91 protein-coding genes and 4 pseudogenes (1 of these 95 running past the window's edge) are annotated in these 115,343 nt (G+C 59.9%); 56 read left to right on the forward strand and 39 right to left on the reverse strand.

Annotated elements, in window-relative coordinates:
* Positions 1 to 182 precede the first annotated feature (182 nt).
* From KKQ10_RS22060 to KKQ10_RS22080, 5 genes are all read right to left on the reverse strand, one after another.
* The gene (locus KKQ10_RS22060; RefSeq protein ID WP_127648305.1) at positions 183 to 410 is read right to left on the reverse strand and encodes a hypothetical protein; all 228 of its coding nucleotides are present in this window, start codon (positions 408 to 410) and stop codon (positions 183 to 185) included.
* Positions 411 to 412: 2 nt separating this feature from the next.
* Complete coding sequence (locus KKQ10_RS22065; protein ID WP_127648304.1) at positions 413 to 1,126, reverse strand: lipopolysaccharide kinase InaA family protein; 714 nt, start codon at positions 1,124 to 1,126, stop codon at positions 413 to 415.
* Between the two features lie 4 nt (positions 1,127 to 1,130).
* Positions 1,131 to 1,799, reverse strand: coding sequence for a class I SAM-dependent methyltransferase (locus KKQ10_RS22070; protein WP_127648303.1), 669 nt, complete (start codon positions 1,797 to 1,799; stop codon positions 1,131 to 1,133).
* A gap of 151 nt (positions 1,800 to 1,950) precedes the next feature.
* Positions 1,951 to 3,225 carry a sensor histidine kinase gene (locus KKQ10_RS22075; RefSeq protein WP_127648302.1) on the reverse strand — a complete coding sequence of 425 codons (1,275 nt, stop codon included), beginning with the start codon at positions 3,223 to 3,225 and terminating at the stop codon, positions 1,951 to 1,953.
* The gene (locus KKQ10_RS22080; RefSeq protein WP_025111688.1) at positions 3,215 to 3,898 is read right to left on the reverse strand and encodes a response regulator transcription factor; all 684 of its coding nucleotides are present in this window, start codon (positions 3,896 to 3,898) and stop codon (positions 3,215 to 3,217) included. Before KKQ10_RS22080 ends, KKQ10_RS22075 begins: the two co-directional genes overlap by 11 nt.
* Positions 3,899 to 4,101: 203 nt before the next feature.
* Between KKQ10_RS22080 and KKQ10_RS22085 the strand changes: the two genes are divergently transcribed.
* Together KKQ10_RS22085 and KKQ10_RS22090 are read left to right on the forward strand one after the other, a co-directional pair.
* Complete coding sequence (locus KKQ10_RS22085) at positions 4,102 to 6,048, forward strand: LTA synthase family protein (RefSeq protein ID WP_215502269.1); 1,947 nt, start codon at positions 4,102 to 4,104, stop codon at positions 6,046 to 6,048.
* 55 nt (positions 6,049 to 6,103) lie between these two features.
* Positions 6,104 to 6,847 carry a phosphatase PAP2 family protein gene (locus tag KKQ10_RS22090; RefSeq protein WP_215502270.1) on the forward strand — a complete coding sequence of 248 codons (744 nt, stop codon included), beginning with the start codon at positions 6,104 to 6,106 and terminating at the stop codon, positions 6,845 to 6,847.
* A 166-nt stretch (positions 6,848 to 7,013) separates the two neighbouring features.
* On the opposite strand, the gene groL is transcribed toward KKQ10_RS22090, so the two are convergent.
* From groL to KKQ10_RS22110, 4 genes are all read right to left on the reverse strand, one after another.
* Positions 7,014 to 8,660, reverse strand: coding sequence for a chaperonin GroEL (groL, locus tag KKQ10_RS22095; RefSeq protein ID WP_123453761.1), 1,647 nt, complete (start codon positions 8,658 to 8,660; stop codon positions 7,014 to 7,016).
* A gap of 49 nt (positions 8,661 to 8,709) precedes the next feature.
* Positions 8,710 to 9,003, reverse strand: coding sequence for a co-chaperone GroES (locus KKQ10_RS22100; RefSeq protein WP_003227685.1), 294 nt, complete (start codon positions 9,001 to 9,003; stop codon positions 8,710 to 8,712).
* Between the two features lie 258 nt (positions 9,004 to 9,261).
* On the reverse strand, positions 9,262 to 9,738 hold the full coding sequence (locus tag KKQ10_RS22105; protein WP_108588858.1) for an FxsA family protein: 477 nt from the start codon (positions 9,736 to 9,738) through the stop codon (positions 9,262 to 9,264).
* 65 nt (positions 9,739 to 9,803) lie between these two features.
* A complete protein-coding gene (locus KKQ10_RS22110; RefSeq protein ID WP_215502271.1) occupies positions 9,804 to 10,535 on the reverse strand; it encodes a HugZ family pyridoxamine 5'-phosphate oxidase in 732 nt (243 codons plus the stop codon).
* Between the two features lie 164 nt (positions 10,536 to 10,699).
* On the opposite strand from KKQ10_RS22110, the gene KKQ10_RS22115 reads away from it, so the two are divergent.
* Positions 10,700 to 11,458 (forward strand): SDR family oxidoreductase, encoded by a 759-nt coding sequence (locus tag KKQ10_RS22115; protein ID WP_016773416.1) that lies wholly within the window; start codon positions 10,700 to 10,702, stop codon positions 11,456 to 11,458.
* A 131-nt stretch (positions 11,459 to 11,589) separates the two neighbouring features.
* Here KKQ10_RS22115 and apbC read toward each other — a convergent pair whose 3' ends face one another.
* A complete protein-coding gene (gene apbC, locus KKQ10_RS22120; protein WP_127648296.1) occupies positions 11,590 to 12,684 on the reverse strand; it encodes an iron-sulfur cluster carrier protein ApbC in 1,095 nt (364 codons plus the stop codon).
* A gap of 318 nt (positions 12,685 to 13,002) precedes the next feature.
* Between apbC and metG the strand changes: the two genes are divergently transcribed.
* The 8 genes from metG to KKQ10_RS22160 all read left to right on the forward strand — a co-directional run bounded on the left by metG (position 13,003) and on the right by KKQ10_RS22160 (position 20,033).
* Positions 13,003 to 15,054 (forward strand): methionine--tRNA ligase, encoded by a 2,052-nt coding sequence (metG, locus tag KKQ10_RS22125; protein WP_127648295.1) that lies wholly within the window; start codon positions 13,003 to 13,005, stop codon positions 15,052 to 15,054.
* 132 nt (positions 15,055 to 15,186) lie between these two features.
* A complete protein-coding gene (locus KKQ10_RS22130; protein ID WP_215502272.1) occupies positions 15,187 to 15,756 on the forward strand; it encodes an electron transport complex protein RnfA in 570 nt (189 codons plus the stop codon).
* Positions 15,753 to 16,961 (forward strand): electron transport complex subunit RsxB, encoded by a 1,209-nt coding sequence (gene rsxB, locus KKQ10_RS22135; RefSeq protein ID WP_215502273.1) that lies wholly within the window; start codon positions 15,753 to 15,755, stop codon positions 16,959 to 16,961. The genes KKQ10_RS22130 and rsxB overlap by 4 nt, the downstream gene beginning before the upstream one ends.
* Positions 16,948 to 17,931 carry an RnfABCDGE type electron transport complex subunit D gene (locus KKQ10_RS22140; RefSeq protein ID WP_215502274.1) on the forward strand — a complete coding sequence of 328 codons (984 nt, stop codon included), beginning with the start codon at positions 16,948 to 16,950 and terminating at the stop codon, positions 17,929 to 17,931. Before rsxB ends, KKQ10_RS22140 begins: the two co-directional genes overlap by 14 nt.
* Positions 17,928 to 18,533: an RnfABCDGE type electron transport complex subunit G gene (locus KKQ10_RS22145; protein WP_215502275.1), complete on the forward strand. Its 606-nt coding sequence runs from the start codon at positions 17,928 to 17,930 to the stop codon at positions 18,531 to 18,533. The genes KKQ10_RS22140 and KKQ10_RS22145 overlap by 4 nt, the downstream gene beginning before the upstream one ends.
* Positions 18,530 to 19,111 (forward strand): Rnf-Nqr domain containing protein, encoded by a 582-nt coding sequence (locus tag KKQ10_RS22150; RefSeq protein WP_215502276.1) that lies wholly within the window; start codon positions 18,530 to 18,532, stop codon positions 19,109 to 19,111. The genes KKQ10_RS22145 and KKQ10_RS22150 overlap by 4 nt, the downstream gene beginning before the upstream one ends.
* Entirely contained in the window at positions 19,108 to 19,746 is a 639-nt protein-coding gene (gene nth, locus KKQ10_RS22155; protein WP_003227707.1) for an endonuclease III, read from the forward strand. Before KKQ10_RS22150 ends, nth begins: the two co-directional genes overlap by 4 nt.
* Before the next feature lie 107 nt (positions 19,747 to 19,853).
* On the forward strand, positions 19,854 to 20,033 hold the full coding sequence (locus tag KKQ10_RS22160) for a PA3496 family putative envelope integrity protein (RefSeq protein ID WP_127648289.1): 180 nt from the start codon (positions 19,854 to 19,856) through the stop codon (positions 20,031 to 20,033).
* Between the two features lie 87 nt (positions 20,034 to 20,120).
* Here KKQ10_RS22160 and KKQ10_RS22165 read toward each other — a convergent pair whose 3' ends face one another.
* Positions 20,121 to 20,747, reverse strand: coding sequence for a response regulator transcription factor (locus KKQ10_RS22165; RefSeq protein ID WP_127648288.1), 627 nt, complete (start codon positions 20,745 to 20,747; stop codon positions 20,121 to 20,123).
* Between the two features lie 470 nt (positions 20,748 to 21,217).
* On the opposite strand from KKQ10_RS22165, the gene KKQ10_RS22170 reads away from it, so the two are divergent.
* Positions 21,218 to 21,922, forward strand: a complete 705-nt coding sequence (locus KKQ10_RS22170; RefSeq protein WP_215502277.1) for a hypothetical protein — start codon at positions 21,218 to 21,220, stop codon at positions 21,920 to 21,922.
* A gap of 122 nt (positions 21,923 to 22,044) precedes the next feature.
* On the opposite strand, the gene KKQ10_RS22175 is transcribed toward KKQ10_RS22170, so the two are convergent.
* Both KKQ10_RS22175 and KKQ10_RS22180 read right to left on the reverse strand, forming a co-directional pair.
* Complete coding sequence (locus tag KKQ10_RS22175; protein ID WP_027612065.1) at positions 22,045 to 23,262, reverse strand: argininosuccinate synthase; 1,218 nt, start codon at positions 23,260 to 23,262, stop codon at positions 22,045 to 22,047.
* Positions 23,263 to 23,391: 129 nt separating this feature from the next.
* Positions 23,392 to 24,300: a flagellar protein MotY gene (locus tag KKQ10_RS22180; RefSeq protein WP_215502278.1), complete on the reverse strand. Its 909-nt coding sequence runs from the start codon at positions 24,298 to 24,300 to the stop codon at positions 23,392 to 23,394.
* 160 nt (positions 24,301 to 24,460) lie between these two features.
* Here KKQ10_RS22180 and pyrC point away from each other — a divergent pair, with 160 nt between their 5' ends.
* Positions 24,461 to 25,507 (forward strand): dihydroorotase, encoded by a 1,047-nt coding sequence (pyrC, locus tag KKQ10_RS22185; protein ID WP_047296199.1) that lies wholly within the window; start codon positions 24,461 to 24,463, stop codon positions 25,505 to 25,507.
* Complete coding sequence (rnt, locus tag KKQ10_RS22190) at positions 25,504 to 26,181, forward strand: ribonuclease T (protein WP_007963973.1); 678 nt, start codon at positions 25,504 to 25,506, stop codon at positions 26,179 to 26,181. Before pyrC ends, rnt begins: the two co-directional genes overlap by 4 nt.
* A 74-nt stretch (positions 26,182 to 26,255) precedes the next feature.
* On the opposite strand, the gene KKQ10_RS22195 is transcribed toward rnt, so the two are convergent.
* Positions 26,256 to 26,858: a peroxiredoxin gene (locus KKQ10_RS22195; RefSeq protein ID WP_007963972.1), complete on the reverse strand. Its 603-nt coding sequence runs from the start codon at positions 26,856 to 26,858 to the stop codon at positions 26,256 to 26,258.
* Between the two features lie 313 nt (positions 26,859 to 27,171).
* Here KKQ10_RS22195 and KKQ10_RS22200 point away from each other — a divergent pair, with 313 nt between their 5' ends.
* Positions 27,172 to 27,390 (forward strand): bacterioferritin-associated ferredoxin, encoded by a 219-nt coding sequence (locus KKQ10_RS22200; RefSeq protein WP_003227725.1) that lies wholly within the window; start codon positions 27,172 to 27,174, stop codon positions 27,388 to 27,390.
* A gap of 202 nt (positions 27,391 to 27,592) precedes the next feature.
* The gene (gene bfr / locus KKQ10_RS22205) at positions 27,593 to 28,066 is read left to right on the forward strand and encodes a bacterioferritin (RefSeq protein WP_003227727.1); all 474 of its coding nucleotides are present in this window, start codon (positions 27,593 to 27,595) and stop codon (positions 28,064 to 28,066) included.
* 184 nt (positions 28,067 to 28,250) lie between these two features.
* Here the strand turns inward: bfr and grxD are convergent, their stop codons facing one another.
* The 3 genes from grxD to plzR all read right to left on the reverse strand — a co-directional run bounded on the left by grxD (position 28,251) and on the right by plzR (position 31,223).
* On the reverse strand, positions 28,251 to 28,592 hold the full coding sequence (grxD, locus tag KKQ10_RS22210; RefSeq protein ID WP_016773402.1) for a Grx4 family monothiol glutaredoxin: 342 nt from the start codon (positions 28,590 to 28,592) through the stop codon (positions 28,251 to 28,253).
* A gap of 97 nt (positions 28,593 to 28,689) precedes the next feature.
* Positions 28,690 to 30,795, reverse strand: a complete 2,106-nt coding sequence (locus KKQ10_RS22215) for a molybdopterin oxidoreductase family protein (RefSeq protein WP_215502279.1) — start codon at positions 30,793 to 30,795, stop codon at positions 28,690 to 28,692.
* A 137-nt stretch (positions 30,796 to 30,932) separates the two neighbouring features.
* Positions 30,933 to 31,223, reverse strand: a complete 291-nt coding sequence (gene plzR / locus KKQ10_RS22220; RefSeq protein ID WP_127648284.1) for a PlzR type 4 pili assembly inhibitor — start codon at positions 31,221 to 31,223, stop codon at positions 30,933 to 30,935.
* A gap of 405 nt (positions 31,224 to 31,628) precedes the next feature.
* Here plzR and argF point away from each other — a divergent pair, with 405 nt between their 5' ends.
* Both argF and KKQ10_RS22230 read left to right on the forward strand, forming a co-directional pair.
* Positions 31,629 to 32,549 carry an ornithine carbamoyltransferase gene (gene argF, locus KKQ10_RS22225; protein ID WP_127648282.1) on the forward strand — a complete coding sequence of 307 codons (921 nt, stop codon included), beginning with the start codon at positions 31,629 to 31,631 and terminating at the stop codon, positions 32,547 to 32,549.
* Positions 32,546 to 33,655 (forward strand): ABC transporter ATP-binding protein, encoded by a 1,110-nt coding sequence (locus KKQ10_RS22230; RefSeq protein ID WP_127648281.1) that lies wholly within the window; start codon positions 32,546 to 32,548, stop codon positions 33,653 to 33,655. The genes argF and KKQ10_RS22230 overlap by 4 nt, the downstream gene beginning before the upstream one ends.
* 116 nt (positions 33,656 to 33,771) lie before the next feature.
* Here KKQ10_RS22230 and KKQ10_RS22235 read toward each other — a convergent pair whose 3' ends face one another.
* A complete protein-coding gene (locus KKQ10_RS22235) occupies positions 33,772 to 34,554 on the reverse strand; it encodes a PhzF family phenazine biosynthesis protein (protein WP_215502280.1) in 783 nt (260 codons plus the stop codon).
* Positions 34,555 to 34,649: 95 nt separating this feature from the next.
* On the reverse strand, positions 34,650 to 35,120 hold the full coding sequence (ybaK, locus tag KKQ10_RS22240; RefSeq protein WP_215502281.1) for a Cys-tRNA(Pro) deacylase: 471 nt from the start codon (positions 35,118 to 35,120) through the stop codon (positions 34,650 to 34,652).
* Between the two features lie 362 nt (positions 35,121 to 35,482).
* Between ybaK and KKQ10_RS22245 the strand changes: the two genes are divergently transcribed.
* From KKQ10_RS22245 to KKQ10_RS22295, 11 genes are all read left to right on the forward strand, one after another.
* On the forward strand, positions 35,483 to 36,334 hold the full coding sequence (locus tag KKQ10_RS22245; protein WP_215502282.1) for an MIP/aquaporin family protein: 852 nt from the start codon (positions 35,483 to 35,485) through the stop codon (positions 36,332 to 36,334).
* A gap of 77 nt (positions 36,335 to 36,411) precedes the next feature.
* The gene (gene glpK / locus KKQ10_RS22250; protein ID WP_016986644.1) at positions 36,412 to 37,914 is read left to right on the forward strand and encodes a glycerol kinase GlpK; all 1,503 of its coding nucleotides are present in this window, start codon (positions 36,412 to 36,414) and stop codon (positions 37,912 to 37,914) included.
* Positions 37,915 to 38,188: 274 nt separating this feature from the next.
* Positions 38,189 to 38,944, forward strand: a complete 756-nt coding sequence (locus KKQ10_RS22255; protein WP_007916700.1) for a DeoR/GlpR family transcriptional regulator — start codon at positions 38,189 to 38,191, stop codon at positions 38,942 to 38,944.
* Between the two features lie 329 nt (positions 38,945 to 39,273).
* Entirely contained in the window at positions 39,274 to 40,809 is a 1,536-nt protein-coding gene (glpD, locus tag KKQ10_RS22260) for a glycerol-3-phosphate dehydrogenase (RefSeq protein ID WP_215502283.1), read from the forward strand.
* A 446-nt stretch (positions 40,810 to 41,255) separates the two neighbouring features.
* Positions 41,256 to 42,182, forward strand: a complete 927-nt coding sequence (locus KKQ10_RS22265; protein ID WP_215502284.1) for a glutamate/aspartate ABC transporter substrate-binding protein — start codon at positions 41,256 to 41,258, stop codon at positions 42,180 to 42,182.
* Between the two features lie 193 nt (positions 42,183 to 42,375).
* Positions 42,376 to 43,122 (forward strand): amino acid ABC transporter permease, encoded by a 747-nt coding sequence (locus KKQ10_RS22270; protein ID WP_007963952.1) that lies wholly within the window; start codon positions 42,376 to 42,378, stop codon positions 43,120 to 43,122.
* A complete protein-coding gene (locus KKQ10_RS22275) occupies positions 43,122 to 43,793 on the forward strand; it encodes an amino acid ABC transporter permease (RefSeq protein WP_007963949.1) in 672 nt (223 codons plus the stop codon). The genes KKQ10_RS22270 and KKQ10_RS22275 overlap by 1 nt, the downstream gene beginning before the upstream one ends.
* Positions 43,790 to 44,524: an amino acid ABC transporter ATP-binding protein gene (locus KKQ10_RS22280; RefSeq protein WP_095136942.1), complete on the forward strand. Its 735-nt coding sequence runs from the start codon at positions 43,790 to 43,792 to the stop codon at positions 44,522 to 44,524. The genes KKQ10_RS22275 and KKQ10_RS22280 overlap by 4 nt, the downstream gene beginning before the upstream one ends.
* A 146-nt stretch (positions 44,525 to 44,670) precedes the next feature.
* Positions 44,671 to 46,572 carry a two-component sensor histidine kinase AauS gene (gene aauS, locus KKQ10_RS22285; protein ID WP_215502285.1) on the forward strand — a complete coding sequence of 634 codons (1,902 nt, stop codon included), beginning with the start codon at positions 44,671 to 44,673 and terminating at the stop codon, positions 46,570 to 46,572.
* Positions 46,569 to 47,897 carry a two-component response regulator AauR gene (gene aauR / locus KKQ10_RS22290; RefSeq protein ID WP_127648274.1) on the forward strand — a complete coding sequence of 443 codons (1,329 nt, stop codon included), beginning with the start codon at positions 46,569 to 46,571 and terminating at the stop codon, positions 47,895 to 47,897. The genes aauS and aauR overlap by 4 nt, the downstream gene beginning before the upstream one ends.
* Before the next feature lie 8 nt (positions 47,898 to 47,905).
* Entirely contained in the window at positions 47,906 to 48,235 is a 330-nt protein-coding gene (locus KKQ10_RS22295; protein WP_174823764.1) for a GlpM family protein, read from the forward strand.
* 27 nt (positions 48,236 to 48,262) lie between these two features.
* Here the strand turns inward: KKQ10_RS22295 and KKQ10_RS22300 are convergent, their stop codons facing one another.
* Positions 48,263 to 48,931 (reverse strand): DsbA family oxidoreductase, encoded by a 669-nt coding sequence (locus KKQ10_RS22300; RefSeq protein ID WP_215502286.1) that lies wholly within the window; start codon positions 48,929 to 48,931, stop codon positions 48,263 to 48,265.
* A 190-nt stretch (positions 48,932 to 49,121) separates the two neighbouring features.
* Complete coding sequence (locus tag KKQ10_RS22305) at positions 49,122 to 50,156, reverse strand: alpha/beta fold hydrolase (protein WP_215502406.1); 1,035 nt, start codon at positions 50,154 to 50,156, stop codon at positions 49,122 to 49,124.
* 225 nt (positions 50,157 to 50,381) lie between these two features.
* Here KKQ10_RS22305 and KKQ10_RS22310 point away from each other — a divergent pair, with 225 nt between their 5' ends.
* Together KKQ10_RS22310 and metR are read left to right on the forward strand one after the other, a co-directional pair.
* Positions 50,382 to 55,598, forward strand: a complete 5,217-nt coding sequence (locus KKQ10_RS22310) for a dermonecrotic toxin domain-containing protein (protein WP_215502287.1) — start codon at positions 50,382 to 50,384, stop codon at positions 55,596 to 55,598.
* Between the two features lie 120 nt (positions 55,599 to 55,718).
* A complete protein-coding gene (metR, locus tag KKQ10_RS22315) occupies positions 55,719 to 56,636 on the forward strand; it encodes a transcriptional regulator MetR (protein ID WP_127648269.1) in 918 nt (305 codons plus the stop codon).
* A 93-nt stretch (positions 56,637 to 56,729) separates the two neighbouring features.
* Here the strand turns inward: metR and KKQ10_RS22320 are convergent, their stop codons facing one another.
* From KKQ10_RS22320 to nosR, 4 genes are all read right to left on the reverse strand, one after another.
* Entirely contained in the window at positions 56,730 to 57,230 is a 501-nt protein-coding gene (locus tag KKQ10_RS22320) for a GNAT family N-acetyltransferase (protein WP_127648417.1), read from the reverse strand.
* Between the two features lie 2 nt (positions 57,231 to 57,232).
* Positions 57,233 to 57,871 (reverse strand): LysE family translocator, encoded by a 639-nt coding sequence (locus KKQ10_RS22325; protein WP_127648268.1) that lies wholly within the window; start codon positions 57,869 to 57,871, stop codon positions 57,233 to 57,235.
* Positions 57,872 to 57,893: 22 nt separating this feature from the next.
* On the reverse strand, positions 57,894 to 58,328 hold the full coding sequence (locus tag KKQ10_RS22330; RefSeq protein WP_215502288.1) for an NUDIX hydrolase: 435 nt from the start codon (positions 58,326 to 58,328) through the stop codon (positions 57,894 to 57,896).
* A gap of 67 nt (positions 58,329 to 58,395) precedes the next feature.
* Positions 58,396 to 59,757, reverse strand: coding sequence for a response regulator c-di-GMP phosphodiesterase, NosR family (nosR, locus tag KKQ10_RS22335; protein WP_215502289.1), 1,362 nt, complete (start codon positions 59,755 to 59,757; stop codon positions 58,396 to 58,398).
* Between the two features lie 247 nt (positions 59,758 to 60,004).
* On the opposite strand from nosR, the gene KKQ10_RS22340 reads away from it, so the two are divergent.
* From KKQ10_RS22340 to KKQ10_RS22370, 9 genes and pseudogenes are all read left to right on the forward strand, one after another.
* Positions 60,005 to 62,260: an EAL domain-containing protein gene (locus KKQ10_RS22340; RefSeq protein WP_215502290.1), complete on the forward strand. Its 2,256-nt coding sequence runs from the start codon at positions 60,005 to 60,007 to the stop codon at positions 62,258 to 62,260.
* Positions 62,257 to 64,131, forward strand: coding sequence for a putative bifunctional diguanylate cyclase/phosphodiesterase (locus KKQ10_RS22345; RefSeq protein WP_215502291.1), 1,875 nt, complete (start codon positions 62,257 to 62,259; stop codon positions 64,129 to 64,131). Before KKQ10_RS22340 ends, KKQ10_RS22345 begins: the two co-directional genes overlap by 4 nt.
* A 40-nt stretch (positions 64,132 to 64,171) precedes the next feature.
* A complete protein-coding gene (locus KKQ10_RS22350) occupies positions 64,172 to 65,125 on the forward strand; it encodes a cytochrome-c peroxidase (RefSeq protein ID WP_215502292.1) in 954 nt (317 codons plus the stop codon).
* Positions 65,122 to 66,936 carry a DAHL domain-containing sensor histidine kinase gene (locus tag KKQ10_RS22355; RefSeq protein WP_215502293.1) on the forward strand — a complete coding sequence of 605 codons (1,815 nt, stop codon included), beginning with the start codon at positions 65,122 to 65,124 and terminating at the stop codon, positions 66,934 to 66,936. Before KKQ10_RS22350 ends, KKQ10_RS22355 begins: the two co-directional genes overlap by 4 nt.
* A gap of 260 nt (positions 66,937 to 67,196) precedes the next feature.
* Positions 67,197 to 67,322 (forward strand): annotated as a pseudogene (locus KKQ10_RS28830) (hypothetical protein); the annotation flags it as partial.
* A gap of 204 nt (positions 67,323 to 67,526) precedes the next feature.
* Positions 67,527 to 67,613: pseudogene (locus tag KKQ10_RS28835) on the forward strand (hypothetical protein); the annotation flags it as partial.
* A 393-nt stretch (positions 67,614 to 68,006) separates the two neighbouring features.
* A pseudogene (locus KKQ10_RS28840) lies at positions 68,007 to 68,336 on the forward strand (sensor histidine kinase); the annotation flags it as partial.
* Between the two features lie 110 nt (positions 68,337 to 68,446).
* Positions 68,447 to 68,950 (forward strand): annotated as a pseudogene (locus KKQ10_RS22365) (LuxR C-terminal-related transcriptional regulator); the annotation flags it as partial.
* 248 nt (positions 68,951 to 69,198) lie between these two features.
* Positions 69,199 to 70,818, forward strand: coding sequence for an FMN-binding glutamate synthase family protein (locus tag KKQ10_RS22370; RefSeq protein WP_127648261.1), 1,620 nt, complete (start codon positions 69,199 to 69,201; stop codon positions 70,816 to 70,818).
* Between the two features lie 6 nt (positions 70,819 to 70,824).
* Here the strand turns inward: KKQ10_RS22370 and KKQ10_RS22375 are convergent, their stop codons facing one another.
* Positions 70,825 to 72,312, reverse strand: coding sequence for a glucosyltransferase domain-containing protein (locus KKQ10_RS22375; protein WP_215502295.1), 1,488 nt, complete (start codon positions 72,310 to 72,312; stop codon positions 70,825 to 70,827).
* Between the two features lie 203 nt (positions 72,313 to 72,515).
* Positions 72,516 to 73,934: an amino acid permease gene (locus KKQ10_RS22380; RefSeq protein WP_127648253.1), complete on the reverse strand. Its 1,419-nt coding sequence runs from the start codon at positions 73,932 to 73,934 to the stop codon at positions 72,516 to 72,518.
* Positions 73,935 to 74,563: 629 nt separating this feature from the next.
* Here KKQ10_RS22380 and KKQ10_RS22385 point away from each other — a divergent pair.
* From KKQ10_RS22385 to KKQ10_RS22395, 3 genes are all read left to right on the forward strand, one after another.
* Complete coding sequence (locus KKQ10_RS22385) at positions 74,564 to 75,022, forward strand: REP-associated tyrosine transposase (protein ID WP_215502296.1); 459 nt, start codon at positions 74,564 to 74,566, stop codon at positions 75,020 to 75,022.
* Positions 75,023 to 75,318: 296 nt separating this feature from the next.
* Positions 75,319 to 78,435, forward strand: a complete 3,117-nt coding sequence (locus KKQ10_RS22390; RefSeq protein WP_215502297.1) for a transglycosylase domain-containing protein — start codon at positions 75,319 to 75,321, stop codon at positions 78,433 to 78,435.
* A gap of 153 nt (positions 78,436 to 78,588) precedes the next feature.
* On the forward strand, positions 78,589 to 83,280 hold the full coding sequence (locus tag KKQ10_RS22395) for an NEL-type E3 ubiquitin ligase domain-containing protein (protein ID WP_215502298.1): 4,692 nt from the start codon (positions 78,589 to 78,591) through the stop codon (positions 83,278 to 83,280).
* A gap of 86 nt (positions 83,281 to 83,366) precedes the next feature.
* Here the strand turns inward: KKQ10_RS22395 and KKQ10_RS22400 are convergent, their stop codons facing one another.
* From KKQ10_RS22400 to KKQ10_RS22420, 5 genes are all read right to left on the reverse strand, one after another.
* Positions 83,367 to 83,861 (reverse strand): CS1 type fimbrial major subunit, encoded by a 495-nt coding sequence (locus KKQ10_RS22400; protein WP_127648249.1) that lies wholly within the window; start codon positions 83,859 to 83,861, stop codon positions 83,367 to 83,369.
* A gap of 55 nt (positions 83,862 to 83,916) precedes the next feature.
* Positions 83,917 to 84,660 carry a molecular chaperone gene (locus KKQ10_RS22405; protein WP_215502299.1) on the reverse strand — a complete coding sequence of 248 codons (744 nt, stop codon included), beginning with the start codon at positions 84,658 to 84,660 and terminating at the stop codon, positions 83,917 to 83,919.
* A 44-nt stretch (positions 84,661 to 84,704) separates the two neighbouring features.
* Positions 84,705 to 85,967 carry a hypothetical protein gene (locus KKQ10_RS22410; protein ID WP_215502300.1) on the reverse strand — a complete coding sequence of 421 codons (1,263 nt, stop codon included), beginning with the start codon at positions 85,965 to 85,967 and terminating at the stop codon, positions 84,705 to 84,707.
* 5 nt (positions 85,968 to 85,972) lie between these two features.
* Entirely contained in the window at positions 85,973 to 88,495 is a 2,523-nt protein-coding gene (locus KKQ10_RS22415) for a TcfC E-set like domain-containing protein (RefSeq protein ID WP_127648246.1), read from the reverse strand.
* 108 nt (positions 88,496 to 88,603) lie between these two features.
* Positions 88,604 to 89,086: a CS1 type fimbrial major subunit gene (locus KKQ10_RS22420; RefSeq protein ID WP_127648245.1), complete on the reverse strand. Its 483-nt coding sequence runs from the start codon at positions 89,084 to 89,086 to the stop codon at positions 88,604 to 88,606.
* Between the two features lie 516 nt (positions 89,087 to 89,602).
* Here KKQ10_RS22420 and KKQ10_RS22425 point away from each other — a divergent pair.
* Together KKQ10_RS22425 and KKQ10_RS22430 are read left to right on the forward strand one after the other, a co-directional pair.
* On the forward strand, positions 89,603 to 90,169 hold the full coding sequence (locus KKQ10_RS22425) for a PadR family transcriptional regulator (RefSeq protein ID WP_127648244.1): 567 nt from the start codon (positions 89,603 to 89,605) through the stop codon (positions 90,167 to 90,169).
* Positions 90,166 to 90,954: a siderophore-interacting protein gene (locus KKQ10_RS22430; protein WP_215502301.1), complete on the forward strand. Its 789-nt coding sequence runs from the start codon at positions 90,166 to 90,168 to the stop codon at positions 90,952 to 90,954. Before KKQ10_RS22425 ends, KKQ10_RS22430 begins: the two co-directional genes overlap by 4 nt.
* Positions 90,955 to 91,141: 187 nt before the next feature.
* Here the strand turns inward: KKQ10_RS22430 and KKQ10_RS22435 are convergent, their stop codons facing one another.
* A complete protein-coding gene (locus tag KKQ10_RS22435) occupies positions 91,142 to 91,780 on the reverse strand; it encodes a Pr6Pr family membrane protein (RefSeq protein ID WP_215502302.1) in 639 nt (212 codons plus the stop codon).
* A 1-nt stretch (position 91,781) separates the two neighbouring features.
* Positions 91,782 to 92,012, reverse strand: a complete 231-nt coding sequence (locus KKQ10_RS22440) for a VF530 family protein (protein WP_003227831.1) — start codon at positions 92,010 to 92,012, stop codon at positions 91,782 to 91,784.
* A 62-nt stretch (positions 92,013 to 92,074) separates the two neighbouring features.
* Here KKQ10_RS22440 and KKQ10_RS22445 point away from each other — a divergent pair, with 62 nt between their 5' ends.
* From KKQ10_RS22445 to cmoB, 10 genes are all read left to right on the forward strand, one after another.
* A complete protein-coding gene (locus tag KKQ10_RS22445; RefSeq protein WP_215502303.1) occupies positions 92,075 to 92,341 on the forward strand; it encodes a hypothetical protein in 267 nt (88 codons plus the stop codon).
* Between the two features lie 3 nt (positions 92,342 to 92,344).
* Positions 92,345 to 93,706 (forward strand): carbohydrate porin, encoded by a 1,362-nt coding sequence (locus KKQ10_RS22450; RefSeq protein WP_215502304.1) that lies wholly within the window; start codon positions 92,345 to 92,347, stop codon positions 93,704 to 93,706.
* 221 nt (positions 93,707 to 93,927) lie between these two features.
* A complete protein-coding gene (locus KKQ10_RS22455) occupies positions 93,928 to 96,339 on the forward strand; it encodes a glucose/quinate/shikimate family membrane-bound PQQ-dependent dehydrogenase (protein WP_215502305.1) in 2,412 nt (803 codons plus the stop codon).
* A 309-nt stretch (positions 96,340 to 96,648) separates the two neighbouring features.
* Positions 96,649 to 96,918: a DUF6124 family protein gene (locus tag KKQ10_RS22460; protein WP_215502407.1), complete on the forward strand. Its 270-nt coding sequence runs from the start codon at positions 96,649 to 96,651 to the stop codon at positions 96,916 to 96,918.
* Positions 96,919 to 98,036: 1,118 nt separating this feature from the next.
* The gene (gene lon, locus KKQ10_RS22465) at positions 98,037 to 100,454 is read left to right on the forward strand and encodes an endopeptidase La (protein ID WP_215502306.1); all 2,418 of its coding nucleotides are present in this window, start codon (positions 98,037 to 98,039) and stop codon (positions 100,452 to 100,454) included.
* 175 nt (positions 100,455 to 100,629) lie between these two features.
* The gene (locus KKQ10_RS22470) at positions 100,630 to 101,649 is read left to right on the forward strand and encodes a hypothetical protein (RefSeq protein ID WP_215502307.1); all 1,020 of its coding nucleotides are present in this window, start codon (positions 100,630 to 100,632) and stop codon (positions 101,647 to 101,649) included.
* Positions 101,650 to 101,789: 140 nt separating this feature from the next.
* Complete coding sequence (locus KKQ10_RS22475) at positions 101,790 to 102,182, forward strand: protease inhibitor I42 family protein (RefSeq protein ID WP_215502308.1); 393 nt, start codon at positions 101,790 to 101,792, stop codon at positions 102,180 to 102,182.
* 2 nt (positions 102,183 to 102,184) lie between these two features.
* Positions 102,185 to 102,820, forward strand: coding sequence for a lysoplasmalogenase (locus KKQ10_RS22480; protein ID WP_215502309.1), 636 nt, complete (start codon positions 102,185 to 102,187; stop codon positions 102,818 to 102,820).
* Between the two features lie 208 nt (positions 102,821 to 103,028).
* The gene (gene cmoA, locus KKQ10_RS22485; protein ID WP_174823758.1) at positions 103,029 to 103,808 is read left to right on the forward strand and encodes a carboxy-S-adenosyl-L-methionine synthase CmoA; all 780 of its coding nucleotides are present in this window, start codon (positions 103,029 to 103,031) and stop codon (positions 103,806 to 103,808) included.
* On the forward strand, positions 103,805 to 104,761 hold the full coding sequence (cmoB, locus tag KKQ10_RS22490) for a tRNA 5-methoxyuridine(34)/uridine 5-oxyacetic acid(34) synthase CmoB (protein WP_215502310.1): 957 nt from the start codon (positions 103,805 to 103,807) through the stop codon (positions 104,759 to 104,761). Before cmoA ends, cmoB begins: the two co-directional genes overlap by 4 nt.
* Before the next feature lie 81 nt (positions 104,762 to 104,842).
* On the opposite strand, the gene tadA is transcribed toward cmoB, so the two are convergent.
* From tadA to KKQ10_RS22505, 3 genes are all read right to left on the reverse strand, one after another.
* Positions 104,843 to 105,337, reverse strand: a complete 495-nt coding sequence (gene tadA / locus KKQ10_RS22495) for a tRNA adenosine(34) deaminase TadA (RefSeq protein WP_127648233.1) — start codon at positions 105,335 to 105,337, stop codon at positions 104,843 to 104,845.
* A complete protein-coding gene (locus KKQ10_RS22500; protein ID WP_215502311.1) occupies positions 105,337 to 106,713 on the reverse strand; it encodes a multicopper oxidase family protein in 1,377 nt (458 codons plus the stop codon). The genes tadA and KKQ10_RS22500 overlap by 1 nt, the downstream gene beginning before the upstream one ends.
* Positions 106,714 to 106,860: 147 nt before the next feature.
* Positions 106,861 to 109,584, reverse strand: coding sequence for a DEAD/DEAH box helicase (locus KKQ10_RS22505; protein ID WP_215502312.1), 2,724 nt, complete (start codon positions 109,582 to 109,584; stop codon positions 106,861 to 106,863).
* A gap of 539 nt (positions 109,585 to 110,123) precedes the next feature.
* Between KKQ10_RS22505 and KKQ10_RS22510 the strand changes: the two genes are divergently transcribed.
* Positions 110,124 to 112,184 carry a TerD family protein gene (locus KKQ10_RS22510; protein WP_252191713.1) on the forward strand — a complete coding sequence of 687 codons (2,061 nt, stop codon included), beginning with the start codon at positions 110,124 to 110,126 and terminating at the stop codon, positions 112,182 to 112,184.
* Between the two features lie 159 nt (positions 112,185 to 112,343).
* Here KKQ10_RS22510 and guaA read toward each other — a convergent pair whose 3' ends face one another.
* Entirely contained in the window at positions 112,344 to 113,921 is a 1,578-nt protein-coding gene (gene guaA / locus KKQ10_RS22515) for a glutamine-hydrolyzing GMP synthase (protein WP_127648230.1), read from the reverse strand.
* Positions 113,922 to 114,021: 100 nt separating this feature from the next.
* A protein-coding gene (gene guaB, locus KKQ10_RS22520) for an IMP dehydrogenase (protein ID WP_127648229.1) crosses the window boundary here: on the reverse strand, positions 114,022 to 115,343 show its 3' portion. Its footprint extends 148 nt past the window's final position; the window shows 1,322 of its 1,470 coding nt (coding positions 149-1,470); its start codon lies off the right edge, out of view; it ends in the stop codon at positions 114,022 to 114,024.

Genomic DNA, 115,343 nt, shown 5'->3' on the forward strand with positions numbered 1-115,343 from the left:
TCGACCTGGTCAACAACCGATAATTTAAAAGCCAGTGTGTAATCACGCTGACTGCGCTTCGTGCCCGTATCCATTGCACCTTCCTGAAAAGAAGTCAGAAGGTGTAAACCTTATTCAGGACGGGACATCACCATAAAAAAGGCCTCGCATCTGCGAGGCCTTTTATTTGGGCTTCAATCGGTTCAACTCTGTGGCCTCATCCCTTGTGAAAGTCCGAACATGAACAGCAACAAATCATGATCAGGTTTAGTGGCCACGGAGGCTTTCGCCACCCGTGGTACTGCGCAGTGAGCATCGGCCGTGGTCGCACCGATCACCTGCATGCGGGGCTGCTCCCAGGCCGCCACCGCCAATGAAGCAACTGCCAAGGCTCCAACCAAAAACAAACCTCGTGCAATTTCGAGTTTCATCGCTATAAACCTTTGATAGCGCTGCCAAACGCCGTCTCATAAAAGTAGACGAGTTTTTTCCAGTCCGTGTCGCTGAACGACGAATGGCGACGCAATTGCTTCATATCATGGGAGGCCGCGCGATAAGCGGTCAGACGCTGGCGGCATTTTTCCAGATCGATCAATGCCACTTCGACCTGAGCCGAATCACCTTCGCCAGTCACCCGTACAAAGACGTGTTTGATGTAGATGCAGCTGTGCTGCCAACGGCCCTTGTGCATGCGCGCCAGGTTTTGCGCCAGGTCTTTAAGGACGCGTTCGTAGACGGCTTCGCCGTATTGGGCACGACCGCCAGCGGCTTCCCATTTTTCGAGTTCGTCGAAACCGTCCAGCGACTTGGTCACCAGCAGGGCACGCCATTTGTATTGCGGATCAGGCTGCGCCCCGCAGAACACGATTTGCGGTACACGCACGCCGAGGCGGCTGACGCCGGTCAGGGCATCCAGCTCACGCAATACCGTCGGGCGGCCGAAAGGATGCAGCCAGCTGCGATAGATATGTCCGGTCTGGCGCTTGGCATACAGTAACTGGCCGTCACGGCCCATGACTCGTTGCACACCACTTTCCCCGCCACGGCGTACATTGGGTTCTTCCACCCATTCACCGCGCTGGTTCCAGTAGTAGTCGAAGCGATCCTGGGGAGCGACTTCCGTTTCTGCTGCTATTTGCACCGCCATCCTGTTACCTCTTGCGTAATACGTAAACCCGCCACATGGCATAGAGCGGAATAAAGTCCAGTTGTTCCTGAATGCGAAAACCTGCCTCTTCGAATTCCTTTTCCACTGTCACAGCCGGTAACACAAATCGGTTCTGGTAACCTTCCTGCCCACGACGCTTCTCGGCGCGTTTGCGTTTCCAGGCCTTGAAATTACCGTCTACCCACAACGAAATGATGACGCTGTCGCGGGTGACACGCTCGAATTCGCGCAAAATCGCCCGCCGATGCTCGGCGTCACCGATGTGGTGCAGCAATCGCATGCAGAAAATGCTGTCGACGGCGTTATCTGGCAGGGCAATGTCGAACGCTGACGTGTGCAAAGGTTGTACCCGTTTCACCACGTCGGCCGGTTGCGACTGCATCGCAGTCTTGATCATGGATTCGGAATTGTCCGCACCAATGATCACCCGGTTGGGCTTTTCCGCCAGTAACGGCCAGAAACGCCCTGCTCCGCACGGCAGATCCAGAACCAACCCCGGCTCGCCGGCCAGTGTCAGGGCCTTGCGGGCCAACTGCTCGTCCCGCCAGTGAGACAACCGACGACCGAGACCGTCCTGATGCTTGCGCAAATATTTTTGCGCATGCTGGTCATCATACTTTTCGGAAAAATCGAGCTTGATCGGTCTGCTCATTATCACGGCTCCTGAATTACTGATACCCCTACCATAGGTAGCGGTATGTCAGCGTCAGGTCGTCACTTTGTGAAAAATACGTCAGGTAAACCAACAAACTATTACAGGGTTTTACAAGGAGAAAGCAATAGCGCGGGGCCATCAATGGGGCTCAGCGCAGCCCCAGCGTCACCTCGAAGCGGCAACCATTGGGCTCCATGGTGCTCAACGTCACCTCCCAGCCCTGGTTCTCGCAGATCCGCTGCACCAGCGACAAGCCCAGCCCAAGGCCTTCGCCGCGCTTTTCACTGCCGCGCACAAAGGGTTGGAACATGGCTTCGCGTTTTTCCTCGGGAATGCCGACGCCCGAATCCTCGACGACAAACCCGTTGTGGTTGAGTGTCAGGCGAATGAATCCCTGCTCGGTGTAGTGGCAGGCATTGCGCAGCAGATTGCCCATCACGGCGCCAAGCAGAGTGGCATTGAAGCAGGTGGCCGGCGGGTTGCCCGGCTCGAACATCAGACGCAGCCCTTTGGACTCGATCGGTTCGCGCCAGATACTCAACAGGCCATCGGCCACTTGAGTGAGGTTCTGCTGCGGCGCGGAACCGGCGTCTTCACGCTGGGCGCGGGCGAGCATCAGGAAGGTCTGCACCAGCTCGCGCATTTCCTCGCTGGCGCGAGCGATACGCTCGACCTGGGCCCGGCCGCGCTGATCCAGCCCCGGGTTTTCCAAAAGTAATTCGCAGGAACTGGCCAACACCATCAACGGCGTGCGCAGTTCGTGGCTGACGTCGCTGGTGAACAACCGCTCGCGGGTCAGCGCCTGACGCAGACGCCCGAGCGTGGCATCGAACGCCACCGCCAGTTCGCCGACTTCGTCAGCCGCGTAATCCGGGGCCAGCGGTGGTGCCAGGCCGAGCAGTTGATCGCGGTGACGCACTTGCCGCGCCAGTCGCACCACCGGCGCCATGACCTTGCGCGCCAACACCCAGCCGAGGAACACCGCCAGCGCCAGACTGAGCACGAAGCCCACCAGCACCACGGCGAACAGCACGCGTTCGCGCTCCTCGAAATCACTTTGATCCTGCAGCAGCACGTAGCGGCGACCATCGACGATCTCGACCATCGCGTGATACGACAGCTGTTCGCGGAAGACTTCGTGGAACCCCGCATCGAGGTGGCGCAGATCCTTGGGCAGCTCGAAATCACCCGGGCCGCCACTGAAATAGAACAACTGGTCCGGTTCCGGGCGATGGCTCCAGTCCGACACGCTGTCCATCAGCAGCAGACGTTGCAGATCGCCGCCCAGCCCTGCCGAAATCAGTTTTTCCTCCACCAGGTGCACGGTCGCCACAATGCCCATGGCGAAGGCCCCGGCCACCAGCGCACTCATCAGCGCAAAGGCGATGATGATCCGCTGCGAAAGGCTTTGCTTAAACTCCATCACGCCCCTCGGCCAGGCGGTAACCCACACCGTGCACGGTTTGCAGCAACGGTTTGGCGAAGGGCTTGTCGATCACCTGACGCAATTGGTGGACATGGCTGCGCAAGCTGTCGCTGTCCGGGCAGTCATCGCCCCACAGCGCTTCTTCGAGGATTTCCCGACGCAGCACGTGCGGGCTCTTCTGCATCAACACCGCCAGCAGTTTCAGGCCGACCGGGTTGAGCTTGAGCAGCTTGCCCTCGCGGGTCACTTCGAGGGTATCGAGGTCGTAGGTCAGGTCGCCGACCTGCAGCGCACGGCGTCCGCCGCCCTGGGTGCGGCGCATGACCGCCTCGACTCGTGCCGCCAGCTCGGACAGCGCAAACGGTTTGACCAGGTAATCGTCGGCCCCGGACTTGAAGCCCTGCAGGCGGTCGTCCAGTTGATCGCGGGCGGTGAGCATGATCACCGGTGTGTCGCGCCGGGCGTCTTCACGCAGGCGCTTGCACAGGGTGTAGCCATCGATCCCCGGCAGCATGATGTCGAGCACGATCAGGTCGTAATGCTCGGTGGCAGCCAAATGCAGGCCCGACAAGCCGTCCTGGGCGCAATCGACGGTATAGCCTTTGAGCCCCAGGTAATCGGCCAGGTTGGCCAGGATATCGCGGTTGTCTTCGACCAATAGAATTCGCATTGGCATTTCCTCCGTACACAGTTCCGGCCGTCTTGGCCCGCGCAGCTTAAGGCCAACGCCGGTTCAGGGCTAGCGCTGGCATGCGCGCACATCCATTTGCACAGCCAAATTAGATGTTTAACAAAGTTTTCACTATCGATTCACAACCTGACTACAGTGGCGCCGCGACACTCGCGCGCCATTGATATAAGGAAAACGAGACAATGGACTCTTTCAAGACCGCGCCTATGCGCTTTCTGCTGCTGATCACCGGCGCCTGGCTGGTCATTTTTCTCCTGACCCGAGCGGTCTTGCTGCTGACTCACCTGGATGAGGCCGGTGGCTTCGCCCTTTCCGTGTTTGGCATCGGCGCGCTGTATGACCTGGGGTTCCTTGCTTACGCGGCGCTGCCGATGGGCTTGTACCTGTTGCTCTGCCCGCCGGGCCTGTGGCGTCGTCGCGGGCATCGCGGGTTCCTGCGCGTCCTGCTGACGATCAGCCTGTTCGCCATGCTGTTCGTGGCGGTGGCCGAATGGCTGTTCTGGGACGAGTTCGGCGTGCGCTTCAACTTCATCGCCGTCGATTACCTGGTGTATTCCGACGAGGTGTTGAACAACGTCCTCGAGTCGTATCCGATTGGCAAACTGCTGAGCCTCCTCGCGGTATTGGCTGTGGTGATCAGTTTTGCCCTGCGCAAGCCATTCAATGCCGCCATGAATGCCCCGCTGCCACCGCTGCGCGGACGCCTGCTCAGCGCATTGGGCCTGCTGATCGTCGCGGGGCTGAGCCTGCAACTGCTCAGCCAGGACGCCCCGCGCGCCCAGGGCGGCAACGCTTACCAGAACGAACTGGCCAGCAACGGGCCATACCAGTTCTTCGCCGCGTTCCGTAACAATGAACTGGACTACACCCAGTTCTACAAAAGCCTGCCTGCGGAAAAAGTCGCCGGTGAGATCCGTGCCGAGCTGAGTGAAAGCAACGCCCGTTTCATCGGCCAGGACCCGCAGGATATTCGCCGGATGATCGACAATCCCGGCACTGCGCGCAAACCGAACATTGTGCTGGTGACCATCGAAAGCCTGAGCGCCAAGTACCTGGGCAGCAACGGCGACGGTCGCAACCTGACGCCGAACCTCGACGCCTTGCGCAAGCAAAGCCTGTACTTCAATAACTTCTATGCCACTGGCACCCGCACCGACCGCGGTCTGGAAGCCATCACCCTGGCCATCCCGCCGACGCCGGGCCGCTCGATCGTCAAGCGCATCGGCCGTGAAAGCGGTTTCGCCAGCCTTGGCCAACAGCTGAGCGCCGTGGGTTACGACAGTGTGTTCGTCTACGGCGGGCGCGGTTACTTCGACAACATGAACGCGTTCTTCAGCGGCAACGGTTATCGCGTCGTCGATCAGAGCAGCGTCGATGAAGCCGAAATCCACTTCAAGAACGCCTGGGGCATGGCTGACGAGGATCTGTATCGCCAGACCCTGAAGCTGGCGGATGCCGATTACGCCAAGCAGCAACCGTTTTTGCTGCAGTTGATGACCACGTCCAACCATCGTCCTTACACCTATCCGGACAACCGGATCGACATCAAGTCCGGCAACGGTCGTGATGGTGCAGTGAAGTACACCGACTATGCGATTGGACAGTTCCTCGAGCAGGCGCGGCAGAAACCGTGGTTCGACAACACGATCTTCATATTCGTCGCCGACCACACCGCCGGCAGCGCCGGCAAAGAAGACTTGCCGATCGCCAACTATCAGATCCCGCTATTCATCTACGCACCGAAAATGATCGAGGCACGCGAGAGCGCGCAACTGGCCAGCCAGATCGACCTGGCCCCGACGCTGCTGGGCTTGCTGAACCTGGATTACACCTCGACGTTCTTCGGCCGCAACCTGTTGCAGGACAACCCGCTGCCACCGCGCGTGGTGGTCGGCAACTACCAGCATCTGGGTCTGTTCGATGGCAAGGATCTGGCCATCCTCAGTCCGCGCCAGGGCTTGCGTCGGCATGACGATGCGCTGACCGAAAGCCGCGAGTCGCGAGTCACCAGCGACGACCCGCTGATCACCCGTGCGATCACCTATTACCAGACCGCCAGTTATGGCTTCAAACAGCAGTTGTTGAGCTGGAAAACCCCCGGCAACGCTGCGCAAGTCAGCGACCGTTAACAGAAACGCCCCGGGCTGATGCACCGGGGCGTTTTCCTTTATTCAGGATTGGCTCATGTCATCATCCGCTGTACATCCCTCTTCCCGCCCCCTCAATTTGCGGTTTTGCCTGGGCATTCCTGCTGCGGCGGCGATCATTCTGGTGCTGCTGGAACTGACCGATCTGGACATGGCTCTGGCCCGAGTGTTTTATGATCCGGTCGCTGGCGATTTCATCGGGCGCTACAGCTTCTTCCTTGAGGACATCCTTCATGATCGCGCCAAAGAAGCGGTGATCGTATTTTCGGTGTTGGCCATACTCGGCTTCATCGGGGCGTTTTTTCTGCAACGGCTCAAACCATTCAAGCGTGAACTGGGCTGCCTGGTGCTGTCACTCGGCCTCGCCACCTCATTCGTCAGCCCGCTGAAAACAGTCACCGCCGTGCAGTGCCCGTGGAGTCTGGAGCAGTTCGGCGGCCACGAAACCTACAGCAAACTGCTGGAGCCTCGCCCGCCGACCGACAAACCCGGCCGCTGCTGGCCCGGCGGCCACGCCTCCACCGGCTTCAGCCTGTTTGCGCTGTTCTTCGTGCTGCGAGACCGGCGCCCGCGCCTTGCACGCCAGGCGTTGGTCTTTGCCGTCGCACTGGGTTCGGTGTTTTCGATCAGCCGAATGATGCAGGGCGCGCATTTCTTCTCGCACAACGTGTGGACGGCGATCTTCTGCTGGCTGATTTGCCTGGGGTCGTATTACTGGCTGCTGTATCGCCCGGCAATGAAGGCAGAGGCGGCGGTCAAGGCACAACCTGTTACTACTTGAGTGAAGTTCGAAAGATCGCGCCCTTCGGCAGCGCCTACAGGCTTATCTATCTCGCACAGAGGCTGTCGAAGGCTGCGATCTTTTGCCTTTTGATCTTTCCTGAGGCAATAAAAAACCCCGCCTGCTCATCGCAGGCGGGGTTTTTCGTTACAGGGGTAAGGCTGGCTTACATCATGCCGCCCATGCCACCCATGCCGCCCATGTCTGGCATACCGCCGCCAGCCGAGCCTTCTTTCTTCGGTGCATCAGCAACAGCGGCTTCGGTGGTCAGGATCAGACCGCCGATCGAGGCTGCAGCTTGCAAAGCGGAACGGGTGACCTTGGTTGGGTCCAGGATGCCCATTTCGATCATGTCGCCGTATTCGCCGGAAGCAGCGTTGTAACCGAAGTTACCTTTGCCGTTCTTCACTTCGTTGACGACTACGCTTGGCTCGTCACCGGAGTTGGCAGCGATCTGACGCAGCGGCGCTTCAACAGCGCGACGCAGCACAGCGATACCGACGTTCTGGTCAGCGTTGTCGCCGGTCAGTTCGGTCAGGGCTTCCAGAGCACGGATCAGCGCAACGCCACCGCCAGGTACCACGCCTTCTTCAACGGCTGCACGGGTAGCGTGCAGGGCGTCTTCAACGCGAGCCTTCTTCTCTTTCATTTCAACTTCGGAACCAGCGCCAACCTTGATCACTGCAACGCCGCCGGACAGCTTGGCCAGACGCTCTTGCAGTTTTTCACGGTCGTAGTCCGAGGAAGTTTCAGCAACCTGAGCACGGATTTGAGCGATACGCGCCTGGATGTCGCCTTCAACGCCAGCACCGTCAACGATGATGGTGTTTTCCTTGGACAGGGTTACACGCTTGGCGTTACCCAGGTGTTCCAGAGTGGTGCTTTCCAGGCTCAGGCCGATCTCTTCGGAGATAACGGTACCGCCGGTCAGAACGGCGATGTCCTGCAGCATGGCCTTGCGACGATCGCCGAAGCCTGGAGCCTTGACGGCTGCGACTTTAACGATGCCACGCATGTTGTTCACTACCAGCGTCGCCAGGGCTTCGCCTTCAACGTCTTCGGCAACGATCAGCAGTGGGCGGCCGGCTTTGGCAACGGCTTCCAGCACTGGCAGCATTTCGCGGATGTTCGAGATCTTTTTGTCGACCAGCAGGATCAGCGGGCCGTCGAGCTCGGCAACCATGGTGTCCGGCTTGTTGACGAAGTACGGGGACAGGTAGCCACGGTCGAATTGCATGCCTTCTACAACCGACAGTTCGTTTTCCAGGCCCGAGCCTTCTTCAACGGTGATCACGCCTTCTTTACCGACTTTTTCCATGGCTTCGGCAATGATGTCGCCGATGGAGTTGTCGGAGTTGGCGGAGATGGTGCCGACCTGAGCGATAGCCTTGGTGTCAGCGCATGGCTTGGACAGGGCTTTCAGCTCTTTGACGATCGCGATGGTCGCTTTGTCGATACCGCGCTTGAGGTCCATCGGGTTCATGCCGGCAGCGACGGCTTTCAGGCCTTCGTTGACGATCGACTGAGCCAGAACGGTCGCAGTGGTCGTACCGTCACCGGCGTCATCGTTGGCACGGGAGGCAACGTCTTTGACCAGCTGCGCGCCCATGTTTTCGAAGCGATCTTCGAGTTCGATTTCCTTGGCGACGGAAACGCCGTCCTTGGTGATGGTCGGAGCGCCGAAGCTCTTCTCGAGAATCACGTTACGGCCTTTCGGGCCCAGGGTCGCTTTTACCGCGTCAGCCAGAACGTTGACGCCTTTAAGCATCTTGGAGCGGGCGGCATCGCCGAACTTAACTTCTTTAGCAGCCATGATCGATATTCCTTAAATACTTTGTAGTAACGGGAAAATGAGCGGGGTATCAGCCTTCCAGTACAGCGAGAATCTCGTTCTCAGCCATTACCAGCAGGTCTTCGCCGTCGACTTTCACAGTGTTGCTGCCGGAGTAAGGACCGAACACAACCTTGTCGCCGACTTTAACGGCCAGCGCACGCACTTCACCGTTTTCCAGGGTCTTGCCTGGGCCAGCAGCGACGATCACACCGTGGTTGGCTTTTTCAGCAGCCGAACCTGGCAGGACGATACCGCCAGCGGTTTTCTTTTCTTCTTCGCTGCGACGGATGACGACGCGGTCATGCAGAGGACGAAGCTTCATTGTCGATCTCTCCTAATTGTGGTTTTCATCGGCCGGTGTAGTCCCGGCGGGTTTAACAAATCCGGCCTGCGCCGGTTGCGGTTCGTCGAGCGAGCCGCGGAAGTCTGTCCGACTCAAATGTCGGAAACCTTTCGGTGACCGATACATAAGGGCGCATAAGCTTATTACAAGGGCGGGGGCAGAAAATTTTTCTCGATTTGCCCCTTGAATGCCGCGCATAAAGAAACGGCACCCGAAGGTGCCGTATCGATACAGAGGTTACTTGCTGTCGCGATGTTCGAACTCGCCTTCGATCACATCACCTTCACGACCCAGAGGCTGGCGCGGCGCAGGACCGCCGCGCGGTTGCAGGTCATCGGCGAAGGCACGCTGACGAATCGCCTGTTCCTCGGCGCGCTGGCGCATTTTATTCGCCAGCAGACGGCGGGTGAACGGCAACAACATCACCAGACCGACCACGTCGCTGACGAAGCCCGGCAGGATCAGCAGGCCGCCGGCCAGTGCCAGCATCAGGCCTTCAAGCATGGTTTGCGCGGGCAGTTCACCGCGATTCAGGCTTTCACGGGCACGCAGTGCCGTGGCCAGACCGGCGACGCGCAGCACGAACACGCCGAACATCGAGCCGAGAATGATCAGCAGCAGGGCCGGGAAAAACCCGATAGCCCCTGCCACTTTGACGAATACGAACAGCTCCAGCACCGGAAACAGCAGAAAGAGCAACAAAAAAGGGCGCATCAAAGATTCCTCAACGCAAGAAATGCCTTGCAGTAAGCATTAGATGACGTCGCCCTTTCGTGAATTCAAGCATCGGTCACCGCATTTTTTGGCCAGACCTCGGCGTGAGCCAGAGAAACCAAGGCTTCGCGCACTTGTATCGGCGTATGACAAGGCGTTTGAAACGGCAGCCAGTACAGCGCCTGACCGACGCGCAGGTGCATGCCTTCGCTGTCGATCCCGGCCAGTTGCGCCGGCACGGTTTGCGGCAGGCCGGCCAGTTCCACGTAATGGGCGATGGCCTTGGCGTGGTCGCTGTTCATGTGCTCGACCATGCTGATTTCAGCCTTGCCGGCAAACGGGTTGGCCAAGGTCAGTTGATCGACCCAGTGAATCGCGCCGAAACCGCCGATGTAGCGATGACGCACGGGGTTGAGCACCCAGAAGTCAAAATCGTGGGCCTTGTGGTAGTTCTGCGAATCGGGGAAATAACGGTAATAACGCTCGGCGGCCGCTTCAATGGCGATCGGCTCTTCGAGCTTTTGCGCTTCGGCCAGGTAGGTCAGGCGACCAACGGCCTGCACGTCGTCGGCCTCACGCTCGCCCACCAGCAGCGAACATTTTGGGTCCTTCTGCAGGTTGTGAGTGTGCTGGGCGATGCGGCTGATCAGGATCAGCGGGCGGCCCTGCTCGTCCAGGCAATAGGGAACCACGGAGCCGAACGGGAAACCGGGCATCGATTTGGAGTGGGTGGACAATACGCCACGGTATTCCTTGAGAAGCAATTCTCGGGCATTCTTGGCCGCTTCAACGCTCAATTTATGACTCCTTATATAGAATCCGTCAAAAAAACGGACAGGCGCCTGGGGATAAGTCCCGGTCACGCCATCGGGCAATGCTCATGTGCAACCAGGCCACGTTCGGTGCAGATCGAGCGTCGTCCACAACAAAAACCACTCAGACCGGCTATCGGGGCATGCGAATGCAACTCAACGACAAAGTAATCATTATCACCGGCGGTTGCCAGGGTTTGGGCCGTTCCATGGCCGAGTATTTCGCCGGCAAAGGCGCGAAGCTGGCCCTGGTGGACCTGAATCAGGAAAAACTCGACGACGCGGTCGCAGCCTGCAAAGCCAAGGGTGTCGAGGCGCGCAGCTATCTGTGCAACGTGGCCAATGAAGAACAGGTTGAGCACATGGTCGCCCAGGTGGCCGAGGACTTCGGTGCGATCCATGGCCTGATCAACAACGCCGGGATCCTGCGCGATGGCCTGCTGCTCAAGGTCAAGGACGGCGAAATGACCAAGATGAGCCTGGCCCAGTGGCAGGCGGTCATCGACGTCAACCTGACCGGCGTGTTCCTGTGCACCCGTGAAGTCGCGGCGAAAATGGTCGAGCTGAAGAACAGTGGCGCGATCATCAACATCTCGTCGATCTCCCGCGCCGGCAACGTCGGCCAGACCAACTATTCCGCCGCCAAGGCCGGCGTGGCAGCAGCCACCGTGACCTGGGCCAAGGAACTGGCGCGTTACGGCATTCGCGTGGCGGGCATTGCCCCGGGCTTTATCGAAACCGAGATGACCCTGGGCATGAAGCCCGAAGCGCTGGAGAAGATGACCTCGGGGATTCCGCTCAAGCGCATGGGCAAGCCGGAAGAGATCGCCCATTCGGCGGCGTACATCTTCGAGAACGACTACTACACCGGACGGATTCTGGAGATGGATGGCGGGTTGCGCATCTAAGCCCCCCACAAAACCAACTGTAGGAGTGAGCCTGCTCGCGATTACGCTCATTCATTCAACCCATCTGTTGAATGTTAATCCGCTATCGCGAGCAGGCTCACTCCTACAGGTCTTTCAATGTTGCTGGTCGATCAATCGTCGCTGATGCTGATATTCGGCATCGCCGGTGTCGCCGCTTCCTGCAACACAATGCGTGCGCCGACATGGCGGGCGAGTTCCTGATAGACCATCGCGATCTGGCTGTCCGGCTCGGCGATCACCGTCGGCTTGCCGCCATCGGCCTGCTCGCGGATAAGCATCGACAGCGGCAGCGAGGCCAGCAGCTCAACGCCGTACTGGGTCGCCAGCTTCTCGCCACCGCCCTCACCGAACAGATGCTCGGCATGACCGCAGTTCGAGCAGATGTGCACCGCCATGTTCTCCACCACGCCCAGCACCGGAATGTTGACCTTGCGGAACATTTCCACGCCTTTGCGGGCGTCCAACAGCGCCAGATCCTGCGGGGTGGTGACGATCACGGCACCGGCCACCGGGACTTTTTGCGCCAGGGTCAGCTGGATGTCGCCAGTGCCCGGCGGCATGTCGATCACCAGATAGTCCAGATCGCCCCACGCGGTTTGCGTGACCAGTTGCAGCAGTGCGCCGGAGACCATCGGCCCGCGCCAGACCATCGGCGTGTTGTCATCGGTCAGGAACGCCATCGACATGACTTCGACACCGTGGGCCTTGAGCGGCACGAACCACTTCTGGTCCTTGACCTCCGGACGGGTGCGCTCGGGAATGCCGAACATGATGCCCTGGCTCGGGCCATAGATGTCGGCGTCGAGAATCCCCACCTTGGCCCCTTCACGGGCCAGTGCCAGCGCGAGGTTGGCGGCGGTGGTCGATTTGCCTACGCCGCCCTTGCCAGACGCCACGGCGACCACGTTCTTGACGTTGGCCAGCCCCGGGATCTGTGCCTGGGCCTTGTGCGCCGCGATCACGCTGGTGACCTCGACCTTGGCCGAGACCACGCCGTCGAGGTTTTCGATAGCCAGTTGCAGCAGTTGCGCCCAGCCGCTCTTGAACAGACCGGCGGCGTAGCCGATTTCCAGTTGAACCTTGACGCGGTCGCCATCGATTTCGATGTGCTTCACGCAACCGGCGCTGACCGGGTCCTGGTTCAGGTAAGGGTCGGTGTATTGGCTGAGGACGGCTTCCACCGCTGCGCGAGTGACGGCACTCATGGGCAACTCCGATAACAAGACTGGGAATAGATGGCGGGTATCGTACCCCGCGGATTCGTTTGCGGTCAGGCGATTTATAATTCGCCGCGCCTTTGTGGCGAGGAAGCTTGCACCTGCTCGGCTGCGCAGCAGTCGCAATCAGGTTGACGCGGTGTCCGGTTCGGATGCGAAGGGGCGGCTTCGCCACCCAGCGGGAGCAAGCTCCCTCGCCACAATTAATTGCAGTTGCCGCATCCGGAAACAGGCGCACAGGGTGAAAAATATGCGCCAGCGCTTTATAGTGGCCGACCTCCGTTTCATCAAGTAGCGAAGCCCCACATGTCCGAACCACGCAAGATCCTCGTCACCAGCGCCCTGCCCTACGCCAACGGTTCGATCCACCTTGGCCATATGCTGGAATACATCCAGACCGATATGTGGGTGCGCTTCCAGAAGCATCGCGGCAACCAGTGCATCTATGTCTGCGCCGACGACGCCCACGGTTCGGCGATCATGCTGCGCGCGGAAAAGGAAGGCATCACCCCGGAACAACTGATCGCCAACGTGCAGGCTGAACACAGCGCCGACTTTGCCGAGTTTCTGGTCGACTTCGACAATTTCCACTCCACTCACGCCGAAGAAAACCGTGAGCTGTCGAGCCAGATCTACCTGAAGCTGCGTGACGCCGGGCACATCGCCCAACGCTCGATCACCCAGTATTTCGACCCGGAAAAGAAAATGTTCCTGGCCGATCGCTTCATCAAGGGCACCTGCCCGAAATGCGGCACTGAAGACCAGTACGGCGACAACTGCGAAAAATGCGGTGCGACCTACGCCCCGACCGATCTGAAAGACCCGAAGTCGGCCATTTCCGGCGCCACCCCGGTGCTCAAGGATTCCCAGCACTTCTTCTTCAAGCTGCCAGACTTCCAGCAAATGCTGCAAACCTGGACCCGCAGCGGCACCCTGCAGGACGCCGTGGCCAACAAGATCGCCGAATGGCTGGACGCCGGCCTGCAACAGTGGGACATCTCCCGCGATGCGCCGTATTTCGGTTTCGAGATCCCGGACGAGCCGGGCAAGTATTTCTACGTGTGGCTGGATGCGCCGATCGGCTACATGGCCAGCTTCAAGAACCTCTGCAACCGCACGCCGGAGCTGGACTTCGATGCGTTCTGGGGCAAGGACTCCACCGCCGAGCTGTACCACTTCATCGGCAAGGACATCGTCAACTTCCACGCACTGTTCTGGCCAGCCATGCTCGAAGGCGCCGGTTTCCGCAAGCCGACTGGCATCAACGTGCACGGCTACCTGACCGTCAACGGCCAGAAGATGTCCAAGTCCCGCGGGACCTTCATCAAGGCCCGTACCTACCTGGATCACCTGTCGCCGGAATACCTGCGCTACTACTACGCGGCCAAACTGGGCCGTGGCGTCGATGACCTCGACCTGAACCTCGAAGACTTCGTGCAGAAGGTCAACTCCGACCTGGTCGGCAAAGTGGTCAATATCGCCAGCCGTTGCGCCGGTTTCATCCACAAGGGCAACGGCGGCCTGCTGGTCGACAACAATGCCGCGCCAGAGCTGACCGAAGCGTTCCTGGCTGCCGCGCCAGGCATTGCCGACGCCTATGAGGCCCGCGACTTCGCCCGTGCCATGCGTGAAACCATGGCCCTGGCCGACCGCGCCAACGCCTGGATCGCCGACAAGGCCCCATGGTCGCTGAACAAGCAGGAAGGCAAGCAGGATGAAGTCCAGGCGATCTGCGCCACCGGCATCAACCTGTTCCGCCAGTTGGTGATCTTCCTCAAACCGGTGCTGCCGTTGCTGGCCGCCGATGCCGAGGCGTTCCTCAATGTCGCCCCGCTGACCTGGAACGACCACACCACCCTGCTGGCCAACCATCAGTTGAACGAATTCAAACCGTTGATGACCCGCATCGACCCGGTAAAAGTACAAGCCATGACCGACGCCTCGAAGGAAGACCTGACCGCCAGCCAGACCGACACCGGTGCCGCCGCACCGGCGGGCAACGGCGAACTGGCCAAGGATCCGCTGTCGCCGGAAATCGACTTCGACACGTTCGCCGCCGTCGACCTGCGCGTCGCCCTGATCGTCAAGGCTGAACACGTGGAAGGCGCCGACAAGCTGCTGCGCCTGACCCTGGACATCGGTGACGAGCAACGCAACGTGTTCTCCGGGATCAAGAGCGCGTACCCGGACCCGTCGAAACTCGACGGTCGCCTGACCATGATGATCGCCAACCTCAAGCCACGGAAAATGAAGTTCGGCATCTCCGAAGGCATGGTGATGGCGGCAGGTCCCGGCGGTGAAGAAATCTACCTGCTGAGCCCGGACAGCGGCGCCAAGCCGGGTCAACGCATCAAGTAAGGCCCAGCGGTAAAACGATCCCACAGGCATGTTCTGCAGGCCTGTGGGATTTTTCATATCTGGCCCACCCTTCGCGGGTGCCGGATAATGCCTAACCTTAAGTGACACCCGCCCGTTTTTGCCGGCAGAACCATGACCGAACTTGCGCTTACGCTGATCAGTGCCGCCCTGCTCAACAACTTCGTGTTGCACTGGCCGCTGGGCGTCGATCCGTTGCTGGCCGGCAGTCGGCGCCAAGTGCATGCGTTGGGGCTGGCCACGTCATGCCTGATGCTGAGCGTCGGCGTCATCGGTTACGTGATCTGGCATTGGCTGCTGGTGCCGCTGCAACTGCAGGCCCTGCACCTGTTTGTGTTCTTGCCGCTCAGCGTGCTACTGAGCGCGCCAATGCTGAAACGGCTGGCGCGTGCGCTGCCCGACTGGCCGTTCGACGGACTGTGGCCGCTGTTGCTGGGCAATGCCGGGGTGCTGGGGCTGGCCTTGATCAATGCGCACAATGATCGAGGCTTGCTGCAGGCAACGGCGCTGAGCCTTGGCGCCGGCCTGGGTTTCTGGCTGGTGCTGAGCCTGTTCAGCGACTTGCGTGAGCGCACGGCCGACAACGACATTCCCCTGCCCTTTCGCGGCCTGCCGATCGATCTGATCGGCGCCGGACTGATCGCAGTGATTTTTCTCGGATTCAGTGGACTGATCAAAACATGAGTCTGATTCAACTCATCGATGCCCTCCTGCCGCAGACCCAGTGCGGCAAATGCGGCCACCCTGGCTGCAAGCCCTATGCGCAAGGCATCGTCGATGGCGAACCGATCAACAAGTGCCCGCCCGGCGGCGACGAAACCATCGCTGCCCTGGCTGAACTGCTGAAAGTACCGGTGCTGGAGCTGGACGTCAGCCGTGGTTCGGCACCGCCACAAGTGGCGTACATCCGCGAAGCGGAGTGCATCGGCTGCACCAAGTGCATTCAGGCCTGCCCGATCGACGCCATTGTCGGCGCCGCGAAACTGATGCACACCGTGCTGATCGACGAATGCACCGGTTGCGACCTGTGCGTGGCGCCGTGCCCGGTGGATTGCATCGAGATGCATCCGCTGCCACTCGGCACCTTGCCGGTGGTGGGCGGTCTGGCGGCCAGCCTTGAAGAGCAGCGCGCGCGCACCGCCAAACGTGATCATGCGCGCCAGCGTTTTGAACGACGCAACGCCCGCCTGCAACGCGAAGAGCAACAGAAACAGGCTGAGCGCGAGGCGCGGGCGCAACGTGCAGCGCAACCCGCAGTGGCAACCCTCGATCCAGTGCAGGCCGCCCTGGAACGCGTGCGCGCGCAGAAAGCCGCGACCGCCGACGCTGCGCTGAAAAAGGCCAAGATCGATGTCGCCATGAGCCGCGCGCAATTGCACAAATCGCTGAAAGCCTTCGGCCATCCACCGACGTTCGAGCAGCAGTCGCAACTGATTGTGTTGCAACAGCAGTTCGAAGCCGCCGAGCAGGCGCTGGCGATACTCGAAAGCAGCGTCCCTGCCGCCCCTGCAGCTCCGGCCCCGGCGAAAGACGCGGACCTGAAACGGGCGAAAATCCAGTTGGCCATGCGCCGCGCCGAGCTGAAAAAGGCCCAGACCGCCGAGGCACCACCGGAGCAGATCGCCACGCTGGAACAGGCCCTGCGTGACGCCGAGCAAGCCCTTCACGCTGCCGAAGCCGCCAGCGAGCAACCGGCGCCTGACCTCGTGCGCGTGGAAAAACGTCCGATCGACAGCCAGCTTCGCCAATTGAAAACCGAACTGGCTTACGCCCGCGCCAACCTGAGCAAACTCCAACGCCGCGCCGACACGCCGAGCGACGCCCTCGACAAGGCCCGCGCCCGCCTGCAGGACGCCGAGCTTCAGGTACACGATCATGTCGCCCCGTGAAGCACCGGATGATCGCCTGCAACAGGCGATGAAACAGGTGCTGCTCGCCACGTTGCCGGGGCTGCTAGGGTTGTTCTGGCTGTACGGCTGGGGCGTGTTGATCAATCTGACTCTGGCGGTGACCACCGCGTTAGTGGTCGAGGCTGGCGTCACCCGGCTGCGCCGACAGCCACTGCAACCGACGCTGAGCGACGGCAGCGCACTGGTCAGCGCCACCCTGCTGGCGGTTGCCCTGCCGCCTTATTGCCCGTGGTGGCTGACCGTGACGGCAATAGCTACGGGCCTGCTGTTCGGCAAGCACCTCTACGGCGGCATCGGCAAGAACCCATTCAATCCGGCCATGCTCGGCTTCGCGCTGGCGATGGTGCTGTTTCCGCAGCCGATGACCCACTGGCCGGCACACGGGATGAATTTGCTGGCAGCGTTTGAACACGTCTTCAATATGGGCCAGGCGCCGGACGCCTGGGCTCAGGCTACCGCGCTGGACAGCCTGCGCATCAACAAAAGCCTGACCATAGATGAGCTGTTCGCCGCCAACCCGGCGTTCGGGCGTTTCGGCGGGCGCGGTGTGGAGTGGGTCAATCTGGCGTTTCTCGCCGGCGGGCTGTTGCTGTTGCAACGCCGGGTGATTGGCTGGCAAGCACCGGTCGGCATGCTGGTCAGTCTGTTTGTTGTCAGTCTGCTCTGCTGGAACGGTTCGGGCTCCGATTCCCAAGGCTCGCCGCTGTTTCATTTGCTGAGCGGGGCGACCATGCTCGGCGCGTTTTTCATCATCACTGAACCGGTGTCCGGGGCAAAAAGTCCGTTGGCCCGCCTGCTGTTCGGCATCGGTGTCGGGTTGCTGACCTACCTGATTCGCACCTGGGGCGGCTACCCGGATGGCGTTGCATTTGCCGTGCTGCTGATGAATCTCTGCGTGCCGGCGCTGGAACGCATTGCTGCTGGCCGCCAGACGCAGGTGACCCCATGAACCGCACGGCCTCGGTCATCGCGCTGGTGCTGATCGCCGGTGCCGGTCTCGGCCTGACTTATGTGGTGCAACGCAGCAGTGCACCGCAGATTGCCATCGAACAACGCCTGCTCGACAGTCGCAAACTGCTGGATGTACTCGCGGCCGACAGCTACGACAATCAGCCGCTGGAGCAGCCGCTGGCGTTGGCGGACACTCAATTGAGCCACAGCACGCTGCTGGCCGGTTACCGCGCAAGCAACGCCGGGCAACCGGTGGCGGTGTTGTTGCGCACGCAGACCGAGGGTTATGCCGGCGCCATCGAATTGCTGATCGCCATTGATGCCAACGGCAGACTGCTGGGCGTTAAAACCCTGCGGCAAAACGAAACACCGGCGCTCGGCGGGCTCATCGGCGACTGGCCGAACACCTGGCTGGCAGGGTTTTCCGGGAAATCGCGCAGTGCCCCCGATGACGCAGGCTGGGCATTGAAAAAGGATCAGGGACAGTTCGATCAACTGGCTGGAGCGACCATCACGTCCCGCGCCACCGTGAATGCCATCCATGACGCCCTGCGCTACTTTGATGAGCACCGGGCAACCTTGCTGGGGATCGAACCATGAACCGGCCAACGAATCTGACCAATGCTTTGCTGCTGGCGCTGTTGCTCGGCACCAGCGCCACACTGGCCGGCGCGCTGGGCATGCTGTTGATGTCGAGCGTGGTCGTGACGGTTTACGCGGTGTGCATGGGGCCACTGCGTTCACGACTGTCCGACAGCAGCGGGTTGCTGGCCAGCGTGCTGCTGGCCGCCACCCTGACCAGTTGCGCCAATATCCTCGCGCAGCGCTGGGCGCTGCAGTGGCACCAGGCACTTGGAATCTATGCCGGGCTGATCGCCTTGCAATGCGTGGTGCTGGAATACAATGGGTTCTTTCGTCAGGCGCTAACCGAACGCCTGAAGTTTTTTGGCCCGTCGAGCGGGCTGCTACTGACGCTCGCTGTTCTGCGTGAGCTGTTCGGTCAGGGCTATCTCGGCCATGGTCTTTCAGCGCACTGGCAAGGTCTGGCTCTGTTCAACCAAGGGTTGCACCTGATCACCCTGGTTCCCGGCGCCTTCATATTGTTGGGACTGCTGCTGGCTGCCCGCCAGGCATGGACTCGCTCGAACGCTCTCTCCAAGGAAACACATCACCCATGAATGCCGCAAAACGCCTTGAGATTTTTCGCAGGCTGCACGAAGACAATCCCGAGCCGAAAACCGAACTGGCCTACTCCTCGCCCTTCGAGCTGCTGATTGCGGTGATTCTATCGGCTCAGTCGACTGATGTTGGCGTCAACAAGGCCACGGCCAAACTGTTCCCGGTGGCCAATACCCCGGCAGCGATCCACGCCCTTGGCGTCGAAGGGCTGTCTGAGTACATCAAGACCATCGGCCTCTACAACAGCAAAGCCAAGAACGTGATCGAGACCTGCCGCATGCTGGTCGAACTGCACAACGGTGAGGTCCCGCAAACCCGTGAAGAACTGGAAGCCCTGCCCGGCGTGGGCCGCAAGACCGCCAACGTGGTGCTCAATACCGCTTTTCGGCAATTGACCATGGCGGTCGACACGCACATTTTCCGCGTCAGCAATCGCACCGGCATCGCTCCGGGTAAAAATGTGGTTGAGGTGGAAAAGAAACTGATGAAGTTTGTACCCAAAGACTACCTGCTGGACTCTCATCACTGGTTGATTCTGCACGGTCGCTACGTATGTCTTGCTCGCAAGCCGCGCTGTGGCAGCTGCCGGATCGAAGATTTGTGCGAGTACAAACACAAAACCTCGGACGATTGATTGGCTATTGGTTTTATTGATTCATCGATTGAAAAAATCTTTTTTACCCGCAGCAGGAATGTCGATATAAGGAGCGCCAAAGGCAGTCTTAGCCTGGAGTTAACCTTATGACTGACAGCAAAGAACAACTGGATGTAGATGACGATTTCACCGCTGCAGAAACCGACGACGCCGAACCGGTGGTCGAGGTCGCCAAGACCAACCTGAGCAAACGCCGCACCATCGACAACCTGCTTGAGGAGCGCCGACTGCAAAAGCAATTGGCCGATTACGATTTTGATCTCTGACACTTAAAAGCCTCCCGAACCGGAGGCTTTTTACTTTCTGATGAATCTGACCCCGGGCGTCCCATGATCCAATGGCAGTCAAGCCCATCAGACCAGGCCGTTGCGTTGTGCCAGCTCGATCAGGTCCACCAGCGACCGGGCATTGAGCTTCAACAACAGACGGGTCTTGTAAGTGCTGACTGTCTTGTTGCTGAGAAACATGCCATCGGCAATTTCCTTGTTGGTCTTGCCACGCGCCAGTTGCTGCAACACCATCATTTCCCGTCCTGAAAGGCGGTCGACCATATCGGCCTCGCTGGCATTACCCAGGCTGGTTCGCACGGTATGCAGGGCCTGGTTCGGAAAATAGCTGTAACCGGACAACACGGCTTTTATTGCACTGAGCAGCTCAGTCAAATCCTGTTGTTTACAAACATATCCCGCCGCCCCCGACTGCATGCAGCGCATCGAAAAGTGCCCCGGCGCCTGTGAAGTCAGTACCAGAACTTTCAATGGCATGGCTGTCGAGTTAAGGCGCGCAATAACTTCCAGCCCATCAAGTTTCGGTATCCCGATGTCCAGAATGACGATGTCCGGCATCTGGTCGCGTGCAAGTTGTAACGCATCCACACCATTATCTGTTTCGGCAATGACTTCGTAGCCATGACGTTCCATCAGCATACGCACAGCAAGACGAATGACGGGGTGATCATCCACGATCAGCACTTTATTCATGGGCAAGTCCAGTTTCGCTGTTCGAATTTTTAGAGCACGCACAATAGCGTAGTCATCTACTTGATGGCACATCAGAGCGATCTGGCACTTGCAGCGAAAGACATCCCCTACAAGCATTGAGGATTAATCCTACAAAAAACATCTAGTCTGATGGCGCAATTGAAAAAAACATTCTCGACCCTCTCCTTTAGCCGAAAAAATTGTCGCGGAGTGTTTAAAAAAAGCACCCATGCATCCTGAATTAAACTGACTTAAACACTTCAAACACTCAAGCCGCCCGAATACGCCTTATAGTCCACCCTCCGATTACCACTTGCACCGACGACAAAGAACCCAGAGCAACTTCAGCACTCACAGACAAAAAAACAACAAAAATTATCAGCAGTGATTTTATTTGCTATAAACACCCACACAACAAACAACCTCAACCAACCATATCTCATTTCAAAAAAAACCAACGAACAATTAGCATGCTAAAACTAAAGAACAAAGTTACCAATCCGATGACAGTCATCGCTATATTTGCGGTTATATCCGAAACTTCCGCAGCTATTTCCCTGCCCTTTCTTGCCAACAAGGAACGGGAAATCTATGTCTGGTTTCTGATCAGCTTTCCGTTTTACCTGTTGTTTCTATTCTTTATCACTCTGAACTTCAATTATCGATCCCTGTATGCGCCCTCTGATTTCGACAAGGACAAAAACTTCCTAAGGGCCGGAAAAGACGACAAACGCCATCCCGGCAATCCATCGTCACCCACCGATAAAGCATCGCAAGGCGACTCAATGTGCCAGTCCATAAACCTGCAAGCCGACGGCCATAGTGATGACATGCGGCGTCCTCACAATGTGCCCGACCCTCCAGAATCCGGCACCCTGGCCCATGCCGTCCTTCAACACTTTGTCCACCTGCCCGCTTCAAAGGGCGAGTTGCTTTTTATCGACGGACGCCAGATAAAGCTCAAGAGCGAGCTTTCCGAGATACTGACGGGCGCCCCCCCCCTGCATAAGAACGCAACGCGGGTCATTGTGTTGCTGTCCTGCCACACGTCGAACGAGTTGCTCAAACGTCATGTGGCCCGGCAGCTCAAACCAGCCGGAAAAGGCACGATCACAACGATCTGTATTATTTACAACGTGTGTTCGCAAGAACTGACGATACTGCGAAGACGCTGACGCCAACCTGTATCCGTGAGAAGAACGATTGAAAAGCGTTAAGCGGGATCAGCAAAACAACTCAAAAAAAATGGCGGCCTGTTCGAAAACAGTGCCGCCATTTCTTTATGCGCCTGATGGACTCAGAACAACTTGCGGCCCTTGTTGGCAGCAATGCGCATGCGCAGCGCGTTGAGCTTGATGAAGCCCGCCGCGTCGGCCTGGTTGTAAGCACCGCCGTCTTCTTCGAAGGTCGCGATGTTGGCATCGAACAGCGAATCGTCGGACTTGCGGCCGGTCACGATCACGTTGCCCTTGTACAGCTTCAGGCGAACCACACCGTTCACGTTGACCTGCGAAGCGTCGATCATCTGTTGCAGCATCAGACGCTCCGGGCTCCACCAGTAGCCGGTGTAGATCAGACTGGCGTACTTCGGCATCAGCTCGTCTTTGAGGTGAGCGACTTCGCGATCCAGGGTGATCGATTCGATAGCGCGGTGAGCGCGCAGCATGATGGTGCCGCCCGGGGTTTCGTAGCAACCACGGGACTTCATGCCCACGTAACGGTTTTCGACGATGTCGAGACGGCCGATACCGTGAGCACCACCGATCTTGTTCAGCGTTGCCAGTACGGTGGCCGGGGTCATTTCTACGCCGTCCAGTGCAACGATGTCGCCGTTGCGGTAGGTCAGTTCCAGGTACTGCGGGGTGTCGGGAGCCTTCTCCGGGGAGACGGTCCAGCGCCACATGTCTTCTTCGTGCTCGGTCCAGGTGTCTTCCAGCACGCCGCCTTCATAGGAGATGTGCAGCAGATTGGCGTCCATCGAGTACGGAGATTTTTTCTTGCCATGACGCTCGATCGGGATCGCGTGCTTCTCGGCATAGTCCATCAGCTTCTCGCGGGACAGCAGGTCCCACTCGCGCCATGGCGCAATCACTTTCACGCCTGGCTTGAGTGCGTAGGCGCCCAGCTCGAAACGCACCTGGTCGTTGCCCTTGCCGGTGGCACCATGGGAAATGGCGTCGGCGCCGGTTTCGTTGGCGATTTCGATCAGGCGTTTGGCGATCAGCGGACGTGCGATGGAAGTACCCAGCAGGTACTCGCCTTCGTAAACGGTGTTGGCGCGGAACATCGGGAACACGAAATCGCGCACGAACTCTTCGCGCAGGTCATCGATGTAGATTTCTTTGACGCCCATGGCCTGAGCCTTGGCGCGAGCCGGCTCGACCTCTTCGCCCTGACCCAGGTCAGCGGTGAAGGTCACCACTTCACAGTTATAAGTATCCTGCAGCCACTTGAGGATCACCGAAGTGTCCAGGCCGCCGGAATACGCCAGAACGACCTTGTTTACGTCCGCCATGCCATCACTCCACGGGGTTCTACGGAAAGCCGAGGAGTCTACCGCTCAAATGCGATAATTTACAGAGGCGCGACAGCTTAAGACGACAAAGCGACAGAATCTGTCGAGAGCGCGACGATGACCGGCGAGTCAGGAAGTCGCCGCAGCGTTGGCAGGCGTACTGGCTTGCGGCGCTGGTGCGGTGGTCGGCGCCACCCGTGCCAGCTTCACGCTGACCCGGCGATTCTTCGCCCGGTTGGCCGCGCTGGTGTTCGGTACCAGCGGGTATTGCTCGCCATGGAAACGCACAGTGATCTGCGATTCGGCAATGCCATTGGCCTTGAAGAAGTCGACCACTGCCAGCGCGCGACGGCGCGAAAGCTCCCGATTGGTCAGACGGTTGCCGCTGTTGTCGGAGTGGCCATCGAGTTCGATGTGATTGACCGTCGGATCGGCCTTCATGTACTCGATCATCACTTGCAGTTTGGCCTTGGCGTCGGCATCCAGGTCGGTGCCTTCGCCAGGGAAGCCGATCTGCGACTGTTTCACCTGATCGAAATTCTGCGGCAGCAATTTTGCCACACACGTCTGGTACTCGTTGAAAGCCTTGCTGAACTTGACCGGCAGCAGGCGCACTTCAGACACCCGGCCATCGCCGGAAGCACGGCGCACCACCGGACTGCGACCGTCGAGCAAACCGCTGATCAATCCACCGGCCTGCGATTGCGAACTGTTGAACAGCACGTTGCCGGTGCCGATCCTGACGCTGCCCAGGTTGATGTCGTTGCGCCCCGGCTGCCACGGCGCTGCCGCCGCAAGCAAGGTCGCCGAACCACCGCCGAGCATGGCGTTGTAGGCATTCAGGCGGAAAATCGCCTGCTCGCCGGCCTTGCGCACGAACTGGCCCGAGCCGAAATCGGTGATCGGCTGGGTCAGGCGGCACTCGAACTTGTCGCCCTCGACCGTCCACTCAATGTTCTCCAGACGTGTCTGGTAGGTGAGCGCCATCGCGGGGAGGCTGGCAAACACACTGAGCAAGGCTAAATATCGCTGGCGCACGGGAGGCTCCATTGGCTTCTGTAACACAAAGACCGATTCACACTATGTTTACGGCATACCTACGGGATATCGGAAGGTTCCTGCAAAACTTGATAGCGAGTGCCTGCAAGAGTCTTTTCCGGTAGCATTCCCCTCAGTTTGACCCGCCTGGAATCCCCTCATGTCCGACCGCCTGACCCTGCTGCGTCCCGACGACTGGCACATTCATCTTCGCGATGGTGCCGTGTTGACCAATACCGTTGCCGATGTTGCGCGCACCTTTGGCCGCGCCATCATCATGCCCAACCTGGTACCACCGGTGCGCAACGCCGCTGAAGCCGACGGCTATCGCCAGCGGATTCTCGCTGCCCGCCCGGCCGGCAGTCGCTTCGAACCGCTGATGGTGCTGTACCTCACCGACCGCACCCAGCCCGAAGAAATTCGTGAGGCCAAGGCCAGCGGTTTCGTGCACGCCGCCAAACTGTACCCGGCCGGCGCCACCACCAACTCCGATTCCGGGGTGACCAGCATCGACAAGATCTTCCCGGCGCTGGAAGCCATGGCCGAAGTCGGCATGCCGCTGCTGATCCACGGCGAAGTCACCCGTGGCGATGTCGATGTCTTCGACCGCGAAAAGATTTTCATCGATGAGCACATGCGCCGTGTGGTCGAGCGTTTCCCGACGCTCAAAGTGGTGTTCGAACACATCACCACCGGCGACGCCGTGCAGTTCGTCAACGAGGCTTCGGCCAACGTCGGCGCAACCATCACCGCGCATCACCTGCTGTACAACCGCAACCACATGCTGGTGGGCGGGATCCGGCCGCACTTCTACTGCCTGCCGATCCTCAAGCGTAATACCCATCAGGAAGCCCTGCTCGACGCCGCCACCAGCGGCAGTGCGAAGTTCTTCCTCGGCACCGACTCGGCGCCGCACGCCCAGCACGCCAAGGAAGCCGCCTGCGGCTGCGCCGGCTGCTACACCGCGTACGCCGCCATCGAGCTGTATGCCGAAGCCTTCGAACAGCGCAATGCGCTGGACAAGCTCGAAGCGTTCGCCAGCCTCAACGGGCCGCGCTTCTACGGTCTGCCGGCCAACACCGATCGCATCACCCTGGTTCGCGAAGAATGGACCGCCCCGACCAGCCTGCCCTTCGGCGAGCTGAACGTTATCCCGCTGCGCGCCGGTGAAAAACTGCGCTGGCGCCTGCTGGAGGAACACGCGTGAGTGAAGACCATTTCGACGACGAACTGGACGGTCAAGGTGGCGGCGGCGGTTCCCGTCATCCAATGGCAGCGCGTTTTCGCGGCTATTTGCCGGTTGTCGTCGACGTAGAGACCGGTGGCTTCAATTCGGCCACCGACGCTCTGCTGGAGATTGCCGCGACCACCATCGCCATGGATGAAAAGGGTTTCGTTTACCCGGACCACACCTACTTCTTCCGCGTTGAGCCGTTCGAAGGCGCCAACATCGAAGCGGCGGCCCTGGAATTCACCGGGATTAAGCTCGATCACCCGCTGCGCATGGCCGTCAGCGAAGAAACCGCGCTGACCGACATCTTCCGCGGCATCCGCAAGGCGCTGAAGGCCAACGGCTGCAAACGGGCGATCCTGGTCGGCCACAACAGCAGCTTCGACCTCGGTTTCCTGAATGCCGCCGTGGCGCGACTGGACATGAAGCGCAACCCGTTTCATCCGTTCTCCAGTTTCGACACCGCGACGCTGGCTGGCCTGGCGTACGGTCAAACCGTGCTGGCCAAAGCCTGTCAGGCGGCCGACATCGACTTCGATGGCCGTGAAGCGCACTCGGCGCGTTACGACACCGAGAAGACTGCCGAGCTGTTCTGTGGGATCGTCAACCGCTGGAAACAGATGGGCGGCTGGGAAGACTTCGACGACTGATCCTCGTCGGGTATTTTCCGCGCACAAAAAAACCGGCCACGTGGGCCGGTTTTTTTGTGCCTCGACGTTGCGCCTTACAGGGCAGCAGCGTTCTCGGTCAGGTAAGCCGCAACGCCTTCTGGCGAAGCGTTCATGCCTTTGTCGCCTTTCTTCCAGTTGGCAGGGCAGACTTCGCCGTGCTCTTCGTGGAATTGCAGAGCGTCGACCAGACGGATCAGCTCTTCCATGTTACGGCCCAGCGGCAGGTCGTTGATGATCTGCGAGCGGACAACGCCCTTGTCGTCGATCAGGAACGCGCCACGGAAAGCCACGCCGCCTTCGGACTCAACGTCGTAGGCCTTGGCGATTTCGTGCTTCATGTCGGCAGCCATGGTGTATTTCACCTGGCCGATGCCGCCGTTGTTGACTGGGGTGTTGCGCCAGGCGTTGTGGGTGAAGTGCGAGTCGATCGACACAGCGACCACTTCCACGTTGCGCGCCTTGAAGTCGGCCATGCGGTTGTCCAGAGCGATCAGCTCGGACGGACAGACGAAGGTGAAGTCCAGTGGGTAGAAGAACACCAGGCCGTATTTGCCTTTGATGGCCGAGGACAGGGTGAAGCTGTCAACGATCTCGCCATTGCCGAGGACGGCCGGGACGGTGAAGTCAGGGGCTTGTTTGCCTACGAGTACGCTCATGGATATCTCCTGGTGAATAACTTGAAGTTCAGGGTCCGGGCCAGCCTGCCACCCTGAGGCGACAGCCCTGTGACACGAACCCTCTTCGCAAGGGCCGACCATCATACACTGCGTTTTTCGCCTGTCCTTAACGGTTTTTTGCCCGGGGCGGATAACGAGGCCGCATTTTCGGGGCCAGGCAAATCGCCATTAATCACCGTTCGTCAGTCGCCAGCGTTTCTATCGAAAACCATTCAGAAAGCACTTTGACAATCATTCTCGTTAACATTAAGATCCATCGCAATTGAGTCACAACCAGCGACGGTTCTCACTTATGTATGTTTGTCTCTGCACTGGCGTCACCGACGGACAGATCCGCGAAGCGATCTATGAAGGTTGCTGCAGCTATAAAGAAGTTCGCCAGGCCACCGGCGTCGCCAGCCAATGCGGCAAATGTGCGTGTCTTGCCAAGGAAGTGGTTCGCGAAACCCTGACCAAGCTGCAAACCGCTCAGGCTGCGATCCCCTACCCTGTAGAATTTACAGCGGCGTAATCACCCCCCTATTTCAAAAAACCGGACATATGTCCGGTTTTTTTATGCCTGCAAATCAAGCGGTTAGGCGCTAGACGCGGAACACAAACATTCTTATTCAGATTTAATTTCATTTATTATTCAATAACTTAGGTTTGACACTTATAAATACCAAGCTCAAACTCCGCCCTATATACAGCTAATACAGGGCAGGACTCCCATCATGAAAGGCGACATTACAGTCATCCAGCATCTCAACAAAATCCTTGCCAATGAACTGGTCGCGATCAATCAGTACTTCCTGCATGCACGCATGTATGAAGATTGGGGCCTGAACAAGCTGGGCAAGCACGAGTACCACGAATCCATCGACGAGATGAAGCACGCGGACAAGCTGATCAAGCGCATCCTGTTCCTCGAAGGCCTGCCGAACGTGCAGGACCTGGGCAAGCTGCACATCGGCGAGCACACTCAGGAAATGCTGGAGTGCGACCTGCGTATTGAAAAAACCGGCCACGCCGACCTGAAAGCCGCCATCGCGCATTGCGAATCCGTTGGCGACTTCGGCAGCCGTGAACTGCTCGAAGACATTCTTGAATCCGAAGAAGAACATATCGACTGGCTGGAAACCCAACTGGGCCTGATCGATAAAGTCGGTCTTGAGAACTACCTGCAATCGCAGATGGGCGAAGAGTAGGAGCTGCCGCAGGCTGCGATCTTTTCAGATTGCACCCGCAACTCGCAGTAACTTTTCGAACGCACTAAAAAGCCCCGCCCTCTTTCGAGGTGCGGGGCTTTTTATTGGCTGCAGATCAAGAGATCGCAGCCTCGTTTCACTCGACAGCTCCTACAGGAGCAACCAGCGCCGAGTGAAGCCTGGATCAGGCTTCGGACTTGTTCGCAGCAGCCGCTTCGACAGCCGCCTTGATGGTGCTTTGCAGCGAACCGTCAGCAGCCATCTCGGTCATGATGTCGCTACCGCCGACCAGCTCACCACCGACCCACAGTTGCGGGAAAGTCGGCCAGTTGGCGTACTTCGGCAGGTTGGCGCGGATTTCCGGGTTCTGCAGGATGTCCACGTACGCAAACTTTTCGCCACACGCCATCACAGCCTGCGCAGCTTTCGCGGAGAAGCCGCACTGCGGGGCATTCGGCGAGCCTTTCATGTAAAGCAGAATGGTGTTGTTGGCAATCTGCTCTTTAATCGTTTCGATGATATCCATGGAGCACCTCGGCTGAACTTTCCGACTCATGGGTCGGCACGGTGGCGCATTGTAACGGAATCCCGAGCGCGCTGCTCGGTCTCCCCGACAGACATGCTCAAGCCGCCGCCACCGTCACCGGCACGCCATTGAGCGCCGCGTTGCCCGACAACTCGTCGAGCTGGCATTCATCGGTGAGGTCGTTGGCACTCGACCCGGGCTGGCCGCTGGCAATCGTCATCTGCACCCCCGGCCGCGCATGTCCCCAGCCGTGCGGCAGGCTGACCACGCCCTTCATCATGTCCAGGCTGCCGAGCACTTCGACCTCGATCTGCCCGACCCGCGAACTGACGCGAACCAACTGCCCATCGCTGAGCCCGCGACTGGCGAGATCATCCGGATGCATCAGCAACTGGTGCCGTGGCTTGCCCTTCACCAGACGATGGTAGTTATGCATCCAGGAATTGTTGCTGCGCACATGCCGACGGCCAATCATCAACAGCTCATCGGCGGCAGGCGCCTGCAAGGCAGCGAAACGTGCGAGGTCAGCGAGAATCTCTGGCGGAGCGGCCTGCACATGCTGATTGGGCGTTTTCAGGCGCGATGCCAGATTTGGCTTCAACGCGCCAAGATCAATGCCGTGAGGATGATCAAACAGTGTCGCCAACGAGAGTTTCTGCTCGCAGGCATCGCCATACAGGCCCATGCGCAGGCCCATGTCGATCATCTTCGCCGGCGGCATGGTCGGTTTCAGCTCCTTGCCGGTTTTTTCGGCAAAGGCCTTGGCCAGGCCGACGAAGATCTCCCAGTCGTGCAACGCGCCTTCGGGCTTGGCGAGAATCGCCCGGTTGAAGCGAGTGACGTTGCGCACCGCGAACAGGTTGAACGTGGTGTCGTAGTGATCGTTCTCCAGCGCCGAGGTCGATGGCAGGATCAGGTCGGCATAACGCGTGGTTTCGTTGATGTACAGGTCAATGCTGACCATGAACTCCAGCCCATCCAGCGCCTGCTCCAGTTGCCGGCCGTTCGGCGTCGACAACACCGGATTGCCGGCCACGGTGATCAGCGCGCGAATCTGCCCTTCGCCTTCGGTGAGCATCTCTTCGGCCAGCGCCGACACCGGCAATTCGCCGCCGTATTCGGGCCGTCCGGACACCCGGCTCTGCCACTTGTTGAAATGCCCGCCCGAGGTCGATGCCACCAGATCCACCGCCGGTTCGGTGCACAACGCACCGCCGACCCGGTCAAGATTGCCAGTGACCAGGTTGATCAACTGCACCACCCAATGGCACAAAGTGCCGAATGCCTGAGTGGAAACGCCCATGCGCCCGTAGCACACCGCGCTCGGCGCTGCGGCGAAATCCCGCGCCAGTTGGCGGATCTGCTCGGCCGGCACGGCGCACAACGGGCTCATGGCCTCGGCGGTGAACGTTGCAACCGCCGCGCGCACTTCATCAAGGCCTTCGACCGGCAAATGACTGTCGCGCGTCAACCCTTCACTGAACAGCGTATTGAGCATCCCGAACAGCAGCGCCGCATCGCCGCCCGGGCGTACGAACACGTGCTGATCGGCGATGGCAGCGGTTTCGCTGCGACGCGGATCGACCACCACCACTTTGCCGCCGCGCGCCTGAATCGCCTTCAGACGTTTCTCGACATCGGGCACGGTCATGATGCTGCCATTGGAGGCCAGCGGGTTGCCGCCTAGAATCAACATGAAATCGGTGTGATCGATGTCCGGGATCGGCAGCAGCAAACCGTGGCCGTACATCAGGTAACTGCTCAGGTGATGCGGCAACTGATCGACCGAGGTCGCGGAGAAGCGATTGCGCGTCTTCAGCAAGCCGAGAAAGTAGTTGCTGTGAGTCATCAGCCCGTAGTTGTGCACGCTCGGGTTGCCCTGATAGACCGCCACCGCGTTCTGCCCGTGACGCTCCTGAATCGCCGCCAGACGCTCGGCCACCAGCGCAAAGGCCTCGTCCCACTCGATCGGCAGCCATTCGCTGCCAACCCGGCGCATCGGCTGGCGCAGGCGGTCCGGATCATTCTGGATGTCTTGCAGGGCCACGGCCTTGGGGCAGATGTGTCCACGGCTGAAGGTATCGAGGGCATCGCCCTTGATCGAGGTGATCGCAACGTTGCCATCGGTTTCGGTGGTCTCGATGGTCAGGCCGCAGATGGCTTCGCACAGGTGGCAGGCACGGTGGTGGAGAGTCTTGGTCATGGCCAGTCTCTGTCTTGTTCTGGGCAGGCAACGGTGATGCCTGCGGGAACAAAACTATGGCCCGTGTGCGCAAGCGACGCCAGCGACGTTCGTCTTGTGAATCGACGGCTATCAGGCGAGCCGATAGCCCGTCAGGGTCAGTTGGGCGGTAGTTGGGGCGGCGCCTGCAACTGGATTTCCTGAATGGTTTCGATCTGCTCCTGGGCGATGTGCACGCCGGTGAGTTCGCCGATCAGCCGCCAGTGCTCGTCGAGCCCGGCACTGATGGTCGCCATGCGATCGATCATGTGGCGACCGGCGGTCTTGACCACTTCGTCTTCGCTGCGCAACAGCTCGAAAGACATAGAAGTCACCGACGCAGTGAGATGGGTCAGTGAGCGAGCCGTGTGGCCCAGTAATTCCATTAACAGTTTTTCTTTCGATTCCATGCGGAGGCTTCCTGCGTCGCTCGAAACTTATTTATAACCCAGCACTTTGCTTTAGCAAATGTTTCAGCCTGAGCATCCGACCAAGCGAAACCGCAACCACGCAGTCTTGAACCGACCCGTTTGCCACTCTCCCCGCCACGCCGGATTGCCAAGCCCGCCGGAGCCAGTGTACAAAGGGGCTCGCTGCTGTCCCGAACCCGGCTTCAAACGCGTGACTGCCACTGGCGGTTCGTCCTCCGAATTCTGCAAAAACCGTAGCCTATTGGAAAAACGCGACATTTAGTGTCAATATCGCGCCTTCCCCTATTTCGTCGCCCCGTGCGGCTTACGCCGCAGGTCTCGCCCGTTGTTCCGTTAAACAAGGCTTTGAGCATCTGCGGTTTGTAGCAAAAAAGGTAGTCAATGATGAGCGCAAGGCACTTTCTCTCCCTGATGGATTGCACGCCCGAAGAGCTGGTCAGCGTGATCCGTCGAGGCGTTGAGCTCAAGGACCTGCGTAACCGCGGCGTACTGTTCGAGCCTCTGAAAAACCGCGTCCTGGGGATGATCTTCGAGAAATCCTCGACCCGTACCCGGATCTCCTTCGAGGCCGGCATGATCCAGCTCGGTGGCCAGGCGATCTTTCTGTCGCCGCGTGACACCCAACTGGGCCGTGGCGAGCCGATCGGCGACTGCGCCATCGTCATGTCGAGCATGCTCGATGCGGTGATGATCCGTACCTTTGCCCACAGCACCCTGACCGAATTCGCCGCCAACTCGCGCGTACCGGTGATCAACGGTCTGTCCGACGACCTGCACCCGTGCCAGTTGCTCGCCGACATGCAGACGTTCCTTGAGCACCGTGGTTCGATCCAGGGCAAGACCGTGGCCTGGATCGGCGACGGCAACAACATGTGCAACAGCTATATAGAAGCGGCGATCCAGTTCGACTTCCAGTTGCGCGTTGCCTGCCCGCAAGGCTACGAGCCAAACCCTGAATTCGTGGCCAAGGCCGGCGATCGCGTGACCATCGTCCGCGATCCGCAGGACGCCGTGCGCGGCGCGCATCTGGTGAGCACCGACGTCTGGACCTCGATGGGCCAGGAAGAAGAAACCGCCAAACGCCTGAAACTGTTCGCGCCATTCCAGGTGACCCGCGCCCTGCTCGACCTGGCGGCCGAGGACGTGCTGTTCATGCATTGCCTGCCTGCCCACCGCGGCGAAGAAATCAGCCTCGACCTGCTTGATGACCCGCGCTCCGTCGCCTGGGATCAGGCAGAAAACCGTCTCCACGCACAGAAGGCCCTGCTCGAGTTCCTCGTCGAACCGGCATATCACCACGCATGAGCCATGAATTACTGCTGAACCTGCGCAACCTCGCTTGCGGCTACCAAGATCAACGCGTGGTGCAGAACCTCAATCTGCACCTCAACGCCGGTGACATCGGCTGCCTGCTCGGTTCGTCCGGCTGCGGCAAGACCACCACTTTGCGCGCCATCGCCGGTTTCGAACCGGTGCACGAAGGGGAAATCACCCTGGGTGGCGAAACAATCTCCAGCGCCGGTTTCACCCTGGCCCCGGAGAAACGCCGGATCGGCATGGTGTTCCAGGACTACGCGCTGTTCCCGCATTTGAGCGTCGCGGACAACATCGCCTTCGGTATCCGCAAGCATCCGAACAAGGAGCGTGTCACCGAAGAGCTGCTCGAACTGGTCAACCTGAAGAACCTCGGCAAGCGCTTTCCGCACGAACTGTCCGGCGGCCAGCAACAGCGTGTCGCCCTCGCCCGCGCCCTGGCGCCGGAGCCGCAATTGCTGCTGCTCGATGAGCCGTTCTCCAACCTCGACGGCGAGCTGCGCCGCAAGCTCAGCCACGAAGTCCGAGACATTCTCAAGGCCCGTGGCACCAGTGCGATTCTGGTGACCCACGACCAGGAAGAAGCCTTCGCCGTGAGCGATCACGTCGGTGTGTTCAAGGAGGGCCGGCTGGAGCAGTGGGACACGCCTTACAACCTCTACCACGAGCCGGCGACGCCGTTTGTCGCCAGTTTCATCGGGCAGGGCTATTTCATTCGCGGCCAGCTCGGCAGCCCGGAATCGGTGCAGACCGAACTCGGCGAACTGCGCGGCAACCGGGCCTACACCTGGCCGGTGGGCGGTGCGGTGGATGTGCTGCTACGTCCGGATGACATCGTTTATGCGCCGGACAGTGCGCTGAAAGCGCGGATCGTCGGTAAAACCTTCCTCGGCGCCTCGACCCTGTATCGCCTGCAACTGCCGACCGGGGCGCAGCTGGAATCGATCTTCCCGAGCCATGCCGATCATCAGGTGGGGGCGGAAGTAGGCATTCGAGTGGCGGCAGAGCATCTGGTGTTGTTCCAGGCTTCGGGCAGCACCGCCGCACAAATCCCGGCTGTGGAAAACGGCGTGCGTCGCTACAGCGCAGCCCTCTGATCCAACACCATTCTCCCTGTAGGAGTGAGCCTGCTCGCGATTGCAGTACGTCAGTCAAATCATCTGTGACGGATGTACCGCAATCGCGAGCAGGCTCACTCCTACAGTTGTTTGGGTTAGCCCAACAACAATGTACCGCTGGCAACCAGCGTCGCATTCCCGCCAATCTTCACCCGCTCGCCTTCCAGCCGACAGAACAGCTCCCCGCCCCGCGCCGAACGCTGATACGCCGTCAGGCTCGATTTGCCCAGACGCTTGGACCAGTACGGAATCAGGCTGCAATGGGTCGAGCCGGTCACCGGGTCTTCGTTGATACCGATCGCCGGTGCGAAGTAGCGCGAGACGAAATCATGCTGATTGCCGCGCGCCGTCACGATAGCGCCGAGCCACGGCAGTTTGGCCAGCGCGACCATGTCCGGTGTGCAGTCGAGCACCTCCTGCTCCGACTCCAGCACCACGAACAACTCGTTGGAACCCAGCACATCCACTGCCTCGACGCCCAACGCGCGCTCGACATCCAGCGTCACGCCAATCTCTGACGGCATGATCGACGGGAAGTCCAGCCACAGACGATCGCCCTCACGGCTGACGCTCAGCGGCCCGGACTTGCAGATGAAGTCCAGACGCTCGGCGTTTTCCTTGTAGACCTCGAACAACACATAGGCGCTGGCCAGCGTCGCATGCCCGCACAACGGCACTTCGGTAGTCGGGGTGAACCAGCGGATATGCCACACCGCGCCTTCGCGCACCACGAAGGCGGTTTCCGCCAGGTTGTGTTCGGCGGCGATCTTCTGCATCAGCTCGTCCGCGAGCCATGCATCGAGCCGATAAACCATCGCCGGGTTACCACTGAACGGCCGATCACTGAACGCGTCAACCTGATGAAACTCGAGCTGCATAACCTTCTCCCTAAGTCAGTGGGCAAAGCATGCAGCCACGCTGCGATCAGCGCCAGTGACAGAACCGGGCGATTTTCTTCATACAGAGCGCAGCGTTATGCGCGACCGATGTCGGCAAATTTGGCCTGGGTGTGTTCGGCCAGCACGGCCGGCGCCAGCTCGACTTCCAGCCCACGCCGGCCGGCACTGACATAAATGGTGGCAAAACCCTGGGCGGAATTATCGATGAAGGTGCGCAGGCGTTTCTTCTGCCCCAGCGGGCTGATACCACCCAACAGATAACCGGTGGAACGCTGCGCAGCGGCCGGGTCAGCCATTTCGATTTTTTTCACCCCTGCCGCGTGAGCCAGGCCCTTGAGGTCAAGGCTTCCGACGACCGGTACTACGGCCACCAGCAATTCACCTTTTTCGCTGGCAGCGAGCAGCGTCTTGAACACCTGTGCCGGCTGCAGCGCCAGTTTTTCCGCAGCCTCCAGCCCATAGGAGGCGGCCTTGGGGTCATGTTCGTAACTGTGCACGCGATGTTCGGCACGAACTTTTTTCAACAAGTCCAACGCAGGGGTCATGGCAGCTCCAGGCTCGGCATCAACAGGAAAATCCTGCGCCGAATTCTAGGCCATCGCCTCGCAAAAGGCTCTACCGCAAGCCCCGATTCCCGGTCTTTGCAGGCAAACCGCAGGGTTATTGTCGCGGTCATCCGCTGAATCATTCAGCCGACTGATAGTTGAATTGTGACCGATGGTTCACTTTCGACCTTTGACAGGTTTGTTTCTTGTCTATATTTTATCGAATCTGAATAATGTAAGAATTATGTTCACCGCAGCACCCAGCAGTAAACCGGGAACAGGATGGGGATCCTGCCCCGGGGAAAATCGCGCTCTGCCCTGACGGCAAACGCGCCAGACAACAACAAAAATCGAGGTTTTCAATGACAACTGCTTTACAGCAACCATCGCTTTCGAGCCAATGCATGGCCGAGTTTCTGGGGACTGCACTGCTGATCTTTTTCGGCACCGGCTGTGTCGCCGCGCTCAAAGTCGCGGGCGCCAGCTTCGGGTTGTGGGAAATCAGCATCATCTGGGGCGTCGGCGTGAGCATGGCGATCTACTTGACCGCCGGAGTCTCCGGCGCGCATCTGAACCCCGCGGTGAGCATTGCCCTGAGCATTTTCGCCGACTTCGAAAAGCGCAAACTGCCGTTCTACATTCTTTCGCAGATCGCCGGCGCGTTCTGCGGCGCGCTGTTGGTTTACACGCTGTACAGCAACCTGTTCTTCGATTACGAACAAACTCACCACATGGTGCGTGGTACGACCGCCAGTCTTGAATTGGCCTCGGTGTTCTCGACGTTCCCAAACCCAGTGCTGTCCACCGCCCAGGCGTTCCTGGTCGAGATGATCATCACCGCGATCCTGATGGGCGTGATCATGTCCCTGACCGACGACAACAACGGCCTGTCGAAAGGCCCTCTGGCGCCGCTGCTGATCGGCTTGCTGATCGCCGTGATCGGCAGCTCGATGGGCCCGCTGACCGGTTTTGCGATGAACCCGGCCCGTGACTTCGGTCCGAAACTGATGACTTTCTTCGCCGGCTGGGGTGAAATTTCCTTCACTGGCGGTCGCGATATTCCGTACTTCCTGATTCCGATTTTTGCACCGATTGTCGGTGCCTGCCTCGGCGCTGCCGGGTATCGCGGGCTCATCGCCCGTCACCTGACCGGCGCCACACCTGCTACAAAGGATGCAGAACCGGCCATTGACGGCAAACCAAGAACCTCTTGAAACAGTCGGCGCGGGTTCCTGCCCTTTCGAACCCGCGCCATGGCCCACTCTCCCTTATTTCGTCCAAGGCAATCGACATGACCGACATTCAGAATAAGAACTACATCATTGCCCTCGATCAGGGTACGACCAGCTCCCGCGCGATCATTTTCGACCGCGACGCGAACGTGGTCTGCACCGCCCAGCGCGAATTCGCTCAGCACTACCCGCAAGCCGGCTGGGTCGAACACGATCCGATGGAAATCTTCGCCACCCAGAGCGCGGTGATGGTTGAAGCACTGGCCCAGGCCGGTCTGCATCACGATCAAGTGGCCGCCATCGGCATCACCAACCAGCGCGAAACCACCGTGGTCTGGGACAAGACCACCGGCCGTCCGGTGTACAACGCCATCGTCTGGCAGTGCCGCCGCAGCACCGAGATCTGCCAGCAGCTCAAGCGCGATGGCCACGAAGACTACATCCGCGACAACACTGGCCTGGTCACCGACCCGTACTTCTCCGGCACCAAACTGAAGTGGATCCTCGACAACGTCGAAGGCAGCCGCGAGCGTGCGCGCAACGGCGAGCTGCTGTTCGGCACCGTCGATAGCTGGCTGATCTGGAAATTCACCGGCGGCAAGGTGCACGTCACCGACTACACCAACGCCTCGCGTACCATGCTCTTCAACATTCACTCACTGGAGTGGGATTCGAAGATGCTGGAGATCCTCGACATCCCCCGCGAAATGCTCCCGGAAGTCAAAGCTTCTTCGGAGATCTACGGTCGCACCAAGAGCGGCATCGCCATCGGCGGGATCGCCGGCGACCAGCAAGCGGCGCTGTTCGGCCAGATGTGCGTCGAGCCGGGCCAAGCGAAAAACACCTACGGCACCGGCTGCTTCCTGCTGATGAACACTGGCGACAAAGCGGTGAAATCGCAACACGGCATGCTCACCACCATCGCTTGCGGCCCGCGCGGCGAAGTCGCTTATGCGCTGGAAGGCGCGGTGTTCAACGGCGGTTCGACCGTGCAGTGGCTGCGTGATGAACTGAAGATCATCAACGACGCCCACGACACCGAATACTTCGCCAATAAAGTGAAGGACAGCAACGGTGTGTACCTGGTGCCGGCCTTCACCGGTCTGGGCGCTCCGTACTGGGACCCGTATGCCCGTGGCGCACTGTTCGGCCTGACCCGCGGTGTACGCGTGGACCACATCATCCGTGCCGCGCTGGAATCGATCGCCTACCAGACCCGTGACGTCCTCGACGCCATGCAACAGGACTCCGGCGAACGCCTCAAGGCCCTGCGTGTGGACGGCGGCGCGGTAGCGAACAACTTCCTGATGCAGTTCCAGGCCGACATCCTCGGCACCCAGGTCGAGCGCCCGCAAATGCGCGAAACCACGGCACTGGGTGCGGCGTACCTGGCCGGTCTGGCGTGCGGTTTCTGGGGCAGTCTGGACGAACTGCGCGGCAAGGCCGTGATCGAGCGCGAGTTCGAACCGAGCCTGGACGAAGTCGAGAAAGAAAAACTCTACAAAGGCTGGAAAAAAGCCGTCAGCCGCACCCGAGACTGGGCGCGTGAGGACGCTGAATAAGCCAACCTGAGTACTGACTAAAGCTGTCCAAACAGCGTGAAAGCGTAGCGAGCGAAGGCAAGACAAGGCAAAAACAGGCGAGGACCGGCTGGGGTCGCACTCGACTTTACGGGTTTGTAAATGAGCAGTCCGAGCCTGTTTTTAACGCAGGATTGCTTGCGTAACGCCGAAGGCGCCCAGCACGAAGTAGCTTTCACGTTGTTTGGAAACTGGTCGGGAGGAGATTCCTGCGTCATCATGGGCAAATTTTGCACGGCAGCCCAAAGGAAGCCCCATGAATCTGCCTCCCCGTCAGCAGCAAATCCTCGAGCTGGTCCGCGAACGCGGCTATGTGAGCATCGAGGAAATGGCTACGCTGTTCGTTGTCACCCCGCAAACCATCCGCCGCGACATCAATCAGCTCGCGGAAGCCAATCTGTTGCGTCGCTACCATGGCGGCGCGGCCTACGATTCCAGCGTCGAAAACACCGCTTATGCGATGCGCGCCGACCAGATGCGCGATGAAAAACAACGCATCGGTGAAGCCATCGCCGCGCAGATCCCCGATCACGCCTCGCTGTTCATCAACATCGGCACCACCACCGAATCGATTGCCCGCGCCCTGCTCAACCACAACCATCTGAAGATCATCACCAACAACCTGCACGTCGCCTCGATGCTCAGTGCCAAGGATGATTTCGATGTGCTGTTGACCGGCGGCAATGTGCGCCGTGATGGCGGTGTGGTCGGCCAGGCAAGTGTGGATTTCATCAATCAGTTCAAGGTTGATTTTGCGCTGGTAGGCATCAGCGGCATCGACGAAGACGGCAGCCTGCTCGACTTCGATTATCAGGAAGTGCGGGTTTCCCAGGCGATCATCGCCAATGCGCGACAGGTGATCCTGGCGGCGGACTCCAGCAAGTTCGGGCGCAATGCGATGATTCGCCTCGGCCCGATCAGCCTGATCGATTGCCTGGTCACCGACCAGCAGCCGGTGCCGGCATTGGCGCAGTTGTTGAGCCAGCACAAGATTCGTCTGGAAGTCGTTTAAACCTTTCCATCAGCTCCCTCTCCCCACGTGGCGAGGGAGCTTGCTCCCGCTGGGCTGCGAAGCGGCTCCAACACCATTCAACCCTGCTCATCCAGATACTCTTCTGTGCATTCACGACGGCTACGCCGCCGAGCGGGAGCAAGCGCCCTCGCCACAAAAAGCATCTCCCCGCCTGAAAATGTTCGAAAATTTTCTTTTAACCGCCCTTCGATGAGTTTTTTCAATCGAAGTCGACTGGCTGTGCGCGTCTTTATGGGCTACCATTTTCGCAAATGAACATTTATGTTCGATTTCCAAGACAGAAAATCAAAAGAGCCCGAGGCCAGCCGATGTCCACATCTACTTTGCGTACGCCCCCGATCGCCGAGATCTACGATGTTGCCGTGATTGGCGGCGGGATCAATGGAGTGGGGATCGCAGCGGATGCCGCCGGTCGCGGTCTCTCGGTGTTCCTTTGCGAAAAGGATGACCTGGCCAGCCACACCTCGTCGGCCAGCAGCAAGCTGATCCACGGTGGCCTGCGCTACCTCGAACATTACGAATTCCGTCTGGTACGTGAGGCACTGGCCGAGCGCGAAGTGCTGCTGGCCAAGGCCCCGCACATCGTCAAGCCGATGCGCTTCGTGCTGCCGCACCGTCCGCATCTGCGTCCGGCGTGGATGATCCGCGCGGGCCTGTTCCTTTATGACAACCTCGGCAAGCGCGAAAAACTGCCGGGTTCGAAAAGCCTGAAGTTCGGTGCCGACAGCGCGCTGAAAAGCGAAATCACCAAAGGCTTCGAATACTCCGATTGCTGGGTCGATGACGCCCGTCTCGTGGTACTGAATGCCATGGCCGCCCGGGAACAAGGCGCCCATGTGCACACCCAAACCCGCTGCGTCAGCGCCCGCCGCGCCAAGGGCCTGTGGCACCTGAACCTAGAGCGTGCCGACGGCAGCCTGTTTTCGATCACCGCCAAAGCACTGGTGAACGCCGCAGGCCCATGGGTCGCCAAGTTCATCCGTGACGATCTGAAAATGGAATCGCCTTATGGCATTCGCCTGATTCAGGGCAGCCACATCATCGTGCCGAAACTGTACGAAGGTGAGCATGCGCACATCCTGCAAAACGAAGATCAGCGCATCGTCTTCACTATTCCGTACCTGAACCACTTCACCCTGATCGGCACCACCGACCGCGAATACACCGGCGACCCGGCCAAAGTGGCGATCACCGACGGCGAAACCGATTACTTGCTCAAAGTGGTCAATGCCCACTTCAAGAAGCAGATCAGCCGCGACGATATTCAGCACAGCTACTCGGGCGTGCGTCCGCTGTGCAATGACGAATCCGACAACCCTTCGGCCGTGACCCGCGACTACACCCTGGCGCTGTCCGGCAGCGCGGAAGAAGCGCCGCTGCTGTCGGTGTTCGGCGGCAAGCTGACCACCTACCGCAAACTGGCCGAGTCGGCGATGGCCCAGTTGATGCCGTATTTCACCCAGATGCGCCCGAGCTGGACCGCCACCGCCACCCTGCCCGGCGGTGAAGACATGACCACCCCGCAGGCCTTGAGCGCGCAGATTCGCGACAAGTTCGACTTCGTGCCGACCGAGATCGCCCGCCGTTGGTCCACCACCTACGGCAGCCGCACCTGGCGCATGCTCGAAGGCGTGGAAACCCTGGCGGACATGGGCGAACACCTCGGCGGCGGGCTCTACACCCGTGAAGTCGATTACCTGTGCAGCGAAGAATGGGCCACCACTGCGCACGACATCCTGTGGCGTCGCAGCAAGCTGGGCCTGTTCACCACCCCGGCCGAGCAAGAGAAACTGGCGGCATACCTGGGCAAGGTCGAGCAGAATCGCAAGATTGAAGCGGCCTGACCTGACAGCCGATGGATAAAAAGCCCCTGGATCTCACGATTCAGGGGCTTTTTCGTATGCAAGACAAACGGCTATCCCCTGTAGGTGTGAGCCTGCTCGCGATAGCACCCGCTCAGGCAAATCATTTGTGACTGATGCATTGCAATCGCGAGCAGGCTCACTCCTACAGGTCATCAGTAGCCGCAGGAACCATGTTCGGATTTCCGAACGCGACCTTACGGTCGATTCGGTAAACCGGATCAGATCAGCCAAAAATCACCGACACAAAACTTTAATATCTCGCTAAATCAACCAGTTAACCAACGGCCACTGGTCTGGCACGACTCATGCTCTACACTCTCTCGACGAATGCCTGCCGTGCCAACACTTCAGGAGCCTTCAGGCATTCGAAGCACAAAAGGGCCGACGAACTGGCTCCATAAAAAAAACAATTCGAGGAAAATTTGATGCGCATCGTTCCCCATATCCTGGGCGCAGCCATTGCGGCCGCTCTGATCAGCACGCCAGTTTTCGCCGCCGAACTCACCGGCACCCTGAAGAAAATCAACGACTCGGGCACCATCACGCTCGCTCACCGCGACAGCTCCATCCCGTTTTCCTACATCGCGGATGCTTCCGGCAAACCCGTGGGCTACTCCCACGACATTCAGATGGCCATCGTTGAAGCCCTGAAAAAAGACCTGAACAAGCCAGACCTGCAGGTCAAATACAACCTGGTGACCTCGCAAACCCGTATCCCGCTGATCCAGAACGGCACCGCGGATATCGAGTGCGGCTCCACCACCAACAACGCTGAACGCGCCCAGCAAGTCGACTTCACCGTCAACATCTTCGAAATCGGCACCCGTCTGCTGGTCAAGAAAGACAAGGATGGCAAGCCGTCCTACGCTGACTTTGCCGACCTGAAAGGCAAAAACGTCGTGACCACCGCTGGCACCACATCCGAGCGCATCATCAAAGCGATGAACGCCGACAAGCAAATGGGCATGAACATCATCTCCGCCAAAGACCACGGCGAATCCTTCAACATGCTGGAAAGCGGCCGCGCCGTTGCCTTCATGATGGACGACGCCCTGCTCGCTGGCGAAGAAGCCAAGGCCAAGAAGCCAGCTGACTGGATCATCACCGGTACTCCACAGTCCTTCGAAGCCTACGCGTGCATGGTTCGCAAAGACGATCCGGCCTTCAAGAAGGCTGTCGATGCCGCCATCGTCGGCCTGTACAAGTCCGGCGAGATCAACAAGATCTACAGCAAGTGGTTCGAAAGCGCGATCCCGCCAAAAGGCCTGAACCTCAACTTCCCGATGAGCGACAAGGTCAAGGAATTGATCGCCAACCCGAGCGACAAGCCGGCGCCTGACGTAAAAATCTGATTCCTGACTAACCTTATCGCCTGAGGGAGCCACCTTCCCTCAGGCGTCTGTTACTACCTGCTGGCCTTACTGTGGAACACTCGACCTGGCGGTTTCCGAGCCGATCGCGTGTGCCCGGCGTTCAACGTCGGATGGGAAAGGATCTTTCCCAAGCGGGTGCTTGTACATCGATCGATTTCGAGGGGAGACCCTAATGAATTACAACTGGGACTGGGGCGTGTTCTTCAAGTCCACCGGCGTTGGCAGCGAGACGTATCTCGACTGGTACATCGCCGGCCTGGGCTGGACCATCGCCATCGCTGTCGTGGCGTGGATTATCGCCTTGCTGCTGGGCTCCATTCTGGGGGTCATGCGCACCGTGCCGAACCGCCTCGTATCGGGCATCGCGACCTGCTACGTCGAACTGTTTCGTAACGTGCCGCTGCTGGTTCAGCTGTTCATCTGGTACTTCCTGGTGCCCGACCTGCTGCCGCAAAACCTGCAGGACTGGTACAAGCAGGACCTCAACCCGACCACCTCGGCCTACCTGAGCGTTGTCGTGTGCCTGGGCCTGTTCACCGCCGCCCGTGTGTGCGAGCAAGTGCGTACCGGCATCCAGGCGCTGCCGCGCGGCCAGGAATCCGCCGCCCGTGCCATGGGCTTCAAGCTGCCGCAGATCTACTGGAACGTGCTGCTGCCCCAGGCCTACCGCATCATCATTCCGCCGCTGACCTCGGAATTCCTCAACGTCTTCAAGAACTCCTCCGTGGCGTCCCTGATCGGCCTGATGGAACTGCTGGCGCAAACCAAACAGACCGCCGAATTCTCCGCCAACCTGTTTGAAGCGTTCACCCTGGCCACGCTGATCTACTTCACCCTGAACATGAGCCTGATGTTGCTGATGCGCATGGTCGAGAAGAAAGTCGCGGTGCCCGGCCTGATCTCCGTGGGGGGTAAATAATGGACTTCGATTTCAGCGGTATCATCCCCGCCATCCCGGGTCTGTGGAACGGCATGGTCATGACCCTGCAGTTGATGGTCATGGGCGTGATCGGCGGCATCGTGCTCGGCACGATCCTCGCTCTGATGCGCCTGTCGTCCAGCAAACTGCTGTCGCGTGTGGCCGGCGCCTATGTGAACTACTTCCGTTCGATCCCGCTGCTGCTGGTGATCACCTGGTTCTACCTGGCGGTGCCGTTCGTGCTGCGCTGGATCACCGGCGAAGACACCCCGATCGGTGCGTTCACCTCCTGCGTCGTGGCCTTCATGATGTTCGAAGCCGCGTACTTCTGTGAAATCGTCCGGGCCGGCGTGCAGTCGATCCCCAAAGGCCAGATGGCCGCCGCGCAGGCGATGGGCATGACCTATGGCCAGACCATGCGCCTGATCATCCTGCCCCAGGCGTTCCGCAAGATGACCCCGTTGCTGCTGCAACAGTCGATCATCCTGTTCCAGGACACCTCGCTGGTCTACACCGTGGGCCTGGTGGACTTCCTCAACTCCGCCCGCTCCAGCGGCGACATCATTGGTCGTTCCAACGAGTTCCTGATCTTCGCCGGTGTCGTCTACTTCATCATCAGCTTTTCCGCCTCGCTGCTGGTCAAGCGTCTGCAAAAAAGGTTCGCCGTATGATCTCTATCAAAAACATCAACAAGTGGTATGGGGACTTCCAGGTGCTGACTGATTGCAGCACCGAGGTCAAAAAAGGTGAAGTGATCGTGGTCTGCGGCCCTTCGGGCTCGGGCAAGTCGACTCTGATCAAGTGCGTCAACGCGCTGGAGCCGTTCCAGAAAGGCGACATCGTCGTCGACGGCACTTCGATTGCCGACTCCAAGACCAACCTGCCGAAACTGCGCTCGCGCGTCGGCATGGTGTTCCAGCATTTCGAGCTGTTCCCGCACCTGACCATCACCGAAAACCTGACCATCGCGCAGATCAAGGTGCTCGGTCGCAGCAAGGAAGAAGCGACCAAGAAAGGTCTGCAACTGCTGGAGCGCGTCGGTCTGTCGGCGCACGCCCACAAGCACCCGGGGCAACTGTCCGGTGGTCAGCAACAGCGTGTGGCGATTGCCCGTGCGCTGGCGATGGACCCGATCGTCATGCTGTTCGACGAACCGACCTCGGCGCTCGACCCGGAAATGGTCAATGAAGTGCTCGACGTGATGGTGCAACTGGCCCAGGAAGGCATGACCATGATGTGCGTGACCCACGAAATGGGCTTCGCCCGCAAAGTGGCCGACCGCGTGATCTTCATGGACGCGGGCAAGATCATCGAAGACTGCCCGAAAGAGGAGTTCTTCGGCGACATCAGCGCCCGCTCCGAACGCGCGCAGCACTTCCTCGAGAAAATCCTGCAGCACTAAAAGCAACACCGCCGCTCTCTCTGTAGGAACTGCCGCAGGCTGCGATCTTTTGCCTTTAAACAGCAAGATCAAAAGATCGCAGCCTGCAGCAGCTCCTACAGCGGATTGGTGAGGTTTGTTGTGGTGGTTGACCCAAGGCAACTGTGATGAAATGCGACCCCAATCTCTATCGCGCAGCGCCGCCATCACTTGCCGTGAAGCCCCGTCTGATTCGCCATCTGTTCCTGCCGCCGCTGATCATCGTGTTGATGATCGGACTGGGTTACGCCGGCTTCTGGACCAGTGAACATTTCGGCATCCGCAACCTCAGCGAAAGCGGCCAGCGCCAGCTGGAACTGCATGCGCGCACGGTCGAAAGCGAGATCAGCAAGTACACCTACCTGCCCAGCCTGCTGGAACTGGAAACCAGTGTCCCGCAGTTGCTGGCCGACCCGACGCCGGAACACCGGCAAACGGTCAACGCCTACCTTGAAGGCCTGAACCGGCGCAGCCGCAGTCGGGCCATCTACGTGATGGACACCACCGGCCGCGTGATGGCCACCAGCAACTGGCGCGACGTCGACAGCTATCTGGGTGAAGACCTGTCCTTTCGCGCCTATTTCCAGAAAGCCGTGCGCGGCGAACCCGGGCGTTTCTACGGGATCGGCAGCACCAGCGGCGAACCCGGTTATTACCTGGCCCACGGCCTGGAAGAACACGGCAAGATCATCGGCGTCGCCGTGGTCAAGGTGCGTCTCGAAGCACTGGAAGAACGCTGGCAGCGGGCACGCCTGGAAGCCTTCGTCAGCGACGAGAACGGTATCATCATTCTCTCCAGCGATCCGGCGCGACGCCTGAAGTCGGTGGTACCGCTGAGCGACGAAACCAAGGAAAAACTCGCCCGCAGCCTGCAGTATTACTGGTTCCCGCTCAACGAACTGCAACCGCTGGCCCGCGAAATCCTGGCCGAGGGCGTGGAGAAACTGACCTTCCCGGCCAACAGCGAACTGAGCGCCGACGACGACAGCATCAGCTACCTGGCGCAGACCCGGCCGCTGAGCGACACACCGTGGAACTTCACCCTGCTCACACCGTTGCAGGACTTGCGGCGCGAGGCGATCAACCAAGGGATTCTGGTGTCGGTCGCCTTCGCTCTGGTGGCGTTCCTGCTGATCGCCTGGAACGAGCGGCGCAAGGTCATCGCCACCCGCCTCGCCGCCCGCGAAGCCTTGCAGGAAGCCAACAATCAGCTGGAGCGTCGGATTACCGAACGCACCACCGACCTGCGCGCCAGCAACGAACGCCTCAAGAGTCAGATCCGCGAACGACGCCAGGCCGAAGAAACCCTGCGCCGCGCCCAGGACGAACTGGTGCAGGCCGGCAAACTCGCGGCCATCGGCCAGATGTCGACCAGCATCGCCCACGAATTGAACCAGCCGCTGGCGGCGATGCGCACGCTGTCCGGCAACACCATTCGCTTCCTCGAACGCGGTCAGCTCGACGTCGCCAGCACCAACCTCAAGACCATCAACGACCTGATCGACCGCATGGGCCGGATCACCGCCAGCCTGCGCGCGTTCGCCCGGCGTGGTGACGACAAGGGCCAGGCCAGTCTCGGCAAAGCGGTGGACGCGGCGCTGCAATTGCTCGGCGCGCGGGTGGACAGCATGGCGTTGCAGCTGCATCGGCAGTTCATCGACGTGCAGGTGCAGATCGACCAGACCCGCCTCGAACAGATTCTGGTCAACCTGATCGGCAACGCCCTCGACGCCATGCAGGCGCAACCGCAGCCCGAACTATGGCTGGAGGGCGAAGAATTCAACGGGAAATACCGTCTACGGGTGCGCGACAATGGCCACGGCGTCGATGCCGAAGCGCGCAAGCATCTGTTCGAACCGTTCTTCACCACCAAACCCGGCGAACAGGGTCTGGGCCTCGGCCTGACTCTCTCTGCCAGCCTCGCTGCCGCCACCGGCGGACACCTGGGTGTCGAACACCCGGGCAGCGGTGGCACCACCTTCGTCCTCAGTTTACCGTTGGTAAGCCCTACTCCTGCCGAGCCAATATGAACCACGACCTTAGTGTGCTGATCGTCGAAGACGACCCCCATGTGCTGCTCGGTTGCCAGCAGGCGCTGACCCTGGAAGACATTCCCTGCATCGGCGTCGGCAGTGCCGAAGAAGCGCTGGCGCAGGTCGGTGACAACTTTGCCGGGATCGTCATCAGCGACATTCGCCTGCCGGGCATCGATGGCCTGGAATTGCTGACCCGTCTCAAGCAACGCGACCGCAGCCTGCCGGTGGTGTTGATCACCGGCCACGGCGATATCTCCATGGCCGTCGGCGCGATGCAGAAAGGCGCCTACGACTTCATGGAGAAACCCTTCTCGCCGGAGCGTCTGGTGGACGTCGCCCGTCGCGCGCTGGAGCAACGCAGCCTCGCCCGGGAAGTGTCGTCGCTGCGGCGACAACTGGCCGAACGCGACTCCCTTGAGGGCCGCATCATCGGTCGTTCACCGGCGATGCAGAACCTGCGCGAACTGATCGCCAACGTCGCCGACACCTCGGCCAACGTGCTGATCGAAGGCGAGACCGGCACCGGCAAGGAACTGGTCGCCCGCTGCCTGCACGACTTCAGCCGCCGGCACGCCAAGCAGTTCGTCGCGCTGAACTGCGGCGGCCTGCCGGAAAACCTCTTCGAAAGCGAGATCTTCGGCCACGAGGCCAACGCCTTCACCGGTGCCGGCAAACGGCGCATCGGCAAGATCGAACACGCCGACGGCGGCACGCTGTTCCTCGACGAAGTGGAAAGCATGCCGCTGCCGCTGCAGATCAAACTGCTGCGCGTATTGCAGGAGCGCACCCTGGAACGCCTCGGTTCGAACCAGAGCGTGGCGGTGGATTGCCGGGTGATTGCGGCGACCAAGTCCGACCTCGACGAAGCGAGCAAGGCCGGCGACTTCCGCAGCGACTTGTACTACCGGCTCAACGTGGTGACCCTGGAATTGCCACCACTGCGCGAGCGTCGCGAAGACATCCTGCAACTGTTCGAACACTTCACCCAGCAGTCGGCGTTGCGTTTCGACCGGGTGTTGCCGGAACTGGACAACCAGACCCTGTCGAACCTGATGAGCCACGACTGGCCGGGCAACGTGCGTGAACTGCGCAATGTCGCCGAACGCTTCGCCCTCGGTCTGCCGGCATTCAAGAAGTCCGGCGCCAGCAGCGGCAGCCAGGGCCTGGCATTTGCCGAAGCGGTGGAAGCGTTCGAGCGCAACCTGCTCAGCGATGCCCTGCAGCGCAGCGGTGGCAACCTGACCCAGGCCAGCCTGGAACTGGGCATGGCCAAGACCACGCTGTTCGACAAAGTGAAAAAGTACGGGTTGAGCCACTGATGGATCTGATTCTCAAAGCGGCACTCGGCGCGGCAGTGGTGGTGATCCTCGCCGCGCTGTCCAAGACCCGAAACTATTACATCGCCGGGCTGGTGCCGCTGTTTCCGACCTTTGCCCTGATCGCCCATTACATCGTCGGCAAGGGTCGCTCGCTGGAGGATTTGAAAGCCACAATCGTGTTTGGCATGTGGTCGATCATTCCGTACTTCATCTATCTGGCGACGCTGTACGTCATGGTTGACCGCATGCGCCTGGAGGCGTCACTCGCCGTGGCGGTGGTCGCGTGGTTGATCGCGGCGACAGTGCTGGTCTCGGTATGGGTGCGTCTGCACGCCTGATCACAACCTTCGCCGCCTGTAGGAGCTTTACCCGTTGACGGTGCCGCCCCTGGACTCGGCCATGATCTGCCGGATCGCCCCGACAAAGGTGTCCACCGGCTGCCCGCCCGTCACCGCGTACTGACCGTTGAACACCACAGTCGGCACCGAACTCACGCCGCGTTGCAGCCAGAGCTGCTCTTCTTCGCGCACCTCATCGGCAAACTCGTCGGAGGCCAGAATCGCCGCCGCGCGCTGCCGGTCCAGGCCCGCGCTTTCGGCAATCTGCATCAATTGCGCGTGATCGGACGGATTGCCGCCGTCAGTGAAATACGCCTTGAACAGCGCCTCTTTCAAGCGCAACTGCAACCCCTCGAGCCCGGCCCAGTGCAGCAGGCGATGCGCATCGAAGGTGTTGTAGATGCGGCTGTTGCTATCGGTGCGAAAGGCGAATCCGACGTCGGCGCCACGGGCACGAATCGCTTCGCGGTTCTTCTGCGACTGCTCCGGGGTCGAACCGTATTTCTCGCCGATGTGCTCGGTGATGTTCTGCCCCTCGGGGCCCATTTTCGGGTTCAGTTCGAACGGCTGGAAATGAATCTCGGCCTGCACTTCTTCGCGCAGAATCTCCAGCGCCTGCAGCAGGCCGTACAGACCGACGACGCACCACGGGCAGGACACGTCGCTGACAAAATCGATTTTCAAAGCGGAACTCATCACACACCTCGCGGACAGATCACACATCGCAAAATCTGAAAGATACACCGGTAGGCGCTGCCGAAGGCTGCGATCTTTTGATCTGCAAAAGCAAAAGATCGCAGCCTTCGGCAGCTCCTACAGGGGATGCATTTCAATGTGTGCGAGCCTGCTCGCGAAGGGGCCAGATCAAATACCGCCAACCTATCGGTTAAAGCAGATTCCCCGCCGCCACCGGCTCGATCTGCGCCCAGTGTGACGTGTCTTCACGATGTTGCTGCAGATACGGCAACACCGCCGCCAGCAACGGCGCCTTGAACGCTTCCTGGAAACGATGGGCCAGCCCCGGAATCAGTTTCAACTGACTGCCGCGAATGTGCGCCGCCAGGTGCACGCCGTGCATCACCGGCAACAACGGATCGGCCGTGCCGTGCACCACCAGGGTCGGCACCCGCAGTTGATTGAGCAAGGCCACCCGGCTCGGCTCCGCGAGAATCGCCATGATCTGGCGCTTCACACCTTCAGGGTTGAACGCGCGGTCATAAGCAATCGCTGCCTGATGCAGCAGCGCCTGCCGATCATCGCTGACCGCCGGACTGCCCAGCGCCGCCAGCAGGTCAGCCTGCTGCTCCAGCGCCACTTCGCGATTGGGCGCACCGCGTCGCGCCAGCAGTTGCACCAGCGCCGCGCTCGGTGCCGGCAAGCCTTCGGCGCCGGAGCTGGTCATGATCAGCGTCAGGCTCTCCACCCGTTGGGGCGCCATCGCCGCCAGATGCTGGGCGATCATCCCGCCCATGCTCGCGCCCAGTACGTGAAACTGGTCGATGTGCAGCGCGTCCATCAAGCCCAGCGCGTCGTCGGCCATGTCGGTCAATGAATACGGCGCCGACACCGGCAAGCCGAGCTTGTAGCGCAGCACTTCAAACGTCAGATTGGCCTCGACCGGTGCCTGGCGCCAGGTCGACAGACCGACATCGCGGTTGTCATAACGAATCACCCGAAAGCCTTGCTGACACAGCGCAACCACCACTTCGTCCGGCCAGTGGATCAACTGGCCGCCCAGGCCCATGACCAACAACAGCGCCGGGTCCGACGCGCGGCCGATGCTTTGGTAGGCAATGCTCACTTGCTGCAGATCGACATGCTCGGTCGGCACATTCACGTCGCAACGCGCGGCCGCGAACGATGGCGCACCGAATAAAAACGCGACCAGAACGGCCGCGAGCGAAAAAAAGCCCTTGATCATGAAAAACACCGAAACGCAGAACCCCAGTAGAGCGCGAGTCTGATGAAGTTTGTTCAAGCGCGCTGCCACAGTTGCATGACAGTTTGATGAAGTTTGCCGAGCGGTCGTCAGCGCCGCACTCAAAGCACCGCGATAACTATGTACCACCCGCCCCTGCCGTCGCTGACCTCTAATGGCGCGAACGCCGGTTTGCCCGGCCTTCACGCTCTCTGGAGATCTGTCTTCATGTTCGACGAACTCTCGCAGCGACCGACCGACTTCGGTCTCGCCCCCCCCTTACTCCCCAACCCGGATCAGAGCCTGCTGTTGAGCACCACGGCGCGCTGGCGCGACTGCCACGATCAGTGGCTCGACCTCATGACGCAAGATCCGCCATCAATGCTTGACGAGCAGTGGTGGAGCGCCCGGGCACGGGGCACCCCAGTGACTCGCAAGGCCCACGCAATCGGCTTGTATCGGCAGCATTTCGAGGTGTCGAGCCATTGGGCGTTCGCCAACGGCACATTGGCTGAGGGACAGATCGAAGCGCTGCAGACGCTCATCGACCCGACAGCACCAGCGACCTGCACGGTGTCTGTCCAACAGCTGCGACTCAAAGGCGCGGAGCGCCCGACGGTCGAACTGGCCGGCGCGCTGCTCATCACCCTCTGTGGCGATCCAGCGGCCCCGCTCCTGTTGTATTTGCCATCGTCCACCCTGGCCTGGATAAGCTTCCATGATCGCCTTGCCTTGCAGGGCTGGCTGATCGAGCAGCAACCGCAACTGCTCGGCCAACAGCGGCTGGAATCACCGGGCATCAGCATTGAGTACAGCGCACTCGAAGCAGCGGCATTGACGCAAAGCGCCGAGGCTCTGCTGACACAGTTCAAGCGCCTTGCGCCAGATCGCCAACGTCGCGAAACCGTACTCTCGCTGCCTCCGGAACGGCCGGCCATCGACGGACCAGACGATCTCGCGCCGTTCTACCAGCTCAGTCCCGACATTCCATTGGGCCAGCGCCTCAGGGCCCTGAGCCTGCAACAGAGCGCACTGGAGCACCTGCTCGGGAGCGACGTTGAAGGCGACCGGCACGTCCCGCAACTACACCGCCTGCAACAACGACTCGATGACCTCGCGACGGCTGAACAGGCCAGTCAAGTTGCCGCCACGCAGTTGCTCAACCCCGACAACGACCTGCAGATGCTCGAACTACGCCATAAGACCCACCCGCATTACACCGCGCTTTATCAGGCACGGCTGAACGGTTTGCGGGCCGAGGCCGAACTGCAAGCGAGCCTGAAGCAGATCAGCGGCGAAGAGCATCAATGGCTCAAGTCCGTGCTGGATGCGCCCGCTCAACCACGCCCGACCGAGGTCGTCGTGGCGCGACTGATGCTGGCGGCGACCGACACCGAGCACGACGCCAGCCACCCGCAAACCCAGGAGCTGGACGGGGTTCTGCTGTTCTGCCAGCCCTCGGCATTGTTGCCGTCTTCGGATCAAAGCCTGTTGCTTTACTGGCCAGGCCGCTTCGGCGGCCTGCAGCGATTCGCCTCACGCCAGGCGCTGGAAGCGACGCTGTTCAAAATCCCGGCTCACGCTACCACCCAGGCGCTGCATATCCTGGCGCTGAGCACCGATCCGTTCGAATACGGGTTGCAGATGCAGCTCTACGCCTGTGTCCAGCAGGCCAGCCAGATACTGACCGCCAATCCCCTTCCCTCGCATGCAGCTCAACGCAGCTCGGCACTGGAAGAACTGCGCGAACAGGCCATAGCACGTTTGACGGTTCCCGCCTCGCCCTCGCGGGAGCTGAGCTACACACACCTCGTCGAGCAAAACCACAGCGCTGCACTGGCCGACCGCTTGCCGTCCTGGTTGCGTGCATTACCCGAAGCCCGACGCAAGGCGCTCAAGACCTTGTTCAGCGCTTACATCAAAGCGATGAAGGACTCCCACCGGTTGCTCGAGCGCGAATTGCCTTCGCGCGACACCTTCAGCCGCAACGCGATCTTCGCTGACCTGCAACAGACGTTTGGCCTGACTGAAAACGTTGAGGTCGTGCTGGACGTTCCCGACGCCACAACCTGGCGCAAAGAGGTTATCGAAGGACCGGCCCCCGGAACGCCTCAGCGCAATACGCTGATCGCCAGTACGCAACGGAGCAAGCTGCCGCTCGCCGATCTGCTGCAAGGCAACATTGACCAGTCGATGTGGTGGCGCCTGTCGTTCATGCAGGTCGAGGTCAGCGGCGGGGTCGAAGCGCAACGTCGCAAAGTCAAAGCCGCGATCACCCCGCCCTGGCTGCGCAAACTCGTGGCCAGGCAGGATCTCGCCGGCAAGTATGAAGCGCTGATCCGCCAGGCCTTTCTCGGCCCCCCGGGTGAATCGACCTTCGACAATGCCTGGCGCCGTGAATGCCTGAGCGAGCCATGGCGGCTGATGCTTAAACTGCACGGCGCGTTTGCGCTGTTGCGGGGCGACATAACCACCGACGGCCAGCAAATCCTCGACATCGCCATCGATGCCGACAGTCGTGCGGCCTACACGCCCCATGGCCGACGCATCGTGCTGCTGCCGGCGCACTTGAGCGCAGGCGGCGACGACACGCACGGGCAAGGGCCGAGCACACTGGCGGGTGTCACCTTCATTGAGGAGCAGATCAGCCAACAGACGCTGCTGTATCTGCCTGACAGCCCCGACGGAGTATTTCTGCGTCAGTTCGACAGCCTCGAAGAGGCGCGCAAGGCGTTGTACAACCTGTGCCTGCAAACCGCCATGCCCGCTTATCTGGCCGGGCGAGCGATCACTGGCGACGCAGACCGGCATGTCAGCCGGATCAATCAGGCGCTGCTGAAAAACTTCGACGCCATCATTGGTACGGGTCAGGCCTGGCCGGCCAGCACGTCTCTGGCCACGCACATGCTCAACGTGCACATGGGCCGATTGCTGCAAGCCCATCGCGTCACCTCGCGCTCTAACGACGCGCTGTATCTGGAAACCGTCGCGTTGCAATCCGGCACGCTCTTCAACTACCTGAAAATGGCCGTGGGCATGGTGCCCTTCGTCGGCAGCGCCATCGCTCTGTATGACGCCTGGAGCAGTGCCAATCTGGCGGTGGCGGCGTTTCTGCGTGGCGATGTCGGGCATGGCCTGGCCGAAGTGGAAGCCGTGTTGCTGTCGCTGATCGATGCGGCCATGGACGTCCTGCCCGGTACAAACGTTGCCCGCAGTGCGCGCTCCCTCACCCGTCTGCGCCAATTGCAGACATTGGGCAGACGCCCTGCAAGCCTGGTTGCTTCGACACAACGACGGGCACGCTACTCGCTGGAACGCTTCAAGGGGTACGAATACGAACGCCCGATTTCCCTCGCCGGTCTGCAACCGGGCAGCGAAGGGATGTATCGCAATGTCTATCGCCATGCCGACGGCGACTTCATCATCAGCCATGGTCGCATCTACCGCGTCGAACTGAGTCAGAGCCCGCCGCAATGGCGCCTGAGCGCAACCAGCACACGCACCTACAAGCAACCGATCGCTCTGGATGAAGCGGGCTACTGGAACAGCCATTACGCGGTGTACGGCACAACGATCGCCGGCGGCGGTGTCGGGGGTGGCGCGGTGCTCGGGCACATGGCCGACGGTCTCGATCCGCTGTGGCCCGCCGCCATTCGTGGCTGGCTCCCGCGCTGGTGGGTGGATCGCCAACTGCGCCGTCAACTGGCCCTGTCCCACAGCATCGACGCCACTACCCGGCGCCTGAATACCCAGACCCAAAGCTCCGGCCAGTTACTCGAACGCTACCAGGCGCTGACCGTTGCCGAGCGCAGGCCGTTGCAAGCCAGGGTCGACGCGGCGTGTGTCAACGACATCGACGTCGCCCAGGCCGCGTACCAGGATCTCACCGAGCTGCTGCCCCTGAGCCACGGCCGCAAGCGTGTGCAGATCGAAAATTTTCAAAGCCGCTGCGCATGGGTCGTGGTCGACCGCACTATCCAGCGTCTCAACGTGTCCCGGGCCAGGTTGCTGGAATACCTGAGCAAGATCGAAGAAATGGTCGCTGAATCCGATGCAACGCCGTTCACCGATAGCGCCGCCCATCTGGCACTGATGACCCGACGCAAAGGGGTGCGCAAGCAGTTCCTCAAAGAGTTCGAGCACCTGCACAGCACCACCGAACAGGCCAATCTGTGGAATACACGCATCACCCACCGCAGCCAGAAAGCCGTCGTGGCCGACAACATCTCCGCCATAAATGAGTACTTGGGCGAAGTCACCTGCGATTACCTGAAAACCTCGAATATTCTGGAGCTCATCACCCACTACGACGCCATCGACGATTTGTCCTGGAGCTACTTTCAGGTGCAAATGAAAAAGGCCCGGTCCAAGGTTGGACGCGCACTGATGACGCAACACTACCTGCCCGAGGTTAACGCCACCCAGGTCCAGCGCAATCGGGTGCTTGAGGATTGCCTTGAGACCTACGCCGGGTTCCGCCGGCAGTTGAATGCCTGGTGCCTCGGTTATCCACAGCATCTGGACCTGGAACAGGTCACGCCTTTTCTAGACGGCTTGAGCAAAATCGAAACCCACGCGCGGCAAGCCATCAAGCACCGACAGCCGATCAAAGCCAAAGGCAACAGCGGCCGGCAACTGTTCGAAACCGAGGACAACCAATTGCTGATCGGCACCCAGACCATCGATGCCGTCACCCGACAAAAACGCTTCACCATCGAAGGTCTCGATGGCTACCGGGAAACCTGGTTGCCGCGTTCGAGCGGCAAATATCTGCTGCACACCGCATCGGCACCCGCCGCCCTCGTGATGCAGACCGACATCCAGCCGCTGCTCAAGGAGGCCCGCAAACGACTTGCCAGCGTTCCGGCCTACCGCAACAAAGTCATGGGCTACACCCGACAAGACATGTTGCCCGTGGACCTGGAGCACATGCTGAGCAGTGAAGCGCTGGAATTGAGTACCCGGGCCGACACCATCGAACGGCTGTCGCCCGACGAGTCGCTGGTGCTGCAATTGAACACTCAGGCACAGCAACTGCGCGACGCGGGGCGCACACTGCGCATCGAACAGTCACTGCGCAGCCAGACGCCCACTGAAGGTTATCTGGACTATCTGCTGCAACAAAAAGTGGTGGATATCCGCAAGGACGGTGGGCTGCGTGCGCAGGGCAAGCGTGCCGACGGACGCCAGGACTTCCTGCAGGAATACGAGGTGCGTGACCTGACCAGTAACCCGCCACGCACGCTGTGGTACGCGCACTTTCACTACACGTCGGACAAAGTGCCGTTCCAGGACTTTGTCAAAGCGCACTTGAAGTTGCCGGCGCAACGCCATCTCGGTCTGCAATGGCAGCAGGCCCAAGCCGCCGGCGGCGCTCAGGTTGAAGCGATCTGGCGGGGTGACATCGGTAAACCGCTGGGCACCCGCCTGTTTTCAGCACTGTGAATCTGGAGCAGCGGAGCACACCTGGTGCGCCGCTGCCGTTTTGTGAGTCGACAGCTCGATCAACATGAGACAAACTCACCGCCTTCGAATTGATCACAAATTTTATTCATGGGGCCAGCAGTGCTTGAAATCCGTCATCTGAAAACCCTGCATGCCCTGCGCGAAGCCGACAGCCTGGTCGACGCCGCCGACCGCCTGCACCTGACCCAGTCGGCGCTGTCCCACCAGTTCAAGGAACTGGAGGAACGCATGGGCATGCCGTTGTTCGTGCGCAAGACCAAACCGGTGCGTTTCACCAGCGCCGGCCTGCGCCTGCTGCAACTGGCTGACGCGACCCTGCCACTGCTGCGCGCCGCCGAACGCGACATCAGCCGTCTGGCCGGTGGCACTGCCGGGCGCCTGCACATGGCGATCGAGTGTCACAGTTGCTTCCAGTGGCTGATGCCGACCATCGACCAGTTCCGCGACGCCTGGCCGGAAGTCGAACTCGACCTGGCGTCGGGCTTCGCCTTCGCCCCGCTGCCGGCGCTGGCCCGGGGTGACCTGGACCTGGTGGTGACCTCCGATCCGCTGGACATCGCCGGCATCACCTACGTGCCGCTGTTCACCTACGAAGCGATGCTGGCAGTCGCCAACCAGCATCCACTGGCGAGCAAACCCTACATCGTCCCTGAAGACCTGCTCACCGAAACCCTGATCACCTACCCGGTGGAACGCGATCGGCTGGACATCTTCACGCGCTTCCTGGAACCGGCCGACATCGAACCGGCGCAGGTCCGTACTTCGGAGCTGTCGGTGATGATGATGCAACTGGTCGCCAGCGGCCGTGGCGTCTGCGGCATGCCGCACTGGGCGCTGCACGAGTACAGCTCGCGCGGCTATGTGAAGGCCAAGCGGCTGGGCGAGAAAGGTCTGTTTGCCACGCTGTACGCGGCGATCCGCACGGACATGCTGGATGCGCCGTACATGCGCGATTTCCTGCTGACGGCCAAGGACACGTCGTTCTCGACGCTGGATGGCGTCAGCGCGGTGCGCTGACGCTAAAAATCAAAAGATCGCAGCCTGCGGCAGCTCCTACAGAGATCGGTGCAGGAGCTGCCGCAGGCTGCGATCTTTTGATCTTGTCCCCTCTCAGGGTAATTCACGCCACATGTGAATCTTGTCGAAGTAGTCTTCGCCGACCCGCACCGCCAGCGGCTCAAGGCCGAACTGGATGAAGCCGCAACGCTGGTACAGGTTGAACGCGGCGTCGTTGCCGGCGGTGACGGTGAGCTGGATGACTTTCAGCCCAGGGTGATTTTGTGCTTCGGCCAGCGCGGCCTGCACCAGTTCATGGCCCACACCGTGCTGACGAAAATCGGCTGACACGTACATGCCGAACAGCGTGGCCTTGTGGCGGGCCTTTTCCCGGGGTTCGAACGCCAGGCCGACGATACCGGCCAGAATGCCGGCCTCGAAGGCACCCAACACCACATCGAGCTTGCTGGTCAGGCGCGCTTCCCACCAGCTCAGCGGCATCACCGCGCGCTCGCGCACACTGGAGGTGAACGCCTGCGGATGGCGGTCGTAGGCCTCAAGCATCAGCTCGCGGTAGGCCAGCGCATGGCTGGCGTCCAGCCGTTCGATCCACATGCTCACGCCGTCCTGCGTTGTTCAAGCATCAGGCGTACAGCCAGACCACCCAGCACGAAACTCATGAAATAACGCTGCAGCGCCAGCCACGTCGGGTTACGCACGAACCACGAAGCAATGCCCGCGGCGAACAGCGCGATCAGCAGATTGACGGTGAAACTGACGCTGATCTGGGTCAGGCCGAGGATGATGCTCTGGGTGAACACCGAACCGTGCTCGGGGGTGATGAATTGCGGAAACACCGAGAGGTAGAACACCGCGATTTTCGGGTTCAGTGCGCTGGTGAGAAAACCCATGGTGATCAGTTTGCGCGGAGAATCCGCCGGCAGTTGCTGCGCTTCGAACGGCGAGCGCGCACCGGGTTTGACCGCTTGCCAGGCCAGCCACAGCAAATACAGGGCACCGGCCCACTTCAGCACTTCATAGGCCATCGGCACCGCCAGAAACACCGCAGTCAACCCGGCAGCCGCGGCGAACATATGCACGAAGAATCCACTCACCACACCCAGCAACGACGTAACCCCGGCCTTGCGTCCCTGACAGATCGAACGCGAGATCAGGTAAATCATGTTCGGCCCCGGGGTCAGCACCATCAACAGCGCCGCGGCGGCGAAGATCAGCAAGTCTTGAAGTGGGATCATGGCAAAGTCCTTTGCGTGGAGATCAGGCGAGTGCGTTCAGTGAGTTGCGATAAAACGGCAGGATCAGGTCGCGTGTCAATGGCGCCAGAACAAGTCCAGCGTCGGTGGCCGGGTCGATCCAGATCACTTCCTCGATTTCAGCAGCCGGGGCCACGTCAGTGTCGATCGTCACTTGAAAGATATCCGCCTGAACGACACACCCCGGCTCGTTGGCGGCAGGCGCCGAGAACTGGCCGAGAAAAGACGCCTGCGCCGGATCGATCACCAGGCCCAGCTCTTCTTCCAGCTCGCGGGCCAGCGCGTGCACCGGCAATTCATGTGCCTCGATCTTGCCGCCCGGCTGCATGAACGCCGTGGTTCCGCGCTTGCGCACCAGCAGGGTCTGGCCTTCGGGGTCGAGCAGCAGCGCGGCGGCAATACGAATGAGGTGCGGAGATGCAACGGATGCAGAAGTCATGGGTCAGCCACCGGCCTGGAAAAACCGCAAGGATCCCATGCCCGCCCCAATGACGTCACCTCGCAGATCATTGCCCCAGCGCCTTGAGCGTGGCTTCAACCTCCTCCGGCACCTTGACGAAAATCTTGTATTTGCCACCCTCCATGGCTTCGAATGCAATCAGCTTTTCCACCAATAGCGGGCTGAGGACCTTGCCGGCGTTGAGCAGCAGCATGCCGTTATCGGCATTGAGATTGCGCGCCAGAATCATCCCCGCTGCGAGGTCCCGAGTAGACAGCACCTTGACCGACGGATCGGCCAGCGTGACGTCGCTGAGGAACGCCGCACACACCTGAATGAAATCTTCGACCAGATCGGGATCGTACAAACGGCCGGCGTACTGGCGCAGGTACAGCAGCGCTTCATCGCTGTTCATCTGCCGTTCGAGGATCAGGCCGCGCTGCAACTCGACAAAATCCACCGCCAGCTTCAGCAAGCGTGAACCGAACGGAATGGCCTCGCCCTTGAGCCGGTCGGGAAACCCGCTGCCGTCCCAGCGCTCCTGATGATGCAGGATCAGGCGTGCCGCGTCCTTCATCGGGTCCAGCGTCATGAGCAGCGATTCGCTCTGCTTGGGGTAACTGCGATAACGCTCGCGATCGGTATGGCGCAACAAATCCGAGGGCGTCGCCATCATGCCGTCGGTCCAGCTCAGTTTGCCGACGTTGTACAGCGCCGCAGCCATGGTCAGGTCGCGGCTGGTGGCCTCGTCCAGGCCATGCTGTTTGCAGTAGCTGCGCACCAGTTCGATGATCTGCCGGTTGGTCTGCTTGGCAGGTGGCAAACGCAGATTGGCCAGCAGCGAGAACACTTCGGTGCCCGTGACATAGCTGTGTTTGAGCTCTTCGTAAGCCAGATCGAGCATGTCGGCGGTCTGCTGCAGTTCGGCCGTGCGTGCCGCGACATGCTTTTCCAGGGTGCTGTTGAGCAACTTGAGCTGATCGTTCTGCACCCGGGTCAAGCGTTCCAGACGCTGACGCTCCTGCTCGGAATGCTGGTGCTCCAGGGACTGGCGCAGGATCAGCAGCAACTCTTCGTCGTTCCAGGGTTTGCTGATGTAACGGTGAATCTGCCCTTCATTGATGGCTTTGATGATGGCCGCGGGGTCGGCATAGCCAGTGAGCATGATTCGCGCAGTTTGCGGATGGCGCTCGCGGACATGGGCCAGTAACGAGGCACCGTCCATGCCGGGCATGCGCGCATCGCTCACCACCAGATTCACCGGTTGCTGCGCGAGCATGTCCAGCGCCTGGGCACCGCTGGTGGCCAACAGAACATCATAGGGCTGGCCCCGCAACAATCGGCGCAGACTGTTGAGGATCGACTCTTCGTCATCGACCAACAGCACCGTGGGTCGATGGGACTGCATCGGGGGGGATTGCTCTTCCATGGCATGGTCTCAAGCGAAACAGGGGGTTAACGACACACCGACCGATCGCCTCTCAGGCCTGCGTCTGAGTCAAAGGCTAGATGATTTTTGACTGGATTCACGCAAATCTTCGTCCGGGACCGAAAGCGTAGTAGGAAGGAGCCGACTATGCTGTACAAGGCGCAGGACCCATCGGCTTTCGAACAGGCAAATCGCGAGGGAAAAGGATGCCCCTGATGACAACACGTCCCCCTACCGGTGTCGCGGCATGAACCCGCCAGCCGCGCACATCAATCGTCGTGTGCTCATTGTCGACGACAGCCCGTCGATCCACGGCGACTTCGCCAAAATTCTCAGCCCGGTCATCCCCGGCGACGATGGCTTGGGCGAAACCGAGAATCTGTTGTTTGGCACCCCGTCCGTACAGCAATCCCAGCATTTCGAACTCGATTCGGCCTTTCAGGGCCGCGAAGCCCTGGACAAACTCGAAGCCGCGCTGGCGGAAAACCGTCCCTACGCCATGGCCTTCATCGACATGCGCATGCCACCGGGCTGGGATGGCCTGGAAACCATCGAACGGCTGTGGCAAGTCGACCCCAAGTTGCAAGTCGCCTTGTGCACCGCCTATTCCGACTACTCCTGGGAAGACATCGACCGGCGTCTGGCGCTGAACGACCGGTTGCTGATTCTGAAAAAGCCCTTCGACGCGATCGAAATCCGGCAGATGGCCAGTGCCCTTACGGTCAAATGGCAAATGACCGAGGACGCCGATCTGAAGATGAACCTGCTGGAACACGCGGTTCAGGAGCGCACCCGGGAGCTGTCCGATGCCAACATCATCGTGCAGAACAGCCCGACCATCCTTTACCGTTTGCGCGGCGATCCCTCGTTTGCCCTGATGTACATCTCCCACAACATCACCCGTTACGGCCATGTCGCCGCCGACCTGGTGCGTTCGCCCAACTGGGCGCAGGAACTGATTCACCCGGACGATCACGCCATTGTCGATGCCGCCATGGCCCGAGTGCTGGATCGGCATGCGTCAGGCGCTTCCATCGAGTTCCGGATGCGCACCGGCCAGGGAACCTGGCGCTGGGTGGAGAACCGCTACATCCCGGTGCGCGATCATGACGGCCGTCTACTGGAAGTCGAGGGCATCATCCTCGACATCACCGAGCGTCGCCTGGCCGAGGACAAACTGGCGTTGCTGGCGCGCTCCGATGGCCTGACGGGCCTGGCCAATCGCGCCACACTGATCGAACGCCTGCATCAGGCGTTTGCCGCCGCGCGACGGGGCGCCATGCCGTTTGCAGTGTTTTACCTGGATCTGGACCACTTCAAGCGGATCAATGACACCCTGGGCCACCCGATCGGCGATCTGCTGCTGCAGGAAGTGGCCCGGCGCATCAAGTTCGGCGTGCGGGAAAGCGACGTGGTGGCGCGCCTGGGCGGCGACGAGTTCGCGATCCTGCAAATGGACGTCAGCGACCCGACCCAATCGGCCGCGATGGCCGCCAACATCCGCGACACGCTGCTGGCCCCCTACAACCTGGCCGGCAATGCACTGCACATTTCGGTCAGTATCGGCATCAGCAGTTACAGCGACCTCAGCCCCGACGCCGACAGCCTGCTCGGGCAGGCCGATATGGCGCTGTATCGCGCCAAGGAAATGGGCCGCAACCAGTATCACTTCCACTCCGAGGCGATCTCGCGCGAAGTGGCCGAGCGCATGACGCTGGTCAGCGAATTGATGACGGCGCTTGAGAGCGATGAGCTGCAACTGCATTACGCACCGGAGATGGATCTGCACAGTGGCAGGATTCTTGGCATGGAGGCGCAGATTCTCTGGCAGCATCCGCGCCTCGGCCTGCTGCCGGCCAGCGCCTTCGTGCCGGCGGCGGAGCGCACCGGGGCGATCATTCCTCTTGGGCGCTGGGTCCTGGAACACGCCTGTGCCCAGATGCGCAAATGGCGTGACGCAGGCGTAGCGCCGCCCGTCATGGCAATCAAACTCTCGCTGGCGCAACTCAAGAGCGGTCCCGAGTTGATCTACGACGTGCTGCGCACCACCGCTCGCTGGGAGCTGGCCCCCTGGGATCTGCGCTTCGATGTCACCGAGGCGACGCTGGCCCAGACCAAATGGACCCACAACGATGCGTTGCCGCGCCTGCGCGAGCTGGGCGTGACCATCGCCATCGATGATTTCGGCACCGAATACTCCTCGTTCGACTACCTGAAAACCTACCGGGTCAATCACCTCAAACTGGCGCAGAGCTTCATCGACAGTGCGGCCCACGATGTGGCCGGCGCCAACGCCCTGCGCGCCATCGTCAACTTCGCCCGGGACCTGAACATCGGCATCATCGCCGAAGGACAGCCGTCGCCGGACCAGCCTTGCGTGCCATCCGTCGCGCCACTGCCCAGCGCCCGGGGGCTGTATTTCAGCGCGGCGGTCTGTGCCGAAGAGGCTGGGCGACTGCTCAAGAACAGTCCGAGTCCTACGCCGAAGGAGGACGAGGCATGAAAACCCCTTTTCCCCAGACCAACCGGCGCATCCTGATCATCGACGACACGCCGGCGATTCACGATGATTTTCGCAAGATCCTTGCCCCGCAGGTTCAAGACACTGCCGATCTGAATCAACTGGAGCAGACGCTGTTCGGCACGCGCCAGTCGCAGCACCTGAGCTTCCAGCTCGATTCCGCCTATCAGGGCCAGGAAGCCCTGGCCCTGGTCAAACGTGCCCAGGCCAGCGGCACCCCCTATGCGCTTGCCTTCATCGACATGCGCATGCCGCCCGGCTGGGATGGCCTGGAAACCATCGAGCAACTGTGGCGGGTCGATCCGAACCTGCAAATTGCCTTGTGCACGGCATACAGCGACTACAGCTGGGAAGCGATGGCCGAACGGCTGGAATTCGGCGACCAGTTGCTGATTCTGAAAAAACCGTTCGACAGTCTGGAAATCCGCCAGATGGCCAACGCCCTGACCTGGAAATGGCAACTGGCGCAGGACGCGGCGCTGAAGATGCTCAGCCTTGAGCAGACCATCGAGGCGCGGGTTCACGAATTGCTCAAAGTTTCGCACCTGCTGCAATACGACAGCCTCACGGAACTGCCCAACAGCACATTGCTGGGCGATCGCCTGAGCCAGGCCATGGCCGTCTGCCGGCGCCATGACAAACAACTGGTGGTGATGTTCCTCGGCCTGGATCGCTTCAAGCGCATCAACAATGCGCTGGGCCATCCCGCGGGCGACGAGATGCTCAAACGAGTCGCACAACAGCTGTTGTCGTGCGTACGCGGCTCGGACTCGGTGTTTCGCTACGGCTCCGACGAGTTCGTGATGATCCTCGGCGACATCAACCACCCTCAACAAACCCACGGCATCGCCGAAAAACTGCTCACCGCCATTCGTCTGCCGCAGACGATTGCCGGTCATGACGTCAGCGTCACCGCCAGCCTGGGCATCAGCGTCTACCCCGATGACGGCCTCGAAGCCATCGAGCTGATCAAGAAAGCCGAGACCGCGATGCGCAACGTCAAGGAACAGGGGCCGGACAACATTGGCTTCTTTATCGAAGCCATGAACCAGCGCGCCCGGGAACAGCACAGCATCGAGTCGGGTATTCGCCGCGCCCTGCAAGAGCACGAGTTCGTCCTGCACTATCAGCCGAAAATCGACCTGCGCAGTGGCAGAGTGGTGGGTGCCGAAGCGTTGGTGCGCTGGCAGAAACCGGGGCATGGCTGGGTCTATCCTTCGGACTTCATCCCGGTGGCCGAGGACAGCGGCCTGATCGTACCGCTGAGCAAATGGGTGCTGACGCAAGCCTGTCGTCAGACCTGTGCATGGCAGGCCGCCGGGCTGCCGCCGATCCGCATGTCGGTGAACATGTCGCCCATCGATTTTCGCCAGCGTGATTTCGTCGAGGGCGTCGAGCGCGTGCTCGAGCAGACAGGTCTGGCCCCGGACTGGCTGGAGATCGAAATCACCGAAGGTGTGTTGATGCAAAACGTCGAGGTGACGATGACTGCGCTCACTCGCCTCAAGACACTGGGCACGCGCCTGGCCATCGACGACTTCGGCACCGGCTATTCCAGCCTGAGCTACCTGCGCCGGTTTCCCATCGATGTGCTGAAAATCGACCAGTCATTCATTCGCGGCCTGTGCAACGACCGCAACGATGCCGCGCTGGTGAGCGCCATCATCAACCTGGGCAAGAGTCTGGGGCTGAACGTCATCGCCGAGGGCATTGAAACCGCCGAACAGTTGGCTTTTCTCAAGGCGCATCACTGCGAAGAAGGCCAGGGCTACTTCTTCAGCGAAGCCCTGCCGGCAGACGCGTTTGCGCGCTTGCTGGCCGGCACGGAGCCCGCTCCGTGGACGATTTCATGAACACTGCAAAACCGGCCTTGAATCAGGGAGACAGTTACCGATGAGCCTTTTCCACCACGCCATGGCGTTGCTGTTGTGCGCGGTCTGTGCCGGGGCCAGTGCCGAGCCGCTGGACGAGCCTCTCAAACCGTTGCCCGCCGCGCCGCAGCAAGATGCACGGCGCGTGGAGCTCGGTCGGCGCTTGTTCCACGAGCCACGGTTGTCGATCAACAACACGCTGTCCTGCGCCAGCTGCCACCAACTGGACAAGAACGGTGCCGACAGCCGTGCCTTGTCCCTGGGCTTCGACGGCAAACCGGTGGCCGTCAACACGCCGACCGTGTTCAACGCCGCCCTCAACTTCCGTCAGTTCTGGGATGGCCGTGTCGAGACGCTGGAGGAGCAAAGCAACGTCGTCATCACCAGCCCGCATGAAATGGGCAGCGACTGGCGCACCGTGATCGAGCGGATCGGCAAAGACCCCGATTATCGTCGCGATTTCGCCGCCATCTACCCGGACGGCGTGACCCAGGCCAATGTCCAGCAGGCGCTGGCCAGCTTCGAACGCACCTTGCTGACACCCAACTCACGCTTCGATCAATACCTGCTGGGCAACACCGACATCCTGACGCTGGAGGAAAAGTACGGTTACCAACGCTTCAAGGAGTACGGCTGCATCGCCTGCCATCAGGGGGTGAACATCGGCGGTAACATGTTCCAGAAATTCGGCGTGTTCGGCGATTACATTGCCGATCGCGGCAACCGGACCGTGGCCGACGAGGGCCGTTTCAATGTCACTGGCGACGAAGCGGACCGGGCGGTGTTCAAGGTGCCGAGCCTGCGCAATGTCGCGACCACCGCACCGTACTTTCACGACGGCTCGGCGCCCACCCTCGAACGGGCGGTGGACGTGATGTTCCAGTACCAGTTGGGACGCATGCCGAGCGAAGAGGACAAAAAGCTGATCATTCTGTTTCTCACGACCCTCACCGGCCAATGGCCAGGCAAGCCATGATCAATATCTCCCGTCGACGCAGCCTGCTGTTACTCACCCTCGTCGCCCTGGCGCTGGCCTCGATCCTGCTGTTTCTGTATTTCAAATCCAGCTCCGATCAGACCATGACGTACACCGAATCACGGGACTTGATCCGACAGATCAAACAACAGAATTCGCAGTGGGAAAACGAAATCCTCAAGGCCAGGGTGGCGCTGACCCACAACTACGATCCGCTGGTGTCACCGATGAACGAGATGAACCGGCTCTGGACGCGCTTCGACGCGATAGAGTCCGGACACGGCCGCAATGACTCGGCACAGTGGAATGAGGCCCACGAGAGTTTCCTGCAGGCAATGCAGGAAAAGACCCGCCTGGTCGAACAGTTCAAATCGCACAATGCGCTGTTGCGCAATTCCCTGGCCTTTTTGCCCACCGCTGAAGACGACATTCAGCAGCAACTGGCCAACCTGTCGGACTTCGATAAATTGCAGTTGCAGAGCATCACCACCGATACCTACGACCTGCTGCTCAGTGCTCTGGAGTTCGCCCAGGTCACCTCCGGTGACCGGGCCGCCGACATCGAAGTGGGCCTGAACAAACTGGCGGTGAACGCACAGCGCCTGCCGCAGGCATTTCAATCCCCGATCAAAATCCTCAGCAACCACATCAGCCTGATCGCTCGCGAGCAGCCACTGGTCAATCAGATGCTCGAAAGCATCGAAAACATTCCCGTGGCCGAGCGCCTGGACAACATCACCGTCATGCTCGATCGCGATCAGCAACTGGCCGATCGGATCGACCGGCAATATCACTTCTACCTGCTGTTGTTTTCGGTGCTGCTGATGTTGTCGCTGGTGTGGCTGGCCATCCGCCTGATCGGCAGTTTCGCCGAGATCAATCGGGTCAACAGCGCCCTGCAAACCGCCAACGATGCACTGGAGCAACGGGTCGAGGAGCGCACCCGGGAACTCAAGGACGCCCAGAGCGAGCTACTCGACGCGGCACGTCTGGCGGGCATGGCGGAAATCGCCACCAACGTGCTGCACAACGTTGGCAACGTGCTCAACAGTGTGAACATCTCCAGCGACCTGATCGCGCGCAAGCTGCGCAGCAGCAAGACCCAGGGCCTGGGCAAAGCCATGCAACTGATCAACGAGCACCCGCACGACCTCGGTGCGTTTCTCAGCGAAGACGCCAAGGGCAAATTGCTCCCCGGCTACCTCAACCAGCTGGTGGGTGCCATTGCCCAGGAACAGCAGGAAATGGTCGACGAACTGAACCAGATGAACAAAAGCGTCGATCACATCAAGGACATCGTCGCTACCCAGCAATCCTATGCCGGTGCCAACAGCATGACCGAACCGCTGTTCATCAACGAGTTGCTCGAAGACGCGTTGCGCATGAACGCCGGGGCCCTGACCCGGCATCACGTCACGGTGGTCAAGGAGTACGCCGAAGTGCCGCAGGTGATGGGCGACAAGCACCGCTTGCTGCTTATTCTGATCAACCTCATCAGCAACGCCAAGTACGCGATGTCCGACCTCAGCAACCGCCCACGCACCATGACCCTGGCGGTAAAAATCGTCGATGACGGCTTCCTCGAAATCAGCGTCAAGGACGATGGCGAAGGCATCGCGCCGGAAAACATGACGCGGATCTTTGCCCACGGTTTCACCACCCGCAAGGAAGGCCACGGGTTCGGCCTGCACAGTTGTGCCCTGGCGGCCATCGAGATGAACGGGCACCTCACCGCGCACAGCGACGGGCCGGGCAAAGGCGCGTTGTTCACCTTGCAGATCCCCCTGATCAGCGTCACGGAGAACGCATGAGCGAGCCTTCGAACCGCCGCATTCTACTGATCGACGACATGCCGTCGATTCACGAAGACTTCCGCAAGATACTCGCGCCGGCTGCCGTGCAAACGCAGGAACTGGACGACATGGAGGCCGCATTGTTCGGTGCCCAGGCGCGCCCCCAGCGCCCGTTGTTCGAGCTCGATTCAGCCTATGGCGGCGAGGAAGGCCTGGGCAAACTGGTGCAGGCCTTGCAGGAACAACGCCCCTACGCGCTGGCCTTCGTCGACATGCGCATGCCCGACGGCTGGGACGGCGCGAAAACCATCGAGCATCTCTGGCAGCAGGATCCGCAGTTGCAGGTGGTGGTCTGCACCGCCTACTCGGATTATTCCTGGGATGAACTGCTCGAACGCCTGCAGGCGCATGACCGGTTGCTGATTCTGAAAAAACCGTTCGACAACATCGAAGTGCAGCAGATGGCCAACACCCTGCTGACCAAATGGCAGATGACGGAACGGGCCTCGTTGCAAATGCACCATCTGGAACATCTGGTCGGTCAGCGCACCGCCCAGTTCAAGCAGGCCAGTGAAGAATTGCAGCGAGAAATCGATGAGCGCAAGCAACTGGAAAGCCAACTGGTGCAATCGGAAAAACTCGCTTCACTGGGTCAACTGGCCGCCGGTGTGGCCCATGAAATCAACAACCCGATTGGCTTCATCTCCTCCAACCTCGGCACGCTGGACGGCTACTTCAAACAATTGCTGAGCATACTCGACGCCTGCCAGACGCTCGGGCACGCACTGGACAACGAATCCGCCGCGCGGCTTGAGCAGTTGCGCAAAGACCTCGATCTGGATTTTCTGCTCGAAGACATCCCGGTGCTGATCCGCGAATCCAAGGAAGGCATAGGCCGGGTCGGACAGATCGTGAAAGACCTGAAGGATTTCTCCCGGGTCGATACCAATCAGCAATGGCAGTGGGCCAATCTGCAACAAGGCATAGAGTCGACCCTGAATATTGTCGCCAGCGAACTCAAGTACAAGGCTGACCTGATCAAGGAGTATCAGCCGCTGCCGGACATCGAGTGTCTGCCGTCACAAATCAACCAGGTGATCATGAACCTGGTGGTCAACGCCGCTCAGGCCATGGGCCCCGAGCGCGGCACCATCACGTTGCGCACCGGGCAACAACAGGACACGGCCTGGGTCGAAGTCGCGGACACCGGCGCGGGGATCGCGCCGGACATCCTGCAGAAAATCTTCGATCCGTTTTTCACCACTAAACCGGTCGGCCAAGGCACCGGGCTTGGCCTGTCACTGTCCTACGGCATCGTGAAAAAGCACGGTGGCGACATTTCGGTACGCAGCGAACCGGGCGTGGGCACGACCTTTCGCGTCGAATTGCCGATGCGCCAGAGCCGGCCCGCGGCCTGAAGACACCTCAGGCCGCTTCCTGAAAATCCATCTCCGGCGGCTGACGACGAAAGCCGCCAGAGCCGCCAGGTATGCGGCGTTGCAAACGAGCCATGTGCGCCACCACCTCCCTGTCGGAGGTGGCGCCGGAGCATTTCGAGCTGACCGAGTATTACCAGCGATACTTTCGTCTGAATGTGGTCGCCGACGAAATCCAGTTCAATTGCCAGCTCTAAGGCGAGCGCACGCTGTGCCTGTCGCTGGGCAGTGAAAAACGTTTCACTGGCGAACAGATTGCTTTGCTGTCTTTGATCCAGCCATAGGGGCTGGGCCTGTTGCGCCAGCGCCTGCCCTACGAGATCAACGCAAGCGTGGCCCTCGCCGTCGCCCCCGCACAGGCCTGGCGAGTGCAGCTGGAGGCGTCGGTGCAACAACTCAAGGGCGCGCAACTGACGGCCCGGGAACTGGATGTCGGGCGTTTGATGCTCAGCGGTTGCTCCAGTAAAGAAATCGCCCGTAAGCTGTAAATCTCCGTAGAAACCGTGAAAGTCCATAAGAAACACATGTACAGCAAGCTGGGGATCAAATCCCAGCCGGAGCTGTTTTCGATTTTTCTCCAGGCGCAGAACGCCTGAAAACGCTCGGCAGACAGGAACACTGCGTGATGCAGAGTTCCTTCGAAGGAATAGAACTATGTGGCGAGGGGGCTTGCCCCCGTTCGATTGCGCAGCAGTCGCAGAAACGGTAATCGCATTCATCCAGATATGTGGCGATTACAGGTTTTGGCACTGCTTCGCAGCGCAACGGGGGCAAGCCCCCTCGCCACAGGATTTCATACCATTACCTGCCGAGATAAAAACTGAGTCCGAACCAGGGAAACCGTATGAGCCTGTCACTCCTGAGCCGCTACGCCTTCTTTGCCGTCTGCGTGATATTCACCCTCGCCAGTCTGCCCTTTCTCGAACACGACTGGCTGTGGCCGATCACCGCTGTCACTGGCGTGCTGAGCCTGCTCGGTCTGTTCGACCTGATGCAGAGCCCGCACGCGGTGCGCCGCAACTACCCGATCCTGGGCAACATCCGCTATCTGGTCGAAGGCATCCGCCCGGAGATCCGCCAGTACCTGCTGGAATCCGACAGCGACGCCCTGCCCTTCTCCCGTGCCCAGCGCTCGCTGGTCTATTCGCGAGCGAAGAACGAAACCGCCGACAAACCCTTCGGCACGCTGATCGACGTGTATCAGTCCGGCTTCGAATTCATCGGCCACTCGATGCGCCCGTCGCCGTTGAGCGACCCGAGCACTTTCCGCGTCACCGTCGGCGGCCCGCAGTGCACCCAGCCGTACTCGGCATCGGTGTTCAACATCTCGGCGATGAGCTTCGGTTCGCTCAGCGCCAACGCCATCCGTGCGCTGAACCAGGGCGCCAAGCTCGGTAACTTTGCCCACGACACCGGCGAAGGCAGCATCAGCCCGTATCATCGCGAACACGGCGGCGACCTGACGTGGGAACTGGGCAGCGGCTACTTCGGCTGCCGCACCAGCGACGGTCGTTTCGACCCGGAACGCTTCGCGACCCAGGCACAGAACCCGCAAGTGCGGATGATCGAAATCAAGATGAGCCAGGGCGCCAAACCCGGCCACGGCGGGATTCTGCCCAAGCACAAAGTCACTCAGGAAATCGCCGACACCCGCGGCATCATGATGGGCGAAGACTGCGTCTCGCCGTCACGCCACAGCGCGTTTTCCACACCGATCGAGCTGATGCATTTCATCCAGCAACTGCGTGAACTGTCCGGCGGCAAACCGGTGGGCTTCAAGTTCTGCCTCGGTCATCCGTGGGAGTTCATGGGCATCGCCAAGGCCATGCTGGAAACCGGCATCCTGCCGGACTTCATCGTGGTCGATGGCAAGGAAGGTGGCACCGGCGCCGCACCGGTAGAGTTCACCGACCACATCGGCGTACCGATGCGCGAAGGCCTGCTGTTTGTGCATAACACCCTGGTCGGCCTGAACCTGCGCGACAAGATCAAACTCGGCGCCAGCGGCAAGATCGTCAGCGCCTTCGACATCGCCAGCGTGCTGGCCATCGGCGCCGACTGGGCCAACTCGGCACGCGGCTTCATGTTCGCCATCGGTTGCATCCAGTCGCAAAGCTGCCACACCAACAAATGCCCGACCGGCGTCGCCACCCAGGACGCCCTGCGCCAACGCGCGCTCGTCGTCCCGGACAAGGCCCAGCGCGTCTACAACTTCCACCGCAACACGCTCAAGGCCCTGGCGGAAATGCTCGCTGCGGCCGGTCTTGAGCATCCCTCGCAACTGTCGGCCAAGCACCTGGTGCGCCGCATGTCGGCGACCGAGATCAAACTGTTCTCGCAGCTGCATGTGTTTCTGAAACCGGGGGAACTGCTCACCGGGGAAGTGAACGGCGAGTTCTATTCGCGGATGTGGCAGATGGCACGGGCGGACAGTTTTGAGCCGCAGGAAGTGGCGGCGGCTTGACGCTCATTACCAGCTGAGCAAGCGGTGATGCGGCGGCTCTTTCATGACGATGAAACCGTAATCGCCAATCAGATAAATCCGGTAATACAGGCTGTCCACCAACGCGGGAAAACCCTGATAACCAACGCGAGTGGCATTGCGCCGTTCGCGTTCGGCGACCACGTTGGTGATGCCCGCTGACGGCAGGTTTTCCGCGAGCATGAAGTAATCGACGTTGAGCAGATAGTGCAGGACCGGCAGTTGCCTGAACGATCCGGTCGCGCTGACCAGCCAGCGGTCGGAGTAGCTCACCGACAGGTAAATCCGCTTGGCCTCTCGCAACTCGCGATGCGCGGCAATGTCGTGGCTCAGGCTGAACAGCGCACTGCTGGAGAAGGTTTTCTGCAGGGTCAGCACGCGGCCATATGCAAAGGACAGCGAGAGTGTCGCCAGCAGCGGGATGATCAGCAGCCATGGTAACCGCCGGTGCCCGGACGCCAACGCCAAATAAGCCAGATAGAACAACCACAGCAGTAACACGCCGAACCCCATCAGGGTCCGCGCGCCTTCATTGAAATCACGAAACAGCAGCGTGATCCCTGGCACCAGCAAGACCAGAACCGGCAGCGTGAGCAAGCACAGCAGCAGGGTTGGCCAACGGTGCTGGCGGCACTGAATCAGTCGCACACAGCCCGCGATCGCACACAACACCAGCGCAGCAAAAACCCACGGGTAGCCGCCATGAAACAGCAGCGCGACTTTCTCCAGAACCCGAGCGAAATTGATGCCGATCTGCAACAGCGGGTTGGCGTCCTGGTTCAACAAATCCGTTCTTCGCAACCTCTCCATGAACGGGTAAGCCGTGACGCTGTAGATCAGGATGCCCAAGCCCAATTGCGCGAACTTCCAGCCCAGCATCCGCAGGATGTCCGGCCATTGCATTTTCCGGTGAACGGCCCTGAGCAGTTCCACGCAACACAGGCCGACAAACACATTGAAGCTGATCTGATAAAGACCGATCGCCAACGCCAGTAACGCCGACGGCACCAGCCAGCGCTGCACCCGTGACGCGCCCTGGAACGTGATCGCGTAGATCACCGCGACCATGCTCAGGACCATGATCGGGCCGTCGTATTGATAGGACAGGTTTTGCAGCAGGAACGGGTTGTACCAGAGCGGCAACGGCACCAGACAACAGGCCAGCGTCGGCTCAGCGAAGTAGTGAAAGGTCAGGCGGGTCAACGCCAGGCTCATCGCCAGCGTGGCCAGCAACAGGGGCAACGGAAAGATATTCGGTGAAGCGCCGGTGAAGGTCAGCGCCTGATAAAACCAGTCGGCAAACAACCGCCCCTGCCCGGCCCAGGCATTGCCGGCGGCCAGCGTGCGCCAGTTGTCGTCGATGTAGGGAAAGTCGGCGAGGATCAGTGGCAGGACGTACAGCATCGTTGCGAGCAGGAAGAACAGTGCGACCTGCCGCTGGCTGAGCTCGCGTTCGAGAAATGTGCTCGCCCTCATATCTGCGCCTCTGTTCAGTGCTGCGCGAGATTGGAAAGTGATACAGGTTTGAGCCTTGCTGCAGGGTTTGTATCGTTCTTTCAGACCGGCGGTAAAACGTCAAAAGATCGCAGCCTGCGGCAGCGCCTACACGGGAAGTATGTTCTCCCTGTAGGCGCTGCCGCCGGCTGCGATCTTTTGCTTTTACGGGTTCGCGTTACAGCTTACGAAACCGAACGTACCGCACCCTGCGATTCACCGGTCGGCTGCAGCTTGAACACGTAGAACAACACCGTCAGCAGCACCAGGAACACCGGCCCTACATACAGCGCCACGCGGGTGTCCGGGAAGTACGCCATCAGGCCGACCACCAGCACCAGGAACGCCAGCGCACAGTACGAGCTGACCGGGTACAGCCACATCTTGTATTTCAGGCCGGCACGTTCGCTGGCGCTCAGGCCTTTGCGGAATTTCAGTTGCGCCAGCAGGATCATCACCCAGGTCCAGATCGCGCCGAAGGTAGCAATGGAGGTCACCCAGACGAAAACTTTCTCAGGCACCAGGTAGTTGAGCAGCACGCCGATCAGCAAGGCGAAAATCGACAGCAGCAACGCCCGACGTGGCACGCCGTTGGAGGTCTTGGCGAAACCGGCCGGGGCCTGGCCGTTCTGCGCCAGGCTATAGAGCATGCGCCCGGTGCTGAAGATGCCGCCGTTGCACGACGACAGCGCCGCCGTGATCACCACGAAGTTGATGATGCCGGCGGCAGTCTTGATCCCCAGACGCTCGAAGGTCATCACGAACGGACTACCCTGAGTGCCGATTTCGTTCCACGGGTAGATCGACAGGATCACGAACAGTGCACCGACGTAGAACAGCAGAATGCGCCAGAACACCGAGCCGATCGCATTCGGAATGGTCTTCTGCGGGTTCTTCGCTTCACCGGCGGTCAGGCCGATCATCTCGACACCGAGGTAGGCGAACATGACCATTTGCAGGGACATCAGCACACCGGTCACGCCGTTGGGCATGAAGCCGCCGTGGGCCCACAGGTTGGAAATCCCCAGCGCCACGCCGTCGTTGCCGAAACCGAACGCGATGACACCGACGCCGCCGATGACCATAGCGATGATGGTGACGATCTTGATCAGGGCGAACCAGAATTCGAATTCACCGAAGGCTTTTACCGCGATCAGGTTGATCGAGCCCATGCTGATCAGCGCCGCGAGGGCCCAGATCCAGCGCGGCACATCAGGAAACCAGACGCCCATGTACACGGCGACGGCGGTAATTTCCGCGACGCAGGTCACCAGCCACAGGAACCAGTAGTTCCAGCCGGTGAGAAAACCCGCGAGCGGGCCGAGGTAGTCCTGGGCGTAGCGGCTGAACGAACCGGCCACCGGGTTGTGCACGGCCATTTCGCCGAGGGCGCGCATGATCACCAGGATCGCCAGACCGCCGAGAATGTAGGACAGCATGATGGCCGGACCGGCCATTTCAATGGCTTTGGCCGAACCCAGGAACAGGCCGACACCGATACAGGCGCCGAGCGCCATCAGGCGAATATGCCGTTCACCGAGTTCGCGTTTGAGCGGGCCGCCGTGAGCGGTCTCGCCATGGGGCAGGTGATTGCCGACTGGCATAGGGAACAACCTCGTCTTGTTATTGGATATGACCGCCGAGTATCGAAGCCTCGACCGATAGGCCTGAGCTTCCCGACACCACGCCTGCCTCGTGGGCAAACGCGTCTGACAGGTCCCAACCTGCAAGATCAGCGGGCGTGCAGTATAAAAAGCTTGTGACAGGGCTTTTCACTCTATAAACCACAACATTCAGCGGGAACTCTCGGCATTAAGCCGGTTTACGGAGAGGCATTACCTGGGTTCCGTAGGATTTTTCCCCACTAAAAAGGCCGGCGAGTATTGCATAGCATGGGTGCACCGTCATGCCCCTGCGTTGGTGGTATTGCGTGGGTGATGGCTCTAGCACAGCCATCCTGGCGACATTCGCCTCGTGGTGAGGGTGCCGTTGAGTCGTCGTGCTGTCCCGCTCTGTACAGCAGTTGCAGATCCAGTCCCCCGGGGCATCAAATAAACCGTATTCACAGGTTTTGGCGCTGCTGCGCAGCGCAACGGGGGCAAGCCCCCTCACCACAATTATTCCCCTGTCTGCAGTGCCTTCGTAAGTTTCAGAAATTTCCTTCCATGTTTGCGGCGACGCCATGTGAAAAGGCGCTCTACCGTTAAAGCCTCTCAACGAAGGGGGCAAAGGAATGCCTGTCCAACCCAATTCCCATCTCTTGCGGGCCGGTCGATGCTCTGAAGTCGGTCGCGCTTATTTGCTGACGGCTGTCGTCCATCATCGACAACCTGTCTTTTCCGACTGGAAGTTAGGCCGGCTGCTGGTTGCCGAGTTACGCAGGGCGCATGAGGAGCGCCAGGTGAACTCGATTGCCTGGGTTGTGATGCCGGACCATTTTCATTGGTTGATGCAGCTGGAAAGCCCCGATCTCGGAAGAGTCATGGGGTCAGTTAAATCGCGCTGCGCGCTGAAAGTTAATCAGGAAACGGGGCGACAAGGCCCGCTCTGGCAGACCGGTTACCATGACCGGGCAATTCGCGACGGCGAAGACCTGAAACCGTTCGCCCGTTACATCATTGCCAATCCGTTACGGGCCGGATTGGTGGAGCGGATTGGCGACTACCCACTCTGGGACGCCTGCTGGCTTTGATTACATCAAGACCGTGTGGCGAGGGGGCTTGCCCCCGTTCGGCGGCGAAGCCGTCGGAAAATCCAGCGGCGCAGAGTTTCCGACAGATAGCGTTCTCCGGTTTCGGTACTGCTAAACCGCTCAACGGGGTGATGCGGCATTCCAGCAAGCTCCTCACCACAAATAACCCCTCACAAAACTGTCATCGACTTCAGTTTTGTCCAGACGATTGCCCCCACACATTTTTTTCCCCATCCCCAACCACCGTCTAAGCTTCAGTCAAGTCCGATCAATCTGCGTGAATGGATCAATCGACTATGGGCGCTTTGTGGCAAACCGATTCGAGTAAAGCCGTGGTTCCGACTGAACGTGTGGATGAAGTGCCTATTCCCCCCAAAAAACGCCGCAACCGGCATGGCTGGAAGGCGTTCTGGTTATTGCTGCTGATTATCGCCATCGTGGTGGGACTGGCCGCGAGCAAGGAAATGCGCACCTCGCGCTTCCAGTCCCGTGAGCTGAGCCAATACGCCGCCTCGCTCAAATATCAGCTTGAACCCGGCCCCAGTGAAGCGATCCGCTATCCGGGCAACGGGCCGTTCGATTTGCGCCTGGGGTACAGCTCCCTCGATGAATTCCTGCCGCGCCTGCTCAAGCGCGATTACGTGATCACCGAGCAAGCCCGTTTTTCCCCGGCGTTGCTCAGCTACACCGACAAGGGCCTGTTCGTGCCCTACTCGGAAAAAATCCAGGCCGGGCTGTCGATCACCGATTGCCGCGCCGCGCCGGTGTATCAGTACAAGTACCCGCAGCAACTGTATTCGAGTTTCGCGGCGATTCCGCCGGTGGTAGTCAGCAGCCTGCTGTTCATCGAAAACCGTTTTCTGCTCGACCCCAAGCAACCGCTGGCCAACCCGGCGGTGGACTGGCCGCGCTTCGGCATGGCCGCGTGGTCGCAAGTGGCGAAGTTGCTGCACCTGCCGGGGCAGTCGGCCGGCGGCAGTACGCTGGCGACGCAACTGGAGAAGTACCGGCACTCACCTGATGGCCTGACGGTGTCCGGCGCCGAGAAGATCCGCCAGATGATTTCCGCCAGCGTGCGCGCTTATCAGCCAGGGCCGGAAACCCTCGGCGCCCGGCAGAACATCATCCGTGACTACCTCAACAGCGTGCCGCTTTCCGCGGTGCCGGGCCATGGTGAAGTGCATGGCATGGCTGAAGGTTTGCGGGTCTGGTACGGCAGTGATTTCAACCAGGCCAATGAACAGCTGAACAGCCCGGCCACCGACCCGAAAACCATGGCCGACAAAGGCCTGGCCCTGCGCGAGATGCTCTCGCTGATGATCGCCCAGCGCCGCCCTTCGCATTACCTGACCAAGGGCCGCGAAGAACTCGCCGACCTCACCGACAGCCACTTGCGCCTGCTCAAGCAGAACGGCGTGATCGACAACGCGCTGGCCGATGCCGCGCTGGCGAGCAAGGTCACCTACCGCGACTGGCAGACCCAGCCAACGATTCAGCCGATCGAAACCAACAAGGGCATCAGCGTCGCCCGCAGCCGTCTGGCGAGCATGCTCAATCGGCCGCTGTACGACCTCGACCGCCTCGACCTGTCGGCCACCAGCACCCTGCAGGGCGATCTGCAAACCCAGGCCACCGAGTACCTGAAAAAACTCGCCGACCCTGCGTTTGCCGGGCAGATCGGCCTGATCGGCGAACGCCTGCTTACCCCGACCAGCACCACCCAGGTGCGCTACAGCTTCACTCTGTTCGAGCTGACCCCGGACGGTTCGCGGGTGCGCGTGCAGACCGACAGCACCGACCAGCCGTTCGACATCAACGAGGGCAGCAAGCTGGAACTCGGCTCGACGGCGAAGATGCGCGTGTTGACCACCTACCTGCAGATCATCGCCGAGCTGCACGACAAGTACGGCGCCATGACGGTGCCGGAACTGAAGAAAGTCGAGGTGCCGGATCAGGACCGCTTGAGCCAATGGGTGATCGACTACCTGATCCAGAACAAGGATCACGACCTGTCGAAAATGCTCGGCGCCGCGCTCGACCGCAAATACTCCGCCAGCCCCGGCGAGGCGTTTTTCACCGGTGGCGGCCTGCACGTGTTCCACAACTTTCGCAAGGAAGACAACGGCCGCATGCCGACCCTGCGCGATGCCCTGCGTGAGTCGATCAACCTGCCGTTCATTCGCCTGATGCGCGATGTGGTGCGCTACGTCACCTACTCCGGCCCCAACAGCAGCGCCGAGTTGCTCAAGGACGACCGTGACCCGCGGCGTCAGGAATACCTGGCCTCGTTCGCCGACCGCGAGGGCACCTCGTTCCTGCTCAAGTTCTGGAAGAAGTACAAGAACAAGGACACCCAGGCGCGTCTCGACACCTTCCTCGACAGCATGCGCCCGACCCCGATCCGCATGGCCGCCGTACACCGTTATCTGCTGCCCAACGCCAGCCAGGAAGACTTCAACAGCTTCGTGCGCGCGCACCTCAAAGGCACCAAACTCACCGAAAAACTCACTGACGACCGTCTGATTCGGCTGTACGACGCCTACGGCCCGGGCACCTACGATTTGCCGGACCAAGGCTTCATCGCCAAGGTTCACCCGCTGGACCTGTGGCTGATGGGCTACCTGCTGCACAACCCGGACGCCACCTTCACTCAGATCGTCAAGGCCAGCCAGTTCGAGCGCCAGGAAGTCTATAGCTGGCTGTTCAAGAGCAAACACAAGGGCGCCCGCGACAGCCGCATCCGCACCATGCTCGAGATCGAAGCGTTCCTGGAGATTCACCAGCGCTGGCAGAAAGTCGGCTACCCGTTCGATCACCTGGTGCCGTCACTGGCCACCGCCATCGGCAGCTCCGGCGACCGACCTGCGGCACTGGCCGAGCTGATCGGCACCATCCTCAACGACGGCGTGCGCATGCCGACTCTGCGCATCGACAGCCTGCACTTCGCTGCGGGCACACCGTATGAAACGCGCCTGACCAACGACCCACATGTCGGCAAACGGGTCATGCCTTCGCAGGTCGCCACGGCCATGCGCGAAGCCCTTTCGCAAGTGGTCGACTCCGGTACCGCGAAACGGGTGTCCGGCAGTTTCAAAACCGCCGACGGCACGTCGTTGGTCATGGGCGGCAAGACCGGTACCGGTGACAACCGCATTGAAGCGATCGGCTCCGGCGGACGCATCCTCAGTTCCAAGTCGATCAACCGTACCGCGACCTTTGTGTTCTACATCGGCAACAACCATTTCGGCACGCTCACCGCGTTCGTCCCGGGGCGGTCGGCAGAGAACTTCAAGTTCACTTCTGCACTGCCGGTGCAGGTGCTCAAGGGCATGGCGCCGATCCTGTCGCCGTACTTGCAACCGGGCACCCACACGCTGTGCCAACCCGCGGAGACGGTGACGGCACAGTTGTAAAAAAACGGGTGGTATTCCTGTATTTTTCACCCTTGAAATATGGGTGTTTCACCGCGTGAACCGGCAGCGTTTCTAACGTGTTTTTGAGCTTTTTTCGGGCAAGGCGCTTACCTAGTCTGGTCGCTCCATTCTGAATCAACGGACGATCAGACCATGCCCAATTCCCCTCTGACACCGGGTCAGTCAGTGCAGACGCCTTCTGCTCCGGCCAATCAAAGTGTCCATTACGCGTTCATCAAAAAAGCCCTGCCGGCCTGGTTGCTGAAAACCTCGCCGTCACGGGTCAACGCCTTGAAGGGCGTCAAGCTGACCCTGCCCGACTGGCACCGCCAGGCTGCCGCGAGCGCCCACGCCCAACTGAAGGATGAGGTACAAAAAGCCTGGAGCGCCCAGAGCGATGTCGATCAGGCCCTGAGCGAACTGCAGGATATCCAGGGGTTTGCCAAACCCTTGCTGCAAAAGGCCTTGAAGGAGCGCTTCGGCATCGAGGATGACGTCGAACAGACCTGGTTGCGGCTGTACATGCCGGCCAACACCTCATGGTGGGCCCATGATTTTGCCTCAGGCAAACGCAGCCGCACGGTGTCCCTGCTGGAGGCCGCCCTGCACAATTTTTCCAGTGACGAAACCTTCAGTGCCGACTCCGAGTTCATCACCCGCCCCGACGCTCGCGGGCATTTCGAGGTCAAGCCGCTCAAGGCCAGGCTCAGCATCAAGCAGTTCCAGGCGTTGTGCCGCGAGCTGAATATCGGCGCCAGTTACCAGCGCCACCTGCACGAGTTCGTGCTGTCGAAGAACCGTGTGGCCAGCAATTACCTGCGCATCAAGGTCATCGAGAGTCAGAAGCAGACATTGCGTGCCGCCGCGCGCATGGCCCTGATGAAAAAGGACATCGATCAGCGCGGGTTCGATGTGATTCAGGGGATGATCGAAGACCGTGCGAAGGTGCTGTGGCAGGGTCGGGCCGTCGGCTATCACAACCTGAGCATGATGGACACAACGCTGACGGGCATCATCCTGATTGCCCCCGAACTCATCTCCGCTACCCAGCCCGTTCCGGTGATGGCCTACATCCCCCATGACCCGGAGCACCCGCTCAAGCAGTACCCGACATCGCTGGCGTTCATGAACGAGTTGTCCCGGCAACTGCGCGACACACAATCGTCGGTGTCCTATCAGCAGTTCTTCAGGCAGTTCGTCCCCCATCAACAACGCGGTTATTTTTTTGCCCGGCTCAATGAGCGACTCAGCAAGGTGAAGTGGCAGCCGGTGCCAGCGGGTTCCAGCATGCCGACCTGGCGTGAAACGCCGGTGGATAACCCCAATCTGCAATTTCGCCTGTCGAAGATTCAGGACGATCGCGAGACCCGCTTCACCGGGGATCTGTGGAAATATTTCTATCAGCAGAAACTGAACAAGATCCTCAACGATGCCCGGGAAATCGCCATTTCCACCGAATACGCCGACCGCATGGCGCGTTGGGCCTGGTGGGACAACCTGGAAAAAATGCTCTCGGACATGCTCAATCTTGCGTTGCTGGTGGCCGTGCCGTTCGTGCCCGGACTGGGCACCTTGATGCTGGCCTACACCGCCTATCAACTGACAGACGAGGTGATCGAAGGCATCGTCGACCTTGCCGAGGGCCGACTGGCCGAAGCCGGGGAGCAACTGATCGGCGTGCTGGAGAATGTGGTGCAGTTGGGCGTGTTTGCGGCGGGTACGGCGGTGGGCAACGTCGCGCTGGGCAAACTCTCGCCGTTCTTCGAAGGCTTGAAGCCGGTGCAATTGGCCGATGGCCAGACACGCCTGTGGAACCCTGACCTGAGCCCTTATCGCCAGCCGGAATCGGCGCTGACGCCGCAAAGCCGAGCTGATGCCCAAGGCTTGCATCTGCAAGGCGAAAAACGCCTGCTGCGTGTCGATGAGCAGGTGTTTGAAGTGGACAAGCACCCGGTGACCGATGAACACCGGATCCGCCACCCGAAACGTCCCGAGGCTTACTCGCCAACGCTCAAGCACAACACCCGTGGTGCCTGGGTCTGCGAAACGGAAAACCCGCGCCAGTGGCAGGGGTCGCAATTGATGCGCCGGATCGGCCATGCCACCGATGGCTTCACGGACAGGCAACTGGAGCAGGTGCGCCTGCTGACCGGCACCGACGAAGACGTGCTACGACGCATGCACGTGGAAAATGCGCCGCCCCCGCCCCTGCTGATCGACACGCTGGAGCGTCTGGGCAGCCATCCCGCACCGACCGAAGCGGCCACCGCCAATGCGCCCGAAGTGGATCAACTGCTGGTCGACTGCCCGCAATTGAGCACGGTCCTCGCCGAGCGCGTCATTGCGCAGGCCCGGCCGCTGGAGCTGCAACAAATCACCGAGCGCCGCACAATACCGTTGCGCTTGAAGACCACCGCCCGCGAGCTGCAGTTCGAGCTGCAATCGGTCAGAGCCGTTCAGGGCTTACACCATGAAGCGTTGAGCAACATCGACAGCGAACGCCTGCTCCTCGGCACTTTGCGACGTCACAGCGACACCTTTGGCACACTGCGTATCGACATCCGCGAGGGCACCTTCGATGGAGAGCTGCGCTGCACGGCCGGTCCCGAGTCGGCCGAGCGGCATCGAGTGCTGGTGCGCATCGCCGACGATCGTTATCAGGTACGCGATGGCGATGACCAGCCGGTTCACCAGGCCTGCGGTTTGTATGATGCCGTTCTCTATGCGGCAGAACACCAGGGGCGCAGCGTGCTGGGTTATCGAACCGGTGAGGTCGGGCAGTTCAAACAATGGATCATCGCCAAAACCACAACCCCCGGCGTACGGCGCAGCGTGCTGGCCGAGTCTCCCGTACGGCCGGTTGTCCAGCACGATATACAGCTGTTGCTGCGCGGCGGCGCCTTGAGCCGCGAAGGCGCCACCTTGCACGACCGTATCGGCGACCTGTATCCGCATTTCAATCAGCGCGAAATCGATACCTTCGCCGATGCCCTGACCGAACAGGGTGAACCCCTCAAAGCCATCGAAACCCATGAAAACGAGTTGGCTGAATTACGCGGCATTCTCCAGCACTGGCGCGATGTGCAAACGAATCACGTGGGAAGGCGCCTCTACGCCTTCCTCGACGGCGGCGGGGACCATCTCTTCGAACGCTTGCTGGCCTGTTTCGAACGCGAAAATCAGGAGCTGGGCAACCGCGCCGATCCATCGTTCTATGCACTGGACCTTTCCCGTGAACTGCTTTCCATCAACCTGGAAACCTGGTGGGCCAAGCGTCCGGCGTTGAAGAAGTTCCTCGACAGAGTCACGGTACTCAATCTCGACAACACACGTTTTTCCATCGACGAAAACAGTCTGCTCAAGGACTTCCCGAACCTGGTGGAACTCAGCGCCAAATATTGTGAGCTGACGGCGTTGCCCGCTCGCCTCGGCACCACCCTGCGCCGCCTCGAACGCCTGCGCCTGAGCAACAACCACATCGTTCTGGACGCCGCAGCCGTCGAACGACTGCGCAGCCTGACCTACCTTGAAGTGCTGAAAATGGACGACAACCCGCTGGACCTGTCGCCCGACCTGTCGCGCATGCCCCGACTCAAAGTGGTCGCGTTGAAAAATACCGGCCTCAGCGCATGGCCCGAAGGGATTCTGGCCAAAACCAGGCCCCGGGGGTTTCTGCTCGACCTGCGGGGCAACCCGCTCACGCAATTACCCGAGGTGGTGGAAGGCTCCGATGCGCAATGGCTGGTGGCCCGCACCCGGCTGGATGTCGCCGCATTGTCGGAGCTCAATCAGATACGCTACCAGGCCCATCGCCGCGCAATGATGTTGCCACCCGAACCGATCATGCCCGTCGATCCGGCCAGAAACACCTCTATCGTCTCGACCTACGGCGCCGACTCTTGGGGCGACGTACCGGGCTGGGGCGTCGACCGGGAAACCCCGTGGTCGGAACTGGTGGATGAACCTGCCGCGCAGCCGTTCATGGCCACCCTGCTCGGTGTGCGTGACTTCGCCGACTACCGGGCCGGCGGCGCGGCCCGCGAGCAACTGATGCAACGGGTCTGGCGCATGCTTGACGCCGTGCACCACGACACCGCGTTGCGCGAAAAACTGTTCGTCATGGCCGTGGCGCCGACGGATTGCGCCGATGCCGGAGCCCAGTTGTTCAACCAGATGGGCATCAACGTGCTTGTCTCCGAGGCCTACGCCTACACCCTCGACGCGAAGGCGCTGGAGCGCCAACTGGTGACACTCGCCAAAGGTGCGGCGCGGCTCAAACATGTGAACGAAGTTGCCCGGGCGGATGTCGCCAGCCGTGACGGCGATCCCGACGTCGTCGAAGTCTACCTGGCTTACCAGACCGGACTGGCCAGGCGCCTGAACCTGCCCTGGCAATCGGAAAGCATGCTCTATCGTCGGGTGTCAGGTGTCACCGACGCGATGATCGACCAGGCTTACGACACGGTGCTGGCCCTTGGCGAAGGCGATGGCCTGGTGGACCAAATGCTTGAACAGGCGTTCTGGCAAACTCATCTGGAGCAGCGCTACCCGGTTCGCCTGGCCGCCAATAAACAGCATTATCTGAATCTGTCCGAGAAGCTGGAAACGTTACGTATCAAACAACGCGAATGGCTGGACACCACGACATCAGGGGTGTATCGCATCCAATTACGCAGCCAGCTGCGCGAACTCGCCCATGACCTGACCCTGCCGGACACCGTCGTTTTGGCTGATCAACCCCTCAGCAACGCGATCTACGAGCGAGTGGTGATTGATCTGGTCGACGATGAAAAGCAACTGTCGCGACAATTGACCCGCGAAGCCTTGAGGCGCGCCGGCCAGTAAAATCGTAAACGGACCGACAGCCTGATGATCATCGTCAGGCTGGCGGTTCGTTGCAGCCATTTGCCTGACCGCTGCCAGCGACAGGATCAGGGTGCGGCCGCGCTGAAAATCAGGTTGACACTGCCGTAGTAAGTACCCGGCCTGTAGCCCCCGGCCGGAACCTTCGGCTGTATCTCCAGGGGGAAGCGTCCACCGGCCATGGCTTGTGCGGCGCTCACCACTTCCCGCGGTTGCGGATCGTGGCTCAGCTCCCGACCGTTGAAACTGACGCGCAGGTAGATCTCCTGGCCGTCCAGCCCGTTGGACAGGTAGGGCTGTGAATCCAGCCGGGCCTGGAGTGCACTGGTGTCGTGCCTGACATCGAAGTTCTTGCGCAGTCCGCCCAGCGTCGAGTTGCTGATGTTCCACGGCAAGCTTTGTTGCAGGTGAATCCAGTTCGATTCGGCGGGAATCACATAGAAGCCGAGGGTCGGAATATCCACCGACACTTCGAAGGTGCGTTCCTCCCTCGCCGCAAATACCGGGGCACTCATCAGCGCCATCACGCCGATCCACAGGGCAATGGGTGATTGCTTGATCATGTCGGGTTACCTGTTGCGTTAAAAATATCCGGCCCGCCAGACGCTCGCGATGGCGTTACTGACTGGCGATGCGCAGCGTCTTTTTGGCCGAGCCTTCGATCAGTTTGAAGCGGTATTCACGGCCAGGCTGCTTGTCGAACTCGAAGGTTTTACCGGCCAGCACGTGATGCTTGGTGGTCGGCTCGCACTCGGTTTCCTTCTTCAATGAGCAGTTGCGAAACTCATCGATCACCACCACGGTGTTGCCGTTGTTGCGCAACCGGTAAGTGCCGGCGCTGTCCTCGACCACACTGTCGAAACGTGCGTTGGTCGGGCGCACGAAAAACACCGTGCCGAACCCGGTCATGACGTTGACCCCCGCCGTCAACGTTTCCTTGTAGGCCTCACGTTCTTCGCCAGAGACGGCAAACTCGTCTTCCTTTTCCGGCACCACCGGTATGAAGCGCACGCGGAAATAGCGTTCGGTGTCGCGGTTGCCCATCAGCAGCAGGCGCGTGCCCTGCATGCCCTTGGCCGGCACGATCAATCTTGCCGGGCTGGCCATCAAGCCATCACGGCCGGTGTCATTGGCCTGTACCTTGACCGGCACCTCACGATGACTGCCATCGGCGTCGTAAATGATCTCGAGGATGTTGACCTTGACGAAGGCCGTGCTGTCGCCGCTGTTGAATACCCGCTTGAGATAGGTGCTTTTGTCCGCGTCCAGATAGTCGTAAACCGTTCCGACATTGATCTGCGGCCCGGCCTGAATCGCCAGAGAACACACGCTCAATCCCACCATTAATCCCAGCCGTCTCATACCCTTGTACCTCTAGTCATTGAACACAACACTTGCGCGGCCCATCAGATTTCCGAGTCCCAGATCACCGTGACGGAGCCGGAATAAGGGCTCGCTACGCTGGCGCTCAGCATCCAGTCCACTTCGTCTTTCGGGACTTCGAAGTGCAGGACGCCGGGGGCTCTATCGACGTAAAAGCCGGGCTTGAATATTTGCGCGTTATTGGCTCCGGTCTGCAGACGCCGGTGCTTGACCGGTTGCCCGGCCAGATCGGTCAAGCCATTGGGCAAGCTGACGCTGACCTGCAACTCGACCGCTCGCCGGCCTGCGGCGTCCTCGATCACGCAATCGAGCGTCGTCCATCGCTTGCATTCGATGTACATCTTGAAACGCGATGACGCGGAAATCTGAAAGGTCTGGTCGCGAAACAGCCGCACCGGTTTGCGTCCGGCCTGTAACCAGCCCTGCCAGCCACCGGCAGGCACCAGCTCGAACTTTTCACCACCGGGCGGGATGTCGACCTTGAGGGTGTGTTGAACTTCGAGGTTGAAATTCAGGGTCAATGCAGAATCATCGGGCCGCATGACATCACCCATGTCGAAATCCTGATTCGGCCCGACGTCAAAGGTAATCGATCCGTTGTAAGACCCACTTTTCATCGCCAACGGATTCGGCGTTCTCAATTGATAACCGATGACGAGGTACTGGTATCGAAAGGACCGTGGTATCTCGAATAAAGATTGCTTTGCGCATACCCCCGCTCCAACGGGCACTTTCCAGAAACTATTGAAACCAAAATTTCCCACGGTCGACCACCCGACTCCCTGGCACGGTGGTGGGGCATACATCCAGGATCCGCCCCTCCAAAGCCGGTCCCATCCGGGTCCTCCCGACACCCCGGTCAAGTCGACGACCGACACCGGTAGCAGCGACTCATGTCCGATTCCCGCAATCCGGACCTCGACTGTCTGGCTCTCTCCAGAGGAGTGAACAACGCGCACAGGCCGCCAGTTTGACGGGACTTTGGCCATCCCGCCTTGCCGAGGATCGGCATGATTGGCGCGGATTGGTGCGTTGGCCGTAAATGAAATCGGCACAATCAAACTGAATAGACCTTCCGCCTCACAAGCCCATGGCACCTGAAGACAGAAACCCTGAGACGGGGTCTTATTCACGAATTCATTTTTATGGGGAGCCGCCGAGTCCGGTGAAAACGTAGCGTCAATATTCAACACCGCTGCATTCGTCGGTAATGAACTCACTCCATACAACACTGCCATCAGCATCGCACGACTGAGTTTTTTTCCTGGTCTGGTCAATATTTTCATGTCAGTCAGCTCGCCGTAGCGTCCTTGTGAGCAGCACTCGCCAACGTATCCGGCGTGCAACGCAAATCGCCGATCATCAACACGTTGTTTTCGCTGCGGTGTTTGTCGACATCCAGACGGAACTGGCACAGCAACTGGTCGGCATAACGCACCTCAAGCGTTGGCGAGGCGGTTTTCATTTCCATGGAGAAGAAGCCATCGACCTCGCTGACCCCACGGCTGGCGTGGTTGATCACGTGGTGCCCCTTGAGCGGTCGCCCCTGCGGGTCGAGCAAGCGCCCGAGCACGGTCAGGGTTTTCATTACGCGCACCTTGCGGTACTCCACCCCTCCCTTGTTCAGGTGATAGCGGGTACGTGCCGGTTCGATGCTCGCCGCCGGCACGTGATTGCCTTCGAAGTCGAAGCTCACCGAGCTGCTCTTGTAGGCCGTCAGCGGTATGAAATTGCGTCCGGGGCGCAGGGCGGCGCTGCCACCGCTGAGGTCGTCGGCGCGCAAGGCGATGCCGTCGATATCGGACTCGACATCGACGATCATCCCGGCACCGCGTCCCTGATGCTGACTGGTCAAGGCCAGGCGCTGGCCACCGACCACCAGCGTGCTGTCGAGGTTCAGGCCGCCGGTGAATTTGTTGTTGAACGACGAACGCTGAACAAAACCATCGCCGTTGATAGCGTCGGTGCGAAAGTTCGCCAGGCTCGACAGACCGACGCCATAAGTGTCGGTGAGCGCCGTCACCGACACGCTCTGCAAAACGTGGTCCTGCAGGTCTTTGCGGTAGCCGAGTGAGCCATTGTTGTCGCGGCTGCCGTCTCGGGCGGTGCGGCTGCCGATGCTGCCGGAAAGCTGCTGCCCGGGACTGCCGAGCGCCAGATTGAGACTCAGGTCGACGCCGCGATTGCGCGCATCGCCACTGCTGTAGCTGCCGGGACGATCGAACAGTGACAGGCGCCAACTGCCGTCGCTGCCAAACAATTGGGTGCGTTGCGTCCAACCGAGGTCGACACCGACGCCTTCGACGTTGCCTTCACTGTGGGAAACCCGCGCATTGAGCGAACTCTGGCGGCTGATCCGGTGACTCAAGCCCAACGATGAATTACTGGTTTCGCCGGTGAACACATTGCGTTGTCGTACCCGCGTGCCGTCGGGCAGGGTGTCGTAAGTATTGGTGGTGTCGAGCCAGCTGCGGTTGTGGCTGATCACCACACTGCCGGCGCTGTAGCTGTACAAACCTTGCAGGTCGGCACCCGTGCCGTGGTCCTGCGTCTGGTACAGGTTGGCGTAGAGGCTGATGCTGTTACCCAGTGTCCAGTCGATGGAACTGCCGTATTGCAGCGTGTCCTGCACCTGACGTGCCGACAGTCCGAGTATCACGCGGGGGTGCAGCAGGTAGTTGACCGAGGCGCCTGCGGTGGCGCTGCCGTTGCTTTGCTGGTCCCAATTGCTCAGCAGTTTGCTTTCCTGCCCGGCAAACAGGTTGTAGCGCCAGCGCTCATCATGGTTGCGCCAGTTATTGGGCTTGTAGATCAGCTCCTGGGTAGTCGAGGTGATCTGGCCGTCTTCGATCAGCCGCACTTCCACTTCGTAGATACCGCCGGGCAACGGGCGGGTGTCGAGGGTCTGCAGGCCGGCGGGCACCGCTTGCGTATTGATCAGCAGGCCATCGCGGTAGATCTCCACCGAACCCTGGCGGTTGGCCGTGACATACACCGGGTACACGCTGGGTGTCGGATTGTCGATGGCCAGGCTGTCGGAGCTGCCATACATCACGCCGACGGCGGTGTCGGGGCTGGTGCCGAATGAGCGCGGCTGACGCGTCAGACCTTCGGAATTGGGGGTGAAATAGCCCAGGCGGAAAAAACTGCCCTGTAGCTCGCGCTGGGTATAGAGCTCATGCACGGCGTGATAAGTCTTGTCGTCGGGCCCACCGAGCCGTGCCAGTTGCATGTTGAAGCTCTGGCTCCAGCTCCCCAGGCTGGCACTGGCCTCCAGACCGAAACGGCCGCCCAGGTCCTGATCCTGGCCACCGTTGAGGTTGAGTTGATGACGCACCATCAGGCCACTGCTGCCGCCTTCGGGCTGGTCGTAGTAACGCTTGGCTTCACTGTCGCGCTCGGCATTGGCGGTGACGATCGACAGCAACGAGTTTTCCAGGTTGTAGTGCACCGCGAGCATCTGCTCCGGGCATTGCCCGTTACAACTGCCCAGCGCCACCCCCGGTTTGAGAATCTCGGCCCAGGTCTCGCGCTCACTGACGCTGAAGCGGCTGTCGCTGGTGTCGGTGAATTCGAGCAAAGTCACCCGGTCATCGCGCGACAAGACAATCATGGCTTCGCCCAGTGGTTGTTGATCAAGTTCCACCCGAACTGCCAACGGCACATCGAAGAAATGTTCTTCGAACTCCGCCGGCAAACCTTTGGCCTGTGCCAACAAACTTCGCGGCGTATTATCAACGGACATGGGCGCCGCAAATGCACTGCTACATAACAGCAGCGCAAGCGCTGTCGCGATGGGCGTCATCGGGAACATGGAAAGTACTCTTTTTTCAATAATTCGAAGCTCGGCCGACAAACCACAAAGTTTGCCGACCGATTACGCCACTTTTAAAAAGTCAGCGTTTTCTCGTCGCAGTGATACTTAGACGGAAGGTTCGACCACCAGCATGACCACACCGGTAAAGTCGCCGGCAGCAGGTTTGCCGGTCACGCCTTTGGCCGAGATCTTGAACGGGGCGCGGTAGCGGGTGTTGGACTCGTCCTTACCGACGACTTCCTGAGAAGTGGCGGTGAGTTCCTTGCCATTGAGCTCCACCTTCAGGTCGATGGTGCTGCTGCCGGCGATCAGCTTGGGCACGCCTTCCAGACGCGCGTTCACCTTGCCGGCGGTGTGCAGCACATCGAAGTGGCCGTTGACTTCACGCATGGCGTTGGTGGCAGGGTCGAAGCTCATGTCCTGATCCTTGTTGACCAGGTCCGAATCGACTGGCACTGCATAGAAATCATCGGCTGGCACATGAGCAACGATATTGATGGAGTGCCTGGCTTCAGTGGCCGCGAACGCCATCGAGGAACTCAGAGCCAGAACAGCCAGCGGAGCAGCAAATGCGATTTTCTTGAACATCTTTCAGTACCTGTTTTTTTAAATAAGAAGGCTAAGTATTAAAAGTTTCGCGAAAGCAAAACGTCATCAAACGTTTTGTTCCAGCGAAAGTTTTAATGCCGAAAGATGATCAAGCAAATGCGCTTCGAAGTAAGCCGGAAACTTCCCACAGGGGTGTAGCCCGAAGGACATCACCTCAGAGTGAAAAAACCGCATTATTTAGAAATTTATCTGAGCGACTGTAAGAGCCAGACTACAGCACGCCAATCAACTGGCCGAGCAGGCCACAACTAACACGGCAACTTCCGTCAGACATGGACCACACTTCCCGTCAATAAAGAGCGAAACCTTACTTTAGAGAGTTAGCACTAATCTGCGCGTTTGCCAGGCCATTGAAAACCCCATTTTTTTGATCAATAGCCTCCATTCGTCGGTCCGCTTCCGTCGCCGGCGCCAAGCGACCATCCGTCAGAAGCCCTTGCTCACTCATAAAGATATATCTTAAGTTGTATCTAAACACGACAGAGAGAAGGAACAATGAGAGACCATCATTCCCCCCACCGTGATCACGGCGACGGCTTCGAGCGCCGCCCGGGACGCGAACGCGGCGGTCGCGGCCCACGGGTATTTGCCCCCGGCGACCTGAAATTACTGCTGTTGGCACTGATCGCCGAACAGCCGTGCCACGGCTACGACCTGATCCGCCAGATCGAAGGCATGTTCGACGGCGCCTACAGCCCCAGCCCCGGCGTGATCTACCCGACCCTGACCTTTCTGGAAGAAAGCGACTTGATCAGCGGTGACGCCGACGCCGGCAAAAAACGCTACAGCGTGACCGACGCCGGTCGTTTGTCTTTAAGCGAGCAAGCCGTCGCGCTGGACGGCGTGCGCATGCGCATCGACGTCAGCAAGCGCTCGTTGCGCGGCCATGATCGGCCGCCGGAAATCCACGAAGCCGTGCACAACCTGCGCCACGCCTTGCAACTGCACCACGGGCGCTGGAGCGCCGAAGAAATCCTGCGCGTGCGTGACCTGCTCAACGACACCGCCAAAGCCATCGTCGACGGCCCCGCCGTTCAATCTGCCCCGGAGAAAGCCGAATGACTGCAGTCGAGACCCAAACCATTCACCGCGTGATGCACGAAATCAAACGCCGCAAGTTAGAGGTATTGCGTGTGGTCGACCTGACCCCGCGCATGCGCCGCATCACCCTCGGCGGGCCGGAACTGGCCGGGTTCATCAGCCTGGGCACGGACGATCACGTCAAGTTGCTGTTCCCGCAGAACGCCGAACAGGCCGCCGCGCTGGAAACCCTGGTGCTCGGCGCCGGCAAAAGTGAGGTGCCGATGCCCGCGATGCGCGACTACACACCGCGCCGATACGATCTGGAAAAACTCGAACTGGACATCGACTTCGTCCTGCATGGCGACGGCCCCGCCTCGACCTGGGCCGAGCAGGCCCAACCCGGGCAGTTTCTGCACATCGGTGGGCCGCGCGGTTCGATGATCGTGCCGGACATCTTCGACAGCTACCTGCTGATCGGCGACGAAACCGCCCTGCCCGCCATCGCCCGTCGTCTCGAAGGCCTGGCTGCCAATCGCAAGGCGCTGGTGGTGATCGAAGTGGAGAACGGTGGCGAGCAACAGGTGCTGGAGAGTGCAGCGCAGGTCAATGTGATCTGGGTGCTGCGTGAAGGCGGCAAGGACAACCTGTTGACCACCGTCAAACAGTTGCAGGTGCCCAAGGGCAATCTGTATGCCTGGGTGGCGACGGAGACCAAGGTTTCGCGGCAGATACGCCGGGTACTGATTGATGAGCATGGGCTGGACGAACAGCTCATCAAAGCTGTGGGCTACTGGCGGGCCGAAGGTACTTCTGAAGAGGAGTGATTTTTGCTACTCACCCTCAACTTGAGGAGTGAACTCAATTGTGGCGAGGGAGCTTGCTCCCGCTCGGCTGCGCAGCAGTCGCAAAACCTGTACTTGCGATTTACCTGATGCAATGTGATTGCAGCATTTGGGGCTGCTTCGCAGCCCAGCGGGAGCAAGCTCCCTCGCCACAGGATGTTTCTTGATCTCAGGATCGAAGGCCGCGCCAGCGATCGAGGCCAATCACCAGCAAACCGATCAGCACAAACCCCAGCAATATCCCCCCGGCATTGATGAACACCTGTGCATAACCGAGCAACGCCACATCAATGAACGGGTACGCATACGCGCCGAGCTGATGCCCGCGCAGCAACGCGTAAATGAAATACACCAGCGGGTAAATCAGCCACACCGGCAGGTGCCACAGGCGCAATGTGCCTTTGGGCACGCAGCACCACCAATAGCCAAGAAACAGCAGTGGCATCACGTCGTGCAGCAATTCGTCAGCCACAAACTGCCAGCCCTCGGGGTGCCATAAATGCCGCAGCAAAAGGCTGTAGGCCAGGCCGACCAGCGCGATGCTCACCGCCACCCCACTGCTGACCCACGGCTGCAGAAACCAGCGCTGCGCAGCGGACTCGCGGCGGGTGACCGCGCACGTCAGTACGGTCGCCACCAGGGTATTGGTCAGTACGGTGAAGTAACTGAAGAAACTCACCAGCCCACCCAGCAGACTGGCGTCGACACTCAGCCGCGCAAGGAAAATCAGGTACAGCTGAATGCTCAGCCCGGCCCAGCCGAGGCTGGCGATGAGCATGATCAGGCGTCGCCGCAAAACGGCGTCCATCTCAGAGCGGTCGCTTGGTGCGCATCAGTTTCACGTACAAGCGCTCGACCTTTTCCCGCGCCCATGGGGTTTTGCGCAGGAACGTCAGGCTCGACTTGATGCTCGGATCGCTCTTGAAGCAGCGGATATCGATGCGCTCGGCCAACCCCGACCACTCGTAATGCGCCACCAGCGCATTGAGGATCTGTTCGAGGGTTACGCCATGCAGCGGATCGGGAGTGTGGTCGTTCATGCCAGGCCTTTGGGCGAAGTGAAAATGCAGAAGCCGCGCACCTTAGCCGAGGGGGGGCTGAGGTGGAAGTGGTTCCTTCAAATGTAGGTCAAGAGCAAAAGATCGCAGCGTTGCGCAGCGCCTGCATTGGAGCGCGATCCCCTGCAGGAGCTGCCGCAGGCTGCGATCTTTTGGCACTGTTACAGATTGCGAAAAGCTGCATGTCCACAAAACCGCTTTGTCTTTTTGTTACAGATCATTATCCTGCCGCCCTTCGGCTGAATCGCTTCACTGCCTGCGTCAAATTGAAGCGCTCGGTTTACCCCCAGAAAACACCAAAAAAAGACTGACCCATGCCTGATTTTTCCTTCTCCCGAGACAGCGCTATCTCAGCCCTGTGCCTGATTGGTGGCTGCACTGCCTTCGGCCTCGTCACCTGTGCCCAAGCAGCCCCCGCGTTCGACAGTGAGTCACCGTACATGCTCGGTGACTGGAACGGCACGCGCACAGAACTCTCGGAAAAAGGCTACGACTTCAAACTCGATTACACCGGCGAAATGGGCAGCAACCTGCACGGCGGCTACGACCACGATCGCACCGCGCGCTACAGCGACCAGTTCGGTCTGGGCACGCACCTGGACCTGCAAAAGATCCTCGGCTGGGACGATGCCGAGTTTCAACTGACCATCACCAAGCGCAGCGGCAACAACATCAGCAACGACCGGATCAACGATCCGCGCGTTGGCGGCTTCACCTCGGCGCAGGAAGTCTGGGGCCGTGGCCAGACCACGCGCCTGACGCAGATGTGGTATCAGCAGAAATTCTTCGACCAGAAACTCGACATCAAGGTCGGCCGTTTCGGCGAAGGCGAAGACTTCAACAGCTTCCCATGCGACTTCCAGAACCTGGCATTCTGCGGCTCGCAGGTCGGTAACTGGGTCGGCGGCATCTGGTACAACTGGCCGGTCAGCCAGTGGGCGCTGCGGGTCAAATATCACCTGACGCCAGAGTTGTACGCCCAGGTCGGCGCTTACGAGCAGAACCCGTCGAACCTTGATCGCGGCAACGGCTTCAAACTCAGCGGCAGCGGCACCCAGGGCGCCGTGTTGCCAGTCGAACTGGTGTGGACGCAGAAGCTCAATGGTCTGCCGGGCGAATACCGTGCCGGTTACTACTACAGCAGCGCCAAGGCCTCTGACGTCTATAAAGACCAGAACGGCCAGCCTGCCGCACTGAGCGGCGAAGCCTACCGCAGCGCGTCGAGCAAACACGGCGTGTGGTTCGGTGCCCAACAGCAAGTCACCAGCATCGCCAGCGACCACTCGCGCGGCTTGAGTGTGTTTGCCAACGCCACCATGCACGACAAGAAAACCAACGCGATCGACAACTACGTGCAGGCCGGTGTCGTCTACAAAGGCCCGTTCGATGCCCGCGCCAAGGACGACATCGGTTTCGCCCTGGCCCGCGTGCACGTCAACCCGGCCTTGCGTAAAAACGCCGAGGCGAGCAATCAGGCGCACGCCGTCTACGACTATGACGATCCGTCCTTCCTGCCACCGCAGGACACCGAATACAGCGCCGAACTCTATTACGGCGTGCACCTCGCCAACTGGCTGACCGTGCGCCCGAACCTGCAATACATCCGCCATCCGGGCGGCGTGGACAAGGTTGATGACGCACTGATCGCGGGGATCAAGATCCAGTCGTCGTTCTAAACGATTTACGCAAATCCATTGTAGGAGTGAGCCTGCTCGCGATAGCGGTGTTCCAGGCGACATCTCCAGTGACTGAAACACCGCTATCGCGAGCAGGCTCACTCCTACAACGAATGAAATTCGTTAGCTACACAAGTTTTATCTGAACCATGCCTGCGCCCAATCGTCATCTACAGTGACTACTGCGCGGGACTACTTGAAACGTCACGGAGAATCACACTATGAGCACCGAAAGTGCTTCGAGTCGGGGCCGTCTGTTACCGAGCCTGCTCGGCATTCTGCTTCTACTGATGGGCCTGGCCATGCTGGCCGGGGGAGTCAAGCTGAGCATGCTCGGCGGCTCGCTGTACTACCTGCTGGCCGGTATCGGCATTGCGCTGACCGGCATTCTGTTGCTGCTGCGTCGTCGTGCAGCGCTGGGCCTGTATGCCATCGTGCTGTTCGCCAGCACGGTCTGGGCCCTGTGGGAAGTCGGTCTGGACTGGTGGCAACTGGTGCCGCGTCTGGCCCTGTGGTTCGTCCTCGGCATCGTGATGTTGCTGCCGTGGTTCCGTCGTCCATTGCTGCTCACAGGCCCGGCGCCAATGGGCACTGGTGGTCTGAGCGTGGCCGTGGTTCTGGCCGGCGTGACCGCTTTGGCCAGCCTGTTCACCCACCCGGGCGAAACCTTCGGCGAACTGGGCCGCGACACCGCGGACATGACCAGCACCGCGCCGCAAATGCCTGAAGGCGACTGGCAGGCCTATGGCCGCACCGAGTTCGGTGACCGCTACTCGCCGCTCAAGCAAATCACTCCGGCCAACGTCGGCAAGCTGCAAGAAGCCTGGCGCATCCAGACCGGCGACCTGCCGACTGCCGATGACCCGGTGGAGCTGACCAACGAAAACACCCCGCTCAAAGCCAACGGCATGATCTATGCCTGCACCGCGCACAGCAAAGTGCTGGCTCTGGACCCGGACACCGGCAAAGAACTGTGGCGCTTCGACCCGCAGATCAAGAGCCCGGTGGGCTTCAAGGGCTTCGCCCACATGACCTGCCGTGGCGTGTCGTACTACGACGAAGCCGCTTACGCCAAGTCTGAAAACGCCGCGTCGGCCGTCATCTCCGAAGCCGGCAAAGCCGTCGCTCAGGCCTGCCCGCGTCGCCTGTACCTGCCAACTGCAGATGCCCGTCTGATCGCGCTGAACGCCGACACCGGCAAGATCTGCGAAGGCTTCGGCAAAAACGGCGTGGTCGACCTGACCCAAGGCATCGGCCCGTTCACTGCCGGTGGTTACTACTCCACCTCGCCGGCGGCGATTACCCGTGATCTGGTGATCATGGGCGGTCACGTGACCGACAACGAATCGACCAACGAGCCATCGGGCGTGATCCGCGCCTTCGACGTGCGCGACGGCCACCTCGTCTGGAACTGGGACAGCGACAAGCCGGACGCCACCGAGCCATTGGCCCCGGGTGAAACCTACAGCCGCAACTCGGCCAACATGTGGTCGCTGGCCAGCGTCGATGAAAAACTCGGCATGGTCTTCCTGCCACTGGGCAACCAGACCCCAGACCAGTGGGGCGCTGACCGCACCCCGGGCGCCGAGAAATTCAGCGCCGGCATCGTTGCTCTGGACCTGGCCACCGGTAAAGTGCGCTGGAACTACCAGTTCACCCACCACGACCTGTGGGACATGGACGTTGGCAGCCAGCCAACCCTGCTCGACATGAAAACCGCCGACGGCGTGAAACCTGCGCTGATCGCCCCGACCAAACAGGGCAGCCTGTACGTCCTCGACCGTCGTGACGGCACGCCGATCATTCCGATCAAGGAAATCCCGGTACCGCAAGGCGCCGTGAAAGGCGACCACACCGCACCGACCCAGGCCCGTTCGGACCTCAACCTGCTGGCCCCGGAACTGACCGAAAAAGCCATGTGGGGCGCGAGCCCGTTCGACCAGATGCTGTGCCGCATCCAGTTCAAGGAACTGCGCTACGAAGGTCAGTACACGCCTCCGTCGGAGCAAGGCAGCCTGATCTACCCGGGTAACGTCGGTGTGTTCAACTGGGGCGGCGTCTCGGTCGACCCGGTTCGCCAGATGCTGTTCACCAGCCCGAACTACATGGCCTTCGTGTCGAAAATGGTGCCACGTGCCGAAGTGGCCGCCGGCAGCAAACGCGAAAGCGAAACCGCTGGCGTGCAACCAAACACTGGCGCGCCATACGCGGTGATCATGCACCCGTTCATGTCGCCATTCGGCGTACCGTGCCAGGCCCCGGCCTGGGGCTACGTCGCCGGTATCGACCTGACCACCGGCAAAGTCGTGTGGAAACGCAAAAACGGCACCAGCCGCGACAGCTCGCCAATCCCGATCGGCTTCACCCTGGGCGTGCCAAGCATGGGCGGCTCGATGGTCACTGCAGGCGGCGTCGGCTTCCTCAGCGGCACCCTCGACCAGTACCTGCGCGCCTACGACGTGAACACCGGTAAAGAACTGTGGAAATCGCGTCTGCCGGCCGGCGGCCAAGCGACTCCAATGACCTACACCGGCAAGGACGGCAAGCAATACGTGCTGCTCGTTGTTGGCGGTCACGGTTCGCTGGGCACCAAGATGGGTGACTACGTGATTGCGTACAAACTGCCGGAATAAGTTTTAACGGCGGTAAAGGAAAGGCGATGCTCCGTGAGGGGCATCGCCTTTTTTGCTTTTGATCTGTGTAGGAGCTGCCGAAGGCTGCGATCTTTTGATCTGGCTGTGATTTTGAAAGGGCAACGTCAAAAGATCGCAGCCTTCGGCAGCTCCTACAGACAGAGGTGATTTTGCGGATATTTCCGACAAGTCGCGTCGGTTGTGCCTCGCAAGTCAGCTGGATAGGCTCATAGGGTCGCTGGAAATTCAGCGACTGGGCGTCGCGGCAATCGAAGGTAGCTCCACTTCACCAACTGAGAATTCATCACGATCAAACCCACACCCCGTCCCCCCGAACCCGACAACACCTCCCCCTACGAATCCCTCGATTCGAGAAAACTCCACGACGCCGCCGAACGCGCCCTCGACCATTACCTGAAACCCTGCGCCCTGTTCCAGGTCGCCCCAGGCATGGACAACGAGAGCCTGCTGGTCCACGCCTGCAAATCACTGGCCTCGGCGAGCATCATGCTGGCGGAGCTGGCGGTGAATCGCGTGCTGGATAACGTCGAAATCGCACAATCCCCAGCACACAGCTGAACCCTTGTGGGAGCGAGCCTGCTCGCGAAAGCGTTAGCGCATCCAAACATTAATAGTGACTGACACTGCGCCTTCGCGAGCAGGCTCGCTCCTACAGTGGGATTGAGTGCATTCAGTTGGAGATGGGTCGGCTGTCAGGCCGCCATCGCGAGCAGGCTCACTCCTACAGTGAGATTGAGTGCATTCAGTTGGAGATGGGGCGGCTGGCAGACCGTCATCGCGAGCAGGCTCACTCCTACAATGGGATTGGGTGTGGTCAGTTGGAGATGGGGCGGCTGGCAGGCCGTCATCGCGAGCAGGCTCACTCCTACAGTGGGATTGAGTGCATTCAGTTGGAGATGGGGCGGCTGGCAGGCCGTCGCGAGCAGGCTCACTCCTACAATGGGATTGGGTGCATTCAGTTGGAAATGGGTCGGCTGTCAGGCCGCCTTCGCGAGCAGGCTCACTCCTACAATGGGATTGGGTGTGGTCAGTTGGAGATGGGGCGGCTGTCAGGCCGCCTTCGCGAGCAAGCTCGCACACAGTGGGATTGAGTGCATTCAGTTGGAGATGGGTCGGCTGTCAGGCCGCCACCGCCAGCAGGCGAGGGCCTAAAGAAGAGCAAAAACCGAGCGCATGCTTTTCACCACTCAAATGGCCGAGTGTCAGCTCGCCGAAAGCTCTTGATCTTGCCTTACCGGCCCCGTCGGCAGGCTGAGTGGAGGGGTTCATCCGGGGGTGGGAGCGCAGCGACCGTTCGACGAAGTCGAACACATCGAGAGGAGGTGCAGCGAAGCAAACCGTAGGCGATGCCCCCGGATGGATCCCGGAGCGAAGGGACCCGAGCCACGGCGAGGGCCGAACGTTGGGGCAAGCCTTTTGGGTTATTTTTTCGCTGGGCCGGCATTCCGGCGTCTGGAAAAAGTGACTCGCCGTAAGGGCGAAACCGCCAGCCGCCACACCCACAGAAACGGATATTCACACAACCCAACCAAGAACATGGTCGGCCCAAAGGCCGCCAAGTCAAAAGAAACAAACCCTGTCAAAACCCTGAACACGCAAGCAGAAACACCACCCCCCATTGAAACCACCCCAAGCCTGCCCCATCTAAGACCCATACCCCATTGCGCAGGTGCCCCATGAGCGACCAGCAAGAATTCCCGGACAACCCCGACGACTACACCGAAGCCGAACACATCGAACACACCTCCTCCGGCAAAGGCCTGGCCCTGCCCGGCCAGAACCTGCCGGACAAGGTCTACGTCATCCCGATCCACAACCGCCCGTTCTTCCCGGCCCAAGTGCTGCCGGTCATCGTCAATGAAGAACCCTGGGCCGAAACCCTCGATCTGGTCAGCAAATCCGAGCACCATTCCCTGGCCCTGTTCTTTATGGACACGCCCCAGGAAGACCCGCGCCACTTCAACACCGGCGCCCTCCCCGAATACGGCACGCTGGTCAAGGTCCATCACGCCAGCCGCGAAAACGGCAAACTGCAGTTCGTCGCCCAGGGCTTGAGCCGCGTGCGCATCAAGACCTGGCTCAAACACCATCGTCCGCCGTACCTGGTGGAAGTCGAATACCCGCACCAGCCCACCGAGCCGACCGACGAGGTCAAGGCCTATGGCATGGCGCTGATCAACGCGATCAAGGAACTGCTGCCGCTCAACCCGCTGTACAGCGAAGAGCTGAAGAACTACCTCAACCGCTTCAGCCCCAACGACCCGTCGCCGCTGACCGATTTCGCCGCCGCCCTGACGTCCGCCACCGGCTCCGAGCTGCAGGAAGTGCTCGACTGCGTGCCGATGCTCAAGCGCATGGAAAAAGTCCTGCCGATGCTGCGCAAGGAAGTCGAAGTCGCGCGTCTGCAAAAAGAAATCTCCGCCGAAGTTAACCGCAAGATCGGCGAGCATCAGCGCGAATTCTTCCTCAAGGAACAACTGAAGGTCATCCAGCAGGAACTCGGTCTGACCAAGGACGACCGCAGCGCCGACCTCGAACAGTTCGAGCAGCGCCTGGAAGGCAAAGTCCTCTCGCCGCAGGCGCAGAAACGCATCGAAGAGGAAATGAACAAGCTGTCGATCCTCGAAACCGGCTCGCCGGAGTACGCGGTCACCCGCAACTACCTCGACTGGGCCACCTCGGTGCCGTGGGGCGTGTACGGCGAGGACAAACTCGACCTCAAGCACGCACGCAAGGTGCTCGACAAACACCACGCCGGCCTCGATGACATCAAGGATCGCATCCTCGAATTCCTCGCGGTCGGTGCCTACAAAGGCGAAATCAGCGGCTCGATCGTGCTGCTGGTCGGCCCGCCGGGCGTGGGTAAAACCAGCGTCGGCAAGTCCATCGCCGAATCCCTCGGCCGGCCGTTCTACCGCTTCAGCCTCGGTGGCATGCGCGACGAAGCCGAGATCAAGGGCCACCGTCGCACCTACATCGGCGCGCAGCCGGGCAAACTCGTCCAGGCGCTGAAAGACGTCGAAGTGATGAACCCGGTGATCATGCTCGACGAGATCGACAAGATGGGCCAGAGCTACCAGGGCGACCCGGCCTCGGCGCTGCTGGAAACCCTCGACCCGGAACAGAACGTCGAATTCCTCGACCACTATCTGGACTTGCGCATGGACCTGTCGAAAGTCCTGTTCGTGTGCACCGCCAACACTCTGGATTCGATTCCCGGCCCGTTGCTGGACCGGATGGAAGTGATTCGCCTGTCGGGCTACATCACCGAAGAAAAAGTCGCCATCGCCAAGCGTCACCTGTGGCCGAAACTGCTGGAGAAGGCCGGCGTATCCAAAGCCAGCCTGAGCATCAGCGACGCAGCGCTCAAGGCCTTGATCGACGGTTACGCCCGTGAAGCCGGGGTGCGTCAGCTGGAAAAACAGCTGGGCAAACTGGTACGCAAAGCGGTGATGAAACTGATCGAAGACCCGAAAGCGGTGATCAAGCTCGGGCCGAAGGATCTGGAAGCCTCGCTGGGCCATCCGGTGTTCCGCAATGAACAAGTGCTGTCCGGCACCGGCGTCATTACCGGTCTGGCCTGGACCAGCATGGGCGGCGCGACCCTGCCGATCGAAGCCACGCGGATTCACACGCTCAACCGTGGGTTCAAACTCACCGGGCAACTGGGCGATGTAATGAAAGAGTCGGCCGAGATCGCCTACAGCTACGTCAGCTCGCACCTGAAGTCGTTCGGCGGCGATCCGAAATTCTTCGACGAAGCCTTCGTCCATCTGCACGTGCCGGAAGGCGCAACCCCGAAAGACGGCCCAAGCGCCGGCGTGACCATGGCCAGCGCCCTGCTCTCGCTCGCCCGCAACCAGCCACCGAAAAAAGGTGTCGCGATGACCGGCGAACTGACGTTGACCGGGCATGTGCTGCCGATTGGCGGGGTGCGTGAGAAGGTGATCGCGGCGCGGCGGCAGAAGATCTTCGAACTGATTCTGCCCGAGCCGAACCGTGGCAACTTCGAGGAATTGCCGGATTACCTGAAGGAAGGCATCACCGTGCACTTTGCCAAAAAATTCTCGGACGTGGCGAAAGTACTGTTTTAACCGCCCCCTTAAAAAGCTGCGAGCCAACACTCGCAGCTTTTTTATGCCTGTTTGTTTTTAAAATCAAAACCAGCAGCACATAACAACCTAAAGGACTGTCAACTCTGACAGTCCTTTCTTTCATCGCACTCCCGATACTTGATGCTCTATTGGCCTTTTATCAGTGAGCACCTTGATGGAAAACCAGACAGCAAATTCCGCCCGCCAACTGGAGAATCTCACCGGAGAATTCAACGCGACATTCACCAACAACATCGCTCCGGGCGAAGCGCGCTTTCCCTACCACTCCCAGACGTTACAAAGCTCAATGCCCAACGTAACTGAACTTCTGGACTTTGATAGTCAATCTGGAGTAACCGCAGCACATCCATCTTTTACCAACGATAAACGAAGCATCCGAATGACACTGAACTCAAACATTACTTCTGGCACCTATACGTTCCCGCAAGATGAAGTCATACGTAACGTGACCTATGGTGAAGTTAAAAAATTCGATCCCGAGTTTCAGTTTACGTCCCAAAAGGCAACCAAAGCAGAGCTCAAGCTGAACATCACAGAGAACGGACGTCGTTACTCAGGCGAGCTCAACTTCGAGGTGGTCAATAACGGAGAAACCTTAACAATAACCTCCACCTTCGATGTTGTATTGCACTTCAAGGAAAACAACTCAGGGCAACTCGATTCATCGACCGCATCCTTTCCACAGGGCAACGTATCAGCGGCGGATCTGCAAAATATAACTGGAGAGTTCAATGCGAAATTTCCTGTTTCCCTCACCCCCGGCGAAACTCCTTTTGCAAGAGCCCATTACCACTCTTCAAGCTTGCGCTACGACACGCTATCTTTGACGCAAGACATTAATTTTTCTAGCCGGAGTGGAAACCTCCCCCTGGACAGTGACATAACCAGCGACGCACGCGGATTTGAAATTCATTTAGAAAAAGGAATCACCTCCGGAACTTATAGCTATCCGAGTCTGAGCAGCCCGATTAAAAAACTGCTATACAGCGAAGTGCGCCGCCTAGGCGACAAATATATAAGCTTCAACCTTGAAACCCTGGAAGCAACGCTTGTACTTGAAGTTTTCGAAGAGCGTCGTTACGTCACAAAGAATTTCACTATAAAGGCCCGCACGCCCACAGGGGCAATCTTGAATATAAGGGCCGACTTTGACATTTACCTGTCCGCAGATTAAACGGCACTGGGTTCACACGGTTTGACCGCCCCCAATCGGTCGAGCCGTAACCCCAATCAAAGCAGCCAACTCCACGACACACTTTGTCTCATCTTCAGTTATGCTCGCCGTTCGTCGCCAACGTCGGAGCCGCTGACCTTATGTCCCCCACTCGCCTGTTTGTCCCCCTCGCCCTCTCTCTACTGGCCGCCTGCGCCACGCAGCCAAAACAGAACGTGACCGTGGAAAAACAGAGCGAATGCCCCGTGCGTCTCACCAATGGGCAAAACCTGATCGTGATGCTGCCGAGCAACCCCACCACCGGTTACCGCTGGGCCATTCAGGATTCGGCCGGCGGCGTGCTGCGCGCGCTCAGCCCCGAGGTTTATAGCAATCCTGAAGACGCCGGAGTGGTCGGTGCGGCCGGCATTTCGACCTGGCGTTTCCAGGCCTTCGCTCCCGGCACCGGGCGTTTGCGTTTGACCTCGCAACAGCCGTGGGCGCCGGAAGTGCTGCCGGTGGAAACCTTTGACTGCGCGATTACGGTGAACTGATCGTGGGCTGGCTGATTCTGGCGCTGATGGGCGCGGTGACGTTTCTCTACGGTGTGAGCACCCATGCGGCGCTGCTGTGCCTGTTGGTCAAACCGTTGCCCGTCCTGGCGTTGCTTGGATGGCTGCATGATGCGCCGCCCAGCGACTATCGGCGCTGGATCAGCCTGGGCCTGATTTTTTCGCTGCTCGGGGATGTGTTGCTGGCGTGGCCGGGTGATTTGTTTGTGTTTGGCCTCGGCGCGTTTCTGGTCGCGCACCTGGCGTATCTCAAGGCTTATCTGAGTGACTGCAAACGTCTGGCGCTCTTGCCGCTGGTGCTTGCACTCGGCGTAGGTGCGGTGCTGCTGGGGATTTTGATTTCAAGTGGTCTGGGGCCTTTGCTGGTGCCCGTGGTCGTCTATGGCACCGCCATCAGCGCAATGCTCTGGCGCGCCCTCGCCCGCCTCGGCACCGATGTGCCCCAGCGTTCAGCGCTATTGGCGGCAGCGGGGGCGGTGGCGTTCGTGTTCTCTGACAGTGTGATCGGCATCGACCGCTTTGTGGCGCCGTTCCATGCTGCGCCGTACGTGATCATCCTCAGTTACTGGCTTGGGCAGTGGGGGATTGCTGCCTCCGCTTTCTCCCAGAAACCTCACTAACCCCTGTGGTGAGGGAGCTTGCTCCCGCTGGGTTGCGCAGCGACCCTGAATCCGGTGCACGCGATACTGCAGGTATATCTCGTCAGTAGGTTTTACGACTGCTGCGCAGCCGAGCGGGAACAAGCTCCCTCGCCACAGTTATGTATTCCACGCTTGTGTCTGGCGCTTTATCAGACAACCCAAGCATCCCCGCGCCACTTTGGCTAAAATGCCGGCCTTTTCCACCGACACCGCCGGAACCGCCGTGAGCAAAGAACCCGATCGTATTTTCGCCAAGCCTTTGGCCCAGGTGCCTGACTTCGCCTTCAATGAGGACGTGGTGCGGGTATTCCCGGACATGATCAAGCGCTCGGTGCCGGGTTACCCGACCATCGTCGAAAACCTCGGTGTGCTCGCCGCGCAGTTCGCACAGCCGAACAGCGTGCTCTACGACCTCGGCTCATCGCTGGGCGCGGTCACTCAAGCCCTGCGTCGCCACGTGCGTACCGACGGTTGCCGGGTGATCGCTGTGGATAACTCTGCAGCAATGGTCGAACGCTGCCGCGAGTACCTCAACGGTCAGGATTCGATGTTCCAGGAGTTGCTGCCGGTCGAAGTGATCGAAGGCGACATCCTCGCGCTCGAGTTCAAACCTGCCTCGGTGGTGGCGCTGAACTTCACCCTGCAATTCATCGCCCCGGAGCAGCGCACCGCATTGCTATCGCGCATTCGCCAATCGCTACTGCCGGGCGGCGCGTTGATTCTGTCGGAGAAGCTGCGTTTCAACGATGCCGAGGAGCACGCGCTGCTCACCGATCTGCACGTCGCGTTCAAACGTGCCAACGGCTACAGCGAACTGGAAATTGCCCAGAAGCGCAGCGCCATCGAAAACGTCATGAAGCCCGACAGCCTCGAAGAACACCGCGAACGCCTGCTGGCCGCCGGGTTCTCGAAAGTCGTGCCGTGGTTCCAGTGTCTTAACTTTGCCTCGTTGATTGCCTTGCCATGATTGATCTGTCCCCCCTCGCCCGCCGCCTGGCCGGTACCCCGCTGGCCGACTGGGCCAACACCCTGCAAGTGCAACTCGACAAGAAAATGGAAAAGGGCCACGGCGATCTGGAGCGCTGGCAAAGTGCGCTGGACGCCTTGCCGAAGATCCAGCCGAGCGAAATCGATCTGCTCAATGGCCTGAAACTCGATACCGATTGCGACGACGAAACCCGCGCGCAAATGCGCACCGCGCTGATGGGCCTGTCGCCGTGGCGCAAAGGGCCGTTCGACCTGTTCGGCGTGTATGTCGACACCGAATGGCGTTCGGACTGGAAGTGGTCGCGGGTGTCTCCGCATCTGGACCTGAAGGGCAAACGCATCCTCGACGTCGGTTGCGGCAACGGCTACTACATGTGGCGCATGCTCGGTGCCGGCGCCGACAGCGTGATCGGCGTCGACCCGAACTGGCTGTTCTTCTGCCAGTTCCAGGCGGTGCAGCGTTACCTGTCCGAGCCCAACGCCTGGCATCTACCGTTCCCGTTCGAAGACCTGCCGCCGAATCTGGAAGGTTTCGACACGGTGTTTTCCATGGGCGTGTTCTACCACCGTCGCTCGCCGATCGAGCATTTGCTGGCGCTCAAGGACTGCCTGGTCAAGGGCGGCGAACTGGTGCTGGAAACGCTGGTGGTCGAAGGCGACAAGCATCAGGTGCTGGTGCCGGAAGATCGTTATGCGCAGATGCGCAACGTGTGGTTCCTGCCCTCGGTGCCGGCACTGGAATTGTGGCTGCGCCGAGCAGGTTTCACCGATGTGAAGTGTGTGGACGTCAGCACCACCACGGTTGAAGAACAGCGCGGCACCGAGTGGATGAAGTACCAGTCGTTGAGCGACTTCCTTGATCCCGAGGATCACAGCAAGACCATCGAAGGGCTGCCGGCGCCGATGCGGGCAGTGATCGTCGCCCGCAAATAAAGCAAAATCAAAAGATCGCAGCCTTCGGCAGCTCCTACATCGATCCCTGTAGGAGCTGCCGAAGGCTGCGATCTTTTGATCTTAATCCCGACTTGCGCGACGGGCTCTGAAGAATTCGGTCAGCACCGCCCCACACTCCTCCGCCAGCACCCCGCCTTCATACAGCACCCGGTGATTCAAAAAGCCCTGGGTAAAGAACTGTCCCTGACTCTGCACAATCCCCGCCTTGGGCTCCAGCGCGCCATACACCACCCGCGCGATCCGAGAATGCACGATCAACCCGGCGCACATGCTGCATGGCTCCAGCGTCACGTAGAGCGTGCTGCCCGGCAGGCGATAATTGTTAACGGCTTGAGCGGCGGCGCGGATCGCGACCATTTCCGCATGGGCACTCGGGTCGCTGCCACTGATCGGGCAGTTGAAACCACGACCGATGATCTCACCGTCCTGCACCAGCACCGCGCCCACCGGCACTTCGCCGAGGGCTGCGCCTTGGGCGGCAAGGGCCAGGGCTTCGCGCATGAAATCACGGTCACGGCTGCGGTCGATGATCGCGGCGGGGCGAATCTGGCGCATCACTTCACCTCGATGGCGGCCATCAGGCCGGTTTCCATGTGGTCGATCACGTGGCAGTGGAACATCCACACCCCCGGATTATCAGCCACCAGCGCCACTTGCGCGCGCTCGTTCTTGCCCAGCAGATACGTGTCGGTGAAGTACGGAATGATCTTGTGCCGGTTCGACGCAATCACCTTGAAGCTCATGCCGTGCAGGTGGATCGGGTGCTGGTACTGGGTCATGTTTTTCAATTCGAAAATGTAGCTCTGGCCCAGCTTCAGACTGGCGATCGGCCGGTCAGCGCAAGTCTTGTCGGTGATGTCCCAGGCCTTGCCGTTGATCTGCCACAGGCTCGGCGGCTTGCCGTTGTCGACGTTGACCGACACCGAACCGACCCATTCGAAATTGAAGTTGAGTTTCTCGGCATTCGCCAGATCCGGCTCGGCCACCGGGTTGGCGGGCAAGGCTTTCGGCCACTCGGTCGGCGCATCGTTGTTGACCACTGAACGCAGGGTGCCCAGGCGCACCGGGCCGTTACGCAGCGACAGTTCTTCACCGGCCGGCGGTGCCTTGATCGCCAGACAAATGCGCATGCCCGGCCCCAGCCAGTATTCCTTGCCCAGCGGCCGCGGCTCGACCGGGTTGCCGTCCAGCGCATAGATCTGCGCTTCGACGCCAGGAATGTTGATGCGGTACGTCAGGGTGTTGTCGAGGTTAAGCAGACGCACGCGGGTGATCTGCCCGGCCGGCAACTCGATCACCGGCAACGGCACGCCGTTGATGGTCGACAGCCGCCCGGCCGTGCCGCCACGGGCCGCTTCACGGGGGATGCTGAATTCGACGAAATTACCTTGCTCGTCGATGTGCCAGTTTTTCAGGCTCAGGGTCTTTTCATACTTGAAACCGGTCGGTTCACGCTCTTCAACGATCAACGGCCCGACCAGCCCACGCCCCAGTTCTTCGCTGCTGCTGACGTGTGGGTGATACCAGTAGCTACCGGCGTCCGGCACGCGGAATTTGTAATCAAAGTACTCACCGGGCAATACCGGCAGTTGCGAGACGTACGGCACGCCGTCCATTTCCAGCGGCAGGCGGATGCCGTGCCAGTGAATGGTGGTCGCCACCGGCAAGTGGTTGATGAAGCGCACGCGCAGCCATTCGCCCTGACGCACGCGCAACTCGGTGCCCGGCGCCGACGGGCCGAACGCCCAGGCCTCGGTCTTGTGCCCCGGCACCAGCTCGACATCCAGCGGCGCGGCGATCAGTTCGTAGTCGTGACCGGCCTCGGCCTCGGCGACCTTGCCCAGCCAGTAACGCGACGCGCCTCCCGCTCCGACACCAACGACAACAAGACCGGCCAGGCCACCGAGGATTTGGCGACGGGTAAAGGACATGAACTCAACTACCTCACGTATCTGCGTCGGGCCAGCGGCCCGCAAAAGGCAAATACGATACACCTGCAATTGCGAAAGATTAAGTGAAGTGTTGTCGCATTGAATCCGGTATTGACGACAAAAAGAACCTCACTGTGCTCTTGAGCCTCAAGCAGGGGCGGCATTTCCTCCAGTGGTTGTATTTGCCCACTGCGCCATAAACTCGGCTACCCGCTCCTCGATGCGACTCTCGACGGTGCGTAGACGTAATAGAGCAACACCCGCCTTTTGCAGGATGCTGTCTTTCAAGGCATCCCGTTCGATTTGCATCGGTGTCGCGTGACTCCCCCCGTCGACCTCTATCACTCCGAGTGGTCTTTTGCCGACTTTGAAATAGATCACGAAATCACAACTGGCGCGGTTGTCCATGAACTCCCTCTCTCTCGGGGTAAGCCACTCGTTGGCCGTCGAAACCAACTGGTTCAACTCGACCTGGCCGTGGGCTGCAATCCCCCGGTAGACCTCCTGATCAAGGGTCTCTCGCAGTATCTGCGCCATGATCTGCTCGGACTTGTAGTCCGAATCGCTCCTCCGCAACTTGCTATTGAGTCGCTCCAGCGACTTGTCGTATTCCTTGTAGAGCAGATCGAAAGCCGATATCACTGGTGCGCGATGAAGTTGCGCTTCATCAGCGTAGTACTCCATGTAACGCACCAGCGCTGCGATGTGCCCATTGTTGGCCGTGAAAACGTCTTCGCCGGTGACCAGGGTGAAGCGCTTTTTGGCCCGCGATACCGCCACATTGATCATCCGAGGGTCGTCCACGAACGCCAGAAGTTTCGGTGTCGTGCTCTTTTTGTCCAGCACAGTGGAAAAGACGATCTCGTCGCACTCCCGCCCCTGGAATTTGTGAACGGTGTCTTTGACGAAATCCTCTGGCAAAAGCGTACCAGATAACCTGGCCTGGTTCCTGAACGGGGCGATGAAACCTCTGCCGTCTTCGTCCTCCCAAGTACTTTCGCCCTCACTATCAAGCACTGCCATTAGTGAATCCAGTTCCCGGAGATTGGTTTTGCGCCGCGTGTGATTACCCTTCGCGGTCACCAGCAATGACAACGGCTTTTCCCCACGATCTTCAGTCATCGGAACCAGTTGATTGTCGTAGAATTGCTGATTGCAGAACTTGATGATCTGCGGGTGACAGCGATAGTGTTCCTTCAATAGGGTCATTGGGATCGCACCTTCGAACACGCGGACACACGAATCAAGCAAACTGTACTTCTCGCAATCGTAATGAGCCGCTGGCGCGGCCATGCCCAGCGTCGCCGGAATGTGCGCCAACTGTTTTCTGTCACCGACAACGATCAGATTCTTCGCACAGCCCAGAGCTAATATTCCAGGAACGATGTCCTGCTGCGAAGCCTCGTCAATGATGACGTAGTCGAGCACTGTGCCGGCTTTCAAGGAATTAACGATGGAATGCGTACCGCTTGAAATGATCGGATAGCGCTTTATGAACTCATCGAATCTGGCTTTCCGATAACTCTTGCCATCGAAGGGCTCAGTTTGCGGTACATGTCGGTGGAGATGCTGCTTCAGGTACTTCATCGAGGTACTCGTAAGTTCTTCAAGCAACACCTGATAATTACCCAGCCGCAACTTTTCCTGAAGCCCTGCCAGCGCCGCTTTTCTTTCCTGAAGCGCTTTGTCGTAGTAATGAAGCTGCAGACCGTAGAAGACCGATTTGCGCTTGGCCCAGTCATCGAATGGTTTCATGCGCAGGATCTTGAAGTTGAACAGCATTTCTATCCTGTCCTTGATTCGCACGCGGTTGCCAGTAAGGTGCGTCAGGAATGCCATCAGATCGGTGGACTTTTGCGGGGTCAGATTATATTTGCCCAGGGGAATGGGATCCAGCACGCCACTTTCTTGCTGCCACTGCCGCAAATAACTGCGTTCGATCTCCAGTTCACTGACTTCAGTCTGCAGCCTGGCCATCGTGTTGCGGTCAGACAGGTGGCATTTGAGCTGCTGAAAGACACTCTGAATGGTCGCCATCTCAGGCGCCGCTTCAGGAGCAATTGTGGGTCGAGTACGAGGATTGGCAAAAAACGCTTCACGGTTTTCGTTGCTGCCCAACTCGGCAACCAGATAATCGAGGCCTGACTTACCTAGCTTTTCACATACGTTGGACACGGCCGCATTGTTGTTCGATACAACCGCCACGGTTTTTCCACTCAACAGAATGTTGGCGATGATGTTCAGAATTGTTTGTGTCTTGCCGGTGCCAGGGGGGCCTTCTATCAAACTGATCTGAGAAGTGAAAACCTGCTCTACTGCTTCAAGCTGACTCTCATTAAGACCAAATGGAAAAATAAGGTCTGCTACCAGCTCCTGACTTCCATTACGACGGGTGCAATAGGCGTGCAATGCGGTGCTCGCGCATGCAGGTATTGATTCGAGCTGGCGCTGCACATTCTCGGCGATAACTTTATCCTTCTCCGACTCTGCCTGAATGACTCTCGCATCAGCTACAGAGCGGAAATACTGGAAAACCGAATCGTCTTTCATCTTCGTCGGTATGGCGAATTCGATATCGACGAGCTTGTAAGCGTACTTTTTGCCACCTGCGAAATACTGAACGACGGCATATTTCTCGCCGTAAATCACTGCGCTCTCGATAGCACTTATCACTGAGCTGGATTTTTTCCTCAGAAGCTGGTTTTTCAGCTCTCGAGTCGGAACAACCTCGCAGTCGGCAAGCGGACTGGGCCAACTTTTGCCAGATGGATAGTGACAAGTCAGCGAGGCCCCACCGCGCCCATCACCTTTTATCGTCCAGTCGCTGATCTGACGGGTCTTGTCTATTCCGTTCACATAGATGGAAACCATATATCCCTTACGCAAGCTGCGCTCACAGCCTGCTCACATCCCTGTCGTTGAAATCCGAATCCAGCGATCCGGAACAATTGGCACTATTTTGCCACTATCTTTCATCCATATACCATCTTCCCGCCGGCGCACGCACCAAACAGAAATAAGCGTGTGTTGATGAATTACAAGGGCGCCTTTCGGCGTCCGGGTAATTCTGCATATTTCCACTTAGTCGTCGCCAGATGGAACACAGCGAATACCTGAAAGACTTTGCGGGCCCTGAAAGGACGAGCGACCTATCACTCATAAATACCCTTGTTTTTCCGGTGAAGCAGCTTGTTACCGTTAGAGTGCGAAGCAACCTGACAACCGGGGAGAACTTTCCGTAGAATACTGGCGTGGCTATGGAACACCTTCCTTCTAAACCCTATGAACTAGGGGTTCCGCTCTCCACTCCGCGCCTGCTCCTAGCAGGCGTTTTCATATTGGCTGTAGACATGATGCTGCAGCTCGCTCACGACGGCGACTCTGGGAGAAAATCAAGGATGAATCAGGAGATGTTCCTGCGTCGCCGTAGCAAAGTTCACGTCCCGATGGGCACTGGCGGCGCCACGCGCGCTCAGGTCGCCTCGGCTGTCCGGGAAATCGCGGCGTTCCGGTGCGTACTGTCAGAGCCTCTGATTGAACAAATCGGCCTGTTGTCGGCGACAGAACTCAAGTACTGGTTGCGTGACATTGTCGGAGTACTCCGGCGCAGGAGTGGCGCTCATGTGCAGCACAGACCGTTTTATCCTGACTTTCCAGAGCAGGTTCTGACAGCCTCGGAAGCCGAGCTGTACCTTAACGCCGTCATGCATTACCTCACGCTTCGACGTTTACCAGCGACTGAAGAATCTCGACCTCCCCTGCTTGAAGGCAACGTCATACCCTGGACTATCGAGCCGGGAAGCATTCCTGAGTTCGAGTCACTGCTCGAGCCGCTGGTTTCATCACACACCTCGCTCTCCGAAGAAGAAGTTTTCGATGTCATCTGGTTTATCCGCGAGTACAAAAGTGATGTGTTCCGTCTGCTGCCTGAGGTCATCCCGTTCCGGGAGATCCGGGCACAGGTTGGCGGTGCACTGATCCTGCATGTAGCTGGCGATACACGGGTAGACGTATTCCTGGAGCGAAATGTCGAGACGGCAACTGACGTATTACGACTCGCGGTCGCGTTGAACGGAGGGGACGTGTCACTGGCGACCGCTACGACACGCTTCAAAGCGATGAAGCGCTCGATGCGGCGCCTGCTGTTGAGTCTGCTCGATCGAACACCCAACGCTACAGAAGACGTGATGCGGCAAGCCGAGCGATGGAAACGCCTGGCTGAAGTACTTCATCCGGGCGACTACGCCGATAAGTACCCAAGAGCGCTGGCCGCCATCACGGCGGCGCGTCGCAACGAAGCGCCCGCCTCATTTGGTTCACGTGTCGAAACACTGTTCGCCCAGCGTGATATTGCCGAGCTTGTGTCCGTGCTACAGAGCCGTCCCGGTGAGTTCGCACGACGGCTGGACGCGACCCTGCGACGCGCGACGGAACCAGAGCCGGTTCTCGATGCGTTCGAGGCTGTTGCGGCACAAGTGTCCTCACCTGTCCTGCTGCAGTTGCTGGCCCAGTCGCGTGCGCCGCGCCCCCTACCCCTTCGGGCGTTCACGCCGAAAGGTTCATTCGCAAAAGTCTATGGCATCGAGGATCACCGAGAGCCTCTCGCGCCCGAGGTGCTGGCTCGTGCAGCCCGAATCTGCGAGGACGCTCTAGTAACGCATTTTGCGACACTACCGCCATTGGGTCGCTGTTACATTGATCCAGAATTACGCGAATACAGGGTACCGCTGGCACAACGCGCTTCAGCGAAGTCACTACGTACACTGGTGCGGGGCAGCCGATTGCCGATGCCTGACACCCGTTTCATTCGCCTTTTTTTGTGGTGGAAAAACGGCCGTTCACGCACGGACATCGATTTGTCCGCCGCATTTTTCGATGCCAACTTCGTGTTCAGAGAAACGGTTGCGTACTACAACCTGAGAGATTACGGCGGCTACCACAGCGGCGACATCGTCGACGCGCCCGAAGGGGCTTCGGAGTTCATCGACCTCGACCTTGAAGCCCTCGTCGAGAAGGGAATCCGTTATGTCGTCACGTCCATCAACTCGTACACCCAACAGCCGTACTGCGATCTTCCAGAGTGCTTCGCTGGCTGGATGGCCCGCACCGATACGGCATCGGGAGAAGTATTCGAGCCGCGAACCGTGTTCGATCGTATCGATATCGCATCCGACACACAGATCTGCTTGCCCTTTGTGATGGACTTGCAGGAACGGCGCGTGATCTGGGCCGACCTGGGACTGACCTCAGCTCCCCGGTGGAACAATGTCGGGAACAACCTCAGCGGTATATCGTTGATGCTGCGGGCTTTGGTACATACACCACGGCCTGATCTGGAGACATTGTTCGATTTGCATGCACGAGCACGAGGCGAGCGAGTAGCTTCGCCGCAGCAGGCACAAGCGGTGTTTGCACCTGATCAAGGGATAACGCCGTTCGATACAGATTTGATTCGGTCGCAGTTCCTCTAATACCGCCTGCCTTTGCGTTCATTGAGAACGACAACTCTGCCTCGGTACTTTCCGCCCAAAAACAAAAATGCCAGTCAGCTTAACTGACTGGCATTTTCTATAATCCCTCTTGCGCCTCTCCGGATCTAACGTTGCAATCTAGAGGGCGCGGCGCGGCGATCACTCCCACTCAATGGTCGCCGGCGGCTTGCTCGACACGTCGTAAGTGACGCGGGAGATGCCTTCGATTTCATTGATGATGCGGCCGGAAACGGTTTCCAGCAGTTCGTAAGGCAGGTGTGCCCAACGCGCGGTCATGAAGTCGATGGTTTCCACGGCACGCAGCGCCACGACCCAGGCGTAACGACGGCCATCGCCGACCACGCCAACCGATTTCACTGGCTGGAACACCACGAACGCCTGGCTGACTTTGTGGTACCAGTCGGCCTTGCGCAGCTCTTCGATGAAGATGTGGTCGGCACGACGCAGCAGGTCGGCGTATTCCTTCTTCACTTCGCCGAGGATGCGCACGCCCAGGCCTGGGCCCGGGAACGGGTGACGGTAGACCATGTCGTACGGCAGGCCCAGTTCCAGACCCAAGCGACGGACTTCGTCCTTGAACAGTTCGCGCAGTGGCTCGACCAGTTTCAGGTTCATCTCTTCCGGCAGGCCGCCCACGTTGTGGTGCGACTTGATCACGTGCGCCTTGCCGCTTTTCGCGCCAGCCGACTCGATCACGTCCGGGTAGATGGTGCCCTGTGCCAGGTATTTGATGTTGTCCAGCTTGCAGGATTCGGCATCGAACACGTCGATGAAGGTACGGCCGATGATCTTGCGCTTCTTCTCCGGGTCGGCTTCGCCGGCCAGGTTGTTGAGGAACTGGTCTTCAGCGTTGGCGCGGATCACCTTCACGCCCATGTTCTCGGCGAACATGGCCATCACTTGCTCGCCTTCGTGCAGGCGCAGCAGGCCGTTGTCGACGAAGACGCAGGTCAGTTGATCACCGATTGCCTTGTGCAGCAGCGCCGCAACCACCGAGGAGTCAACGCCGCCGGACAGGCCCAGCAGCACGTTGTCGGTACCGACTTGTGCGCGGATGTTGGCGATGGCGTCTTCAGCGATTTTCGACGGAGTCCACAGGGCTTCACAACCGCAGATGTCCAGCACGAAGCGCGACAGGATGCGACCGCCCTGCTTGGTGTGAGTCACTTCCGGGTGGAACTGCACGCCGTAGTAAGCGCGATCATCGTTGAACATGCCGGCGATCGGGCAGCTTGGGGTGCTGGCCAGGATGTGGAAGTCTTCCGGCATCTTGGTGACCTTGTCACCGTGGCTCATCCACACGTCGAGACCGAACAGGCCATCGGCGTCGATGTGGTCTTCGATGCCGTCGAGCAGGCGGCTCTTGCCGACCACGTCAACGCGGGCGTAGCCGAACTCACGCAGTTCGGAACCTTCAACCTTGCCGCCCAGTTGCTCGGCCATGGTCTGCATGCCGTAGCAGATACCGAAGACCGGCACGCCCAGGTCAAACACGGCTTGCGGGCAGCGCGGGCTGTTGGCTTCGTGCACGGACTCGGGGCCGCCGGCGAGGATGACGCCTTTAGGAGCGAATTCGCGGATCGCATCTTCATCCATGTCGAACGGGTGCAGTTCGCAGTACACACCGATCTCGCGCACGCGGCGGGCGATCAGTTGGGTGTATTGCGAACCGAAGTCGAGGATCAGGATGCGGTGAGCGTGAATGTCGAGGGCCATGATTCAGTCTCGTCTTAAGTAATTCAGAAACAGTCGTGATTCAGAAACAACTCGGGGCTGAATAAAACAGCCCCGGTTGCTTGATGATTTGCTTGAAGCCTCAACCTACGCGGTAGTTTGGCGCTTCTTTGGTGATCTGCACGTCGTGAACGTGGGATTCGGCCATACCGGCACCGGTGATCCGCACGAACTCAGGCTTGGTACGCATTTCTTCGATGTCGGCGCTGCCGGTGTAACCCATCGAGGAACGCAGACCGCCCATCAACTGGTGGATGATCGCCGTCAGGGTGCCTTTGTACGGCACACGGCCTTCGATACCTTCCGGAACCAGTTTCTCGGCGCCTGCCGAAGAGTCCTGGAAGTAACGGTCGGACGAGCCTTGCGCCTGGGACATGGCGCCCAGCGAACCCATGCCGCGATAAGCCTTGTACGAACGGCCCTGGAACAGTTCGATCTCGCCCGGGGCTTCTTCAGTACCGGCGAACATCGAGCCCATCATCACGCAGGAAGCACCGGCCACGATGGCCTTGGACAGGTCACCGGAGAAACGGATACCGCCGTCGGCGATCAACGGAACGCCAGTGCCTTCAAGGGCAGCGGCAACGTTGGCGATGGCACTGATTTGCGGAACGCCGACACCGGCGACGATACGGGTGGTGCAGATCGAGCCAGGGCCGATACCGACCTTGACGGCGTCGGCGCCGGCTTCGGCCAGGGCCTTGGCGGCTGCGCCGGTGGCAATGTTGCCGCCGATCACCTGCACTTCAGGGAAGTTCTCCTTGACCCAGCGAACGCGGTCGATCACGCCTTTGGAGTGACCGTGCGCGGTGTCGACCACCACCACGTCCACACCGGCATTGACCAGCGCGGCAACGCGGTCACCAGTGTCTTTACCGGTACCGACGGCAGCGCCAACGCGCAGACGACCTTGATCGTCCTTGCTGGCCAGCGGGTAGGCTTTAGCTTTTTCGATGTCTTTGACGGTCATCATGCCTTTGAGGGCAAACTTGTCGTCGACGATCAGGACTTTTTCCAGACGGTGCTTGTGCAGCAGCTCGCGGACTTCGTTCTTGTTGGCGCCTTCACGCACGGTGACCAGACGCTCTTTAGGCGTCATCACTTCGCGGACGGTGGCATCCAGACGGGTTTCGAAGCGTACGTCACGGGAAGTGACGATACCGACCAGGTCGCCATCGTGCAGAACCGGAACGCCGGAAATATTGTGCATGCGGGTCAGGTCGAACAAATCACGTACCGTGGCGTCAGCCTCGATGGTGATCGGGTCTTTGACGACGCCGGCTTCGAACTTCTTGACCTTGCGCACTTCGGCAGCTTGCTGCTCGATGGTCATGTTCTTGTGGATGATACCGATACCACCTTCCTGAGCCATGGCGATTGCCAGACGGGCTTCAGTGACGGTGT

The sequence above is a fragment of the Pseudomonas sp. MG-9 genome, from assembly GCF_018729515.1.
GTDB classification, from domain to species: domain Bacteria; phylum Pseudomonadota; class Gammaproteobacteria; order Pseudomonadales; family Pseudomonadaceae; genus Aquipseudomonas; species Aquipseudomonas serboccidentalis.

Bases quoted from the DNA above. Each gene is read 5' to 3' on its own strand.
- glpK (WP_016986644.1), top strand. From the start codon at position 36,412: ATGACCGACATTCAGAATAAGAACTACATCATTGCCCTCGATCAGGGT.
- KKQ10_RS22300 (WP_215502286.1), bottom strand. From the start codon at position 48,931: ATGAGTTCCGCTTTGAAAATCGATTTTGTCAGCGACGTGTCCTGCCCG.
- grxD (WP_016773402.1), bottom strand. From the start codon at position 28,592: ATGGATATCATCGAAACGATTAAAGAGCAGATTGCCAACAACACCATT.
- KKQ10_RS22380 (WP_127648253.1), bottom strand. From the start codon at position 73,934: ATGCCAGTCGGCAATCACCTGCCCCATGGCGAGACCGCTCACGGCGGC.
- pyrC (WP_047296199.1), top strand. From the start codon at position 24,461: ATGTCCGACCGCCTGACCCTGCTGCGTCCCGACGACTGGCACATTCAT.
- KKQ10_RS22375 (WP_215502295.1), bottom strand. From the start codon at position 72,312: ATGAGGGCGAGCACATTTCTCGAACGCGAGCTCAGCCAGCGGCAGGTC.
- KKQ10_RS22370 (WP_127648261.1), top strand. From the start codon at position 69,199: ATGAGCCTGTCACTCCTGAGCCGCTACGCCTTCTTTGCCGTCTGCGTG.
- cmoA (WP_174823758.1), top strand. From the start codon at position 103,029: ATGCCGGCCTTTTCCACCGACACCGCCGGAACCGCCGTGAGCAAAGAA.
- rsxB (WP_215502273.1), top strand. From the start codon at position 15,753: ATGAGTCTGATTCAACTCATCGATGCCCTCCTGCCGCAGACCCAGTGC.
- KKQ10_RS22105 (WP_108588858.1), bottom strand. From the start codon at position 9,738: ATGCGCCCTTTTTTGTTGCTCTTTCTGCTGTTTCCGGTGCTGGAGCTG.
- KKQ10_RS22310 (WP_215502287.1), top strand. From the start codon at position 50,382: ATGTTCGACGAACTCTCGCAGCGACCGACCGACTTCGGTCTCGCCCCC.
- KKQ10_RS22075 (WP_127648302.1), bottom strand. From the start codon at position 3,225: ATGGAGTTTAAGCAAAGCCTTTCGCAGCGGATCATCATCGCCTTTGCG.
- KKQ10_RS22080 (WP_025111688.1), bottom strand. From the start codon at position 3,898: ATGCGAATTCTATTGGTCGAAGACAACCGCGATATCCTGGCCAACCTG.
- KKQ10_RS22265 (WP_215502284.1), top strand. From the start codon at position 41,256: ATGCGCATCGTTCCCCATATCCTGGGCGCAGCCATTGCGGCCGCTCTG.
- KKQ10_RS22140 (WP_215502274.1), top strand. From the start codon at position 16,948: ATGTCGCCCCGTGAAGCACCGGATGATCGCCTGCAACAGGCGATGAAA.
- metG (WP_127648295.1), top strand. From the start codon at position 13,003: ATGTCCGAACCACGCAAGATCCTCGTCACCAGCGCCCTGCCCTACGCC.
- KKQ10_RS22215 (WP_215502279.1), bottom strand. From the start codon at position 30,795: ATGACCAAGACTCTCCACCACCGTGCCTGCCACCTGTGCGAAGCCATC.
- KKQ10_RS22305 (WP_215502406.1), bottom strand. From the start codon at position 50,156: ATGATCAAGGGCTTTTTTTCGCTCGCGGCCGTTCTGGTCGCGTTTTTA.
- KKQ10_RS22330 (WP_215502288.1), bottom strand. From the start codon at position 58,328: ATGACTTCTGCATCCGTTGCATCTCCGCACCTCATTCGTATTGCCGCC.
- KKQ10_RS22130 (WP_215502272.1), top strand. From the start codon at position 15,187: ATGACCGAACTTGCGCTTACGCTGATCAGTGCCGCCCTGCTCAACAAC.
- plzR (WP_127648284.1), bottom strand. From the start codon at position 31,223: ATGGAATCGAAAGAAAAACTGTTAATGGAATTACTGGGCCACACGGCT.
- KKQ10_RS22395 (WP_215502298.1), top strand. From the start codon at position 78,589: ATGCCCAATTCCCCTCTGACACCGGGTCAGTCAGTGCAGACGCCTTCT.
- KKQ10_RS22425 (WP_127648244.1), top strand. From the start codon at position 89,603: ATGAGAGACCATCATTCCCCCCACCGTGATCACGGCGACGGCTTCGAG.
- guaA (WP_127648230.1), bottom strand. From the start codon at position 113,921: ATGGCCCTCGACATTCACGCTCACCGCATCCTGATCCTCGACTTCGGT.
- KKQ10_RS22430 (WP_215502301.1), top strand. From the start codon at position 90,166: ATGACTGCAGTCGAGACCCAAACCATTCACCGCGTGATGCACGAAATC.
- KKQ10_RS22060 (WP_127648305.1), bottom strand. From the start codon at position 410: ATGAAACTCGAAATTGCACGAGGTTTGTTTTTGGTTGGAGCCTTGGCA.
- KKQ10_RS22165 (WP_127648288.1), bottom strand. From the start codon at position 20,747: ATGAATAAAGTGCTGATCGTGGATGATCACCCCGTCATTCGTCTTGCT.
- lon (WP_215502306.1), top strand. From the start codon at position 98,037: ATGAGCGACCAGCAAGAATTCCCGGACAACCCCGACGACTACACCGAA.
- KKQ10_RS22420 (WP_127648245.1), bottom strand. From the start codon at position 89,086: ATGTTCAAGAAAATCGCATTTGCTGCTCCGCTGGCTGTTCTGGCTCTG.
- KKQ10_RS22415 (WP_127648246.1), bottom strand. From the start codon at position 88,495: ATGTTCCCGATGACGCCCATCGCGACAGCGCTTGCGCTGCTGTTATGT.
- KKQ10_RS22275 (WP_007963949.1), top strand. From the start codon at position 43,122: ATGGACTTCGATTTCAGCGGTATCATCCCCGCCATCCCGGGTCTGTGG.
- KKQ10_RS22345 (WP_215502291.1), top strand. From the start codon at position 62,257: ATGAAAACCCCTTTTCCCCAGACCAACCGGCGCATCCTGATCATCGAC.
- KKQ10_RS22385 (WP_215502296.1), top strand. From the start codon at position 74,564: ATGCCTGTCCAACCCAATTCCCATCTCTTGCGGGCCGGTCGATGCTCT.
- bfr (WP_003227727.1), top strand. From the start codon at position 27,593: ATGAAAGGCGACATTACAGTCATCCAGCATCTCAACAAAATCCTTGCC.
- KKQ10_RS22405 (WP_215502299.1), bottom strand. From the start codon at position 84,660: ATGAGACGGCTGGGATTAATGGTGGGATTGAGCGTGTGTTCTCTGGCG.
- KKQ10_RS22270 (WP_007963952.1), top strand. From the start codon at position 42,376: ATGAATTACAACTGGGACTGGGGCGTGTTCTTCAAGTCCACCGGCGTT.
- KKQ10_RS22100 (WP_003227685.1), bottom strand. From the start codon at position 9,003: ATGAAGCTTCGTCCTCTGCATGACCGCGTCGTCATCCGTCGCAGCGAA.
- KKQ10_RS22325 (WP_127648268.1), bottom strand. From the start codon at position 57,871: ATGATCCCACTTCAAGACTTGCTGATCTTCGCCGCCGCGGCGCTGTTG.
- KKQ10_RS22090 (WP_215502270.1), top strand. From the start codon at position 6,104: ATGTCATCATCCGCTGTACATCCCTCTTCCCGCCCCCTCAATTTGCGG.
- KKQ10_RS22435 (WP_215502302.1), bottom strand. From the start codon at position 91,780: ATGGACGCCGTTTTGCGGCGACGCCTGATCATGCTCATCGCCAGCCTC.
- KKQ10_RS22245 (WP_215502282.1), top strand. From the start codon at position 35,483: ATGACAACTGCTTTACAGCAACCATCGCTTTCGAGCCAATGCATGGCC.
- KKQ10_RS22195 (WP_007963972.1), bottom strand. From the start codon at position 26,858: ATGAGCGTACTCGTAGGCAAACAAGCCCCTGACTTCACCGTCCCGGCC.
- KKQ10_RS22510 (WP_252191713.1), top strand. From the start codon at position 110,124: ATGTTCCTGCGTCGCCGTAGCAAAGTTCACGTCCCGATGGGCACTGGC.
- KKQ10_RS22470 (WP_215502307.1), top strand. From the start codon at position 100,630: ATGGAAAACCAGACAGCAAATTCCGCCCGCCAACTGGAGAATCTCACC.
- KKQ10_RS22115 (WP_016773416.1), top strand. From the start codon at position 10,700: ATGCAACTCAACGACAAAGTAATCATTATCACCGGCGGTTGCCAGGGT.
- KKQ10_RS22440 (WP_003227831.1), bottom strand. From the start codon at position 92,012: ATGAACGACCACACTCCCGATCCGCTGCATGGCGTAACCCTCGAACAG.
- nosR (WP_215502289.1), bottom strand. From the start codon at position 59,757: ATGGAAGAGCAATCCCCCCCGATGCAGTCCCATCGACCCACGGTGCTG.
- KKQ10_RS22065 (WP_127648304.1), bottom strand. From the start codon at position 1,126: ATGGCGGTGCAAATAGCAGCAGAAACGGAAGTCGCTCCCCAGGATCGC.
- KKQ10_RS22235 (WP_215502280.1), bottom strand. From the start codon at position 34,554: ATGCAGCTCGAGTTTCATCAGGTTGACGCGTTCAGTGATCGGCCGTTC.
- KKQ10_RS22200 (WP_003227725.1), top strand. From the start codon at position 27,172: ATGTATGTTTGTCTCTGCACTGGCGTCACCGACGGACAGATCCGCGAA.
- ybaK (WP_215502281.1), bottom strand. From the start codon at position 35,120: ATGACCCCTGCGTTGGACTTGTTGAAAAAAGTTCGTGCCGAACATCGC.
- KKQ10_RS22350 (WP_215502292.1), top strand. From the start codon at position 64,172: ATGAGCCTTTTCCACCACGCCATGGCGTTGCTGTTGTGCGCGGTCTGT.
- argF (WP_127648282.1), top strand. From the start codon at position 31,629: ATGAGCGCAAGGCACTTTCTCTCCCTGATGGATTGCACGCCCGAAGAG.
- KKQ10_RS22355 (WP_215502293.1), top strand. From the start codon at position 65,122: ATGATCAATATCTCCCGTCGACGCAGCCTGCTGTTACTCACCCTCGTC.
- KKQ10_RS22455 (WP_215502305.1), top strand. From the start codon at position 93,928: ATGAGCACCGAAAGTGCTTCGAGTCGGGGCCGTCTGTTACCGAGCCTG.
- tadA (WP_127648233.1), bottom strand. From the start codon at position 105,337: ATGCGCCAGATTCGCCCCGCCGCGATCATCGACCGCAGCCGTGACCGT.
- KKQ10_RS22475 (WP_215502308.1), top strand. From the start codon at position 101,790: ATGTCCCCCACTCGCCTGTTTGTCCCCCTCGCCCTCTCTCTACTGGCC.
- KKQ10_RS22400 (WP_127648249.1), bottom strand. From the start codon at position 83,861: ATGATCAAGCAATCACCCATTGCCCTGTGGATCGGCGTGATGGCGCTG.
- KKQ10_RS22505 (WP_215502312.1), bottom strand. From the start codon at position 109,584: ATGGTTTCCATCTATGTGAACGGAATAGACAAGACCCGTCAGATCAGC.
- KKQ10_RS22500 (WP_215502311.1), bottom strand. From the start codon at position 106,713: ATGTCCTTTACCCGTCGCCAAATCCTCGGTGGCCTGGCCGGTCTTGTT.
- KKQ10_RS22170 (WP_215502277.1), top strand. From the start codon at position 21,218: ATGCTAAAACTAAAGAACAAAGTTACCAATCCGATGACAGTCATCGCT.
- nth (WP_003227707.1), top strand. From the start codon at position 19,108: ATGAATGCCGCAAAACGCCTTGAGATTTTTCGCAGGCTGCACGAAGAC.
- KKQ10_RS22340 (WP_215502290.1), top strand. From the start codon at position 60,005: ATGAACCCGCCAGCCGCGCACATCAATCGTCGTGTGCTCATTGTCGAC.
- KKQ10_RS22070 (WP_127648303.1), bottom strand. From the start codon at position 1,799: ATGAGCAGACCGATCAAGCTCGATTTTTCCGAAAAGTATGATGACCAG.
- glpD (WP_215502283.1), top strand. From the start codon at position 39,274: ATGTCCACATCTACTTTGCGTACGCCCCCGATCGCCGAGATCTACGAT.
- KKQ10_RS22085 (WP_215502269.1), top strand. From the start codon at position 4,102: ATGGACTCTTTCAAGACCGCGCCTATGCGCTTTCTGCTGCTGATCACC.
- KKQ10_RS22150 (WP_215502276.1), top strand. From the start codon at position 18,530: ATGAACCGGCCAACGAATCTGACCAATGCTTTGCTGCTGGCGCTGTTG.
- KKQ10_RS22160 (WP_127648289.1), top strand. From the start codon at position 19,854: ATGACTGACAGCAAAGAACAACTGGATGTAGATGACGATTTCACCGCT.
- KKQ10_RS22255 (WP_007916700.1), top strand. From the start codon at position 38,189: ATGAATCTGCCTCCCCGTCAGCAGCAAATCCTCGAGCTGGTCCGCGAA.
- KKQ10_RS22320 (WP_127648417.1), bottom strand. From the start codon at position 57,230: ATGTGGATCGAACGGCTGGACGCCAGCCATGCGCTGGCCTACCGCGAG.
- cmoB (WP_215502310.1), top strand. From the start codon at position 103,805: ATGATTGATCTGTCCCCCCTCGCCCGCCGCCTGGCCGGTACCCCGCTG.
- groL (WP_123453761.1), bottom strand. From the start codon at position 8,660: ATGGCTGCTAAAGAAGTTAAGTTCGGCGATGCCGCCCGCTCCAAGATG.
- aauR (WP_127648274.1), top strand. From the start codon at position 46,569: ATGAACCACGACCTTAGTGTGCTGATCGTCGAAGACGACCCCCATGTG.
- KKQ10_RS22230 (WP_127648281.1), top strand. From the start codon at position 32,546: ATGAGCCATGAATTACTGCTGAACCTGCGCAACCTCGCTTGCGGCTAC.
- KKQ10_RS22390 (WP_215502297.1), top strand. From the start codon at position 75,319: ATGGGCGCTTTGTGGCAAACCGATTCGAGTAAAGCCGTGGTTCCGACT.
- KKQ10_RS22145 (WP_215502275.1), top strand. From the start codon at position 17,928: ATGAACCGCACGGCCTCGGTCATCGCGCTGGTGCTGATCGCCGGTGCC.
- aauS (WP_215502285.1), top strand. From the start codon at position 44,671: ATGAAATGCGACCCCAATCTCTATCGCGCAGCGCCGCCATCACTTGCC.
- KKQ10_RS22410 (WP_215502300.1), bottom strand. From the start codon at position 85,967: ATGAAAATATTGACCAGACCAGGAAAAAAACTCAGTCGTGCGATGCTG.
- KKQ10_RS22450 (WP_215502304.1), top strand. From the start codon at position 92,345: ATGCCTGATTTTTCCTTCTCCCGAGACAGCGCTATCTCAGCCCTGTGC.
- apbC (WP_127648296.1), bottom strand. From the start codon at position 12,684: ATGAGTGCCGTCACTCGCGCAGCGGTGGAAGCCGTCCTCAGCCAATAC.
- KKQ10_RS22280 (WP_095136942.1), top strand. From the start codon at position 43,790: ATGATCTCTATCAAAAACATCAACAAGTGGTATGGGGACTTCCAGGTG.
- KKQ10_RS22175 (WP_027612065.1), bottom strand. From the start codon at position 23,262: ATGGCGGACGTAAACAAGGTCGTTCTGGCGTATTCCGGCGGCCTGGAC.